Origin of the sequence: Isoptericola nanjingensis (assembly GCF_050311635.1) — a bacterium.
In the GTDB taxonomy this organism is placed as follows: Bacteria; Actinomycetota; Actinomycetes; order Actinomycetales; family Cellulomonadaceae; genus Isoptericola; species Isoptericola nanjingensis.
In genome coordinates this window covers 330,260-442,297 of record NZ_JBNOZL010000003.1, presented here as the reverse complement: position 1 = coordinate 442,297, position 112,038 = coordinate 330,260, and the positions used below count along the sequence as shown (strand labels likewise).

General features: G+C 75.1%; 111 protein-coding genes, 1 pseudogene and 1 riboswitch (2 of these 113 only partly in view). Of the genes and pseudogenes, 80 read left to right on the top strand and 32 right to left on the bottom strand.

Annotated features, from left to right (window positions below):
- The 5 genes from ACQP6G_RS07580 to ACQP6G_RS07560 form a co-directional block, all read right to left on the bottom strand.
- Positions 1-98 carry the 5' end (the start) of an LLM class flavin-dependent oxidoreductase gene (locus ACQP6G_RS07580; RefSeq protein WP_429763664.1) on the bottom strand. The gene continues 1,345 nt to the left of window position 1, outside the view, so the window shows 98 of its 1,443 coding nt (coding positions 1-98); the start codon lies at positions 96-98; the stop codon falls past the left edge of the window.
- A gap of 9 nt (positions 99-107) precedes the next feature.
- Complete coding sequence (locus ACQP6G_RS07575; RefSeq protein ID WP_429763663.1) at positions 108-1,301, bottom strand: LLM class oxidoreductase; 1,194 nt, start codon at positions 1,299-1,301, stop codon at positions 108-110.
- A gap of 14 nt (positions 1,302-1,315) precedes the next feature.
- Entirely contained in the window at positions 1,316-1,840 is a 525-nt protein-coding gene (locus tag ACQP6G_RS07570; RefSeq protein ID WP_429763798.1) for a flavin reductase family protein, read from the bottom strand.
- 38 nt (positions 1,841-1,878) lie between these two features.
- Entirely contained in the window at positions 1,879-2,493 is a 615-nt protein-coding gene (locus ACQP6G_RS07565) for an NADPH-dependent FMN reductase (RefSeq protein ID WP_429763661.1), read from the bottom strand.
- Positions 2,494-2,514: 21 nt separating this feature from the next.
- Positions 2,515-2,649, bottom strand: a riboswitch (SAM riboswitch).
- A 140-nt stretch (positions 2,650-2,789) separates the two neighbouring features.
- The gene (locus tag ACQP6G_RS07560) at positions 2,790-3,344 is read right to left on the bottom strand and encodes a DoxX family protein (RefSeq protein WP_429763660.1); all 555 of its coding nucleotides are present in this window, start codon (positions 3,342-3,344) and stop codon (positions 2,790-2,792) included.
- Between the two features lie 148 nt (positions 3,345-3,492).
- Here ACQP6G_RS07560 and ACQP6G_RS07555 point away from each other — a divergent pair, with 148 nt between their 5' ends.
- Positions 3,493-3,852, top strand: a complete 360-nt coding sequence (locus ACQP6G_RS07555; RefSeq protein WP_429763658.1) for a hypothetical protein — start codon at positions 3,493-3,495, stop codon at positions 3,850-3,852.
- A gap of 73 nt (positions 3,853-3,925) precedes the next feature.
- Positions 3,926-5,008: a DNA polymerase IV gene (locus ACQP6G_RS07550; RefSeq protein WP_429763657.1), complete on the top strand. Its 1,083-nt coding sequence runs from the start codon at positions 3,926-3,928 to the stop codon at positions 5,006-5,008.
- An 18-nt stretch (positions 5,009-5,026) separates the two neighbouring features.
- Here ACQP6G_RS07550 and ACQP6G_RS07545 read toward each other — a convergent pair whose 3' ends face one another.
- The 4 genes from ACQP6G_RS07545 to ACQP6G_RS07530 all read right to left on the bottom strand — a co-directional run bounded on the left by ACQP6G_RS07545 (position 5,027) and on the right by ACQP6G_RS07530 (position 12,270).
- Complete coding sequence (locus ACQP6G_RS07545; protein WP_429763656.1) at positions 5,027-6,124, bottom strand: rhamnogalacturonan acetylesterase; 1,098 nt, start codon at positions 6,122-6,124, stop codon at positions 5,027-5,029.
- The gene (locus tag ACQP6G_RS07540; protein WP_429763655.1) at positions 6,121-8,850 is read right to left on the bottom strand and encodes an exo-rhamnogalacturonan lyase family protein; all 2,730 of its coding nucleotides are present in this window, start codon (positions 8,848-8,850) and stop codon (positions 6,121-6,123) included. The genes ACQP6G_RS07545 and ACQP6G_RS07540 overlap by 4 nt, the downstream gene beginning before the upstream one ends.
- 121 nt (positions 8,851-8,971) lie before the next feature.
- Positions 8,972-10,000, bottom strand: a complete 1,029-nt coding sequence (locus ACQP6G_RS07535; protein ID WP_429763654.1) for a hydroxyacid dehydrogenase — start codon at positions 9,998-10,000, stop codon at positions 8,972-8,974.
- Entirely contained in the window at positions 9,997-12,270 is a 2,274-nt protein-coding gene (locus ACQP6G_RS07530) for a DUF2264 domain-containing protein (protein ID WP_429763653.1), read from the bottom strand. The genes ACQP6G_RS07535 and ACQP6G_RS07530 overlap by 4 nt, the downstream gene beginning before the upstream one ends.
- Before the next feature lie 131 nt (positions 12,271-12,401).
- Between ACQP6G_RS07530 and ACQP6G_RS07525 the strand changes: the two genes are divergently transcribed.
- Entirely contained in the window at positions 12,402-13,484 is a 1,083-nt protein-coding gene (locus ACQP6G_RS07525; protein WP_429763652.1) for a LacI family DNA-binding transcriptional regulator, read from the top strand.
- Positions 13,485-13,499: 15 nt separating this feature from the next.
- Here the strand turns inward: ACQP6G_RS07525 and ACQP6G_RS07520 are convergent, their stop codons facing one another.
- On the bottom strand, positions 13,500-14,213 hold the full coding sequence (locus ACQP6G_RS07520; RefSeq protein ID WP_429763651.1) for a hypothetical protein: 714 nt from the start codon (positions 14,211-14,213) through the stop codon (positions 13,500-13,502).
- A gap of 224 nt (positions 14,214-14,437) precedes the next feature.
- Between ACQP6G_RS07520 and ACQP6G_RS07515 the strand changes: the two genes are divergently transcribed.
- From ACQP6G_RS07515 to ACQP6G_RS07505, 3 genes are read left to right on the top strand one after another with little or no spacing between them, the layout of a single operon-like run.
- Positions 14,438-14,863, top strand: coding sequence for a DUF6325 family protein (locus ACQP6G_RS07515; RefSeq protein WP_429763650.1), 426 nt, complete (start codon positions 14,438-14,440; stop codon positions 14,861-14,863).
- Between the two features lies 1 nt (position 14,864).
- Positions 14,865-15,230: an SHOCT domain-containing protein gene (locus ACQP6G_RS07510; protein ID WP_429763649.1), complete on the top strand. Its 366-nt coding sequence runs from the start codon at positions 14,865-14,867 to the stop codon at positions 15,228-15,230.
- 43 nt (positions 15,231-15,273) lie between these two features.
- A complete protein-coding gene (locus ACQP6G_RS07505) occupies positions 15,274-16,596 on the top strand; it encodes a chloride channel protein (RefSeq protein WP_429763648.1) in 1,323 nt (440 codons plus the stop codon).
- Between the two features lie 18 nt (positions 16,597-16,614).
- On the opposite strand, the gene ACQP6G_RS07500 is transcribed toward ACQP6G_RS07505, so the two are convergent.
- The 3 genes from ACQP6G_RS07500 to ACQP6G_RS07490 form a co-directional block, all read right to left on the bottom strand.
- Positions 16,615-17,697 carry a mycothiol transferase gene (locus ACQP6G_RS07500; RefSeq protein ID WP_429763647.1) on the bottom strand — a complete coding sequence of 361 codons (1,083 nt, stop codon included), beginning with the start codon at positions 17,695-17,697 and terminating at the stop codon, positions 16,615-16,617.
- Between the two features lie 100 nt (positions 17,698-17,797).
- A complete protein-coding gene (locus tag ACQP6G_RS07495; RefSeq protein WP_429763646.1) occupies positions 17,798-18,574 on the bottom strand; it encodes a uracil-DNA glycosylase in 777 nt (258 codons plus the stop codon).
- 124 nt (positions 18,575-18,698) lie between these two features.
- Positions 18,699-19,196 (bottom strand): aromatic ring-opening dioxygenase LigA, encoded by a 498-nt coding sequence (locus ACQP6G_RS07490; protein WP_429763645.1) that lies wholly within the window; start codon positions 19,194-19,196, stop codon positions 18,699-18,701.
- A gap of 248 nt (positions 19,197-19,444) precedes the next feature.
- Here ACQP6G_RS07490 and ACQP6G_RS07485 point away from each other — a divergent pair, with 248 nt between their 5' ends.
- The 24 genes and pseudogenes from ACQP6G_RS07485 (at position 19,445) to ACQP6G_RS07370 (ending at position 44,159) form a co-directional block, all read left to right on the top strand.
- Entirely contained in the window at positions 19,445-19,684 is a 240-nt protein-coding gene (locus ACQP6G_RS07485) for a hypothetical protein (protein WP_429763644.1), read from the top strand.
- A 203-nt stretch (positions 19,685-19,887) separates the two neighbouring features.
- Complete coding sequence (thrS, locus tag ACQP6G_RS07480) at positions 19,888-21,882, top strand: threonine--tRNA ligase (RefSeq protein WP_429763797.1); 1,995 nt, start codon at positions 19,888-19,890, stop codon at positions 21,880-21,882.
- A gap of 11 nt (positions 21,883-21,893) precedes the next feature.
- A pseudogene (locus ACQP6G_RS07475) lies at positions 21,894-22,468 on the top strand (HIT family protein).
- Complete coding sequence (gene pgsA / locus ACQP6G_RS07470) at positions 22,468-23,115, top strand: phosphatidylinositol phosphate synthase (protein WP_429763643.1); 648 nt, start codon at positions 22,468-22,470, stop codon at positions 23,113-23,115. The pseudogene ACQP6G_RS07475 and the gene pgsA overlap by 1 nt, the downstream one beginning before the upstream one ends.
- Positions 23,115-24,077 carry a phosphatidylinositol mannoside acyltransferase gene (locus ACQP6G_RS07465; protein ID WP_429763642.1) on the top strand — a complete coding sequence of 321 codons (963 nt, stop codon included), beginning with the start codon at positions 23,115-23,117 and terminating at the stop codon, positions 24,075-24,077. Before pgsA ends, ACQP6G_RS07465 begins: the two co-directional genes overlap by 1 nt.
- 41 nt (positions 24,078-24,118) lie before the next feature.
- Positions 24,119-25,324 (top strand): glycosyltransferase family 4 protein, encoded by a 1,206-nt coding sequence (locus tag ACQP6G_RS07460; protein ID WP_429763796.1) that lies wholly within the window; start codon positions 24,119-24,121, stop codon positions 25,322-25,324.
- The gene (locus ACQP6G_RS07455) at positions 25,321-25,911 is read left to right on the top strand and encodes a hypothetical protein (RefSeq protein WP_429763641.1); all 591 of its coding nucleotides are present in this window, start codon (positions 25,321-25,323) and stop codon (positions 25,909-25,911) included. Before ACQP6G_RS07460 ends, ACQP6G_RS07455 begins: the two co-directional genes overlap by 4 nt.
- A 69-nt stretch (positions 25,912-25,980) precedes the next feature.
- Entirely contained in the window at positions 25,981-26,901 is a 921-nt protein-coding gene (gene pdxS, locus ACQP6G_RS07450; RefSeq protein ID WP_429763640.1) for a pyridoxal 5'-phosphate synthase lyase subunit PdxS, read from the top strand.
- An 80-nt stretch (positions 26,902-26,981) separates the two neighbouring features.
- A complete protein-coding gene (hrpB, locus tag ACQP6G_RS07445; protein ID WP_429763639.1) occupies positions 26,982-29,507 on the top strand; it encodes an ATP-dependent helicase HrpB in 2,526 nt (841 codons plus the stop codon).
- Positions 29,508-29,675: 168 nt separating this feature from the next.
- A complete protein-coding gene (locus ACQP6G_RS07440) occupies positions 29,676-30,251 on the top strand; it encodes an NUDIX hydrolase (protein ID WP_429763638.1) in 576 nt (191 codons plus the stop codon).
- A 109-nt stretch (positions 30,252-30,360) separates the two neighbouring features.
- A complete protein-coding gene (locus ACQP6G_RS07435) occupies positions 30,361-30,897 on the top strand; it encodes an alternate-type signal peptide domain-containing protein (protein WP_429763637.1) in 537 nt (178 codons plus the stop codon).
- A 7-nt stretch (positions 30,898-30,904) separates the two neighbouring features.
- Positions 30,905-31,591, top strand: a complete 687-nt coding sequence (locus ACQP6G_RS07430) for a signal peptidase I (protein ID WP_429763636.1) — start codon at positions 30,905-30,907, stop codon at positions 31,589-31,591.
- Positions 31,588-32,271: a hypothetical protein gene (locus ACQP6G_RS07425; RefSeq protein WP_429763635.1), complete on the top strand. Its 684-nt coding sequence runs from the start codon at positions 31,588-31,590 to the stop codon at positions 32,269-32,271. Before ACQP6G_RS07430 ends, ACQP6G_RS07425 begins: the two co-directional genes overlap by 4 nt.
- On the top strand, positions 32,264-33,157 hold the full coding sequence (locus ACQP6G_RS07420; RefSeq protein WP_429763634.1) for a hypothetical protein: 894 nt from the start codon (positions 32,264-32,266) through the stop codon (positions 33,155-33,157). The genes ACQP6G_RS07425 and ACQP6G_RS07420 overlap by 8 nt, the downstream gene beginning before the upstream one ends.
- 43 nt (positions 33,158-33,200) lie before the next feature.
- Entirely contained in the window at positions 33,201-33,845 is a 645-nt protein-coding gene (gene pdxT / locus ACQP6G_RS07415) for a pyridoxal 5'-phosphate synthase glutaminase subunit PdxT (RefSeq protein ID WP_429763633.1), read from the top strand.
- Between the two features lie 7 nt (positions 33,846-33,852).
- Positions 33,853-34,611, top strand: a complete 759-nt coding sequence (locus ACQP6G_RS07410; RefSeq protein WP_429763632.1) for a YebC/PmpR family DNA-binding transcriptional regulator — start codon at positions 33,853-33,855, stop codon at positions 34,609-34,611.
- 54 nt (positions 34,612-34,665) lie between these two features.
- On the top strand, positions 34,666-35,256 hold the full coding sequence (gene ruvC / locus ACQP6G_RS07405) for a crossover junction endodeoxyribonuclease RuvC (protein WP_429763631.1): 591 nt from the start codon (positions 34,666-34,668) through the stop codon (positions 35,254-35,256).
- A gap of 163 nt (positions 35,257-35,419) precedes the next feature.
- Positions 35,420-36,058, top strand: coding sequence for a Holliday junction branch migration protein RuvA (gene ruvA, locus ACQP6G_RS07400; protein WP_429763630.1), 639 nt, complete (start codon positions 35,420-35,422; stop codon positions 36,056-36,058).
- Positions 36,051-37,142 carry a Holliday junction branch migration DNA helicase RuvB gene (gene ruvB, locus ACQP6G_RS07395; protein ID WP_429763629.1) on the top strand — a complete coding sequence of 364 codons (1,092 nt, stop codon included), beginning with the start codon at positions 36,051-36,053 and terminating at the stop codon, positions 37,140-37,142. Before ruvA ends, ruvB begins: the two co-directional genes overlap by 8 nt.
- Positions 37,143-37,308: 166 nt before the next feature.
- Positions 37,309-37,752 carry a preprotein translocase subunit YajC gene (yajC, locus tag ACQP6G_RS07390; protein ID WP_429763628.1) on the top strand — a complete coding sequence of 148 codons (444 nt, stop codon included), beginning with the start codon at positions 37,309-37,311 and terminating at the stop codon, positions 37,750-37,752.
- 187 nt (positions 37,753-37,939) lie between these two features.
- Positions 37,940-40,000: a protein translocase subunit SecD gene (secD, locus tag ACQP6G_RS07385; protein ID WP_429763627.1), complete on the top strand. Its 2,061-nt coding sequence runs from the start codon at positions 37,940-37,942 to the stop codon at positions 39,998-40,000.
- A complete protein-coding gene (secF, locus tag ACQP6G_RS07380) occupies positions 40,000-41,097 on the top strand; it encodes a protein translocase subunit SecF (protein ID WP_429763626.1) in 1,098 nt (365 codons plus the stop codon). The genes secD and secF overlap by 1 nt, the downstream gene beginning before the upstream one ends.
- Positions 41,098-41,112: 15 nt before the next feature.
- On the top strand, positions 41,113-41,739 hold the full coding sequence (locus ACQP6G_RS07375; protein WP_429763625.1) for an adenine phosphoribosyltransferase: 627 nt from the start codon (positions 41,113-41,115) through the stop codon (positions 41,737-41,739).
- 53 nt (positions 41,740-41,792) lie between these two features.
- Positions 41,793-44,159, top strand: coding sequence for a RelA/SpoT family protein (locus ACQP6G_RS07370; protein WP_429763624.1), 2,367 nt, complete (start codon positions 41,793-41,795; stop codon positions 44,157-44,159).
- Here the strand turns inward: ACQP6G_RS07370 and ACQP6G_RS07365 are convergent.
- Positions 44,102-44,461 carry a hypothetical protein gene (locus ACQP6G_RS07365; protein ID WP_429763623.1) on the bottom strand — a complete coding sequence of 120 codons (360 nt, stop codon included), beginning with the start codon at positions 44,459-44,461 and terminating at the stop codon, positions 44,102-44,104. The genes ACQP6G_RS07370 and ACQP6G_RS07365 overlap by 58 nt on opposite strands.
- Before the next feature lie 102 nt (positions 44,462-44,563).
- On the opposite strand from ACQP6G_RS07365, the gene ACQP6G_RS07360 reads away from it, so the two are divergent.
- The 3 genes from ACQP6G_RS07360 (at position 44,564) to ACQP6G_RS07350 (ending at position 46,744) form a co-directional block, all read left to right on the top strand.
- A complete protein-coding gene (locus tag ACQP6G_RS07360) occupies positions 44,564-44,956 on the top strand; it encodes a hypothetical protein (protein ID WP_429763622.1) in 393 nt (130 codons plus the stop codon).
- A gap of 10 nt (positions 44,957-44,966) precedes the next feature.
- A complete protein-coding gene (locus ACQP6G_RS07355; protein ID WP_429763621.1) occupies positions 44,967-46,121 on the top strand; it encodes an ATP-dependent DNA ligase in 1,155 nt (384 codons plus the stop codon).
- Positions 46,122-46,201: 80 nt separating this feature from the next.
- A complete protein-coding gene (locus ACQP6G_RS07350; RefSeq protein ID WP_429763620.1) occupies positions 46,202-46,744 on the top strand; it encodes a dihydrofolate reductase family protein in 543 nt (180 codons plus the stop codon).
- Positions 46,745-46,747: 3 nt separating this feature from the next.
- Here ACQP6G_RS07350 and ligD read toward each other — a convergent pair whose 3' ends face one another.
- The 4 genes from ligD to ACQP6G_RS07330 all read right to left on the bottom strand — a co-directional run bounded on the left by ligD (position 46,748) and on the right by ACQP6G_RS07330 (position 51,206).
- Entirely contained in the window at positions 46,748-47,836 is a 1,089-nt protein-coding gene (gene ligD, locus ACQP6G_RS07345) for a non-homologous end-joining DNA ligase (RefSeq protein WP_429763619.1), read from the bottom strand.
- 10 nt (positions 47,837-47,846) lie between these two features.
- The gene (locus ACQP6G_RS07340; protein WP_429763618.1) at positions 47,847-48,533 is read right to left on the bottom strand and encodes a hypothetical protein; all 687 of its coding nucleotides are present in this window, start codon (positions 48,531-48,533) and stop codon (positions 47,847-47,849) included.
- A 109-nt stretch (positions 48,534-48,642) separates the two neighbouring features.
- Positions 48,643-50,424 carry a DUF349 domain-containing protein gene (locus tag ACQP6G_RS07335; RefSeq protein WP_429763617.1) on the bottom strand — a complete coding sequence of 594 codons (1,782 nt, stop codon included), beginning with the start codon at positions 50,422-50,424 and terminating at the stop codon, positions 48,643-48,645.
- Positions 50,421-51,206, bottom strand: coding sequence for a peptidylprolyl isomerase (locus tag ACQP6G_RS07330; protein WP_429763616.1), 786 nt, complete (start codon positions 51,204-51,206; stop codon positions 50,421-50,423). The genes ACQP6G_RS07335 and ACQP6G_RS07330 overlap by 4 nt, the downstream gene beginning before the upstream one ends.
- 139 nt (positions 51,207-51,345) lie before the next feature.
- On the opposite strand from ACQP6G_RS07330, the gene ACQP6G_RS07325 reads away from it, so the two are divergent.
- Entirely contained in the window at positions 51,346-52,113 is a 768-nt protein-coding gene (locus ACQP6G_RS07325; RefSeq protein ID WP_429763615.1) for an MBL fold metallo-hydrolase, read from the top strand.
- A 74-nt stretch (positions 52,114-52,187) separates the two neighbouring features.
- Positions 52,188-53,606, top strand: coding sequence for a histidine--tRNA ligase (gene hisS, locus ACQP6G_RS07320; protein ID WP_429763614.1), 1,419 nt, complete (start codon positions 52,188-52,190; stop codon positions 53,604-53,606).
- Positions 53,607-53,618: 12 nt separating this feature from the next.
- Here the strand turns inward: hisS and ACQP6G_RS07315 are convergent, their stop codons facing one another.
- Complete coding sequence (locus ACQP6G_RS07315; protein ID WP_429763613.1) at positions 53,619-54,002, bottom strand: VOC family protein; 384 nt, start codon at positions 54,000-54,002, stop codon at positions 53,619-53,621.
- A gap of 191 nt (positions 54,003-54,193) precedes the next feature.
- On the opposite strand from ACQP6G_RS07315, the gene ACQP6G_RS07310 reads away from it, so the two are divergent.
- The 3 genes from ACQP6G_RS07310 to ACQP6G_RS07300 all read left to right on the top strand — a co-directional run bounded on the left by ACQP6G_RS07310 (position 54,194) and on the right by ACQP6G_RS07300 (position 58,165).
- Positions 54,194-54,808, top strand: a complete 615-nt coding sequence (locus ACQP6G_RS07310; protein ID WP_429763612.1) for a hypothetical protein — start codon at positions 54,194-54,196, stop codon at positions 54,806-54,808.
- A gap of 61 nt (positions 54,809-54,869) precedes the next feature.
- A complete protein-coding gene (locus ACQP6G_RS07305) occupies positions 54,870-55,940 on the top strand; it encodes a recombinase family protein (protein ID WP_429763611.1) in 1,071 nt (356 codons plus the stop codon).
- A gap of 47 nt (positions 55,941-55,987) precedes the next feature.
- Positions 55,988-58,165, top strand: a complete 2,178-nt coding sequence (locus ACQP6G_RS07300; protein ID WP_429763610.1) for an intein-containing Rv2578c family radical SAM protein — start codon at positions 55,988-55,990, stop codon at positions 58,163-58,165.
- Between the two features lie 13 nt (positions 58,166-58,178).
- Here the strand turns inward: ACQP6G_RS07300 and ACQP6G_RS07295 are convergent, their stop codons facing one another.
- Positions 58,179-58,538, bottom strand: a complete 360-nt coding sequence (locus ACQP6G_RS07295; RefSeq protein WP_429763609.1) for a DoxX family protein — start codon at positions 58,536-58,538, stop codon at positions 58,179-58,181.
- A 54-nt stretch (positions 58,539-58,592) separates the two neighbouring features.
- Positions 58,593-59,066, bottom strand: coding sequence for a PPOX class F420-dependent oxidoreductase (locus ACQP6G_RS07290; RefSeq protein WP_429763608.1), 474 nt, complete (start codon positions 59,064-59,066; stop codon positions 58,593-58,595).
- A gap of 117 nt (positions 59,067-59,183) precedes the next feature.
- On the opposite strand from ACQP6G_RS07290, the gene aspS reads away from it, so the two are divergent.
- Complete coding sequence (gene aspS, locus ACQP6G_RS07285) at positions 59,184-60,956, top strand: aspartate--tRNA ligase (protein ID WP_429763607.1); 1,773 nt, start codon at positions 59,184-59,186, stop codon at positions 60,954-60,956.
- The gene (locus ACQP6G_RS07280) at positions 60,953-61,813 is read left to right on the top strand and encodes a GNAT family N-acetyltransferase (protein ID WP_429763606.1); all 861 of its coding nucleotides are present in this window, start codon (positions 60,953-60,955) and stop codon (positions 61,811-61,813) included. The genes aspS and ACQP6G_RS07280 overlap by 4 nt, the downstream gene beginning before the upstream one ends.
- On the opposite strand, the gene ACQP6G_RS07275 is transcribed toward ACQP6G_RS07280, so the two are convergent.
- Positions 61,802-63,382 (bottom strand): FAD-dependent oxidoreductase, encoded by a 1,581-nt coding sequence (locus ACQP6G_RS07275; protein ID WP_429763605.1) that lies wholly within the window; start codon positions 63,380-63,382, stop codon positions 61,802-61,804. The genes ACQP6G_RS07280 and ACQP6G_RS07275 overlap by 12 nt on opposite strands.
- Before the next feature lie 11 nt (positions 63,383-63,393).
- Here ACQP6G_RS07275 and ACQP6G_RS07270 point away from each other — a divergent pair, with 11 nt between their 5' ends.
- Both ACQP6G_RS07270 and ACQP6G_RS07265 read left to right on the top strand, forming a co-directional pair.
- On the top strand, positions 63,394-63,963 hold the full coding sequence (locus ACQP6G_RS07270) for a TetR/AcrR family transcriptional regulator (RefSeq protein WP_429763604.1): 570 nt from the start codon (positions 63,394-63,396) through the stop codon (positions 63,961-63,963).
- Positions 63,964-64,005: 42 nt separating this feature from the next.
- Positions 64,006-65,394 (top strand): replication-associated recombination protein A, encoded by a 1,389-nt coding sequence (locus tag ACQP6G_RS07265; protein WP_429763603.1) that lies wholly within the window; start codon positions 64,006-64,008, stop codon positions 65,392-65,394.
- Between the two features lie 26 nt (positions 65,395-65,420).
- Here the strand turns inward: ACQP6G_RS07265 and ACQP6G_RS07260 are convergent, their stop codons facing one another.
- On the bottom strand, positions 65,421-65,864 hold the full coding sequence (locus ACQP6G_RS07260; protein ID WP_429763602.1) for a globin domain-containing protein: 444 nt from the start codon (positions 65,862-65,864) through the stop codon (positions 65,421-65,423).
- A gap of 303 nt (positions 65,865-66,167) precedes the next feature.
- Here ACQP6G_RS07260 and rpsD point away from each other — a divergent pair, with 303 nt between their 5' ends.
- From rpsD to aroB, 10 genes are all read left to right on the top strand, one after another.
- Positions 66,168-66,794 carry a 30S ribosomal protein S4 gene (gene rpsD / locus ACQP6G_RS07255; RefSeq protein WP_429729429.1) on the top strand — a complete coding sequence of 209 codons (627 nt, stop codon included), beginning with the start codon at positions 66,168-66,170 and terminating at the stop codon, positions 66,792-66,794.
- 145 nt (positions 66,795-66,939) lie between these two features.
- Complete coding sequence (locus tag ACQP6G_RS07250; RefSeq protein WP_429763601.1) at positions 66,940-67,323, top strand: DUF948 domain-containing protein; 384 nt, start codon at positions 66,940-66,942, stop codon at positions 67,321-67,323.
- Positions 67,323-67,715 (top strand): hypothetical protein, encoded by a 393-nt coding sequence (locus ACQP6G_RS07245; RefSeq protein ID WP_429763599.1) that lies wholly within the window; start codon positions 67,323-67,325, stop codon positions 67,713-67,715. The genes ACQP6G_RS07250 and ACQP6G_RS07245 overlap by 1 nt, the downstream gene beginning before the upstream one ends.
- 160 nt (positions 67,716-67,875) lie before the next feature.
- Positions 67,876-70,587 carry an alanine--tRNA ligase gene (gene alaS / locus ACQP6G_RS07240; RefSeq protein ID WP_429763598.1) on the top strand — a complete coding sequence of 904 codons (2,712 nt, stop codon included), beginning with the start codon at positions 67,876-67,878 and terminating at the stop codon, positions 70,585-70,587.
- Positions 70,584-71,129 carry a Holliday junction resolvase RuvX gene (ruvX, locus tag ACQP6G_RS07235; protein WP_429763597.1) on the top strand — a complete coding sequence of 182 codons (546 nt, stop codon included), beginning with the start codon at positions 70,584-70,586 and terminating at the stop codon, positions 71,127-71,129. The genes alaS and ruvX overlap by 4 nt, the downstream gene beginning before the upstream one ends.
- 67 nt (positions 71,130-71,196) lie before the next feature.
- Complete coding sequence (gene mltG / locus ACQP6G_RS07230) at positions 71,197-72,345, top strand: endolytic transglycosylase MltG (RefSeq protein WP_429763596.1); 1,149 nt, start codon at positions 71,197-71,199, stop codon at positions 72,343-72,345.
- A gap of 1 nt (position 72,346) precedes the next feature.
- Positions 72,347-73,231, top strand: a complete 885-nt coding sequence (locus ACQP6G_RS07225; RefSeq protein ID WP_429763595.1) for a shikimate dehydrogenase — start codon at positions 72,347-72,349, stop codon at positions 73,229-73,231.
- Positions 73,232-73,274: 43 nt separating this feature from the next.
- Positions 73,275-74,492, top strand: coding sequence for a chorismate synthase (aroC, locus tag ACQP6G_RS07220; RefSeq protein WP_429763594.1), 1,218 nt, complete (start codon positions 73,275-73,277; stop codon positions 74,490-74,492).
- Positions 74,489-75,085, top strand: coding sequence for a shikimate kinase (locus tag ACQP6G_RS07215; RefSeq protein WP_429763593.1), 597 nt, complete (start codon positions 74,489-74,491; stop codon positions 75,083-75,085). The genes aroC and ACQP6G_RS07215 overlap by 4 nt, the downstream gene beginning before the upstream one ends.
- Positions 75,082-76,236 (top strand): 3-dehydroquinate synthase, encoded by a 1,155-nt coding sequence (aroB, locus tag ACQP6G_RS07210; RefSeq protein WP_429763592.1) that lies wholly within the window; start codon positions 75,082-75,084, stop codon positions 76,234-76,236. Before ACQP6G_RS07215 ends, aroB begins: the two co-directional genes overlap by 4 nt.
- On the opposite strand, the gene ACQP6G_RS07205 is transcribed toward aroB, so the two are convergent.
- Positions 76,233-76,691: a hypothetical protein gene (locus tag ACQP6G_RS07205; RefSeq protein ID WP_429763591.1), complete on the bottom strand. Its 459-nt coding sequence runs from the start codon at positions 76,689-76,691 to the stop codon at positions 76,233-76,235. The genes aroB and ACQP6G_RS07205 overlap by 4 nt on opposite strands.
- A 65-nt stretch (positions 76,692-76,756) precedes the next feature.
- Between ACQP6G_RS07205 and ACQP6G_RS07200 the strand changes: the two genes are divergently transcribed.
- A complete protein-coding gene (locus ACQP6G_RS07200) occupies positions 76,757-77,485 on the top strand; it encodes an ArsR/SmtB family transcription factor (RefSeq protein ID WP_429763589.1) in 729 nt (242 codons plus the stop codon).
- Positions 77,486-77,497: 12 nt separating this feature from the next.
- Here the strand turns inward: ACQP6G_RS07200 and ACQP6G_RS07195 are convergent, their stop codons facing one another.
- Entirely contained in the window at positions 77,498-78,304 is an 807-nt protein-coding gene (locus tag ACQP6G_RS07195; protein WP_429763587.1) for a glycerophosphodiester phosphodiesterase family protein, read from the bottom strand.
- On the bottom strand, positions 78,301-79,407 hold the full coding sequence (locus ACQP6G_RS07190; protein ID WP_429763585.1) for an alpha/beta hydrolase: 1,107 nt from the start codon (positions 79,405-79,407) through the stop codon (positions 78,301-78,303). The genes ACQP6G_RS07195 and ACQP6G_RS07190 overlap by 4 nt, the downstream gene beginning before the upstream one ends.
- A 98-nt stretch (positions 79,408-79,505) precedes the next feature.
- On the opposite strand from ACQP6G_RS07190, the gene ACQP6G_RS07185 reads away from it, so the two are divergent.
- Entirely contained in the window at positions 79,506-80,975 is a 1,470-nt protein-coding gene (locus tag ACQP6G_RS07185; protein WP_429763583.1) for an MFS transporter, read from the top strand.
- On the opposite strand, the gene sigJ is transcribed toward ACQP6G_RS07185, so the two are convergent.
- Entirely contained in the window at positions 80,914-81,978 is a 1,065-nt protein-coding gene (sigJ, locus tag ACQP6G_RS07180; RefSeq protein WP_429763581.1) for an RNA polymerase sigma factor SigJ, read from the bottom strand. The two genes, ACQP6G_RS07185 and sigJ, sit on opposite strands and share 62 nt — an antisense overlap.
- A 91-nt stretch (positions 81,979-82,069) precedes the next feature.
- Here sigJ and ACQP6G_RS07175 point away from each other — a divergent pair, with 91 nt between their 5' ends.
- The gene (locus ACQP6G_RS07175; protein ID WP_429763579.1) at positions 82,070-82,423 is read left to right on the top strand and encodes an iron chaperone; all 354 of its coding nucleotides are present in this window, start codon (positions 82,070-82,072) and stop codon (positions 82,421-82,423) included.
- A 31-nt stretch (positions 82,424-82,454) separates the two neighbouring features.
- On the opposite strand, the gene ACQP6G_RS07170 is transcribed toward ACQP6G_RS07175, so the two are convergent.
- The 3 genes from ACQP6G_RS07170 to ACQP6G_RS07160 all read right to left on the bottom strand — a co-directional run bounded on the left by ACQP6G_RS07170 (position 82,455) and on the right by ACQP6G_RS07160 (position 86,310).
- On the bottom strand, positions 82,455-83,858 hold the full coding sequence (locus ACQP6G_RS07170) for an FAD-binding oxidoreductase (protein ID WP_429763577.1): 1,404 nt from the start codon (positions 83,856-83,858) through the stop codon (positions 82,455-82,457).
- Between the two features lie 98 nt (positions 83,859-83,956).
- The gene (locus tag ACQP6G_RS07165; RefSeq protein WP_429763575.1) at positions 83,957-85,303 is read right to left on the bottom strand and encodes an MFS transporter; all 1,347 of its coding nucleotides are present in this window, start codon (positions 85,301-85,303) and stop codon (positions 83,957-83,959) included.
- Positions 85,300-86,310, bottom strand: coding sequence for an alcohol dehydrogenase catalytic domain-containing protein (locus ACQP6G_RS07160; RefSeq protein ID WP_429763573.1), 1,011 nt, complete (start codon positions 86,308-86,310; stop codon positions 85,300-85,302). Before ACQP6G_RS07160 ends, ACQP6G_RS07165 begins: the two co-directional genes overlap by 4 nt.
- Positions 86,311-86,384: 74 nt before the next feature.
- Here ACQP6G_RS07160 and soxR point away from each other — a divergent pair, with 74 nt between their 5' ends.
- The 13 genes from soxR to pyrF all read left to right on the top strand — a co-directional run bounded on the left by soxR (position 86,385) and on the right by pyrF (position 99,003).
- Complete coding sequence (soxR, locus tag ACQP6G_RS07155) at positions 86,385-86,864, top strand: redox-sensitive transcriptional activator SoxR (RefSeq protein ID WP_429763571.1); 480 nt, start codon at positions 86,385-86,387, stop codon at positions 86,862-86,864.
- Between the two features lie 103 nt (positions 86,865-86,967).
- Positions 86,968-87,414 (top strand): type II 3-dehydroquinate dehydratase, encoded by a 447-nt coding sequence (locus tag ACQP6G_RS07150; RefSeq protein WP_429763569.1) that lies wholly within the window; start codon positions 86,968-86,970, stop codon positions 87,412-87,414.
- A gap of 84 nt (positions 87,415-87,498) precedes the next feature.
- Entirely contained in the window at positions 87,499-88,209 is a 711-nt protein-coding gene (locus ACQP6G_RS07145; protein ID WP_429763567.1) for a hypothetical protein, read from the top strand.
- Entirely contained in the window at positions 88,206-88,583 is a 378-nt protein-coding gene (locus tag ACQP6G_RS07140; RefSeq protein WP_429763565.1) for a hypothetical protein, read from the top strand. Before ACQP6G_RS07145 ends, ACQP6G_RS07140 begins: the two co-directional genes overlap by 4 nt.
- 93 nt (positions 88,584-88,676) lie before the next feature.
- The gene (gene efp / locus ACQP6G_RS07135) at positions 88,677-89,240 is read left to right on the top strand and encodes an elongation factor P (protein WP_429763563.1); all 564 of its coding nucleotides are present in this window, start codon (positions 88,677-88,679) and stop codon (positions 89,238-89,240) included.
- A gap of 15 nt (positions 89,241-89,255) precedes the next feature.
- Complete coding sequence (gene nusB, locus ACQP6G_RS07130) at positions 89,256-89,672, top strand: transcription antitermination factor NusB (protein WP_429763561.1); 417 nt, start codon at positions 89,256-89,258, stop codon at positions 89,670-89,672.
- Between the two features lie 229 nt (positions 89,673-89,901).
- Positions 89,902-90,513 (top strand): bifunctional pyr operon transcriptional regulator/uracil phosphoribosyltransferase PyrR, encoded by a 612-nt coding sequence (gene pyrR / locus ACQP6G_RS07125; protein ID WP_429763795.1) that lies wholly within the window; start codon positions 89,902-89,904, stop codon positions 90,511-90,513.
- Entirely contained in the window at positions 90,510-91,556 is a 1,047-nt protein-coding gene (locus ACQP6G_RS07120; RefSeq protein ID WP_429763559.1) for an aspartate carbamoyltransferase catalytic subunit, read from the top strand. The genes pyrR and ACQP6G_RS07120 overlap by 4 nt, the downstream gene beginning before the upstream one ends.
- On the top strand, positions 91,553-92,899 hold the full coding sequence (locus tag ACQP6G_RS07115) for a dihydroorotase (RefSeq protein ID WP_429763557.1): 1,347 nt from the start codon (positions 91,553-91,555) through the stop codon (positions 92,897-92,899). Before ACQP6G_RS07120 ends, ACQP6G_RS07115 begins: the two co-directional genes overlap by 4 nt.
- Complete coding sequence (locus ACQP6G_RS07110; RefSeq protein WP_429763555.1) at positions 92,896-93,438, top strand: PH-like domain-containing protein; 543 nt, start codon at positions 92,896-92,898, stop codon at positions 93,436-93,438. The genes ACQP6G_RS07115 and ACQP6G_RS07110 overlap by 4 nt, the downstream gene beginning before the upstream one ends.
- Before the next feature lie 11 nt (positions 93,439-93,449).
- Entirely contained in the window at positions 93,450-94,748 is a 1,299-nt protein-coding gene (carA, locus tag ACQP6G_RS07105; protein WP_429763794.1) for a glutamine-hydrolyzing carbamoyl-phosphate synthase small subunit, read from the top strand.
- Positions 94,748-98,119, top strand: coding sequence for a carbamoyl-phosphate synthase large subunit (carB, locus tag ACQP6G_RS07100; protein WP_429763553.1), 3,372 nt, complete (start codon positions 94,748-94,750; stop codon positions 98,117-98,119). Before carA ends, carB begins: the two co-directional genes overlap by 1 nt.
- Positions 98,116-99,003, top strand: coding sequence for an orotidine-5'-phosphate decarboxylase (pyrF, locus tag ACQP6G_RS07095; protein ID WP_429763551.1), 888 nt, complete (start codon positions 98,116-98,118; stop codon positions 99,001-99,003). Before carB ends, pyrF begins: the two co-directional genes overlap by 4 nt.
- An 81-nt stretch (positions 99,004-99,084) precedes the next feature.
- On the opposite strand, the gene ACQP6G_RS07090 is transcribed toward pyrF, so the two are convergent.
- The gene (locus ACQP6G_RS07090) at positions 99,085-99,870 is read right to left on the bottom strand and encodes a class I SAM-dependent DNA methyltransferase (RefSeq protein WP_429763549.1); all 786 of its coding nucleotides are present in this window, start codon (positions 99,868-99,870) and stop codon (positions 99,085-99,087) included.
- A gap of 207 nt (positions 99,871-100,077) precedes the next feature.
- Between ACQP6G_RS07090 and mihF the strand changes: the two genes are divergently transcribed.
- The 11 genes from mihF to ACQP6G_RS07035 all read left to right on the top strand — a co-directional run bounded on the left by mihF (position 100,078) and on the right by ACQP6G_RS07035 (position 111,427).
- Entirely contained in the window at positions 100,078-100,389 is a 312-nt protein-coding gene (gene mihF / locus ACQP6G_RS07085) for an integration host factor, actinobacterial type (protein WP_079575226.1), read from the top strand.
- 85 nt (positions 100,390-100,474) lie between these two features.
- A complete protein-coding gene (gene gmk / locus ACQP6G_RS07080) occupies positions 100,475-101,083 on the top strand; it encodes a guanylate kinase (RefSeq protein ID WP_429763793.1) in 609 nt (202 codons plus the stop codon).
- An 80-nt stretch (positions 101,084-101,163) separates the two neighbouring features.
- Positions 101,164-101,481, top strand: a complete 318-nt coding sequence (gene rpoZ, locus ACQP6G_RS07075) for a DNA-directed RNA polymerase subunit omega (protein ID WP_429763545.1) — start codon at positions 101,164-101,166, stop codon at positions 101,479-101,481.
- Positions 101,482-101,536: 55 nt separating this feature from the next.
- Complete coding sequence (gene coaBC, locus ACQP6G_RS07070; protein ID WP_429763543.1) at positions 101,537-102,784, top strand: bifunctional phosphopantothenoylcysteine decarboxylase/phosphopantothenate--cysteine ligase CoaBC; 1,248 nt, start codon at positions 101,537-101,539, stop codon at positions 102,782-102,784.
- Positions 102,785-102,859: 75 nt separating this feature from the next.
- Positions 102,860-104,077, top strand: a complete 1,218-nt coding sequence (gene metK / locus ACQP6G_RS07065; protein ID WP_429763541.1) for a methionine adenosyltransferase — start codon at positions 102,860-102,862, stop codon at positions 104,075-104,077.
- A 141-nt stretch (positions 104,078-104,218) separates the two neighbouring features.
- On the top strand, positions 104,219-106,507 hold the full coding sequence (locus ACQP6G_RS07060; protein ID WP_429763539.1) for a primosomal protein N': 2,289 nt from the start codon (positions 104,219-104,221) through the stop codon (positions 106,505-106,507).
- Positions 106,507-107,133 carry an HAD family hydrolase gene (locus ACQP6G_RS07055; protein ID WP_429763537.1) on the top strand — a complete coding sequence of 209 codons (627 nt, stop codon included), beginning with the start codon at positions 106,507-106,509 and terminating at the stop codon, positions 107,131-107,133. Before ACQP6G_RS07060 ends, ACQP6G_RS07055 begins: the two co-directional genes overlap by 1 nt.
- A 158-nt stretch (positions 107,134-107,291) precedes the next feature.
- On the top strand, positions 107,292-108,275 hold the full coding sequence (gene fmt / locus ACQP6G_RS07050; RefSeq protein WP_429763535.1) for a methionyl-tRNA formyltransferase: 984 nt from the start codon (positions 107,292-107,294) through the stop codon (positions 108,273-108,275).
- On the top strand, positions 108,272-109,819 hold the full coding sequence (locus tag ACQP6G_RS07045; RefSeq protein ID WP_429763533.1) for an RsmB/NOP family class I SAM-dependent RNA methyltransferase: 1,548 nt from the start codon (positions 108,272-108,274) through the stop codon (positions 109,817-109,819). Before fmt ends, ACQP6G_RS07045 begins: the two co-directional genes overlap by 4 nt.
- Before the next feature lie 92 nt (positions 109,820-109,911).
- Entirely contained in the window at positions 109,912-110,157 is a 246-nt protein-coding gene (locus ACQP6G_RS07040) for a helix-turn-helix transcriptional regulator (protein WP_429763531.1), read from the top strand.
- Positions 110,060-111,427 (top strand): type II toxin-antitoxin system HipA family toxin, encoded by a 1,368-nt coding sequence (locus ACQP6G_RS07035; protein ID WP_429763529.1) that lies wholly within the window; start codon positions 110,060-110,062, stop codon positions 111,425-111,427. Before ACQP6G_RS07040 ends, ACQP6G_RS07035 begins: the two co-directional genes overlap by 98 nt.
- 14 nt (positions 111,428-111,441) lie before the next feature.
- On the opposite strand, the gene ACQP6G_RS07030 is transcribed toward ACQP6G_RS07035, so the two are convergent.
- Positions 111,442-111,993 (bottom strand): GNAT family N-acetyltransferase, encoded by a 552-nt coding sequence (locus ACQP6G_RS07030; protein WP_429763526.1) that lies wholly within the window; start codon positions 111,991-111,993, stop codon positions 111,442-111,444.
- Between the two features lie 38 nt (positions 111,994-112,031).
- Between ACQP6G_RS07030 and rpe the strand changes: the two genes are divergently transcribed.
- Positions 112,032-112,038, top strand: the 5' portion of a protein-coding gene (rpe, locus tag ACQP6G_RS07025; protein WP_429763525.1) for a ribulose-phosphate 3-epimerase. 656 nt of this gene lie beyond the right edge of the window; only the first 7 of its 663 coding nucleotides appear in the window; its start codon is at positions 112,032-112,034; the stop codon falls past the right edge of the window.

Sequence of the window (112,038 nt, the reverse complement as noted above, 5' to 3'; positions counted from 1 at the left end):
TGGTTGACGCCCTGGAAGAAGACGCCGAACTGCACCTGCGCGCGGGGGCGGGTGATCGGGGCGTCGGGGGCGTGGGGCGGTGTCGTCGGTGCGGTCATCGGGGTTCCTCAGGCGATCGCGGCGGCGTGCGGGGCGGCGTGCCGCGCCCGGGTGCCGGCGCCGGGGCGGGTGTCGTAGCGGTTGGCGGGGCGCGGGAGCCCGAGCGTCTCGCGCAGGGTGGCGCCCGCGCGGGGCGCTGCGGTGAGCCGGGCGGCATGCAGCGCGGGGAGCACGTCACGGGCGAGCACCGGCAGGTCGACGTCGAGCACGGCGGGCAGCAGCCGCACGCCCGCGACGTCGCCCGAGGCTGCCAGCCGGGCGAGGAGACCGGACAGGCCCGCGGCGTCGCCGGAGTACTGCAGGGCACCCGCCCCCCAGCCCGTGCGTGCCCCGGCGGGGGTCGCGGCGTCGAGCTCGGCGAGCCGGGTCCGTGCGGTGCGGCCGTCGGCGTCGAGCACCACCTCCAGGTCGACCACCGCCAGGGCGGCGCCGTCGTCCGCGCCGGGCGCGGGGGCGGTCGCGGCGCGCGCCGCCGCCCGGGCGGCCGCGATGTCGGAGCCGCCGACGAGCGCGACGTCGACCAGGGGATCGTCGCTCACCGACGGCGCGACGTCGCCGGCCGGGGCGAGCACCACGAGCTGCCCCTGCGGCGGCCGGGGGCTGATGAGCGGGCCCTTCACCGAGAAGGTCTCGCCCACGAAGTCGACGTGGTGCAGCCGGTCGCGATCCACGTAGCGTCCGGTCGCGACGTCGCGGATCACGGCGTCGTCCTCCCACGAGTCCCAGAGGTCGCGCACCACCTGCACGACGTCGCGGGCCTCGCGGGCGAGATCGGCGACAGGCTCGCGACCGTAGGCGTCGGCCGTCTCCGGGGTGCGGGTGGCCGCGGCGAGCCAGCCGCCGCGGCCACCCGCCGCGATGTCGAGGGAGGCGAGCTGGGTCGCGACGTGGAACGGCTCCGGGTAGGTGGCCGGGACCTGGGGCACCAGGCCGATCGCGGTGGTGGTGCGGGCCACGAACGCCGCGCGCGTGACGGCGTCGAGCCGCGCGGAGCCGGGCGACCCGGCGACCGCGGGCAGCAGCGCGTCGGCGAACGTCACGAAGGTGACGCCGGCGTTCTCGGCACGCCGCACGCCGCGGGCGAGGCGAGGTGCCCCGACGAGCTCGGCCGGCGTGAGGCCTGTCGCGGCGGCTGCCGCAGGGTGGGCGCCTGCGCCGTCGACGTCGAGCCCGACGACGAAGGGGGTGGTGAGGTCGGTCATGTGTCGCTGTCCCGTCAGATCGCGGACTCGTCGCCGAGCCGGTGGTAGGTGCGGTCGAGGTAGACCAGGGGCGAGGTCCCATCCGACCCGGACTGCAGCGCGCGCAGCGAGACCAGGTAGCTGTCGCCGACCGGGGTGCGCTGCAGCACGCGGGCGCGCACCCAGGAGACGGCTCCGTCGATGACGGGCTCGCCCGAGGGCAGCGCCGTCCAGCCGCCCCCCGCGAAGCGGTCGATGCCGCTGGTGGCGAAGCGGGCGGAGAGGTCGTCCTGGTGGTCGGCGAGGAAGCTGATCGCGAGCGTGCCGGCCGCCGAGACGGCGGGCCAGGACGACGACGTGGACGCCAGCGAGAACGCGAGCAGGGGCGGCGCGGCGGACACGGAGATCACGGACGTGGCGGTGAACCCGACGGGGCGGCCCGCGTGCTCGAGCGCGACGACGGCCACGCCGGCCGGGTGCTGGCGGAACACCGTCTTGAACTCGTCCGGGGACAGCTGGGGCTCGTCCTGCTGGGCCAGGAGCTCCTCGATCTCGGACAGGGCGGACAGGTCGGTGCGCTGGTGGGCGTGTTCCGTGGTCACAGGGCGGCTCCCGTCAGCTCGGCGGTCGAGGGGGTGGTCGAGGGGGTGGTCGTGGGGGTGGTGGTCGTGGCCGACGGGACGGGCACGCCGGCGGCCCGGCGCAACGGCGTCGCCCAGCGGGCGAACCAGGGGTCCAGCGCCTCGCCGAGCTCCGGCAGCTGGGCCTCGGTGAGGGTCAGCGTGCGGGTGGGCACGACCGCGCCCAGCTCCACGAGCACGGGTCGGAGGTGTGCCTCGCCGGCGAGTGCGTGCGCCGGGTTGCCGGACACGACGAGTGGCACGACGACGACGCCCGCCAGGCCGTCGGGCCCGTAGAGGTCGAGGAACGCCTTGAGGAGGCCCGTGTAGGAGGCCTTGTAGACGGGGGTCGCGACGACGGCGACCGTGGCGCGCGCCAGGCGCTCCTTCGCCGCGTCGGCGGCCGGGTGCGCGGCAGTGAGGATCTCGCCCGCGAACGCCGCGAGCTCGATCGTCGCCACGTCCGCGGTGCCGAGCAGCTCGGCGACGCGGCTGGCGGCGGCCTCCGCCGCGGTCACGGTGCGCGAGCCCGCGCGCGGGTTGCCGGAGACCACCACCACGGAGGGGGTGGCGGGGCGGGTGTTCTCGGTCATGGGTCGTCCCTCGCAGTCCGTCGATCACGCTTGCCGCACGGCGTCTCGACCCGTGGGGACGGGCCGGCCGGCGGCCAGGTCATCTCCCGGAGCACCCCGCCGTGACATGGGGGTTGCTGCCCAGCCAGCCGGGGCTTCGCGCTGGGGCTCGTGACCTGCGCGGAGGTATAGCAGCCGGTCGGACGAACGCCAGGGCCGTCCGGAGACTTCTCACCATCCGGACACGTGGACGCACCGGAGCCTCCGGCCGGGGGGACGGCCGGAGGCTCCGGGGTGGTGCGAGGGCGCCTTTCTCGTCAGGCCTCCAGGCGAAGGCGCGCGCCGAGCGCGACGGCCGCGACGACGGCGGCGCCCGCGACCAGGACGACGTCCTTGAGCACGTACTGGCCCAGCAGGGTCATGCCGTGCCCGAACAGCTCGTCGCCGAACAGCGCGACGGGGGACAGGATGCCGACCATCGCGACGGCGAGGACGACCAGCCCGACCCGCAGCAGGCGGCCGGAGACCAGGGTGAGCCCGATGAAGGTCTCCATGACGGCGACCAGGACGACGGCGGTCGTGGCGGGGACGAGCCCGAGCGTGAGCGTCTCGACGGTGCGGCCCGCGATCTCCTCGGCGGGGCTGGCGCCGGGGAAGAACTTCAGGACGCCGAAGCCCAGGAACACGAGCCCGAGCGCGACCCGCAGAGCCGGGACGGACCACCGGGTGAGGAACCGGGCGAGGGCGGTGACGGCGACGTCGAGCCGCAGCGCCACCTGCTCGGCCAGCGCGTTCGGGAGCCGACGGGCGGCGGGGGCGCTCGGTGCGCGGGTGCCGGCGGTCGTGCGGTGGGTCGGGGTGGAGACGGACATGGTGGTGCTCTCTTCCAGGGGGAGGTGCGACCCGGGGGTGGTCGCCCTGGGAGAGAGCGGCCCACGGGGCCGGGAATGCGTGCGCCCCCGGTTTTCGCCCGGTCCTCACCCGCTCGACGACGCGCCCGGCACCGCCTACGGTGCCGGCATGGACCACGAGCCGATGCGACGGGTCGCCGAGTTCCGTGCGGCGTTCGACCTCGAGGTCGAGACCGCCCGACCGGGTCTGGCGGAGCACCGCCGGGCGCTGCTGGCAGAGGAGTCCGGGGAGGCGGCCGAGGCGCTCGCGGACCTCGCGACGGCGCTGGCCGAGGGCGGCGACGTCGCCGCCGACGCGCTGGGGATCGACCTTCCGGCGGTGTTCGTCGAGGTCCACCGCTCGAACATGAGCAAGGTGGACGCCGACGGCTGCGTGCTGCGGCGGGCGGACGGCAAGGTGCTGAAGGGGTCGGGATACAGCCCGCCGGACCTCGGCGCGCTGGTCTCCCCGCCGACGGGCCCCGCGTAGGTTTCCGCACGACGGTCCCCGCGCGGACGTCCCCGCGCGGCGCGGACCCCGCGCCGTGGCGCAGACTCGGGGCATGGGCGCGCGCCGCTTCCGCTGGGTGCTGCACGTCGACCTCGACCAGTTCCTGGCCGCGGTCGAGGTGCTGCGGCGCCCGGAGCTCGCGGGCAGGCCGGTGATCGTCGGTGGGCGCGGCGACCCGACGGAGCGGGCGGTGGTCTCCACCGCGTCGTACGAGGCGCGGGCGTACGGCGTCCGGTCGGGGATGCCGCTGCGCGTGGCGGCCCGCAGGGTCCCGGACGCGGTGATCCTGCCGGTCGACCACCCGGTGTACGAGGCGGCCTCCGCGCAGGTGATGGGGGCGCTGCGCGGGCTGGGCACGGTGGTCGAGGTCCTCGGCTGGGACGAGGCGTTCCTCGGGTACGACGGCGAGGCCCCGGAGGCGTTCGCGCACGACGCGCAGCGGGCGGTGCTCGACGCGACCGACCTGCGCTGCTCGGTCGGCATCGGCGACACCAAGGTCCGCGCGAAGATCGCGACGGGGTTCGGCAAGCCGGCGGGTGTCTACCGGCTCACCGCGGAGAACTGGTTCGAGGTGATGGGGGAGCGTCCGACCTCCGACCTGTGGGGCGTGGGCCCCCGGGTGTCGAAGCGGCTCGCGGCGCACGGCATCGACACCGTCGCGCAGCTCGCCGCCGCGGACGACGCCGTCCTGGTCGGTGAGCTCGGGCCGCGGATGGGCGCCTGGTACGGGGAGCTGGGGCGCGGGGAGGGCTCCGCCGTCGTCGACGACACCCCGTGGGTGGCCCGCGGGCACAGCCGGGAGACCACCTACCAGCGCAACCTCACGACGACCGACCAGGTCACGGCGGCGTTGCGCGAGCTCGCCGCGCAGGCGCACGCGGACACCGAGGCCGAGGGCCGGGCGGTGTTCCGGGTGGGCCTCAAGGTGCGCTACGCGCCGTTCTTCACGCGGACGCTCTCGCGGAAGCTCCCGGCACCGACGCGCTCCCTCGAGGAGGTGACCGCCGCGGTGCTCGACCTCGCGGCCGGGCTGGAGCCCGGCCGCGAGGTGCGGCTGCTCGGCGTCCGCGCCGAGATGGTGATGCCCGAGGGCGGCACGGACGCCGAGACCACGCCGGTGCGCGGGCGGATCTGAGCCACGGGGGCACGGGGCTCAGCGCCAGTACCGCTCCGGCACGAGGCCGAGCCGGTGCAGCTCGTCGGCCACGAGGTCGGCGTAGACGCCGGCTCCGTACCACGAGGTGTGGGTGCGGTCGCCGTTCTCCCGGACCAGGTAGATCGGCTGGGCGTCGACGGGTCCGAGCCGCTCGACCAGCTCCTCGCTCAGCGCGGTGAGGTCGACGAGGTCGACGTCGAGGTCGGCGGCGATGTCGCGAACGTGCTGGGGGAGGCTGCCGGCGGCGGTCTCGACGAGGCCGGTGGAGCTCAGCTGGTCGCCGTCGAACCGGAGCCGGACGATCGGGGTGACGAGCACGGGCGTGGCCCCCGTGGCCCGCACCCGGGTGACGATCTCGGTGAGGTTGGCGCGGTACTGCTCGGCGGTCGTGGTCTTGTCGTTGTGCGCGAGCTGCACGAGCGCGAGGTCGCCGGGGCGCAGCTGCGGCACCAGGGCGTCGAACATCTCCGGCTCGGCCAGCACCGAGACCGTGCTCTCGCCGGAGCCGGAGTGGTTGATGACGCTCACCCCGAGCCGGAGGTGCGCGGGCAGCCGTTGGCCCCAACCCGTGTACGGCGCACCGCCCTGGTCGGTGACGGTGGAGTCGCCGAGCAGGGCGATGCGCGGGGTGCGGGCGTCGGCGGCCCGGATCCCGATCCCGGCGACGTGCAGCGCGTCGCCGGTGAACGTGAGCGTGAGGCCGGCGGTGCCCTCGCCGACGGGCTGGTTCTGCTGGCTCTCGGGGTCGCGCACGTTGACGGTGAACGTGCGGCGGGCGAGCTCGCCGTTGGCGGTGTGGACCTCGGGGACCATGAGGCGCCGTGCCTCCGCCTGCACCTCGGTGCCGGCCGGGCCGTGCCGGTCGCCCAGCATGACGGTGACGTCGTAGTGGCCCGGCGACAGGTCGGGGTAGGTGCACACGACCGGGTCGGTGCCGGTGCACCGCTCGAGCAGCGCCGCGTCCGGGCGGGGACCGGCCAGGCCGGGTCGCCCGACGGCGGCGTGCGCGGTCGGATCTCCGAGTGCGGCGCCGGCGACGAGCGCGCAGAGCGCGGCCGTCGTGACACGGCCGACAGGGCGACGTCGGGCGCTCACGACAGCTTCTCCCCGACGAGGGCGAGGCACTGGATCGCCGCGAGCCCGTACTGCGCGGACGCGTTGGACGAGAAGACGGCCTCGTCGACCGCCCGCAGGACGGCGGGCGGCTCCACGCGGTGCGTGCCCCAGTCCATGTCGTCCGGGTAGCCGGCGTGCCCGGTCGCGAGCTCCTTCCAGGCGCGCGCCGCGAGCACGTCGTCGTCGAGGCGCACGGCGGCGTACGCGGTGGCGCGGGCGTACGACTGCTTGAGGTTGAGGCTTCCCCAGTCCGAGCCGGTCGCGTCCTTCTGCTCGGCCTTCGAGCTGTTGTAGAGCCGGCAGAACTCCACCCAGCGGGCCTCGACCTCCGGCTCGTCGACGAGGTCGAGGAGCTCCGTCATGACCTCGACCAGGCCGAACACGGAGCTGAGGCTGCCGACCTCCACCGCCTTCTCGGGTCCGGAGCTGAACGTCGCGGTCTCCAGGTCGTAGGTGGAGCCGGCCTGGACCCACGCGTTGGGCAGCGCCGCGATCGACCGCGCGCTCGCCAGGAGGCGCTCCTTCGCCTTCGGGTCGCCGCCGCGCTCCCACTCGGTGAGCCACGCCCCGGCGATGGCGCCCCAGTCCGTGGTCTTGCTCAGCGGGAGCGCCGTCGGGTCCGGGTCGTACTCGCCGGTGGACCCGTCGACCTTGCGGCCCGCGTTGAGGACCAGGTACGTGCGGTCGGAGTCGACGAGCTCGTGCAGCAGGTCGCCGGAGCGCTCGTCGCCCGTGAGGAAGTAGGCGAACCGGCGGTAGTTCGCGTTGCTGATGCGGACCTGCTTGGCGCTGTCGCCCCAGTGCTGCACTCCGTGCCGGGTGCCGAGGCCCTTCCACTCGCCCAGGTGGTACTGGTCGACCTCGCCGGTGTGCCGGCTCATGGCCTCGGCGAACCGGAACGCGGCGGCGTCGCCGGTGCGCAGGTAGTGGTACCAGAGCCACAGGTCCGTCGACAGCTCCGAGTTGTCCCACGCGTAGCCGCCGACGTCGTACCTCCACTGGTGCCGGTCGCCGTCGTAGGAGTGCATGACGTCGCCGTAGTCCCAGAAGCCGTACCAGGAGCGCTGGTCGACCTGCTCCAGGTGGTAGCGGTGGATCGCGTCCAGCCGGTCCTCGATGGTCGCCCTCGCCGTGGTGGACCGATCGACCGGGGACCAGGACCCGAACACGCCCGCGGAGTGGTTGTGGGCCGGTGTGCTCGTGGGCAGGGGCGGGGTGGCGGTCGCCGCGGCGAGCTCGGCGAACCGTGCGGCGGTGGGCGTGGCGGCCAGGGCCCAGAACATCAGCTCGGTGGTGCGCGCGACGCCGTACGGGGTGCCGAACCCGGGCTCGTAGTCCTCGTAGGTGATCTCGAGGGCGTCGAGCTGCTCGGGGTAGGTGTCCTGGCCCATGCCGTCGTGGTAGAAGCGCAGGTCCATCGCCTCGGCCCGCGGCGACCACATCCACACCGTGGCGTCGGCCTCGTCGGTCGCGGCGCCGGTGATCTCCAGCTCCGTGGGGTGCAGCTGCCAGAAGTTCCGCATCCCGAACGCCAGACCGCCCGCCGGCGTGCCGACGTAGCCGAGGCCGGGCGCACGGCCTCCGGCGTCCGACCTGATCCACGAGTGCCCGGAGCCCGTGCGCTTGCGGATCTCGAACCCGTGCGCGGTCAGCTGCGACAGGCTGTGGTCGCCCCACGCGGGGATCCACTTCAGGCGGGTGGTGACCCGCTGGTCCCAGGTGGCGGGGTCCGGCAGGGCCCGGCCCTCGACCTGAGCGGCACGCACCGCCTCGCCCGGGTCGCGGCGCATCCCGGTGACGCCGCGCACCGCCTCGGCGAGGACGCCGCCGTCGGGCCCGGCGAAGCGGACGTGCCGGTCGTAGAGCTCGCCCCGCATCGGGACGGTGAACCGCACGCCCAGCCCGGTGACGAAGTCCTTGTCCTCGTCGCCGTCGAAGACGAACGTGTGCACGAGCCGGATCCCGTCCGAGCCGGCGAACAGCGCGAAGCGCAGCACGAACGGCAGCCAGTCGCGGCGGCCCTTGCGATGCCTGCCCTCGACCTTGACGACCGCGCGCACCGGCCCGGACTGCTCGACGGTGACCTTCTCGACCGTCCCGGCGAACGCCTCGGACCCGACCTTCGCGCCGCGGCCGGTGTCGGGGGAGTCCTGCCGCTGCGCGACGAGCCGCCCGTCCTGGGCGATCACCGCGCCGTCGCGGCGGATCGCGCGGACGACCTTGTCGCCCTGGCGGCCGAACTCGACCTGCACGACCCCCGTGTCGACCACGACGCGGCCGGGGTTCTCCCGCACCGTGATCGCGTGGGTGCCCTTCGCGGGGGCGCCCGGCGCGAGCCGGTACGACTCGGCCCGCGGCGCGGACTCGCTCACGGCGTGCGCGGTCCACTTCAGTGACCCGTCGGGCCACCAGGCGGTGGGCCAGGTCTGCACGGGCACGGCCTCGCCGGCCGCGGTCGTCAGGGCGAAGCCCTGGTCGCCGGCCAGGGCGCCGCGCGGCCAGGGCACGCCCCAGGTGGCGCCGCCGGCGAGGGCGGCGGGGGCGCCACCCTCCAGCCAGCGCACGTCGACCGGGTCGTGCCCGGCGGGGGCGGACGGGACCGCGGCCGTGGCCGGTGCGGCGCTCGCGGTGCGCGCGCTGAGCGCGGCGACCGCGCCGGCGGCGAGGGCGGAGGTGAGGACGGTACGGCGGCTGACGTCGACCACGGTGGGTCACTCCTTCGTGACGGTGGGTGCGTTGTCCGTCGGCGGACGTGCCCATCGTGCGAGGAGTCCGCGCATCCGGTCGGGAAACGTGCAAAACCGGACCGGCGACGACGCGGGACGCTCAGGCGGTGGTGCCGAGCTGTTCCGGGAGCACCTCGTGCCCGAGCGGCGCACCGGCCGCGAGGCGCTCCACCTCGCCCACGGCGAGGTCGCCGAGCCGCCGCAGCTCGTTGCCCAGCGACCCCGCGACGTGCGGCGTGAGCAGCGCCCCGGCGGCGTCCCACAGGGGATGGTCGGCGGGCAGCGGCTCGGGGTCGGTGACGTCGAGGACGGCGCGCAGCCGCCCCGACAGCACCTCCCGCGTGAGCGCCGCGGTGTCGACCAGGCGCCCCCGCGCCGTGTTCACCAGGGTCGCGGCGTCCGGCATGAGGGCCAGCTGAGGCGCGCCGATCATCCGGTACGTCTCCGGCAGGTCGGGGGCGTGCACGGTGACGACGTCGCTCGCCCGTGCGAGGTCGTCGAGCGACACGGCGGTGGCGCCGAGGGCGCGCGCCGCGTCGGCGTCGACCCACGGGTCGTGCAGCAGCACGTCGACGTCGAACGGCGCGAGCAGCCGCATCACCTGCCGGCCGATCCGGGAGGCCCCGACGACGCCGACCGTCAGGCCGTGGTTGCCCAGCGGGTCGGGCAGCGACCAGCCGTCGAAGCGGCGGTGGGACGCGAAGGCGTCCGCGGCCTCGAGCACGCGCTTGCCCGCCAGCAGCACCGTCGCCAGCGTGTACTCGGCCACCGGGCGCGCGTTCGCGGCCGCGGCGCTGGACACCCGCACGCCGCGCGCCCAGAGCGCGGGCGTGACGAGCGGCTTCACCGACCCGGCGGCGTGCACGACGGCGCGCAGTCGCGGCGCGCGCCGCAGCAGCGCGTCGTCGAGGCGGGGCGCGCCCCAGCCGGTGAGGAGCACGTCGACGTCCGCGAGGGCACCGCCGGCCGGCCCCTGTCCCGGGTCGCCGCCGCGGGCCAGCGCGTCCGGGGTGAGCACGCCCTCGGCCACGTCGGCCACGCTGCGCAGCCTGGCCACCGCGGCGTCGTCGAACAGCTCGGGGACGAGGTCGGGGTGGCGCACGGCGAAGGCGGCGCGCAGCCGCGTCACGACGCCGCCCCGGCGGTGCCCGTCGTGCCCGTCGTGCCCGTCGTGCCCGTCGTGGCCGCCGCGGCGGGTGCGCCCGTCGGGACGGTGTCGACGCGGCCGTCCGGCCATCGCACCTCCACGGCCACGGGCGGGCCGTCGTCCGCGCCGGGCAGCACCCGCACCGCGGGTACCGGTCGGCGTCGTGCGCCGTCCTCGCCCGTCAGCACGACGAGCGCGGCGACCACCTCGCCGGCGTCGACCGACCCCGACGTGCGCAGCCAGGGCACGGCCGACGCCGCGCCGAACGGGTCCGACCCGGTCCGGCGTGCCGCCCCGACGATGTCCAGCGCGACGTCCGGCGAGGTGGTCGGCAGGGCGTCCGGTGCGCCGTCGTCCTGGCCGGTCACGCGGAGGGCGCGCACGGACGACGACGTGCCGTCGTCGCGGACGACCCGGACCAGGGTGCCCGAGCGGTCGGCGCTCCGTTCGACGTGCAGCGCCCCGTCCTTCGGCGCGGCGAGCGGCCAGCCGCCCACGTGCAGCCGCCAGGGGCCGGGGTCGACGGGCCACGCGGCGTCCCGGTCCAGGTCCTCGGCCGTGGTGCCCGGCGCCGGCGCGCGGCCGGGCACCGCCGTCGCGGGGGGCGTCCACCACGCCAGCCGGACCTCGTCCGGGCCGCGCACCACCGACGCGGTCGTGAGCACCGGGCCGAGGCGCAGGCCCGCCCACCCGGCGTCGTCGCCCGGTCCGACGGCGGGCCGCGCGGCGGCCGGGCCCTCGTCGTCCGGCGCGCCGCCGGGGACGTCGAGCCAGCAGACCCGGGAGCGGGACACGGCCACGGCGTCGTCCAGGTGCACGCGCTCGACGGCGTCCCGGTGGGACGGCACGCCCCGCGCGTCGAGGAGCGCGGTGTGCGAGTCGAGCGGGGCGGCGACGTCGGCCGCCCCCAGCTGCGGCGACGTCGCGCCGGAGTAGGCGAGACGTCGGTAGAACGGGTCGTCGCCGCGGGGCGCCAGCGCGTGCTCGATCGCGCGGTCGGACCCGTGGTTGAGCAGGCGCACGACGCCGTCGGCGGGCGTGGCGCTCACGAGCCACCCGGGCGCCCGGAGCGCCACGGCGTGCGGCTCCTGCCAGGCCTCGGGCAGCTCGGGCGCCGCCGTCCAGACGGGGTGGTCGGCGCCGAGCAGCAGGCCGAGGAAGCCCTTGCTCGCCCAGTAGGGCGACGACCCGCCGGTGTAGAGCTGGCGCACGCGGTCGTACGGGCCGTGCCAGCCGACCGGCAGCAGCCCGCGGTCGTCCACGGCGCCGGCGGCGTCGAAGTGCCCGGCCACCGCGGCGGTGAGCGCGCGGGTGGCGCCGTGCGACAGCGGCGTCGCGTCCGCGATCGCCCCCGCCCAGAACGGGGCGAGCACGGCGTGCCGGTAGGTCACCGAGCGGCCCTGCAGCATCGGCGCCCCGCGCGATCCGACGAGGTGCCGGGCCTGGTCGAGGTAGGCCCGCAGGCGCCCGGCGTGCACGGCGTCGAGCGGGCGGCCCTGGATCCGTGCGTGCAGCAGCGGGTAGACGTGCCAGGCCCACCCCGCGTAGTGGTCGAAGTTCTGCCGCCGTCCGTCGCGGCCCCGGCCGTCGGAGTACCAGCCATCGCCCACGTACAGCGCCTCGGCGGTCTCGGCGTTGTGGTCCAGGTCGGCCTGCTCCCAGGGGCCGCCGACGCTCGCCAGGAACGCCTCGATGACGTTCTGGAACCACAGCCAGTTGTTCGTGTACCCGCGGGTGCCGACGACGCCGGCCAGCCAGTCGACCGTGCGCTGCCGGGTGCCGTCGTCGAGCCGGTACCACAGCCAGGGCCGCGTCTCGGACAGCCCGATCGCCACTGACGCCGCCTCCACCACGGCCTGCCGCCGCTCGTCGACCCGGGGCCAGCGCTCGTCGCCGGCGGGGTCGGTGCCGTGCCGCAGCCCGGCGGCGTACCGCTCGAGCAGCCCGCGCGGGTCACGACCGTCCTCGCCGCGCAGGCGGAACGCCGCGAGCAGGAACGTCCGCGCGTACCCCTCGAGCCCGTCGCTCCAGGTGCCCGACCCGCTGACGGGCCCGGGCAGCGTGATCAGCGCGTCGCCCGGCGAGGCGAAGGGGCGGACGGCCTCGAGCAGCCCGTCGGCGGTCGCGAGCCACCGCTCGCGGGTCCAGCGGCGCGCGGGCGCGAGACGCGGGTCGGACGTCGCGGCACCCGTCGTCCTTCCCGTCGTGGCTGTGCTCGTGGTGCGGGCGGGCGTCGTCGCGGCGGGTGTCACCTCGGCATCCTCGCCCAGCGGAAGGCGGTCGCGGAAGGTCCGAACATTTTCGATCATCCCCGGACATCGTCGGCTACGGTGCTGCTCTGCCACGACGACCCGATCCGCTCGACGACGACGGAGGACCACCCATGCACCTGCCCACGGCCCGGCACGAGTACCTGCTGCGCGAGGTGGAGCTGCGGGGGAGCGTGCGCTCGGCGGAGGCGGCCGCCGCGCTCGGCGTCGCCGAGGTGACCATCCGCCGCGACATCGTCGAGCTCGACCGCGCGGGGCGGCTGGCGCGGGTGCACGGCGGTGCCGTGACCGTGCGCTCGGCCCGCGAGCCGCAGGCCGCTCGCGTGCTGGTCGGCGTCGTCGTGCCGAGCTCCACGGTGCACTTCCCGCCGCTCGTGCGCGGCATGGAGGCGCTCGCGCCCAGCCTGCACGTGCGTCTCGTGCTCGGCGTCTCGCAGTACCGGCCCGAGGTGGAGGCCGCCCAGGTGGACCGGCTCGTCGGCCTCGGCGTGCAGGGGATCGTCGTCGCCCCCACCACCCGGGACCGGTCGCCGGAGGAGCTCGCGGCGTGGCTGCGGTCGGTGCCCGTGCCGGTGGTGGTCGTCGAGCGACGCGTCGACGGGCTCACCGCCCTGAGCGAGCTCGACCAGGTCCGGTCGGACCACGCCCACGGGGCGGTGCTCGCGGTCGAGCACCTCGCGCGGCTCGGGCACCGCCGGATCGGCCTGGCGGTGTACGACCGGACGCCGACCGCCCCGCACGTGCGGGAGGGCTTCGCGACGGCGGTCGCCCGGCTCGGCGTCGAGCCGGGGCCGGACGTGTCGCTGCCCAAGGGCGAGGGCGACCCGGCCGGGCTCGAGCGCGAGCTGTCCGCGTTCCTCGACCGGTGCCGCGACACCGGCACGCGCGCCGTCCTCGTGCACACGGACGACCACGCCGCGCGCCTGGTCGAGGCGGCGCTCGACCGCGGCCTGCGCGTGCCGGAGGACCTCGCCGTGGTGGCGTACGACGACGAGAACGCGGAGCTCGCCGTCGTCCCGCTCACGACGGTCACCCCGCCCCGCCGCGAGCTGGGCCGCGAGGCGTTGCGCGTGCTCGTCGGGCGGATCGTGGGGGACGAGGGCGGCGAGGTGACGGGGGCTCACGGGTCGCCGCGGCACGTCGCACTGCTTCCGCGGCTCACCGTCCGGGGCTCCTGCGGCGCGGCCGCGCCCTGACCGGCCGGTACCCCGCTACAGCTCCTTCGGGAACGTCAGCACCACGACGGTGGAGACGACGAACAGCACCGCGGCGACGCCGAGCAGCCCGCGCCGGGCGGTGCGGTGCGCCAGCTTGGTGCTGAGGGCGGCGAACAGGGCGACCGACGCGAACAGGATCGACGTCAGCACGTAGTTGTCGCCCGTCTGGTTGGCCTGCCGCGCCGTGGCCGACAGGTCCTCCGCGCGGTCGAGCTCGGCGTCGGCGCGCGCCTGCGCCTCGAGCCGGTACTCGGGCATGAGGAACGGCGTGCGCGGCGCGTCGTCGTCGTGGATCGGGTCGGTGGCGAGCCAGGCGTCGAACGCGGGCACCATCTCGGGCCGGAACCGCGTGTACAGGAACTCGGACTCGGTCCCGTCCACGGGCTCGTACGTCCCGTCCTCGGCGAGCCCGGAGTCCCGGCCCGCGCGGGTCTCGGCCGCGACGGCGTCGATCCAGGACGCGAACGCCGTCACGTCCATCACCGTGAGCTGACCGGCCTCGGTCGAGGCGCGCGTGGACTCCGCCCGGGCTGCCCCGGCCGCGGCGTAGCTGTTGGCCTGCACGCCCGACCACTTGGTGGCCTGGAACGCCGACCACGCCGTGACGACGGTCGCCAGGGCGAGCAGGACGGTGGCGGCGAGCTCGACCCGCCGGCTCATCGTGCCGCCGCCCGGGTTGTCCGGGTCGCGCTCGTCCCGCCGTGTCATCGCGTCGCCCTCCGTCCCGGCGCCGGGTCTCCGGTCGCCGCCGCGGTCACGGCTCATCGTGTCGGATGACCTGCGACTTCGCCCCCGGAGCAGGAGGTCGTGTGAGTTGCGCCGCCCGGAATGCGGACCGTCCGCAGCGGTGCCAGAGTGTCGGCAGGACGGGCAGGGGCGGACGGCTTCCACCATGCCCGTCCTCCGCCGACAGGTCGACCGAGAGGCAGGACATGCGACCCACAGGACCCGTAGAGCTCGTGCTCATCGAGTTCCCCCGGAGCGACTTCAAGGGCGAGATCGTCGCGGAGCTCGGGCGTCTCGTCGACGCCGGCACGATCGACGTGCTCGACGCGCTGGTCGTGCGCAAGGGCGAGGACGGCTCGGTCGAGTGGCTCGAGGCGAGCGAGGAGAGCGGCGCCGAGGAGCTGGCCCGCATCGTGGGCGAGCCCGCCGGGCTGCTCGCGGCCGACGACGTCGAGGACATCGCGGACGAGCTCGCCCCGGGCTCCGCTGTCGGGATGCTCGTGTTCGAGCACACGTGGGCGCGGGGCCTCGGGGCCGCCGTGCGTGGCGCCGGCGGGCAGGTGCTCGACTGGACGCGCGTGCCGGCCGAGGCGATCGACGCCCTCGCCGACGAGATCGAGAAGGAGAACTGAGATGCCCCCCATGCGACGGATGGGCCGGCCCGGCCTGATCGGCACGATGGCCCGCACGGCCGTGATCACCGGGACCGCGAACGCGACCAGCCGGGCGATGAACCGTCGCGCCGCCTCGCGCGAGCAGCAGCAGTACGAGGCCCAGCAGTACCAGGCACAGCAGGCGCAGGAGCAGGCCTGGGCCCAGCAGCAGGCCCAGCAGCAGGCCCAGCTGCAGGCCCAGCAGCAGGCGCAGCTCGCGGCGGCGCCTGCGGCGCCGGCGGAGGACGACCTCATCGCGCAGCTGAAGCAGCTCGGCGACCTCAAGGCCGCCGGCATCCTGTCCGACGCGGAGTTCGCCGCCGCCAAGGCCAAGCTGCTCGGCTGAGCGAGCGCCCCCACCCGCGACCCGTGCACCCCGAAGAGGAGCCGTGACCGACGCTGTCGCCGACGACCCGACCACCCGCCGGCCCTGGGCGAGATTCCTCGGCGTGTGCGCGCTGCTCGGCATCCCGGTGTCGGTGGCCGCCTTCCTGTTCCTCGCGGTCCTGCACGAGCTGACCCACCTGGTCTGGGAGACGCTGCCGGAGGCCTGGGGCTTCGAGGGGCCGCCGTGGTGGTGGCCGCTGCCGTGGCTGGCGGTGGCGGGCGTCATGGTCGGCGTCGCGGTGCGCTCGCTGCCCGGGCACGGGGGCCATCTGCCGGTGCACGGGCTGAGCCTCGGCCCGGTCCCCGCGTCCCACGTTCCCGGCGTCCTCCTCGCCGCGCTGGCCGGCCTCCCGCTCGGCGTCGCGCTGGGCCCCGAGGCGCCGTTGCTGGCGATCGGCGCCGCGCTGGCCCTGGTCCTCGTGCGGCCGTGGGACGCGCGGCTCGGCGACCCGGCGCGCCAGGTCCTCGCGGTGGCGGGCTCCGCCGCGGCACTGTCGGCGATCTTCGGCAGCCCCGTGGTCGGGGCGGTGTTCGTCGTGGAGGCCTCGGCGATGACCGGCGTGACCGGCGCGCGGCTCGCGGCCGTCGTGCTGCCGAGCCTGGCGGCCTCCGGGGTCGGTGCCCTCGTGTTCACGGGCATGGGGACGTGGACCGGCCTCGAGATCGCCTCGCTGGCGCTGCCCGACGTCGACGCCCCGGCCCGGCCCGACATCGGCGACGTGCTGTGGACCCTCCCGGTGGCCGTGCTCGTCGCGGTCCTGGTCCGGCTCGTGCACCGGCTGGGCGAGGCGGTCGCCCGCCGGGCGGCGTCCCGGCCGTTCTCGGGGGCGGTCGTCGGGGCGCTCGTGGTCGCGGTCTGCGCGTCGGCCTACGCCCTGGCCACCGGCCGGTCGCCCGAGGAGGTCGCGCTCTCCGGGCAGGCGCTGCTCCCGACGCTCGCGGCCGACCCCGCGGCGTGGGGCGCCGGGGCCCTGGTCGCCCTGCTCCTGCTCAAGTGCGTCGCCTACGCCGTGTCCCTCGGCACCCTCCGCGGCGGCCCCATCTTCCCCGCCGTCCTGCTGGGCGCCGCCGCCGGTGTCCTGGCCGCCGACCTGCCCGGGTACGGGGCGGTGCCGGCCCTAGCAGCCGGCATGGGCGCGGCCACCGCCGCGACCCTGCCGTTCCCGGTCTCGTCGACCGTGCTGGTGGTCATGCTGCTGGGGTCGGGCGCACCGGCGATGGCGCCGGTCGTGATCGTCGCGGTCGTCGTCGGGTACACGACCGAGCAGTTCCTGCTGCGACCCCGCCGCGAGGCCAGGGACCGGGCGCGCGCCGCGGCCGGCTGACCCCGCGGGCCGCGCCGGTCACTCCCCGGTCGAGCCGTCCAGCGCCTCGCGCAGCAGGTCGGCGTGGCCGTTGTGCCGCGCGTACTCCTCGATCATGTGCACGAGGATCCAGCGCAGGCTGAACGCGCCCTCGCCGGGACGCCGGGACTCCCGGGCCGACGTGCCGTCCAGCCCGCCCGCGGCGAACGCGGACTCGATGCGGCGGTCCGAGTCGGCGACGGCGGCGTCGAGCAGGGCCCGGAGCTCCTCCGGGGAGTCGTCGGCCGCGGAGTGGAACTCCCAGTCGCCGTCGGCGTCCCAGTCCACCGTGTCGAACGGCGGCATGAGGGTGTCGCCGTCCAGCTTCTCGGCGAACCAGCCCGACTCGACCAGGGCGAGGTGCTTGACCAGGCCGCCGAGCGTCAGGCTGCTCGGCGGGTGCGCGGCGTTGAGCTGCTCGGACGTGAGGCCCGCCGTCTTCCACCGCAGGGTGTCACGGTGGAAGTCGAGGAACGCGCGCAGGGTGGTGAGCTCGTCGGCCCGCAGCGGCGGGTCGACCCGCGTGTCGTCGGCCCGCAGGGTGGCCGCCGCAGGCAGCCGGAACGCGCCGCCGGCGAGCGCCGCGCGCACGGCCGCGGCGGTCTCCGCAGGTTCCTCGGCGCCCGTGTCCCGGGCGTGCGCCTCCAGGTCGGCCAGGTCGGCGAACGCGGCGTGCATGCTGCGCACGGCGGCCGGGTCGCGCAGCTCGGCGTCGGCGCGGCCCGTGGCGCGCGCGAGCGTGGCCTCGAGGTCCGGGCGCAGGACGACGTACGCGAGGTCCCAGCCCTCCCGCGCGGCCGCGGCCCGGAACGGGGGCAGGAACCACGGGCCGACGACGCCGTCGAGGACGACGTCGTAGCCGCCCCGGGCGTAGGCGCTCGCCGCCGCGACGATCACCTCGGCGACGACCTCGTTCTGCCGCTGCGACCCGGCGAGGTACGGCGGCACGAACCCGGTGCTGATCGACCGGTAGAACGTGTCGGTGGTGAGGGTCGCGGTGGGGCGGTCGGCGTCGGCCCCGAGCAGCGCGGCCACGGTGGTCTTCCCGGCGCCGGGCGGCCCGGTCAGGATGGTCACGGTCACGCCGCGACCCTAGCCGTGGCCCCGGACACGAGCCCCGTCTTTTCCGCGCCCCGTCCTTTCGCACGCCTCTCGCACGACCCGCCCACGACCTGGTCTCCGCTCAGGCGCCCGCGAGCTCGCGGGCACGACGCAGCACGCGGTCCAGCATGTCCGGCGTGAGGCGACCGGTGAACGTGTTCTGCTGCGAGACGTGGAAGCAGCCCAGCACGGTGAGGGTGGCTCCCGCGGCGGTCGTGGCGCCGTCGGCGGACCGGCGCGCGAGGGTCACCTCGGCGCCGTGGGCGAACCGCGGCCGGGGTCGCGGCACGTCCCAGCCCTGCTCCGCGAGCGTCGTGAGCAGCGCCTGCCAGCCGATGCCGCCGAGCGCGACGGCGACGCGCACGCCGGAGCCCACGAGCTCCAGCTCCCGCGCCAGGTACGGAGCGCAGCGGCGCCGCTCCTCGGGGGTGGGCGTGTTCGCGGGCGGCGCGCAGCGGACCGGGGCGGTGACGCGGATGTCGCGCAGCTCGAGGCCGTCGTCGGCCGCGACCGACGTCGCCTGGTTGGCGAACCCGGTGCGGTGCATGGCGGCGAACAGGAAGTCCCCGCTCCGGTCGCCGGTGAACATGCGACCGGTGCGGTTGGCGCCGTGCGCCGCGGGGGCGAGGCCCACGACCACGACGCGCGCGGCCGGGTCCCCGAAGCCCGGGACGGGGCGCCCCCAGTAGTGCTCGTCGCGGAAGGCGGCGCGACGCTCGCGGGCGACCTCCTCGCGCCAGGCGACGAGGCGCGGGCACGCGCGGCACTCCACGAGGTGGTCGTCGAGCGCCGCCAGCGTCGGCGCGGTGCGGGCGGCGAGCGGGTAGTCGGGGGAGTCGGGTGGCGGGACGGCGGGCACCGGTCCATGGTGGCGTACGGCGGCCGGCCCCACGACGGCGCGGGCGGTGCGGACGCACGAGGGCCCGCCGTCCCGGGTCGGGGGAGGGCGGGCCGTGCGGGTGTCGTCGGGACGACGCGGGGTGTCAGACCGCCGGGTTGAGCCGGCCGCGGGCCGGGGTGGCCGTGGCGGCGGGCACGGTCGCGGTGGCGACGGCGGGCTCGGCGGCGAGGCGGCGCACCGACCAGCCGAGCAGCCCGAAGAGGACGCCGAGGCCCATCACCAGGGCGCTCACGCCGTAGGCGACGACCGACGTGAACAGCGAGGCCCGCAGGAACGAGGCGTTCATCGCGGTGGCGCGCAGCGGGTCGTCCTGCTCGAGCTGGGCGTAGGTCTGGCCGCCGGTGGCCTCGAGCGCGTGCTTGTCGATGACCTGCGCCTGGGCGTACGCCGTGAGCGGGCCGTCGACCGTGGCTCCGCCGAGGAACGCGGCGTCCTCCGAGACGGTGATGTCCTGGGCGGCGAGCTGCGTGCTCACGGTGGCCCACGTGGCGGCGCCGGCACCGATCATCAGGATGCCGGCGATCAGCGCGACGAGGCCGACGATGCGAACCGGTCGCTGGGTGGTGCGGGTGGTGGTCATGGTCCCCTCCGGGTGCCGGGTCGCGTGGTCCGCGGCCGGTCTGGACTGCGCCGGGTCTGGCGCTGCCTCTATGGTATGACCACAGGTCCTGACCTGCACGGACGATTCTTGTGAAGTCCTTCACAAAGCGTCCCGGGGCGACGGCCCGCGTGCTCGCGGCCCGCCCCGGTCGCGGGTGCGCGGCGGGCGTGGTGGTCTGGACGGCGGCCGGACGGCACCGGGCCGGCCGGCACCGAAGGGGAAGCAGCATGAGCGAGAGCTCGGGCCTGGGCGGCCTGTTCGACAAGGCCAAGGAGAAGATCAAGGACCTCGCCACCGACGAGAACATCGACAAGGCGGCGGCCGAGGTGAAGAAGCGGACGCCGGACAACGTCGACGGCTACGTCGACAAGGCGGCGGCGGAGGCCAAGAAGCGCAACGACGACGGCCCGGCCGCCCGGCCCGACGACGGCCCGGCCGCCCGGCCCGGCGGCGGCCAGGGCGCCTGACCAGGTCGGCCCGCGCCCGCCCGACGGCGCGTGGCGCGGGCCCGGGCCCCGCGGATGAGTACGATCGTGGGGCGTCACCGAAGGTGGCGCCCCACGACCGTGCCCGGCGCCCAGCCCCGGCCGGTCCCGCCCAGGCGCTGCCGTGCCCGTCCGCAGCGCCCACGACCCGCAAGGAGCAGCACGTGTCCGACGTCGCCTCGCCGATGCCACCGAACCCCGACGACGCCACCCAGGACACGGTGACGGTGCAGACGCCGACGACGGGCACGGAGCTGTTCGCGGACCGTAAGGACGTCGTCGTGATGCGCGTCGGCGGCGAGCTGCTCGACCTCTCGCGCGACCTGGCGGCCGGCACGGTCGTCGAGCCCGTGACGATCGGCTCGCCCGACGGCCTCGCCGTGCTGCGCCACAGCGCCGCGCACGTGCTGGCCCAGGCGGTGCAGCAGGTGAACCCGGACGCGAAGCTCGGCATCGGCCCGCCGGTCACCGACGGCTTCTACTACGACTTCGACGTCGCGACACCGTTCACCCCCGAGGACCTCAAGGCCCTCGACAAGGCGATGGCGCGCATCATCAAGGAGGGCCAGACCTTCCGCCGTCGCGTCGTCACGGAGGACGAGGCGCGCGCCGAGCTGGCCGACGAGCCCTACAAGCTGGAGCTCATCGGCCTCAAGGGCGGCTCCTCGGACGAGGACGGGTCCTCGGTCGAGGTCGGCGGCGGCGAGCTGACGATCTACGACAACGTCCGCGGCGCCGGCCGCGAGAGCGAGACCGTGGTCTGGAAGGACCTGTGCCGCGGGCCGCACCTGCCGAGCACGAGGCTCATCGGCAACGGCGTGCAGCTCATGCGCAACGCCGCCGCGTACTGGCGCGGCAGCGAGAAGAACCCGATGCTGCAGCGCGTCTACGGCACCGCCTGGCCCAGCAAGGACGAGCTCAAGGCGTACCTCGAGCGCCTGGCCGAGGCCGAGCGTCGCGACCACCGCCGCATCGGGTCCGAGATGGACCTGTTCTCGTTCCACGACGAGGTCGGGTCGGGCCTGCCGCTCTTCCACCCCAAGGGCGGCGTGATCAAGCGGGTCATGGAGGACTACGTCCGCCAGCGCCACATCGAGGAGGGCTTCTCGTACGTCGGCACGCCGCACATCACCAAGGAAGAGCTGTTCTACACGTCGGGCCACCTGCCGTACTACGGCGACACGATGTTCCCGCCGCTCGACCTCGAGGACGTCGGCGACCACGGGCGCTACCGCCTCAAGGCGATGAACTGCCCGATGCACAACCTCATCTTCTCGAGCCGTGGGCGCTCCTACCGCGAGCTGCCGATCCGGCTCTTCGAGTTCGGGTCGGTGTACCGGTACGAGAAGTCGGGCGTGGTGCAGGGCCTCACGCGCGTGCGCGGGCTGACCCAGGACGACTCGCACTCCTACGTCACCCCGGAGCAGGCGCCCGCCGAGGTCAAGCACCTGCTGGACTTCATGCTGTCGGTGCTGCGCGACTTCGGCCTCGACGACTTCTACCTGGAGCTGTCGACGCGCGACGACAAGAAGAAGGACAAGTTCGTCGGCTCCGACGACGACTGGGCCAAGGCCACGGCGGTGCTTCAGGAGGTCGCGGTCGCCTCCGGCCTCGAGCTGGTCGCCGACCCGGGCGGTGCCGCCTTCTACGGCCCCAAGATCTCCGTCCAGGCCAAGGACGCGATCGGTCGCACGTGGCAGATGGGCACCGTGCAGTACGACTTCAACCAGCCCAAGGGCTTCGGTCTGGAGTACACCGCGGCGGACGGCACCAAGCAGCAGCCGGTGATGATCCACTCCGCCAAGTTCGGCTCGATCGAGCGGTTCATGGGCGTGCTCATCGAGCACTACGCGGGGCTCTTCCCGGCCTGGCTCGCGCCCGTCCAGGTGCTCGCCGTGCCCGTCGCCGAAGCGTTCGACGACTACCTCAAGGACGTCGTCGCCCAGCTCACGGCCCGCGGCATCCGCGCCGAGGTCGACCTGTCGGACGACCGCTTCGGCAAGAAGATCCGCAACGCGTCCAAGGAGAAGGTGCCGTTCGTGCTCATCGCCGGCGGCGAGGACGTCGAGGCCGGGGCCGTGTCGTTCCGGTTCCGCGACGGCACCCAGGAGAACGGGGTGCCCGTCGCCGACGCGATCGAGCGCATCGTCGCGGCGGTGCGCGACCGCGCCCAGGTCTGAGCGGGGCGCGCATGAGCGGCCACCATCAGGAGCACGACGAGGAACCCGGCGCGACGACGGTCCCGGCGGGCGGTTTCGGGCCGCCCGAGGACGGGCTGCAGCGGCTGTGGACCCCGCACCGCATGGTCTACATCGGCGGGCAGGACAAGCCCGCCGACGGGACGGTGGCGCAGTGCCCGTTCTGCCGCATCCCCGCGGGGCGGAGTGCTACGCGGTGCTCAACCTGTACCCGTACAACTCCGGGCACCTCATGGTGCTGCCGTACCGGCACGTGTCGGGCTACGTCGACCTCACGGGGTCGGAGACCGTCGAGCTGGCCACGATGACCCAGACGGCGATCCGCACCCTCACCGCGGTCTACGGGCCGGCCGGCTTCAACATCGGCATGAACCAGGGTGAGGTCGCCGGCGCCGGCATCGCGGCGCACCTCCACCAGCACGTCGTGCCGCGCTGGCTCGGCGACGCGAACTTCCTGCCCGTCGTCGGGCAGACCAAGGCCCTCCCGGAGCTGCTGGCGGACACGCGCGCCCGGCTCGCCGCGGCGTGGCCGGCGGGCCGCGGCGCCGCGCCCGAGGGAGGTCGCTGATGCTCGGCGGGCTCCGCGCGGCCATGCAGCGCCTGTTCACCCCGCTCGCGCGGCTGCTCCTGGGCTGGGGCGTGTCGCCGGACGCGGTGACGATCGCCGGGACGGTGGTGGTGTCCGTCCTCGCGCTCACGCTGCTGCCCACCGGCCACGTGCTGCTCGGCGGGCTCCTCATCGGCCTGTTCGTCCTCACCGACTCGCTCGACGGCGTCATGGCGCGCCTGTCGGGGCGTTCGGGGCCCTGGGGGGCGTTCCTCGACTCGACGCTCGACCGGGTGTCGGACGGCGCGGTGTTCGCGGGCATCACCCTGTGGTTCGTGCTGCACCCCGACCTCCCGTACGCCACGTGGGGGGTGGCGGCGTCGCTGGCCTGCCTCGTGCTGGGCGCCGTCGTCCCCTACGCGCGGGCGCGCGCGGAGAGCGTCGGCGCCACCGCGGCGGTCGGCATCGCCGAGCGCAGCGACCGGCTGCTGGTCGCTCTCCTGGCGGTCGTGCTCACCCAGGTAGGGGTGCCGGTCGTCGTGGCCGAGGTCATGCTCACGCTGCTCGCTGTCGCGAGCCTCGTCACGGTGGTGCAGCGCGTCGCGACCGTACGTCACCAGCTGTCGCGCAGCGCGCACACCGAAGCCACCCCCGACCCGGAGGCCTGATGCGGATCGACGTCGCCCGCCTGTACACGTTCGCGTGGCGCCACGCGCCGAAGATCCCGGAGCCGGTGCTGCGCGCGGCGTTCACCGCCGTCGCCGACGTCACCTGGCTGCGGCGCACCGAGGGGGTGCGGCGGCTCGAGGCGAACTACGCGCGGGTGCGGCCCGACCTGGGCGGCCCCGAGCTGCGCCGGCTGACGCGCGCGGGCATGCGGTCGTACATGCGGTACTTCCGCGAGGCGTTCACCCTGCAGGGCGCGACGGCCGAGCAGGTCGCGGCGCGGGTGCGCGTCGACGGGCTCGAGCACGTCGCGGGCCCGGTCGCCGACGGGCGGGGGGTCTCGCTCGCGCTCGCCCACCTGGGCAACTGGGACCTCGCGGGCGCGTACGCGACCCCGCACATCGCGCCCGTCCTCACGGTCGCGGAGCGACTCAAGCCGGAGGAGCTCTTCGTCGAGTTCGTCGAGTTCCGGCGATCGATCGGCATCGAGGTGCTGCCGCTCGGCGACCACGACGTCTTCCGCAACCTCGTGCGGGGCGCGGTGCGGGGCGGCTGCATCGTCCCGCTGCTCGCCGACCGCGACCTCACGGCGTCCGGCGTCGAGGTGGACCTCTGCGGGCACCGCGCCCGCGTCGCCGCCGGGCCGGCCGCCCTGGCGCTCGCGGCCAAGGTCCCGCTCGTCCCGGTGGGGATCACCTACGAGCGGCTCACGGGAGAGCGCCGGCGCGCCGCCGGCACGGCCTGGGGCGTCGTGATCCGGTTCTACCCGCCCGTCCCGGTGCCCGACGACTCCGGGCTGCACCGCAAGGACCGGGTGGCGCGCATGACGCAGGGGTGGGTGGACGCGGTCGCCGTCACCCTGCAGGAGTCCACGCAGGACTGGCACATGCTCCAGCGCGTCTTCGTCGACGACCTCGACGCCGAGCGGTACGCCCGGACCAGGGCCGAGGCGGGCGAGGCATGAGCGCGCCCGCCGACCTCGCCGCCACGACGCCGTCGCGCCCGCTGCGCGTCGGGATCGTGTGCCCGTACTCGTTCGACGCGCCGGGCGGCGTGCAGTTCCACGTGCGCGACCTCGCCGGTGCGCTGCAGGACGCCGGGCACCACGTCTCCGTGCTCGCGCCGGCCGACGACGACACCCCGGTGCCCGACGTCGTCACGTCCGCGGGCCGTGCGGTGCCGGTGCGCTACAACGGCTCGGTGGCGCGCCTGACCTTCGGCCCCCGCACCGCGGCGCGGGTGCGGCGCTGGCTGGAGGCGGGGCGCTTCGACGTCGTGCACGTGCACGAGCCGATGGTGCCCAGCCTGTCCATGCTCGCCCTGTGGTCCGCCGAGGGGCCCGTGGTGGCCACCTTCCACACGTCCCAGACGAGGTCGCGGGCGCTGCAGGTCGCCTACCCGCTGCTGCGTCAGTCGCTGGAGAAGATCGCGGCGCGGATCGCGGTCTCCGAGGACGCGCGCCGCACCCTCGTCGACCACGTGGGCGGCGACGCCGTCGTCATCCCCAACGGCGTCTACGTGGACACGTTCGCTGCCGCCGCGCCGTCCGACCGGTGGCGCGGCACCCCCGAGGCACCGACCGTCGCCTTCCTCGGCCGGCTCGACGAGCCGCGCAAGGGCCTCCAGGTGCTCGTCGCGGCCGCGCCGCGGGTGCTCGAGCAGGTTCCGGGGGCGCGCTTCCTCGTGGCCGGCAAGGGCGACGACGGTCGCGACGCGGCCCTCGAGGCCCTCGGCCCGCACGCCGGGTCGTTCGAGTTCCTCGGCGGCGTGAGCGACGAGGACAAGGCGTCGCTGCTCGCGTCGGCGGACCTGTACGTGGCGCCGCAGACGGGCGGCGAGAGCTTCGGCATCGTCCTGGTCGAGGCCATGAGCGCCGGCGCGGGCGTCGTGGCCAGCGACCTCGGGGCGTTCCGCCGGGTGCTCGACGACGGCGCCGCGGGGCGTCTGTTCCGCACCGGAGAGCCCGACGACCTGGCGCGCGCGATCCTCGCGGCCCTGGCGGACCCGGTGGGCACCGGCGAACGGCGCGAGCGCGCCACGGCGTTCGTGCGCCGGTTCGACTGGTCCGCGGTGACCGCGCAGGTGCTCGCGGTCTACGAGATGGCGCTCGCCGCCGGGGAGGCGCTGGGCTCCCCGGTGGCCCCGTCGCGGACGGAGAGCGCCGTCGGCTGGCTGCGCACGCGGCGTGCCGGGGGAGGTGAGGGCGCATGACCTGGTCCGAGCTCGCGCTCGTCGTCCTCGTCGTCGCGGCCGTCGCGGTCTGGCTCGCCTGGATCTCGGCGTCGCGCCTCGACCGGCTCCACCGCAAGGTGGTCGCGTCGCGCATCGCCCTGCAGGCCCAGCTCGCGCGCCGCGCGGGCGCGGCCGTCGACCTGGCCTCCTCGGGGCTGCTCGACCCGGCGGGGGCCGTGCTCGTCGCGGACGCGGCGTTCGCCGCCCTGGAGGACGACACCGGGCCCGCGCCGGCGGCGGGCGCCGAGCTCGCGCTCGAGGGGTTCGGGCCCGGTCGGGAGCGCGCCGAGAGCGAGCTGTCCGCGACGCTGCGCTCCGCGCTCGGCGACGACGAGGCGCTGGCGGAGCTGCGCCGGGAGCCCGGTGGCGACGAGCTCGTCGGACAGCTCTCGGCGGCCTGGTACCGCGCCCAGCTGGCCCGCCGGTTCCACAACGAGGCCGTCGCGCAGGCGCGACGGGCGCGACGCAGCTGGTACGTGCGTCTGCTGCGCCTCTCGGGGCACGCGGCGCTGCCGCACATGGTCGAGCTGGACGACCAGATGCCGGAGGGGCTCTCCGGGGCCTGACACGCGGAACTAGGATGGAGGGTGCGTGACAGCGGTCACGCGTCCCACTGCGACACGAGCGAGGTTGCGTTGAGCGAGACCAGCGGCAGCGACGGCCGGATCCCCGCGGGCGAGGTGGGCACCGCCCGCGTCAAGCGCGGCATGGCCGAGATGCTCAAGGGCGGCGTCATCATGGACGTCGTCACGCCCGAGCAGGCGAAGATCGCCGAGGACGCCGGCGCCGTCGCCGTCATGGCCCTGGAGCGGGTGCCCGCCGACATCCGTTCGCAGGGCGGCGTCGCCCGCATGAGCGACCCCGACATGATCGACGGCATCATCGATGCCGTCTCGATCCCCGTGATGGCGAAGGCGCGCATCGGGCACTTCGTCGAGGCGCAGGTGCTGCAGTCCCTGGGCGTCGACTACATCGACGAGTCGGAGGTGCTCACCCCCGCCGACTACGCCAACCACATCGACAAGTGGCAGTTCACGGTGCCGTTCGTGTGCGGCGCCACCAACCTCGGCGAGGCGCTGCGCCGCATCACCGAGGGCGCGGCGATGATCCGCTCCAAGGGCGAGGCCGGCACGGGCGACGTCTCCAACGCGACCACGCACATGCGCCAGATCCGTGCGCAGATCCGTCGGCTGACCTCGCTGCCCGAGGACGAGCTGTTCGTCGCCGCCAAGGAGCTGCAGGCCCCCTACGAGCTCGTCGCCGAGGTGGCGCGGGCCGGCAAGCTGCCGGTCGTGCTGTTCACCGCGGGCGGCATCGCCACCCCGGCGGACGCCGCGATGATGATGCAGCTCGGCGCCGAGGGCGTGTTCGTCGGCTCCGGCATCTTCAAGTCGGGCGACCCGGTCGCGCGCGCGAAGGCGATCGTCCAGGCGACCACCTTCCACGACGACCCGGACGTCGTCGCCAAGGTCTCCCGCGGGCTGGGCGAGGCCATGGTCGGCATCAACGTCGAGGCCGAGCCGGCGCCGGTGCGCCTGGCCGAGCGCGGCTGGTAGCACCGGCTCCGACCGCGACCGGGGGTCCCGCCGACATCGCGTCCGCGGGGCCCCTGGTCGCGCTCGACTAGTGTCGGGGCGTGCTGCTCCCTGAACCTTCGGTGCCGGGTGCGGACCTGCCCGTCCGGGCGGTCCTGCCCGCCACGGTCGACGCGGTGCGGTCGAGCGGCGCTGCGGTGCTGGTCGCGCCGCCCGGGTCGGGGAAGACCTCGTTGCTGCCCCTGGCCCTGGCCGACGCGCTCGGCGGCAGGATCATCGTCGCCGAGCCGCGCCGGATGGCCACCCGTGCGGCGGCGACCCGGCTGGCGGCGCTGGTCGGCGAGCCGCTCGGACGGCGGATCGGCTACGCGATGCGCGGTGAGCGCAGCGGCGGGAAGGACCTCCGCGTCGAGGTGGTGACGACGGGGCTCCTCGTGCGTCGGCTGCAGCAGGACCCGGAGCTGGCGGGTGTCACGGCGATCGTGATCGACGAGTGCCACGAGCGGCACCTGGACGCCGACCTCCTGCTCGCGCTCCTCGTCGACGTCCGGGCGAACCTTCGGGACGACCTGGCCGTCGTCGCGACCTCGGCCACGGCGGACACGGTCGGGCTGAGCCGCGCGCTCGGCGCGGGCGCTCCCGCACCCGTGATCACGGCGACCGCCGCGCTGTTCGACGTGGCGACCGAGTGGGCGCCCCCGCCGTTGCCCACGCCGCTGCTTCCCGGCGGTCGGGTCGACCCTCGCCTGCTGGACCACGTCGGGACCGTCGTCCGGCGCGCCCTGACCGAGAACGGCGGCGACGTCCTCGTGTTCGTCCCGGGCGAGGCCGAGATCGACGGGATGGCCCGCCGGTTGGCCGACCTCCATGTCCTGCCGCTGTTCGGTCGCCAGTCCCGGGCCGAGCAGGAGCGAGCGCTGGTGCCCTCCGCCGCGCGTCGGATCGTGGTGACGACGTCGGTGGCGGAGAGCTCGCTGACGGTGCCCGGGGTCAGGGTCGTGGTGGACGCGGGTCTCGCCCGGGAGCCGCGGACCGACCAGTCCCGCGGTCTCGGGACGTTGGTCACCTGCCGGGTCTCGAGGTCGTCGGCCGACCAGCGGGCGGGTCGCGCCGGGCGGGAGGCGCCGGGCCGGGTCTACCGGTGCTGGTCCGCCACCGACCACGCGCGTCTCGACGATCATGCGGCGCCGGAGATCGCGGTCGCCGACCTGGCGGCGTTCGCCCTCGACCTCGCGGCGTGGGGCGCGCCTGCGGGGGCCGGCCTGACGCTGCTCGAGGCGCCGCCCGCGCCCGCGATGACGGCGGCCACCGCGCTGCTGCGCCGCGTCGACGCCGTGGACGACGACGGCAGGATCACCGAGCGGGGCCGGCGGATGCGGGCGATCGGGGCGCATCCTCGCCTCGCTCGTGCGTTGCTGGACGGGGCCCCGCGGGTCGGCGACGACCGGGCGCGCGAGATCGTCGCGATGCTCTCGGACGACTCGGGCCGCGCCTTCGGCGACGACCTGCCGGCACGCCTGCGGGCACTCCGCCGCGGTGACGACCGGGGGGCGACCGCCCGCTGGCGGGAGGAGTCGGCGCGCCTCGGCCGCGGCGCGCCGTCGGGCCACCCGTCGGACGGGCGGGCCGGTCGGGGGACGCCCGGGGTGCCGGACGATCTCGCGGTGGGCATCGTGGCGGGGCTGGCGTACCCGGAGCGGATCGCGCGGGCCCGGGGGGCCGACTCGACGACGTACCAGATGTCCGGCGGCACGGGTGCTGCGCTGGATCCGCGGTCGCCGTTGCGAGGCACCGCCTGGCTGGCGATCGCGGTCGCCGACCGGGCACCCGGTCGCGCCGACGCCCGGATCAGGTCCGCGGCGCCGATCGACGAGCAGACCGCGCGGGACGTCGCGGGCGATCTCGTCTCGACCGAGGACCGGATCCGCTGGGACGACGGCCGGATCGTGACGCGGCGGGTCGAGGCGCTCGGCGCGATCGTGCTGGGCGACGTCCCGTTGACCGACCCCGACCGGATGCTCGTCCAGGCGGCGGTGCGCGAGGGCATACGGGGCAGCGGTCTGTCCGTCCTGCGCTGGTCGGAGACCGCGCTCACCCTGCGGCAGCGGCTCGCGTTCTGCCACGCCCACCTCGGAGCCCCGTGGCCCGCGGTCGACGACGAGGCGCTGCTCGCCGATCTCGACGCGTGGCTGGGTACGGAGCTCGCCTCGGTGCGGGTCGCGCGCGACCTCGCCCGCATCGACGTGGCCTCGGCGCTCCGTCGGCTCCTGCCGTGGCCCGCGGCAGCCCGGTTCGACGAGCTGGCGCCGGAACGGCTCCAGGTCCCGTCGGGCTCCGCGGTCCGGCTCGCGTACGACGGTGCCGAGCCGCCGGTCCTCGCGGTGAAGCTGCAGGAGGTCTTCGGCTGGACCGCGGCCCCGGCCGTCGCGGACGGCCGCGTCCCCGTCGTCCTGCACCTGCTGTCGCCCGCCGGACGACCGGTCGCGATCACGAGCGATCTCGCGTCCTTCTGGAGACAGGGCTATCCCGGGGTCCGGGCCGACCTGCGGGGCCGCTATCCCCGCCACCCGTGGCCGGAGAATCCGCTGTCCGCCCTCCCGACGAAGCGGGTGAAGCCCCGCCGGTGAGCGCCGGCCCGGTCCCGTCCGTGGCGGTGACCGTCCAGGGCGCGGGGACCGGGTCGTCGAGGTCTCGCCCCTGGCTACCATGAGCGCCATGGATGCACGTTCCCCGTCGGCCGTGAACCGCGACGTCGAGGCCGAGCCGGAGTCGGCGCGCCTCACGGGGCGGGACCGGTGACGCCGGCGCTCGGCGACGACTGGGCGGTAGGGCCGGACGGGCTGCGCCAGCGGCGCGCGGCGCGCGTCATCGTGCTCGACGACGCGGACCGGGTGCTGCTGGTGCGCGGTCACGACGCCGACCAGCCGGAACGCTCGTGGTGGTTCACCGTCGGCGGCGGCATCGACGCCGGCGAGAGCGAGGTCGACGCGGCCCTGCGCGAGCTGCGCGAGGAGGCCGGGCTCGAGCTCGCGCCGGGCGACCTGGTGGGCCCCGTGCTGACCCGGGACGCGTACTTCCACTTCTTCGCGGAGACGTGCCGCCAGCAGGAGGTCTTCTTCCTGGCGCGCGTGGACGGCGGCCACCGGCCCACCGACGACGGGTGGACGGCGGAGGAGCGCGACGTGCTCGACGAGATGCGCTGGCTGACCACGGCCGAGCTGCGCGCCGAGACGCGCGAGGTCTTCCCGACCAGCCTGCCGGACGTCGTGGAGGACCTGGCCCGGGGGTGGGACGGCACCGTCCGCCACCTCGGCGTCCAGCACGACGACGAGCCGTCCGACCCCGAGGAGCTGGGTACCCGCACGCCCTGACCCTCCAGGCGTCCCGGGCCGCCGACGCGCGCCCCGGGCATCAGTTGGCTACCGTCGTCTCATCGGGCCGCACGCAGGGGTGCGGACAGAGCGGCAGGGGGATGTCGACATGAACCGACTGACGAAGGCTGCGATCGCCGTAGGAGGGGCCGCCGTCCTGCTCGTCGGCGGCGCCCAGACGATCGCCTACTGGACGGCACAGGGCACGGCCACCGGGTCGGACGTCACCGCCGGCACGCTCACGATGTCGGACGGGGCGTGCGGTGACTGGACCCTCGACGGCGGCGGCTCGGTCGCGGCGGGCATCGTGCCGGGCGACACGGTCACCACCACCTGCACGCTGGCGGTGGGGGGCACCGGTGACCATCTGGCGCTGGGCGAGATCACCGTCTCGTCGCCGACCTGGGCGGCGGAGAACGCGCTCACGGGCGCGCTCGACCTCAGCCTCACCTCGGCGACCCTGGGCGGCGAGACGCTGGAGCTCCCGCTGACCGAGCCGGTCCCGGTCGGCGAGACCGACTCGCTCGTCGTCAACCTCGAGGCGGCGTTCGACACGGCCGCGGGGAACGACACGCAGGCGCTGACCGCCGCGCTCGAGGACGTCACGGTCCAGGTCACGCAGGCGCACGTCGTCCCCGCTCCCTGAGCGCGCCGTGGCTGCGGCACCGCCGGGCCCGGGCCGTGTCGTGGGACGCGCGGCGGGGCGCGTCCTCGCGTGCGTCGTCCTGCTGGTCGCGGGCGGGGCCCTGCTCCTCGTCGTCCTGGTTCCGCGCCTGGCCGGCGCCACTCCGTACGGCGTGGCGACCGGGTCGATGCGCCCCGCGCTCGACGTCGGCACGCTCGTGGTGGTGCGCCCGGTCGACGTGGACGAGATCACGACCGGACAGGTGGTCACGTACCAGCTGCGCTCCGGGGACCCCACGGTCGTGACGCACCGGGTGGTCGGCCTCGGCGCCACCGTCGACGGGGAGCGGACGCTGCTGACCCGGGGTGACGCGAACGCGGTCGCCGACCCGGAGCCCGTGCAGGCCGTGCAGGTGCGCGGCACGCTCTGGTACGCCGTCCCGCAGCTGGGCCGCCTCATGGGTTTCGGGACGCCCGAGCAGCGCCGGTTCCTCACGACCGGGTTCGCGGTCCTCCTCCTGGGGTACGCGTCGTGGCTCGTCGCGGGCGAGGTCCGGGAGCGGCGGGGGCGCCGGTCGTCCGGCGCGGGGGAGCCCCCGTCGGCCCCCGCTCCGGCGTCGGGCACCGGGCCGAGCGTTCCGCCCGACGGGCTCGCGACCTGGTGGCCGGCGGCGCCGCCGGCCGCGGGCGGTGCGCGGAAGGTCGACGGCCGATGAGGGGCGAAGGGCGCCGTGTCGCGACGTGCGGGGCCGCGCTCGTCGCCGGGGTGCTGCTGGCGCCGGCGCCGGCGGCGGGAGCGTACGGCGGCCCCGAGCACGGAGGCGTGGCGCTGAGTGTGGACGGCCGCCGCTGGACGACCGACCTCGAGGCGGCGCTCTTCGGCTCCGCGCCCTGGACGCCGGGCGAGACGCGCCGGGCCGTGCTGCTCGTGCGCAACGACGGGCCCGGCCCGGCCGGCAGCCGCGTCGCCGTCTCGGTCGGGGACGGGGTGACCGGCCACGGAGCCTCCGCCCTCGCAGAGGCGGTGCAGGTCCGGGTGCGCCCGGAGGGGGGCCGGTGGTCCGACGGCGCGGGGTCCGCCCCGGTGCTGCTCGCCGAGTCGGAGGTGCTGCCCGTCACGGTGGAGGCGTCGCTCGACCGCGCGGCGGGGAACGAGACGCAGGGCGAGACCGTCCCCGTGGACGTGCTCGTGACGTTGGCGGGCGACGGGCCGCCGGACAGCGGAGGCGAGCAGGACGGCGGGCGCCGACAGGCCGACGACGTCCCCGACGGCCCGGGCGCGCTCGCACGGACCGGTGGGCAGCCGCTGCCGGTGCTGCTCGCGGCCGCGGGTGCCGTCGTGGCCGGCGTGCTGCTGAATCGTGCCCGCCCGCGAGGGAGCGACCACCGTGCCTGAGCCGACGCGGGCCGGGGCGACCGTGCGCCGCGTCGCGGTCCTGGTGGTCGCGGCGATGGTGTGCGTGCTCGCCGGGGGCGGGATCGCCTGGGCCTGGTGGCGTGGGTCGGGCACCGCCGCGGCTCCGACGACCCAGATCTCTGCGGGCACGGTGGACGTGCAGGTCGCGAACCTCGGCAACGGCCTCGTGGGTCGCGGGGGCACGGTCAGCCTGCCCGCTCTCACCCTCCCCGGCGCGGTGCCGGGCTCCGGCGCGTCCGAGATCGTCACGGTGCGCAACGGCGGCTCGCGGCCGACGACGGTGACCGCCACGCCGACGCGGACCGGGACCCTGGGCACGTCGTTCACCACCGGCGCGTCGTTCGGCGCCGCCGACACCGGGACGGGGTGCGGCGCGGGCAACGGCACCTCCGCGACCATCCCCGCGGGTGGGACGGCCGCGCTGTGCGTGGCAGTCACGCTCTCCGCGTCGGCGCCGTCGACGGTGCAGGGGCAGGCAGGCGGGGTGTCCGTCGCGCTCGCGGCCTCGCTCGGGGGCACGGCGTGGACCGACACGGGCACGGTCGTGAGCGGCGCCGTGAGCGCGGCGACCGTTCCCGCCCCCACCCTCTCGTGCGGCGCGCTCGGTCTGGTCTCCGTGACCTTCAACTGGACGGCGGTCGCCAACGCGACCCGGTACCAGTTCACCTTCGGACCCGCCGCCACGCCCACCACCGTGCAGGTGCCGGCCGGTACCACCAACTATCAGGTGACGGGGGTCGCGACGAACGCCTCGGCGCGCGTGCGCGCCGAGCGGGTCTTCACGGGCAACGTCGTGTGGACGTCGGTGCCGTCGAACACTCGCACCTACAACATAGCCCTGGGCCTGATCGGCACGTGCACCTGAGCGGCCGCCGGTCGGGCGGGCCCGGGGCCCCTACACTGCCCCGGTGACCACGACGATCGGAGTCCTCGCCCTGCAGGGCGACGTCCGCGAGCACGCGGCCGCGCTGGAGCAGGCGGGGGCGCGCGCCGTGAGCGTGCGCCGCCCGTCCGAGCTGGACGCGGTCGAGGGGCTCGTCCTGCCGGGCGGCGAGTCGACGACGATCGACAAGCTGCTGCGGCTGTTCGAGCTCGCCGACCCGCTGCGGCGGCTGATCGGCGAGGGGTTGCCCGTGTTCGGCTCGTGCGCGGGGATGATCCTGCTCGCGGACCGCATCGAGGGCGGCACCGCCGACCAGCGCACGCTGGGCGGGATGGACGTCGTCGTGCGGCGCAACGCGTTCGGCCGCCAGGTGGACTCGTTCGAGGCGGACCTGCAGGTCGCGGGCGTCTCGGACGCGCCGGGCGGGCGCCCGGTGCGCACCGCCTTCATCCGCGCTCCGTGGGTCGAGGAGGCCGGGCCGGACGTCGAGGTGCTCGCCCGCATGCCGGACCGCTGGGCGGACGGCTCCACGGTGGGGCCCGCCGCCGGTAAGATCGTCGCAGCACGTCAGGGACGGCTGCTCGCCACCGCGTTCCACCCGGAGATCACGGGGGACGCGCGCGTGCACGGGTTGTTCGTCCGGCTCGTCCAAGCATCGCGAAGGAGTTAGGGAGCGCATGTCAGGTCACTCCAAGTGGGCCACGACCAAGCACAAGAAGGCGGCGATCGACGCCAAGCGCGGCAAGCTTTTCGCGAAGCTGATCAAGAACATCGAGGTCGCCGCGCGCACGGGCGGCGGCGACCCGGCCGGCAACCCCACGCTGTTCGACGCCATCCAGAAGGCGAAGAAGTCGTCGGTCCCCAACGACAACATCGACCGCGCGCTCAAGCGCGGCTCCGGCGAGGGCGCCGACGCCGTCGACTACCAGACGATCATGTACGAGGGTTACGGCGCGAACGGCATCGCCGTCCTCGTCGAGTGCCTCACGGACAACAAGAACCGTGCCGCCTCCGAGGTGCGCCTCGCGTTCTCCCGCAACGGCGGCAACCTGGCCGACCCGGGCTCCGTGTCCTACCTGTTCTCCCGCAAGGGCCTCGTCGTGGTGCCGAAGGCGGAGGGCGTCACGGAGGACGACGTGATGCTCGCCGCGCTCGACGCGGGCGCCGAGGAGGTCAGCGACGAGGGCGACGTCATCGAGGTCCTCTCGGAGGCCACCGACCTCGTCGCCGTGCGCACGGCGATCCAGGAGGCCGGCATCGAGTACGACTCGGCCGACTCCATCTGGCACCCCTCCATGGAGGTCGAGGTCGACGTGGAGGGCGCGCGCAAGATCATGCGCCTCATCGACGCGCTCGAGGACAGCGACGACGTGCAGAACGTCTACGCGAACTTCGACGCCTCCGACGAGGTCATGGCGGCCCTCGACGAGGAGTGACGGCTCCCGGCGCGGGTCGGCCGTCCGCGGCCGCCCGCGTGAGAGGGTGACGACGTGCGCGTGCTGGGGGTGGACCCGGGTCTGACCCGGTGCGGGGTCGGCGTCGTCGACTCGTTGCCGGGCCGCAAGGCCCGGATGGTCGACGTCGGGGTCGTGCGCAGCGAGCCCGAGCTGAGCGTCGACCTCCGGCTGCTGCGCGTCGCCGAGGGGCTCGAGGAGTGGCTCGAGCGCACGGTGCCCGACGTCGTCGCCGTGGAGCGCGTCTTCGCCCAGAACAACCGCGGCACCGTGATGGGCACCGCGCAGGTCGCCGGCCTCGCGATGGTCGCGGCCGCCCGGCGCGGCGTCCCGGTCGCGATGCACACGCCGAGCGAGGTGAAGGCCGCCGTCACCGGGTCCGGCCGCGCCGACAAGGAGCAGGTGCAGCGCATGATCGCGCGCATCCTCGGGCTCGACGAGCTGCCGCGGCCGGCCGACGCCGCCGACGCGCTCGCCCTCGCCGTCACGCACCTGTGGCGGCCGTCCGGAGCGCTCCAGGGCGGCGAGCGGAACGAGCTCACCCCGGCCCAGCGCGCCTGGGCGGCGGCCGAGCGCACCGCGCGCACCGGCTCGCACCGCGGCGCCCCCTCCCGAGCCCGGCGCTGAGCGGGACCCGGGCCGCCCGGTCGCCGTCGCGCGGCTCGTCGTGCGGCTCGTCGAGTGTCGCCCGCCCCGGCGTCGGCACCGGTTGTTACAGTGACGCCTCGTACGGGTGTTCGACGGCCGTGTCGACGGACATCTCGACGGCCTCTTCGACGGAAGGACCACGGTGATCGCCTCCCTGACCGGCACGGTCACGCACGTGACGCTGGAGCGGGCCGTGCTCGACGTCGGCGGGGTCGGGTACCTCGTGCACGCCACCCCGGGCACCCTCGCCGGCCTGCGGGTGGGGGAGCGGGCCCAGCTGCACACCACGCTGGTCGTCCGTGAGGACTCGATGACGGTGTTCGGCTTCGCGGAGGCGGACGAACGGGAGGTCTTCGAGACCGCCCAGTCCGTGTCCGGCGTCGGGCCCCGGATCGCTCTCGCCATGCTCGCCGTGCTGACCCCCGACGCCCTGCGCCGCGCCGTCGCGTCCGAGGACCTCGCGGCGCTGCGCCGCATCCCCGGTGTCGGCCCCAAGAGCGCCCAGCGCATGGTGCTCGAGCTGTCCGGCAAGCTGGGCGCCCCGACGTCCGCCGCCGCCGGCGCCGTCGTGCCCGACGCGCCGCCCGTGGCCGCGGGAGACCCGGCGCGCGACCAGGTGGTCGAGGCGCTCGTGGGCCTGGGCTGGGCCGCCAAGGTCGCCCAGGACACCGTCGACCGGGTCCTCGCGGACGCGAGCGACGACCGCCCGGCCGACAGCCCGATCGACGTCGCGGCCACGCTGCGCGCGGCGCTGCGCTCCCTGGGCGGCCGCCGTGGCTGAGGCGGACCCGGAGTACGGCGGGGAGCGGCTCGTCACCTCCTCGGCCGACGACGTCGAGCGCGCGGCCGAGGCGGCGCTGCGGCCCAAGAAGCTCGACGAGTTCGTGGGCCAGCGCGTGGTGCGCGACCAGCTCTCCCTCGTCCTGCAGGCCGCGCTCGCCCGCGACGCGTCGCCCGATCACGTGCTCCTGTCCGGACCTCCCGGGCTCGGCAAGACCACGCTGGCGATGATCATCGCCGCCGAGCTCGGCACCTCGCTGCGGGTCACGAGCGGGCCGGCCATCCAGCACGCGGGCGACCTCGCCGCCGTCCTTTCCTCGCTGGAGGAGGGCGAGGTCCTGTTCATCGACGAGATCCACCGCCTCGCGCGCCCCGCCGAGGAGCTCCTGTACGTCGCGATGGAGGACTTCCGCGTCGACGTCGTCGTCGGCAAGGGGGCGGGCGCGAGCGCGATCCCGCTGGCGCTGCCGCCGTTCACCGTCGTCGGCGCGACGACGAGGTCGGGCCTGCTGCCCGCCCCGCTGCGCGACCGCTTCGGGTTCACCGGGCACCTCGACTTCTACGACGCCGCCGAGCTGGAGCGCGTCATCACCCGGTCCGCCGGCCTGCTCGGCGTCGACATCCAGCACGCCGCAGCGCACGAGATCGCGGGCCGGTCGCGCGGCACCCCCCGCATCGCCAACCGCCTGCTGCGCCGCGTGCGCGACTGGGCCCAGGTGCGCGGGGACGGCAGCCTCGACCTCCGGGCGGCCCGGGCGGCGCTGGAGGTCTACGAGGTCGACCCGATCGGCCTCGATCGGCTGGACCGTGCCGTGCTCGACGCCGTCTGCCGCCGGTTCGCCGGCGGTCCCGTGGGCCTGGGCACGCTCGCGATGACCGTGGGTGAGGAGCCGGACACCGTGGAGACGGTGGCCGAGCCGTACCTCGTCCGCGAAGGGCTCCTGGGCCGCACGCCGCGCGGCCGGGTCGCCACGCAGGCCGCCTGGGAGCACCTCGGGCTCGAGCCGCCGCCCGGCGCGTGGGGCGCGCCGCTCGGGGGAACCCTGTTCGACGGGTCCGACAGGGACGCCGGGCCGCCCCAGTAGACTGGGAGCGCCCCCGGCCGCCGACGGCCCAGGGCCGGAACTCGACGGGTGCCGTGCTCGTTGGGGGCCGTGTGCGCAGGACTCTGCGCCGGCGTGCCGACCGGTGCGCCCCCGACGCCCGGCAGTCGGTCGACGACCGTCGGGCAGCGACAGACAAGGACGCTCCGTGGAACTCATCATCCTCTTCGTGGTCCTCGCCGGCCTCATGTTCTTCATGAGCCAGCGGACGCGCAAGCAGCAGAAGCAGCAGGCCGAGTTCCGGTCGCAGCTCGAGCCGGGTCAGGAGGTCATGACCGGTTCGGGCCTGTTCGGCACGGTCGTGGAGATCGACGAGGCGACCGACACCGTCACCATCGAGACCGGCCCCGGCGGCGCGCAGACCCGCTGGCTGCGCGCGGCCATCGCCAAGCGCGTGGACGCGCCGGTCGAGGAGCCCGTGGCCGAGGCCGACGAGACCGACGTCACAAGCGACTCCTCCGCGACCGGTACGATCACCTCCGGCGACGGTCACATCGACGTCCCCGACGACCTGTCGAGCCTGGACACCGCGCAGCGGGAGTACCGGGAGCAGCAGCGTCGTGACGAGGGCGAGGCCGGCACCACCAAGTGACAGCATCGAAGTGACAGCACCAGCGACATGGGACGGCGGGCGCTCGCGCCCGTCGGCCTGACGACGCGCCGGTCGGGGTGATCCCGGCCGGCGCCATCACGCGCCGGCCCCGCGGCGGCGCGCAGACGGGAAGAGACAGAAGTTGGCGAACTCACGCACGAAGCGGTCGCGTCCGGTACGCACCCTCGTGGTCTTCACGATCCTGACGATCGTCCTGCCGTTCCTCGCCCTCGGCGCCGGCGTCTTCTGGGACGCCAAGTCCGACTCCAACCCGGACGGCGCGAGCTGGGCCCCGGGGCTGGCGCTCGACCTGCAGGGCGGCACGCAGCTGATCCTGAAGGCGGACACCACCGACGGGTCGCAGGTGACGTCGGCGACGATCGACGAGTCGATCAACGTCATCCGTCAGCGCATCGACTCCTCGGGCGTGTCCGAGGCGGAGATCACCGCGCAGGGCTCCCAGAACATCGTCGTCGGGATCCCCGGCGAGGTGTCGCAGGAGACCATCGACCTCATCTCGCAGCCGGCGCAGATGCGCTTCCGCCCGGTGCTGACGTACGCCGCGGGCACGCCGACCCCCGAGCCGTCCGCCTCGCCCAGCGCCGACGCCGGCGACGCGGCGCAGGACGACGCCGCCAAGGACGACGCGGCCAAGGACGACGCGGCCGCTGAGGACGCCGCCGGCGACGCGCCGAGCGGCAAGGGCGCGGGTGCGCCGCTGTCCGTCCCGGCGGACGTCGACCCGTCGGCCACGCCGACCGCCACCGCGACCCCGACCGAGGGCGACGACGCGGACCCGTCGCCGTCGGCGACCCCGGAGGGCGAGGAGGCAGCAGCCTCCGACCCGAGCGACCTGGCGCAGATCACGCCGGAGATCCAGAAGCAGTTCGAGCAGCTCGACTGCACTGACCCCGCCAACCTCAAGGGCGGCGGCGGGGACGACCCGGACAAGCCGCTGGTGACGTGCGGCGAGCAGGACGGGCTGAAGTACATCCTCGGCCCGATGGAGGTCGACGGCGTGCACATCTCGTCGGCGAGCTCCGGCCTCGTCCCCGGCGCGAACGGCACCACCACCAACGAGTGGGGCGTCTTCCTCAACTTCGACTCCGTGGGCACGAAGGAGTTCCGCGAGACCACGACCCGTCTGCAGGGCCTCGAGGCGCCGCGCAACCAGTTCGCCATCGTCCTGGACGGGCTCGTCGTCTCGGCGCCGTCCCTGTCCCCGGGCACGATCATCTCCAACGGCCAGGCGACGATCTCCGGGTCGTTCACGCGCGACTCCGCGGCCACGCTCGCCAACCAGCTGAGCTTCGGCGCCCTGCCGGTGCAGTACACGGTCGAGAGCCAGGAGGTCATCTCCGCGACCCTCGGCTCCGAGCAGCTGCGCAACGGCCTGATCGCCGGCCTCATCGGCCTCGCGCTCGTCGTCGTGTACTCGCTGCTGCAGTACCGCACGCTCGGCCTGCTGACGGTCGCGTCGCTGGTGGTCGCGGGCGTGATCACCTACGTGTCGATCGCCCTGCTCTCCTGGGGGATGGGCTATCGGCTCTCGCTCGCGGGCGTCGCCGGCCTGATCGTCGCCATCGGCTTCACGGCGGACTCGTTCATCGTGTACTTCGAACGGATCCGCGACGAGCTGCGCGACGGGCGGACCCTCGCCTACGCGGTCGAGCGCGGCTGGGCCCGCGCCCGGCGCACGGTGCTCGCCGCCAAGGCCGTCAACCTGATCTCCGCGATCATCCTGTACTTCCTCGCCGTGGGCGGCGTGCAGGGCTTCGCGTTCACCCTGGGTCTGACGACGATCATCGACGTCGCCGTCGTGTTCTGGTTCACGCACCCGATGATGGAGGTCATCGCCAAGATCCCGTTCTTCCGGGACGGCCACCTGTGGTCGGGCCTGTCGCCCGAGCGCCTGCGCGCGAGCTCCGGCCCGCGGTACGCGGGCGCCGGCCGGGTGCGGATGCCGCAGCCCGCCGTGGCCGGCGCCGCCTCCGAGGGCGCCGACGCCGGCGCCGAGGCGCCGGGCGAGCGCGTGGTCGCCGAGCCCGTGCACAGCGGTGCACGGCAGGCCCCCGCGGCCCCCGTCACCGACGCCTCCGGGCGCCGGCTGACGATCGCCGAGCGGCGCGCGGCCGAGCGCCGGGCGGCCGCGGAGGAGGCGGACCCGCAGCCGGACGCAGGACCGGACGACGGATCGCCCTCGGCGACCGGTGAGAACCACTCCGGCACGAACGAGGAGAGCCGCTGATGGCCGGCATGCACTTCGCCCAGTGGGGCAACGACCTGTACACGGGCCGGCGGTCCTACCCGATCGTGCAGCGCCGCAAGCGCTGGTTCACGATCGTGGGCATCCTCGCCGTCGCGTCGATCGCCGTGATCCTGATCAAGGGCCTCACCCTCGGCATCGACTTCCGCGGTGGCACGGAGTTCACGGTGAACGACGCGAGCTCCACGGAGCAGCAGGTCGCGATCGACGCGGTGCACGAGGTGCTCCCGAACGAGGAGCCCCGCGTCGCGATCGTGGGCGGCTCGGCGGTCCGGGTGCAGACCGAGACGGTCACGCCGGAGCAGGAGGCCGCCCTGGTCACGGGCCTCGCCACCGCGTACGACGTCGACGAGTCCGCGGTGACGACGTCCTTCGTCGGCCCGACCTGGGGCGCGGGCGTCTCCATGCGGGCGCTGTGGGGCACCGTGGTGTTCGTGGTGGCCGCGGCGCTGTTCATGGCCGTGTACTTCCGCGCCTGGCGGATGTCCGTGGCGGCGATCGTCGCGATGCTCGCCGACCTGCTCATCTCGGCCGGCGTCTACGCGGCCATCGGCTGGGAGGTCACGCCGTCGACGATCATCGGCTTCCTCACCATCCTCGGCTTCTCGCTCTACGACAAGATGGTCGTGTTCGACAAGGTCCGCGAGAACACGGCGGACGTGCTCACGCAGACCCGCAGCACGTACGCGGAGCGCGCCAACCTCGCCGTGAACCAGACCCTCGTGCGCTCGATCAACACGTCGGTCGTGGCGCTCCTGCCGGTGGCGAGCATCCTCTTCGTCGGCGCGTTCCTGCTGGGGGCGGGCACGCTCCGCGACCTGTCACTGTCGCTGTTCGTCGGTATCGCCGTCGGTGCGGCGTCGTCGCTCTTCCTCGCGACGCCGCTCGACGTCGCGCTGCGGGATCGCGAGCCGAAGATCGCCGCGCACACGAAGGCGGTCCTGGCGGAGCGCGCCGGCCTGGTCGCCGAGGGCGGCCACGACGCCGAGGTCGCGGCGTTCACGACCGGGTCCGCTCAGCTGATCCCGGGCCAGCACCAGGGCAACCGCGCCCAGCCGCGCCGCAAGCGCGGACACTGAGCCGGGGGTCACGCGATGGATGACAGCTCAGGCTTCGGCGTGCCCGGCGGCGGGCGCCCCGGCGACCGTCCGGACGACATCGTCCTGGACGGGCTCCGGGGGCTCGGCGCCGAGCGGGCGGCGGAGGTGCGCGCGCTGATCCGCGACGTGCCGGACTACCCGCACCCGCCCGTCGTGTTCCGCGACATCACCCCGCTGCTCGCGGACGGCCCGGCGCTGGCGGACGTCGTGGAGGCGTTCGCCCGCCTCGTGGACGCGGACGGCGGCGTGGACGTCGTCGCGGGCATGGAGGCGCGAGGCTTCCTCCTGGGGGCGCCGCTCGCCACTCGCCTCGGGGTGGGGTTCCTGCCGCTGCGCAAGGCGGGCAAGCTGCCGCCGCCGGTGGAACGGGTGGACTACGACCTCGAGTACGGCTCCGCCGCGATCGAGCTGCGCACGGGAACACTCGAGGCGGGGGCGCGTGTTCTCCTGGTCGACGACGTGCTCGCGACCGGCGGCACGGCGTGCGCGGCGGCCGAGCTCGTGGAGCGTTCGGGCGGCCAGGTGGTCGCCCTGGCGTTCCTGCTCGAGCTCGCCGGCCTGGGCGGACGCGACAGGCTGACCGGACGGACGGTCGAGGCTCTGCTCCGCGTGGAGTCGTAGACTTGCCGTCCCGGCCGGCGGCGACCCCGCGGTGGTTGCGGAAGGAGGCGCAGATGAGCGACGAGACGAAGGTCGTGCGCGCCGCCAACGCGCCCCAGGGATCGACCGGGCAGGGGGCTGTCCCGGGCCGCGGCTCGGGGTCCGGCCGGAGCGTGCGCAACCGGCTCGTGCGGCTCGGGGTGCGGGGCGCGCCGCCCACGACGCCGGCGCTGGAGCCGGTGCTCCAGGCTGTGCGCACCAACCACCCGAAGTCCGACCTCTCGGTGCTCGAGCGCGCCTACGCGACGGCCGAGCGGTGTCACCGGGGCCAGGAGCGCAAGTCCGGCGACCCGTACATCACGCACCCTGTCGCCGTGGCGACCATCCTCGCCGAGCTCGGGTTCGACGGCGCGACCCTGGCGGCCGCGCTGCTGCACGACACGGTCGAGGACACGGACTACGGGCTCGACGAGCTGACCCGCGAGTACGGCGAGGAGATCGCCATGCTCGTCGACGGGGTCACCAAGCTGGACAAGGTGAAGTACGGCGACGCCGCCCAGGCGGAGACCGTGCGCAAGATGGTCGTCGCGATGGCCAAGGACATCCGCGTGCTGGTCATCAAGCTCGCGGACCGGCTGCACAACGCCCGCACGTGGAAGTACGTCTCCGGCTCGTCGGCGCAGCGCAAGGCGCGCGAGACGCTCGAGATCTACGCCCCGCTGGCGCACCGGCTGGGCATGAACACCATCAAGTGGGAGCTGGAGGACCTGTCCTTCCAGACGCTCTACCCCAAGGTGTACGACGAGATCGTGCACCTGGTCGCGGAGCGCGCGCCCGCCCGCGAGGAGTACCTGTCGGTGGTGCGGGAGCAGATCTCCGCCGACCTGCGCAGCGCGAAGATCAAGGCGACGGTCACCGGCCGCCCGAAGCACTACTACTCGATCTACCAGAAGATGATCGTCCGCGGGCACGACTTCGCGGAGATCTACGACCTGGTCGGCACGCGCGTCCTCGTGGACACGGTGCGGGACTGCTACGCGGTGCTCGGCGCGCTCCACGCGCGCTGGAACCCGGTCCCGGGCCGCTTCAAGGACTACATCGCGATGCCGAAGTTCAACATGTACCAGTCGCTGCACACGACGGTCGTGGGCCCTGGCGGCAAGCCCGTCGAGATCCAGATCCGCACGCACGACATGCACCGTCGCGCGGAGTACGGCGTCGCCGCGCACTGGAAGTACAAGCAGATGGCGCCGGCCGGCAAGACGACGTCGGACGACCCGCGCGCCAACGACATGGCGTGGCTGCGCCAGCTCGTGGACTGGCAGCGCGAGACCGCCGACCCGAGCGAGTTCCTCGACTCGCTGCGCTACGAGATCGGCGGCGCGGAGGTGTACGTCTTCACGCCGAAGGGCGAGGTGATGGCGCTGCCCGCCGGGGCGACGCCGGTCGACTTCGCGTACTCGGTGCACACCGAGGTGGGCCACCGCACCATGGGGGCCCGCGTCAACGGACGGCTCGTGCCGCTGGACTCGACGCTGCAGAACGGCGACACGGTCGACATCCTCACCTCCAAGGCGGAGTCCGCGGGCCCCTCGCGCGACTGGCTCGCCTTCGTGAAGTCGGCGCGCGCCCGCAACAAGATCCGCCAGTGGTTCACCAAGGAGCGGCGCGAGGAGGCGATCGAGCAGGGCAAGGACGCCATCACCAAGGCGATGCGCAAGCAGAACCTGCCGATCCAGCGCCTGCTCAGCCACGAGGCGCTGGTCGGGCTGGCGAACGACATGCGCTACGCCGACGTCTCCGCGCTCTACGCGGCGGTGGGCGAGGGGCACGCGTCCGCGCCGCACGTCGTCGACCTGCTGGTCAAGTCGCTGGGCGGCGAGGAGGGCACCGAGGAGGACGCCGCAGAGGCCGCGGCCCCCGGCCGCCCGTCGCGCCGCGGCCGCACCGGCGACCCCGGCGTCGTCGTCAAGGGCGTGGACGACATCTGGGTGAAGCTCGCCAAGTGCTGCACCCCGGTGCCCGGCGACTCGATCGTCGGCTTCGTGACCCGCGGCGCTGGCGTCAGCGTGCACCGCGCGGACTGCGCCAACGCCGAGCAGCTGGCCAAGGCGCAGCCCGAGCGCATGGTGGACGTGTCCTGGACCACGGGCGCCAACACGATGTTCCTGGTGCAGATCCAGGTCGAGGCGCTCGACCGGTCGCGGCTGCTGTCCGACGTCACCAAGGTGCTGTCGGACTACCACGTCAACATCCTGTCGGCGTCGGTCTCGACGTCGTCCGACCGGATCGCCCTGTCGAAGTTCGTCTTCGAGATGGCGGAGCCCGGCCACCTGCAGCAGGTGCTCACCGCGGTGCGCAAGGTAGACGGCGTCTTCGACGTCTACCGCATCACCGGGACGAGGGCCGCCGACGTGCACCAGGAGTCGGCGGGAGCCTGAGCGACTCCAGCAGCCCCCGGCCGGTCGGGGCGGGCAGCCGCACGGCGCCGTCGGCGCGCAGCCCGCTGAGCAGGAGGCCGACGAGCCGGCGCGAGGCGACCGCGGCCTCCTCCGGTGTGGCGGCCACCGACGCCGCTGTCGGCCATGACGACGAGCGCGAGGTCGTCGCGGGTGACGGCGAACAGCTCGCGCGCCGCGGCGACGATCCGGTCGCGGTTGTGGCGGGCGTCGGCCCGCTGCGCGGCCGTGGCGCCGTCCGCGGGGCGCGCGGCCGGGCGGGTGTGAGAGTGCTCGGCGGTCATCGCTCTCACTCGAGGCGGAAGTGGACGAGTCGTTCCGGTTGCCTTGCTAGCGTGACGGGGCGCCGACCGGCGTCCCCGCCGCGCGTCAGGAAGGAACACCTCATGCCGAGCCTGGGCTCGCCCCGCTCCCGCCGCTTCGTCACCCGGTTCAACGCCGGGGTGCTCGCCTGGCGCAGGTCGCCCCGCTGGGGCGGAGCGCTCCGCCGCACCCTCACGATCGTCCGGTACACGGGGCGCCGGTCGGGGCGCGAGTTCGCGATCCCGGTCGGGTACCGCCGCCGGGGGGACGAGGTCGTCATCGGGGTCGGGATGCCGGACGCCAAGAGCTGGTGGCGCAACTTCCTGGGCGAGGGCGCCCCCCTGACGGTCGAGCTCGACGGCGCCGAGCGCGGAGGGCACGCGGTCGCGCACCGGGACGACGCCGGCAGGGTGACCGTCCGGGTGCGGCTCGAGTTCCCGAGGCGAGCGGAGGTGCCGGCCCACCTCCCGGAGTAGGTTCGCCAGCATGACGCTGCCGCTCGAACCGCCCGTGCTGCCCATGCTCGCGAAGTCGGTGCCGGACGTGCCGGACCAGCCTCCGGGCGACGACGTCTGGGTGTACGAGCCGAAGTGGGACGGGTTCCGCGCCCTGGTGTTCCGCGACGGCGACGACGTGCGGATCGACTCCCGCAACGGTCGGCCGATGCAGCGCTACTTCCCGGACGTGGTGGACGCGGCGCTCGACGCGCTGCCGGAGCGCTGCGTCGTCGACGGCGAGATCGTGGTCGCCCGCCCCGGGGACGGCGCGGCCCGGGCGGCGCACCTGGACTTCGACGCCCTGGGCCAACGGATCCACCCCGCCGCGTCGCGGGTGCGGCTCCTCGCGTCGGAGACTCCGGCCAGCCTCGTCGTCTTCGACGTCCTCGCCCTCGGCGGCGACGACCTGTCCGGGCGGCCGTTGCGCGAACGGCTCGAGGCGCTCGACGGGCTGGCGCTCGACGGGCCGCAGGTGCACGCCACGCCCCGCACGCAGGACGCCGGCGTCGCGCGCGACTGGTTCGAGGCGTTCGAGGGCGCGGGCCTCGACGGCGTGGTCGCAAAACGGCTCGACGACCCGTACCAGCCGAACAAGCGGGCGCTGCTGAAGATCAAGCACGCCCGCACGGCCGACGTGGTCCTCGCCGGCTACCGGCTGCACAAGACGTCGACGCCCTCGACGCCGCTCATCGGCTCGCTCCTGCTGGGCCTGTACGCACAGGAGGACGACCCCGACAGCCTGCAGTTCGTCGGCGTCTCCGCGTCGTTCCCCGCCGCGCGCCGGGCGGCCCTGCACGCCGAGCTCGCACCGCTCGTCGTGGAACCGGGCACCGAGGAGGCCGCCGCGCACCCGTGGGCGGACTGGCAGGACCCGGCGGTCGCGGACGGCAGCGCGGGCGAGAGGCGCCCGGGAGCGCAGTCGCGCTGGAGCGCCGGCAAGGACCTGTCCTTCACGCCGCTGCGCGTGGAGCGGGTGCTGGAGGTCGGCTATGACCACATGGAGGGCGCGCGCTTCCGGCACACCGCGCAGTTCAAGCGGTGGCGCCCCGACCGCGAGCCGTCGTCGTGCACCTACGACCAGCTCGAGGAACCGGTCGGCTACGACCTCGCGAGCCTCCTGCCCGGGGCTCCGGGCACCGCCTGAGCCCACCGATCGGCGGGCCGCCGATGAGTCGAGGCCCCCGGGCGGGTCTGGGGAGCATGGGCACACTGAGGTACGGACTGATGAGCTGTTCCATCGACGGCTACGTGGCCGACGCGTCGGGCGACTTCGACTGGGGCGCGCCGGACGACGCCGTCCACGCGTTCATCAACGACCGGGTCCGGGACGTGCGGACCTTCGTCGTGGGCCGCCGCATGTTCGAGACGATGCGCGTGTGGGACACGTGGGAGCCCGGGCAGAGCGACGCCGCGGACGAGTTCGCCGAGATCTGGCGCGGGATCGACAAGATCGTCTGCTCCGACGGCCTCGTGGCGGAGCAGGGCACGGTCGACGCGCCCCGCACCACGCTCGAGGCGCGCCTCACCCCCGAGCGCCTGGCCGAGATCGCGGCGGGGACCGACGGCGTCGTCGAGGTCTCGGGCCCGACGACCGCCGCGGTGGCGCTGCTGGCCGGAGTGGTCGACGAGATGACGGTACGCGTGGTGCCGCACGTCGCCGGCGGCGGGCTGCGCCTGCTGCCCGACGGGATGCAGGCCGACCTCACGCGCGCCGAGTGCGTCCCGCTCGGCGACGGGTCGGTCTTCCTGCGGTACACGCGTCCCTGACGGTCAGGTGCGCTTGCGGTCGGTGTCCCGGCTGGGCTGCACACGTTTGGGCTCGCCGGGCATCTTGGGATACTCCGGCGGGTAGGGCAGGTCGCCCAGGCCGTGCTCCTCCTCGTCGCGGCGCGCGAGCTCGAGCGCGGCGTCGAGAGAGCAGTCCAGCCCCGGGTCGCGGTCGGCGCGCAGGGCGGCGAACAGGTCGCCGCGCTCGGCGAACCGGGCGGGGACGGTCGTGACGTCGAAGTCGTCCGGGTGCACCTCGCCGACCTCGTCCCACTCCAGCGGGGTGGAGACGGTGGCGCGCTTGTTCGCCCGGACGGAGTACGCGGAGGCGATGGTGCGGTCGCGGGCCATCTGGTTGTAGTCGACGAAGATCGCCTCGCCCCGCTCCTCCTTCCACCACTTCGTCGTGACCCGGTCGGGGAGGCGGCGCTCCAGCTCGCGGCCGACCGCGATCGTGGCGCGCCGGGCCTGCTGGAAGGACCAGCGGGGCGCGAGAGGGACGAAGACGTGCAGGCCGCGCCCGCCCGAGGTCTTGGGGTACCCGGTGAGCCCGAGCTCCGTGAGCAGGTCGCGCAGGTGGGGCGCGACGGCCGCGGCGTCGTCGAAGGAGGTGCCGGGCTGCGGGTCGAGGTCGATGCGCAGCTGGTCGACCGCCTCGACGTCGTCGCGGCGCACGGGCCACGGGTGGAAGGTCAGGGTGCCGAGGTTCGCCGCCCAGGCGACGACGGCGAGCTCGGTCGGCGCCACCTCGTCGGCGGTGCGCCCGCTGGGGAAGGCGATGGTCGCGGTCTCGACCCAGTCGGGGGCTCCCTGGGGCAGCCGCTTCTGGTAGAAGGCGTCGCCGCGGTTGTCGGCGCGCGTCGCCATCACCGCCTCGGGCCACCAGCCCTTCGGCCACCGCTCGAGCGTCGTGGGCCGGTGCAGCAGCGCGCCGAGGATCCCGTCGCCCACCGACAGGAAGTACTCGACGATCTCGCGCTTCGTGAGGCCCGGGCGGTCGGGCAGCTCGGGGAAGACGACGCGGTCGGGGCTGGAGACGCGCACGGCGCGGCCAGCGGCGTCGAGCTCGACGGCGGGTGCGGCGGAGGCCATGCGGCTCAACCTAGGGCAGGGCGGCGGGCGCCGCACGGAGGACGGCGGCCCGGGCCAGCACGCGGCGGGCCCGCGGGCGTCCGACGACGCGGACGCGGCGTTCCAGCAGCGCGGCCGCGTCCGGGAGAGCGAGGCCGCAGGAGTCCGCGACGACGCGGGCGAGGCGGGTCGCGTCCTCCTCGCCCGGCACGTGCACCGCCACGTCGACCACGGTCCGCAGCGGCGCGGTCACCCGCACCCCGGCCAGCTCGACGACGTCGCCGCGCAGCAGCGGCGCCTGCCACACGAGCCCCGCTCCCCAGAGCTCGGGCCGGTGCCCGCCGGCCGCGTAGGTGACGTCGAGGTGCTCGGCGGACCGGGTGCCCGCCAGCCGGCCGGCGTGCACCCACGCCGCCGTGCGCCCGGCGGCCACGGCTCCCGCGGGCAGCGACCCGGCCAGCAGCGCGGCCCGCAGCACGGGGGTCATGGTCGTGCCGGCGACGACGGCCGCGTCGTCGCGCACCACCTCGAGGGAGCCGTCGCGCACGAGGACGTCCCACGCCGCCCGCCCGCCGACGTCCGCCGGGCGTACCAGGGGACCGGACGCGCGTCCCGGCGCCGTGAGCAGGTCACCGAGCCGCCGCGGAGCGACCGGGGACCGGAGGCGGTCGCCCGTGGGTGGGCCGGGCGGTGCGGGGAGGACGACGAAGGGGCTCACGACGCGGAAACTATCCGGTCGTGAGCCCCTTCGGGCACCGCCTGTGGATCGTCGCGCGCACGCGACGTCCGGTCGGGCCCCGCCCGGTCAGGCCGGCGGCCGTGCGCCGTCAGCCGCGGGTGTCCTCCGCGGCGCGGACGACCTGCTCGAGCCAGGCGCGCCGCGCGGCGAGCGCCGTCTCGGCCTCCTCGACGCGCCGCGCGTCACCCGACTCGCGCGCCTCGGCGAGATCGCGCTCGAGCCCCTCGATGGCGGCCTCGAGCTGTGCCGCGGCACCCTCGGCCCGCGCGCGGGTCTCGGGGTTGGTGCGGTCCCAGCGAGCCTGCTCGGCCCCCCGGACGGCCGTCTCGACCGCCCGCATGCGGGCCTCGACGCGCTGGATGTCCCCGCGCGGCACCTTGCCGGCCTCCTCCCAGCGGTCCTGGAGGTCGCGCAGCTTCTCCTTCGCCGCGGCCAGGTCCTTGACGGGCAGGAGGGCCTCGGCCTCGGCGAGCAGCGCCTCCTTGACCTCGAGGTTCTGCCCGTACTCGGCGTCGATCGCCGCGTTCTCGGCGTCGCGGGCGCCGAAGAACGCGTCCTGCGCCGCCCGGAACCGGGCCCAGAGCGCGTCGTCGTCCTTGCGGCTGGCCCGCCCCGCGGCCTTCCACTGCGCCATGAGGTCGCGGTAGGCGGCGGCGGTCGCTCCCCAGTCGGTGCTGGTCTGCAGGGACTCCGCCTCGGCGACCAGCTGCTCCTTGGCCGCCTTCGCCGTCGAGTTGCGCTGCTCGAGGTCGGCGAAGAAGTGCCGCCGCTCCCGGTCGAACGCGGTGCGCGCGTGGCTGAACCGCTTCCAGAGGGCCTCCTCCGAGGGGCGGTCGATGCGCGGCCCGCTGCGCTGCGCCTCCTTCCAGCGATCCAGGAGGCCCCGCAGCTCCTCGCCGGCCGGGCGCCACTGCATCTTGGCGGGGTCGGTGGCGGCGATCTTCTCCGCGGCCTCGACGATCGCGGTGCGGGCGGCGACGGCCTCGGCCTTGGCGGCCGCACGCTCCTGCTCGAGCGCGGCCCGGCGCTCCGCCGCGCGTGCCTTGAGGCCCTCCACGCGGGCCCGCAAGGCGTCCAGGTCGCCGACGGCGGCGGGCTCGCCCGTCTCCTCGGCGAGCTTCGCGAGGGTCTGGTCGATCTCGCGCACCGACAGGTCGGCGCTGTCCAGCCGGGTCTCGAACAGCGCGACCTTGGCGTCCAGGTCCAGGTAGCGCCGCACGTAGAGGCTCATCGCCTCCGAGGCGTCCACGCCGGGGAACTGGCCCACCTGGCGCTCGCCGGCGGCCTCCCGCACGAACACCGTGCCGTCGTCGTCCACCCGACCGAACGCCTCCGCGGCGGACGCCGCGGCCGCGTCCAGCGCCGGGGGGACGACCGGCGCCGCAGGCGTCGTGGGCTCGGCCGGCGGCACGTCGGCGGGAGTGGGCGCCGGGCGGCGCAGCGCCGACGGCTTGGGCGCGCCCGGGCGGGGCGGCTTCGGCACGGCGGACGGCTTCGGCGCCGCGGGAGTCGCCGGGGCGGGCGCGGCGGTCGCCTCGGCCTCGGCCTCGGGCTCGGCGGCCTCGGGCTCAGCGCTCGTCCCGGTCGTCCCGGTGGTCTCGGTCGACTCGGCCACGGGGGCCGTCTCGGCGGCCTCGGCGGGAGCCTGCTCCGCGGTCTCGGGCTCCGGGGTCTCGGGCTCCGGGGTCTCCTGCGCGGGCTCGGCCGGGGGAGCCGGGTCCGTGGTCTCGCCCGCGACGGGCTGCGGGTCCGCCGCGGGAGCCGGCGGGGTCGCCTCGTCCGGGGTCGTCTGCGATGGAGTCTCGGCCGTCTCCTCGGTGCCGGCCGGGGTCTCCTCGGGGCCGGTCGAGCCGGGGGTGCTCTCGCTCACTGGGTCTCCACTCCTTCGATGATGACGGGGGTCGCGGGGGAGCCGTCGCCGGCCCCTCCGTCGACGCCCTCGTCAGCGACTGCCTGGACGGCGTCCAGGCCGGACGTGACGGTGCCGAGCACCGTGTACCCGCCCGCGGTGTCGGACGGGATGGTCGAATCCTGGTACACGATGAAGAACTGCGAGCCCATCGACTCGCCGTCGTCGCCGCGGCGGGCCATCGCGATGGTCCCGGCGGGGTAGACGTCGTCCTCCGGGGCGTTCTCGATCGGGCCGTACGAGTAGCCGGGGTCACCGGTCCCGGTCCCCGTGGGGTCGCCGCACTGCAGGACGTAGATGCCCTGGGTGGTGAGGCGGTGGCAGGGGGTGCCGTCGTAGTAGCCCTGGTCCGCGAGCGACACGAAGCTCGCGACGCCCTGCGGGGCGGCGGCGCCGTCCAGCTCGAGGACGAGGTCCGTCTCCGTGCCGCCGGCGCACAGGTCGACGGTCGCGGTCCACGTGCGGTCCTCGGCAGCCGAGGGGTCGGGCAGGTCCCCGCCGTCGCGGGCGCCGACCTCCGCCGCGGGGCAGTCACCTGCGGCCTGCGGCGTCGACGACGCTGCGGGGTTCGCGGCACCGCCCAGGTTCGCGACGACGAACCCGCCGCCCACCAGGGCGAGCACCGCCACGATCGCCACGATCGCGAACGTCCGCTGCCGCCGGGCGCGCGCCTGCGCCTGCCGCTGCTCCCACTGCTGCTGCCGCTTGCGGGCGTACTCCCGCTCGCGCTTGGTGGCCGCCAACGCGCGGTCCTCCTCGCCTCGTCCCGGTCGCCGCACGGGAACTCCCGCGCGCGGGGGACAGTCTAGAGGCCGGGACGCAGGTCACATCCGCTACGGCGGCGGCGACCCCGGGCCGGGCCGCGGCGGCTACGGTGGCGCGGTGCAGATCCTCCTCGTCGTCGCGCCCGTCTTCGCCACCAACTGCAGCGTCGTGGTCGCCGGCGCAGAGGGCCGGGACGCCGACTGCGTGGTCGTGGACGCCGGGGCGGGGGTCGCCCCCGACGTCGAGCGCCTGGTCGTCGAGCGCGGCCTGGTCCCGCGCGCCGTCGTCGCGACCCACGGGCACGTGGACCACACCTGGGACGCCGCGGCGCTCTGCGAGCGGTACGACGTCCCGTTCCGCATCCATCCCGCGGACGCCTACCGCCTGGCCGACCCGTTCGGGACGCTGGGCCTCGCTGCGGTGCGCGACGGCGGCGACCCGGGGGTGAGCGGCGCGCTCGCGCAGGCGCTCGCGGCCACGGGCCGGCGGGCCGAGGACTACCGCGCGCCGGCCGTCGTCGAGCTGCTCGACCTCGGACCCGACGGCGAGGGGGCGCTCGCTGCGGGAGCGGTGCGGCTGCGCACGCTGCACGCTCCGGGGCACACCGAGGGCTCGACGCTCCTCGTCGTCCGGGACGGCGACCACGACGGCGACTCTGGCGGCGACCACCGCGGCGGCGTCGTCCTCGCGGGCGACGTGCTCTTCGCGGGCGGGGTCGGGCGCACCGACCTGCCGGGTGGAGACGCCGCCACCATGGCGCGCACGCTGCGCGACGTCGTGGGCGCGCTCGGCCCGGAGCTCGGCGTCGTGCCCGGCCACGGCCCGACCACCACCGTCGGCCGCGAGCTGGCGACGAACCCCTTCCTGCGCCCGCACCTGCGCTGATCCGTCCCGTCCGCCCCGTCCCCGGCGGTGGGACGGGTCCGGACACGGCCCCGGCGTCTGGGAGGATGAGGCCCATGGCACGCCCCACCCCGCTCTCCGGCTTCCCCGAATGGCTCCCCGACGGTCGCGTCGTCGAGCAGCACGTCCTCGACACGCTGCGGCGGACGTTCGAGCTGCACGGGTTCGCCGGTATCGAGACGCGGGCGGTGGAGCCGCTCGACCAGCTGCTGCGCAAGGGCGAGACCTCGAAGGAGGTCTACGTGCTGCGCCGGCTGCAGGAGGAGCAGGACGGCGACGCCGAGGGATCGAGGGCCGACAGGGCAGCGGCGGCCGAGAAGCAGCTCGGCCTGCACTTCGACCTCACCGTCCCGTTCGCGCGGTACGTGCTGGAGAACGCCGGCCGCCTCGCCTTCCCTTTCAAGCGCTACCAGATCCAGAAGGTCTGGCGCGGCGAGCGCCCCCAGGACGGCCGCTTCCGCGAGTTCGTCCAGGCCGACATCGACGTCGTCGGCGCGGGCGAGCTGCCCTACCACTACGAGGTCGAGCTCCCGCTCGTCATGGCCGAGGCGCTCGGCGCGCTGCGCGACGTCGGCGTGCCCGAGGTCCGCATCCTCGTGAACAACCGCAAGGTCGCCGAGGGCTTCTACCGCGGCCTGGGGCTCGACGACGTCGAGGGCGTGCTGCGCCAGGTCGACAAGCTCGACAAGATCGGGCCGGACGCCGTCGCGGAGCTGCTGCAGGCGGAGCAGGGCGCCGCCCCCGAGCAGGCCAAGGCGTGCCTCGAGCTCGCCGCGATCTCGGGCGCGGACACGACCGTGGTGGACCGGGTCCGGGCCCTCGCGGCGTCCTACGACGCGGGCACGGAGCTGCTCGAGACGGGGCTGGGCGAGCTCGCCGCGCTGATCGAGGCGGCCGCACGCCGCGCTCCCGGCGTCGTCGTCGCGGACCTGAAGATCGCGCGCGGCCTCGACTACTACACCGGGTCGGTCTACGAGACGGTGCTGGTGGGGCACGAGCAGCTCGGCTCGATCTGCTCGGGCGGGCGCTACGACACCCTCGCCTCCGACGGCAAGAACACGTACCCGGGCGTCGGCCTGTCGATCGGCGTCTCCCGCCTCGTCTCGCGGCTCCTGTCCGCAGGGCTGGTCGCCGCGACGCGCGGCGTGCCCACGGCCGTGCTGGTCGCCGTCACGGACGAGGCGCACCGGGACCGGTCCGACGCGGTCGCGGCGGCCCTGCGCGCCCGTGGGGTCCCCGCCGACGTCGCGCCGTCGGCGGCGAAGTTCGGCAAGCAGATCAAGGTGGCCGACCGCCGCGGCATCCCGTTCGTGTGGTTCCCGGCGCAGCCGGGCGAGGACGGCACCGAGCCCGCCGTCCTGTCCGGCGAGGTGAAGGACATCCGCTCGGGGGAGCAGGTGGACGCGGACGCCGCGACGTGGGAGCCGCCGGCGGAGGACCTGTTCCCGCGGGTCGTGCCGGCCGCCGCCGAGTGAACCCGGCGTCCCTCAGGCCTCGATGAGCGCGACGACGTTGCGCGCCGGGTCCCGGAACCAGCCGATGGTCGGGCCCTGGCGCGGGTCGTCGCTGCGCACGACGCCGTCGGCGTCCTGGGCGAACCCCGGGTAGCGCACCAGGTCCACGCCGGCGGCGTGCAGGTCCGCCGCCGCGGCGGCGACGTCGGGCACGACGAGGTTGAGCACGGTGTGGCTCGCGGGCTCGTGGGCCTCGCCCTTCGGGTAGACGAAGACGGCGCTGCCGCCGGTGACGTCCAGCTCGAGCCCCATGGACGTGCGGTGCACGCGGAGCCCCACGACGTCCCGGTAGAACGACTCGACGGCGTCGAGGTCGTCGACGGAGAAGCTGCTGAAGCCACGCTGCACGGTGATCACGGGGGTCTCCTCGGGTCGGGAAGCAGCCGGCGGGGACCGGCCTGAGAGGTGGACCCCGCGGGCGGCCGGAACTGATCGGGAGCCATCCCGCGGGGGTTGTCCCCCGAAGACCCTGAGGCGCCCCTGAGATTCACCCTGATCTCGCCGCTGACCTGGCCGGACGGCGCCCGGGGGACGGTACGGTGACCGCCGTGAGCATCTACGTGGTCCTGTCCCGCAGCAGCACCGTCCTGTCGCGGACGATCCGCCTCGCGACGCGGGACGAGTACACGCACGCGGCCCTGGCCCTCGACGCCGACCTCGAGCTCATGTTCAGCTTCGGGCGTCGCCGCGCGTCCAACCCGTTCGTCGGCTGCTTCAAGCGCGAGCGGCTCGACGACGACCTGTACCGGGGGATGGACCGGCTGCCGGGCGTCGTCCTCGAGGTCCCCGTGACGTCCCGCCAGCGGGACGCCGTGGGCGCTCGCGTCGCGGAGTTCCTCCTCGACAGCCACACCTACGCCTACAACGCCCCCGGCCTCGTGACCGGTCTGCTCGGGCGGGGGTCCGAGGACGACCGGCGGTTCTTCTGCTCCGAGTTCGTCTACCACGTGCTGCGCGACGCGGGGGTGTGCGACCTGGGCGTCCCGCGCTGGAAGGTGCGCCCGCAGACGCTGCTGGACGTGCCCGGCACCGTCGTCTACCGCGGGGACCTCAAGCGCTACCGGTCGTCGGACCTCGCCGCGGCGCCGGTCCCGGCGCTCACGCTCCAGGGCGCGGACGGGCTGTTCGCCACGTCGCGGTCGGGGGTCTCGCTGGCGTTGTGAAGCCGAGCCACGGGCGGACGCCGTCCAGGGCTCGCACAGGGCGTCGTGCGACGCTGGGCCCATGCCGAGCCGAGTCTTCCTGCACGTGGGCGCGCCCAAGTCCGGCACCACCTACCTGCAGTCGCGTCTCCACGCGAACCGCCACGACCTGCGCCGGCACGGGGTGCTGTACCCCAGCGGGCCGCTGGGCGAGCCGAGGGTGCACTACTGGGCCGCGCTGGACGCCACGGGGGCGCGGCACGGCATCGACCCGCGGCGACTGCGCGGCGCGTGGGACCGCCTGGTGGGCCAGGTGCGGCGGGCGCGGGGAGACGTCGTCGTCAGCCACGAGCTGCTGGCGAGGGCGGACCCGGCCCAGGCGGCCCGGGTGCTCGCGGACCTGGCGGCGACCGGCGCCGAGGTCCACGTGGTGCTCACCGTCCGCGACCTGGCGCGCGAGCTCGCGAGCGGATGGCAGGAGACGCTGAAGTTCGGCGCGAGGACGACGCTGCGCGCCTACCTCGACCGGGTCAGGGCGGGGCGGTCCGCGTTCCTGGACTCCGTGGACCCGACCCACGTGCTGACCGTGTGGGCCGCGGACCTCCCTGCCTCGCGGGTCCACGTGGTGACCGCGCCGCCGGCGGGCGGCGCCGGGGGCACGCTCTGGCTCCGCTTCCTGGAGGCCGTCGAGGTCGACCCCGCCTGGGCGCCGCGGGACGCCGAGCGGTCGAACGCCTCGGTCGGGGCGCCCGAGGCGCAGGTGCTGCGCGGCCTCAACCGCCGGCTCGGGGACGAGGTGCGGCGCGGCGGTGCCCTCTCGCCGCTCGTCGACGGCGTCGTCGCCGGGGACGCGCTCGCGCCGAGGCGGTCCACCCCCATCGCCCTGGGGCCCGACGACCACCCGTGGGTGGCAGAGCTCAGCGAGACCTGGGTCGCCTGGCTGCGCGACCAGGACGTGACCGTGCACGGCGACCTGGCCGACCTGCTGCCCGTCCCGCCCGGCGACGACTGGACCGACCCCGACACGCCGCGACCGCGCGAGGTGACCGCGGCCGCCCTGGACACGGTCGCGGTGCTGCTCGCGGAGCTGGCCCGGCGCCCGCTGCCGTGGCGGGATCGGGCCCGCCGGGCGCTCGCGCGGCTCCGCCGCTGACGCCGGGCGGGCTGGACAGCGAGTCGAACGTCTGTTCGAATGGTGGCGTGAGATGGGATGGTCAGACGGTCGGCGCCGACGACGGTGCCCTGCCCGGGCTCGAACGCTCCGCCCTGGGGCGGCTCGGCCTGGTGCGCACGGTGCGGACGCCGGAGTTCGCCGACGTCACGTTCCACGAGGTGCTCGCGAAGAGCGCGCTGTCCAAGGTGCCCGCCGCATCGAAGATGCCGTTCGGGTGGACCGTCAACCCGTACCGGGGATGCAGTCATGCGTGCCGCTACTGCACCAGCCCGGAGACCCTGGTGCTGATGGCCGACGGGAGGCAGAAGCCGATTCGCGACATCCGGGTGGGGGAGCAGATCGTCGGGACGGTCGTCGACGGCCGATATCGGAGGTATGAGGCGACGGCGGTCCTCGCTTGGTGGCGGACCATCCGTCGGGCGTACCGCGTGACCCTGGCCGACGGGACGGAGATCGTGGCCAGCGGTGACCACCGGTTCCTGGTCGGCGGGCGCGGCTGGAAACATGTGGCGCGGCAGGAGCGCGGCTACCCGCAGCGTCCGTTCCTGACGCTGAACAACACGCTCATGGGGTTCGGCAACGGGAGGGCCGCCGCCGAGCCGACGGTTGCTGGACCCTCGGAGGAGTACCGGCGCGGCTATCTCACGGGCATGATCCGCGGTGACGGCATGCGCCTCGACAAGACGTACACAACAGCTTCCGGGCGGCCGGTGCGCGTCACCCATTTCCGTCTGGCGTCGGCCGACGCGGAAGCTCTGGAGCGCTCGGCCGACTACCTCACGCAGGAAGGCGTCGCGCTCAAGCGTCGCCCGTTCAGCGCCGCGTCCGCGACCCGTCGGGCGATCGACTGCATATACACCGGTCGCCGTGCGGACTACGAGAAGATCAACCGGTTGGTGGCCTGGCCCGGTGACCCGACCGAAGAGTGGTCGAGGGGGTTCCTGGCGGGCATCTTCGATGCGGAAGGATCGTGTTCGCGGGGCATCCTCCGCGTCTCGAACAAGGACGAGGAGATCCTCTCCAGGACGAGCGCATCCATGGATCGGCTCGGTGTGCCGAACGTCCGAGAGCGCTCCAACCCTCGCGGCGTCGGGGGCGTGCGGGTCGTGGGTGGGCTTCCCTCCCGGCAACGCTTCTCCCGTCTCGTGCGCCCGGCGATCACCCGGAAGCTCTCCGTGCTCGGTGGGGCCGTCAAGACAGCCGCTGACCTGCGCGTCGTGAGCATCGAGGACCTGGGTTTCGAGCAGGAGATGATCGACATCACCACCGGCACCGGCGACTTCATCGCGAACGGGGTCGTCTCGCACAACTGCTTCGCCCGCCCCACCCACGAGTACCTCGACCTGGACGCCGGCCGGGACTTCGACTCCCAGGTCGTGGTGAAGACGAACGTGGCCGAGGTGCTGCGCGCCGAGCTGGCGCGGCCGGCCTGGACGCGGGAGCCGGTGGCGATGGGCACCAACACCGACCCGTACCAGCGGGCCGAGGGGCGGTACCGCCTCATGCCCGGCGTCATCGGGGCGCTCGCTGACTCCGGCACGCCGTTCTCGATCCTCACCAAGGGCACGCTCCTGCGTCGGGACCTGCCGCTGATCGCCGAGGCGGCGCAGCGCGTGGAGGTCGGGCTCGGGGTCTCCCTCGGCTTCGCCGACTCGCCCGCCGACGAGGAGCTGCAGCAGTCGGTCGAGCCGGGGACGCCGACACCCCGGGCGCGCCTCGACCTGATCCGCGCGGTGCGGGCCGCAGGCCTGCCCTGCGGCGTCATGGTGGCCCCGGTGCTGCCCTGGCTGACCGACTCCCGCGACCACCTGCGCCGCCTGCTGGACGCCGTCGCGGACGCTGGTGCCACGGGAGTCACCGTGGTGCCGCTGCACCTCAAGCCCGGCACCCGCGAGTGGTACCTGCAGTGGCTGGAGCGCGAGCACCCACGCGCCGTCGCCGGCTACGGGCGCGTGTACGCCCGTGGCACCTACGCGCTCGAGGCCTACCGGCAGTGGCTGTGGGACCGGGTCGAGCCGCTCCTCAGCGAGCGCGGCTTCCGTTCGTCCGGGCACCGCTCGCGGTCGGGCGCCACGGGGCGGTTCCCGGACGACCTCACGCCGCACGACGAGGGTGACTACCCGTCCGGGGCGCTCGCGGGGATGCCTCGCGACGGCGGCGGGCTCCAGGTGGCCGGCGCGGACGTCCAGCAGGTGCTCTTCTGAGGCACAGGCGGGCTCAGCGCAGGAACGAGAACCACAGCACGAACAGGCACAGCAGGAACATGCCCGTGGCGTTGACGAAGAAGTTGCGGCCGAAGTCCCGCGCCCGGACGTGGAACGTCAGGGCGAGCACGAAGTACACGACCAGGCAGACGGCGGTCACGAGCCCGAGGTAGGGGATCCAGATCCCGGCGACGAGCCCGGCCGCGGCGGCGGCCTTGATCCACGGCATCACCCACCACCAGCGCTCCGGGAAGTTCACGTCCCGGAAGCACTGCGCGATGAACGCCGCGGGTCTCACGCACAGGAGCGCGTCGCCCGCGGAGACGAACGCGAGAACGAGCACGGGCCAGACGGGGTCGGGCAACGTCGCCATGGGGTCGACGTTACGGCCCGCAGGGCAGGCCGTGCCGTGGGTGTGACCAGCCTCTCAGGCGCCCTCGACCAGCCGGGCGGGGAACCCGCCGGTGGCGACGGGGCCCCACCGCTCGACCGTGATCCGCACGACGCTCTTGCCCTGGCGCAGCATCGCCTCCCGGTACTCCTCCCAGTCGGGGTGCTCCTTGCCCGCGGCGGCGCGGTAGTACTCGACCAGCGGCTCCACCGAGTCGGGCACGTCGATGACCTCGGCCGTGCCGTCCACCTGCACCCAGGCGTCGTCGAAGTCGTCGCCGAGGGCCAGGAACGACGCCCGCGGGTCCCGCCGCAGGTTCACCGCCTTCGCGCGGTCCGGGTACGTCGAGACCACCACCCGGCCGGCCGCGTCGACGCCGAACGTCACCGGGCTCAGCTGCGGCGAGCCGTCCCGCCGGGTGGTGACGAGCACGCCGTGCCGACGCTCCCGCAGCACCTCCAGCAGCCCGTCGCGGTCGACGGCGGTCGTGGTGGCGATCCGTGGCGCCATGGGAATCTCCTCGCAGAAGGGGGCCGGCCAACGACTAGACTCGCACGGGCGCGCCAGCGCGCCCGGACGTCGCCACCGGCGACGCGGTCCTCCCACCCCGTTCGAAAGGAACACTCCGTGCTCCGCACCCACACGGCCGGCTCACTGCGGGCCGAGCACATCGGTCAGACCGTCACCCTCACGGGGTGGGTCGATCGGCGCCGGGATCACGGGGGAGTGGCCTTCATCGACCTGCGCGACGCGTCCGGCATCGCCCAGGTCGTCATCCGCGACGAGGCGGTGGCGCACCCGCTCCGCTCCGAGTTCGTCCTCCAGGTCACGGGCGAGGTCGGTCGCCGCCCCGAGGGCAACGCCAACCCGAACCTCGCCACGGGCGAGATCGAGCTCGTGGCCAAGGACGTCGTCGTGCTGAACGAGTCCGCGCCGCTGCCGTTCCAGGTGTCGACGGCGCTCGCGGACACCGAGGTGATCGGCGAGGAGGCGCGCCTCAAGCACCGCTACCTCGACATCCGCCGCCCCGCGCCGGCACACGCCCTGCGGCTGCGCGCCAAGGCGAACCAGGCGGCCCGCCGCGTGCTCGACGAGCACGACTTCGTCGAGGTCGAGACGCCCACGCTGACCCGCTCGACGCCCGAGGGCGCGCGCGACTTCCTGGTGCCCGCGCGCCTGGCGCCCGGCTCCTGGTACGCGCTGCCGCAGAGCCCCCAGCTGTTCAAGCAGCTGCTCATGGTCGGCGGGCTGGAGCGCTACTACCAGATCGCACGCTGCTACCGCGACGAGGACTTCCGCGCCGACCGCCAGCCGGAGTTCACGCAGCTGGACGTCGAGCTGAGCTTCGTCGACCAGGACGACGTCATCGCGCTCGCCGAGCAGGTCCTCGCCGCCCTGTGGAAGCTGATCGACGTCGAGATCCCCACGCCGATCGCCCGTATGACCTACGCCGAGGCCATGCGCCTGTACGGCACGGACAAGCCTGACCTGCGCTTCGGCAACCCGCTGGTCGAGCTGACGGACTACTTCGCCGAGACCCCGTTCCGGGTCTTCCAGGCCGAGTACGTGGGTGCCGTCGTCATGACCGGGGGCGCGTCGCAGCCGCGCCGCCAGTTCGACGCCTGGCAGGAGTGGGCCAAGCAGCGCGGGGCCAAGGGCCTCGCGTACGTCACCTACGGCGAGGACGGCACGCTGGGCGGCCCGGTCGCCAAGAACCTGTCCGACGCCGAGCGCGACGGCCTCGCCGCCGCCACCGGCGCGCAGCCGGGCGACGCCGTGTTCTTCGCGGCGGGCAAGACCGCCGAGGCCCGCGCGCTGCTCGGCGCGGCCCGGCTCGAGATCGCGCACCGCACCGGCCAGGTCGACGAGGACGCCTGGGCGTTCGTCTGGGTCGTGGACGCGCCGCTGTTCAAGCCGACCGGCGAGGACGACGACGTCGACCTGGGCCACTCCGCCTGGACCGCCGTGCACCACGCGTTCACGTCGCCCAAGCCGGAGTGGGTCGACAGCTTCGAGTCCGACCCGGGCAACGCGCTCGCCTACGCCTACGACATCGTCTGCAACGGCAACGAGATCGGCGGCGGCTCGATCCGAATCCACCGCCGCGACGTGCAGGAGCGCGTGTTCGACGTCATGGGCATCGGCCCCGAGGAGGCGCAGGAGAAGTTCGGCTTCCTCCTCGACGCCTTCAAGTTCGGCGCCCCGCCGCACGGCGGCATCGCGTTCGGCTGGGACCGCATCGTCGCGCTGCTGACGAGGTCGGCGTCGATCCGCGACGTCATCGCGTTCCCGAAGTCGGGCGGCGGCTACGACCCGCTCACCGAGGCCCCCGCCCCGATCACGCCCGAGCAGCGCAAGGAGGCCGGGGTGGACGCCGTCCCCCAGGCCGACGGGGAGTGACGCTCTCCCTCGACGCGCCGTCGCTCGCCCCGGTCACCCAGGTGGCCGGGGCGAGCGTGCCTCCCCGTTGGGCGCACCACCCCGTCGTGGTCGCCGAGGCCGCCCACGGCGGGTGGGACGCCAGCCACGTCTGGCACGACGACGACGCGTTCCTCGTGCGGCTGCGCTGGCGCGAGCGGATCGACGGGGGGCGCCCGCTGGCCGTCGACCACGACGCGGCCGGGGTCAGCCTGCTGGCCGTGGGCGGCGCCGAGGGCGCGGCACGTCTGCTCCTCGCCGCGGAGGCGGAGCTTCGCCCTGGCGGGCTGGGGCCGGTCGTGCGGGCGTCCATGCCGCGCGGCACCTACGCCGCGGTGTCGGCGGCCGGCGCGTGCGGCGGCGCCGTCGTCCCCGCGCCGTTCGACCGTGCGCCGTTCGACGCGTGGGACTGGTACGCCGTCACGGGACCGCCCGCCGTCGTCGCGGGCGAGGAGCGGGTCGTCGAGCTGCTGGGCGACGCCGGACGTGCCGAGGCGGCCGCCTGCCTCGCGGTCGCGAACCCGGACGGCGAGCTGCCCGTGGGCGAGCCGCGGTCCCGCTGGTGGGGCTGGCGGGACGACGACGGCGTCGTGCGCGCCGTGGCAGGCGCGTCGCGCCGCGTGCCGGGGCGGCCGTGGACCCTGGGGTCGATCGGTACGGACCCGGCGTGGCGGGGCCGGGGGATCGGGGCGGCCGTGACGGCCTCGGCGACCCGCGCCGGGGTCTCCGAGGCGTCGATGGTCACGCTGGGCGTGTACGCCCACAACGTCGCCGCCCGCAACATGTACCGGCGGCTGGGGTACGTCCTGGGTCAGGAGTTCGAGAGCTCACGCCCCTGACGTCGCCGCCGGCACCCGGGCGTCGGCGAGGTAGCCGTCGGGGCGCACGAGCAGCGTCGCGTCGCGGCCGTCCGCGCGCCGCACCACCACCCGCTCGGCGGCGTCGACCTCACCGGGTCCCGGCGGGACCGTCGCCGGGGAGCCCTCCGCGGGCCCGACGAGCACGAAGCGCCCCTCGCGCAGGGCCTCGGCCAGGCGCGACCCCGAGGGGCCCGCGACCAGCGGCAGGTCGGGCACGCGGCGCCCGGCGGCATGGTGCGCCCCGGGCGGGGCCGGGTAGCGCACGCCGAGCGCCGACACCACGCCCGCGGCGCGGCGGCGCACGGGCGCCGCGCGGGACAGGAGCGTGGCGCCCGCCGCGCGCGCCGCGGCTGCGGCCGGTCCCGGGCGGGTGGCGAGCCGCAGCAGGGTCCCGCTCGCGCGCAGCACCTGGGCGCCCACCGGGTGCCGCTCGGCCGAGTACCCGTCCAGCAGCGCGTCGTCGGCGCCACGCACCACGGCGGCGAGGCGCCACGACAGGTTCGCGGCGTCCTGCAGCCCCGTGTTCATGCCGAGCCCGCCCGCCGGGCTGTGCACGTGCGCGGCGTCGCCCGCGAGCAGCACGCGCCCGACCCGGTACCGCGGCACCTGGCGCTCGTCGGCGGCGAACCGGGTGGCGAACCGCAGCTCCGCCATGCCGTGGTCGTCGCCGAGCGTCGCCCGCGCGACGGCGCGCACCTCGTCGAGATCCACGGGCCCCTCGTGGCCGGGGTCGAGCGCCTCGTCCCAGCCGATGAACCGGTACCAGTCGTCGCCGAACGGCGCGAGGAAGCCGAGCGAACCCCCGGACGACGCCACGGTGAGCGCGTCCTGCGGGGGCCGGGCGAGGCGGACGTCGGCCAGCACCATCGCGCGGATCACCGTCTCCCCGGGGAACGGCAGGCCCGCCGCCCGCCGCACCGTCGAGCGCACGCCGTCCGTACCGACCACCCACGGCGCGCGGAACCGGACCGGGGCGCCCGCAGCCGCGTCGCCTCCCTCGTGGCCGGCCCCGTCGCCGGTCTCGTCGGCCGCCAGCACTGAGGCGCCGCCGTCGTCCTGGCCCACGTCGGTGACGCGCATCCCGTGCCGGAACACGGCGCCCGCCTCCTCCGCACGCCGGCGCAGCAGCCGCTCCACCTCGTACTGCGGCGTGACGAGCACGAAGGGGAACCGGCCGGGCAGCGTGTCGAGGCGCACGTCGGCCCGCCCGAACACGCGGATGCTCCGCACCCGCCGGCCGGTGGCGAGCAGCTCGTCCGCCAGCCCGCGCGCGTCGAGCGCCTCGAGGCTGCGCGCGTGCACCGCGAACGCGCGGGTGAGGTTGCTCAGGCCCGCAGGCCGCTTCTCGAGGACGGTCACGCGCGCCCCTGCCGCGGCGAGGTCGCCGGCGAGGAGCAGCCCGGTGGGCCCGGCCCCGACCACCACCACGTCCGCCACCGGGTCCGATGTCGTCCTGTTGCGCGCGCTCATGATCCCTCCCGACGTCAACAAGCGTTGGCATGTTCGACGGTAGGCCTGTCGGCCCGCAAGGTCAACAGGTGTTGGCATATGCTCTCGGCATGGACGTCACCCCCGCACCCCGGCGCTCGGACGCCACCCGCGCCGCGATCCTCGAGGCCGCGCGGGACCGGTTCGCCCAGGACGGCTACGACGGCGCGACGGTGCGGGCCATCGCCGGGCAGGCGGGCATCGACCCCTCGATGGTCATCCGCTACTTCGGCTCCAAGGAGGGCCTCTTCGCGCGGGTGGTGGACGTGGCCCTCGACATCCCCGACCCCGCGCGGATCCCCGCCGAGGACCTCGGCCGCGTGCTGGTCACGCACTTCCTGGAGCTGTGGGAGCGCGACGGCGTGCTCGTCACGCTGCTGCGCGTCGGCGTCACGAACCCGGCGGGCGCCCAGCGCCTGCGCGGCGTCTTCCGCGACCAGCTCGTGCCCGCCGCGGAGCGCTTCGGCCACGACCCCGCCGACGCGCCCCGCCGCGCGACGCTGGTCGCGTCGCAGATCCTCGGGATGGCGCTGCTGCGGTACGTGCTGAAGTTCGGGCCCGCGGCCGAGATGTCCCGCGCGGACGTCGTCGCCTGGCTCGCGCCGACCGTCGAGCGCTACATCACATCCCCCGAGCCGTGACGCGGGCCCGGGGCGTGGGTGGCGCTCCGTAGGCTGGGCCGCATGGACCTGTTCGACGCCGCGCTCACCGGCACCCGCGGCACGCCGGCGACCGGCCGCAGCGGCCCGAGCGCCCCCCTGGCCGTGCGCATGCGGCCGGCTGCCCTCGACGAGGTCGCGGGCCAGGCGCACCTGCTCGTGCCGGGATCGCCGCTGCGCCGCCTGGTGGAGCCGGACGACGAGTCCGCGCGCCGTGCCGCCCCGGGGTCCGTGATCCTGTGGGGGCCGCCCGGCGTGGGCAAGACCACGCTGGCGTACCTCGTCGCGACGGTGTCCGGGCGGCGGTTCGTCGAGCTCTCCGCGGTCACCGCCGGCGTGAAGGAGGTGCGCCAGGTCGTCGAGGACGCCCGGCGGCGTCTCGCCACCGGCGGCGAGGAGACCGTCCTCTTCATCGACGAGGTGCACCGCTTCTCCAAGACGCAGCAGGACGCGCTGCTGCCCAGCGTCGAGAACCGCTGGGTGACGCTGGTGGCCGCCACCACGGAGAACCCGTCGTTCTCGGTCAACTCCCCGCTGCTGAGCCGGTCCCTGCTCCTCACGCTCAAGCCCCTCACCGGCGACGACGTCCGCGCCCTCGTGCGCCGCGCCGTCGCGGACGAGCGCGGCCTGGACGGCGCCGTCGAGCTGACGGACGAGGCTGAGGACCAGCTCGTGCGCATGGCGGGCGGGGACGCGCGCAAGGCCCTGACCATCCTGGAGGCCGCCGCCGGCGCGGCCCTCGCGGACGCGGTCCCCGGCCGCACGCCCGGGGACCCGGTCGCCGTGGACCTCGACACGGTCGAGCGCGCCGTCGACGTCGCCGCCGTGCGGTACGACCGCGACGGCGACCAGCACTACGACGTCGTCTCGGCGTTCATCAAGTCGATCCGGGGCTCGGACGTGGACGCCGCCCTGCACTACCTGGCCCGGATGGTGGCCGCGGGCGAGGACCCGCGCTTCATCGCGCGGCGTCTCGTGATCTCCGCGGCGGAGGACGTCGGCATGGCCGACCCGTCCGCCCTGCAGACCGCGGTGGCGGCGGCGCAGGCCGTCCAGCTCATCGGGATGCCCGAGGGGCGGATCGTCCTCGCGGAGGCGGTCGTGCACCTGGCGACCGCGCCGAAGTCCAACCGGGCGTACCAGGGGATCGACGCGGCGCTCGCGGACGTGCGGGCGGGGAAGGTGGGCGTCGTGCCGCCGCACCTGCGTGACGCGCACTACGCGGGCGCCGAGGGGCTCGGGCACGGCAAGGGATACCGGTACGCGCACGACGCGCCGCACGCGATCGCGGCGCAGCAGTACCTCCCCGACGAGCTCGCGGGGCGGCGGTACTACGACCCGAGCGACCGCGGGTTCGAGAAGCAGGTCACCGACCGGGTGGCGCGGATCCGGCAGATCCTGGACGACGCCTGACGCGCCTACCGGCCGGCGACCGTGCGTCAGGCGGCCTCGAGCTCGATGAGGGTGCCCGCCATCGTCCGGTAGACCTCGTCCCAGGCGGCCGCCACCTCCGGCGTCACCGCGTCCCCCAGCACCGCGACGATGGCGGCGAACAGGTGCTGGTGGACCACCTCGTACTGGGCCGGCTCCACGCCGACCGCGCGGTGCCGCTGGGCGACCGGGGCGAGCACGTCGCGGGGGTCGGCGTCCTCGTCGGCGACGAGCATCGCCGCGCACGAGGTGATCGCGGCCGCGAGCGCGCGCTGCTGGCTGCCGTCGGTGATGCGTTCGGGGGAGAACATCGACCCGAGCAGGCCGGGGTGCTCGTCCAGGAGGGTGCGGTAGAAGATCGTGGTGATGTCGTCGATCGAGTCCTCGACCACGGGCAGGGTGGAGCGGACCACCTCGGCGGAGCGGGGCGAGAGGGTGACGGGGGAGGGCATCGGGGCGACTCCTTCGGGCGACCGACCGGCGCCGTGCCGGCGGTGCACAGTCAAGCGCCCGGGCGACGCCGGCGACAAGACCTTGCCGGAGGAGGCATGGGTGGAGCCCGACGGGCCGGGGCGCCCCGCGGGATGCGGTAAGATGCTGCGGTTGCCGTTTCCGGCGACCACCTGGGACCTCGGCCCCGTGAGCACCCGCCCCGCGCAGGAGCTCCATCGGCTGGTCCCGCACCCGAGACCTCCCCTCCACGGGGCGGACGTCGGGTGTGACCTCATCCATCACCACAGGACAGGAAGCAACCAGTGACCGCTGTCACCAAGTCGCGCCGCCAGGTCCGCCTGAGCCGCAAGCTCGGCCTCGCGCTGACCCCGAAGGCCGTCCGCCACTTCGAGAAGCGCCCGTACCCCCCGGGTGAGCACGGCCGCGCCCGCCGCCGCACCGAGTCGGACTACGCGGTCCGCCTCCGCGAGAAGCAGCGTCTGCGCGCGCAGTACGCGCTCCGCGAGAAGCAGCTCCTCAAGGTGTACGAGAACGCCCGCAAGCACCCGGGCCTGACCGGTGAGGTCATGGTCGAGGACCTCGAGACGCGTCTCGACGCGCTCGTGCTGCGCGCCGGCTTCGGCCGCACCATCCTGCAGGCCCGCCAGGCCGTGACGCACCGTCACATCCTGGTGGACGGCAAGATCGTCGACCGTCCGTCGTTCCGCGTGAAGCCGGGCCAGACCATCCAGGTCAAGCCGAAGTCGCAGACGACCACGCCGTTCCAGGTCGCCGCCGCCGGTGCGCACCGCGACGTGCTGCCGGCCGTCCCGGGCTACCTCGACGTGAACCTCGAGAAGCTGTCGGCCACGCTGACCCGCAAGCCGAAGCGCGCCGAGGTCCCCGTGACCTGCGAGGTGCAGCTCGTGGTCGAGTTCTACGCGCGCTGATCCTGCGCATCGCCGCGGACGAGTCCGCAGCACCTCGGACGCCCCGTCACCCGCCTCGCGGGGGGCGGGGCGTCCGCCGTTCGTGGCCGGTCACCCGGGATAGGGTGACGACCGACCGTCTGACGCCTGTGCGAGGAGAGATCTGATGTCGATGGGTGACGTGGCCGGGCTCATCGCGGCCGTCGCGTTCGTGCTGCTCGTGGGCCTGCTCGCGATCCCGCTCGTGAAGCTGGGGCGCGTGCTCGACGAGGCGACGCGCTCCATCCGCGAGGTCACGGAGCACTCGGTGCCGATCCTCGACGAGGCCGCCACCACGGTGGCCTCCACCAACGACCAGCTGGTCAAGGTGGACACGATCACGACCTCGGCTGCCCAGGTCAGCGAGAACGTGTCGGCGCTGGCCGGCCTGTACGCCTCGACGCTCGGCCGCCCGCTGGTCAAGGTCGCGGCGTTCTCCTACGGCGTGCGCCAGGCGTTCGCCCGGGCCTCGCGCTCGGGCCGCGGCGACGACGCGAAGGCCGGCCGCTGATGCGCCGGTTGTTCTGGGTCGGCGTGGGCGTCGTGGTGACGGTCGTCGTCGTCCAGCGTGGCCGCAAGATCGTGGCGCAGTACGCGCCCGAGGCGGTGGTCGACCGCGCGGAGCGTGCGGCGCAGGACGCCGGACGCCGGGCGGAGACCTTCGTCGCCACGTTCCGGCGGGAGTTCACCCAGGCTCGCAGCGCCCGGGAAGCCGAGCTCACCGCCGCGCTGCTCGCCGAGGGGCAGCCGGACCCGGACGACGTCCGCGCGAGCGGGCTGCGCGCCGCCGACCTGCGCGGAGGGCCCGGACGAGCCCGGCACGCGGCATCCGCTCCCGACGGACGGCCCGACACCGAGGCCGAGATCGCCGCCGACGAGGCGGACCTCGGCTACTCGTTCTGATCCCCGCTCCGCGAAATCCCGTTCCGACCATCCCCCGGCGGGCGCGAGAATAGGGGTCGGCCGCCCCCGGCGGGCGGCCACCCGCTCGTCACACCCGTCACCAGCCGTACCGGTCTGACGTCAGCCTCGACATCGGCCTCGACATCATTTGAAGGACACCATGCGCACCGCCGAGATCCGCAAGCGTTGGCTCGACTACTTCGAGTCGAAGGACCACGCGATCGTGCCCAGCGCACCCCTGGTCTCGCCGGACCCGTCGATCCTGTTCACGATCGCGGGCATGGTGCCCTTCATCCCGTACATCCTCGGTACGGAGCCGGCGCCGTGGCCGCGGGTCGCGAGCGTGCAGAAGTGCATCCGCACCAACGACATCGAGAACGTGGGCCGCACCACGCGGCACGGCACGTTCTTCCAGATGAACGGCAACTTCTCGTTCGGGGACTACTTCAAGCGCGAGGCGATCGACTTCGCGTGGGAGCTCCTCACGACCGACCAGGGCCAGGGCGGCTACGGCCTCGACGGCGACCGCCTCTGGGTGACCATCTGGGAGGAGGACGCCGAGGCCTTCGACGCGCTCACGAAGGGCGTCGGGCTCGACCCGAAGCACGTGGTGCGCCTGCCCCGCGAGGAGAACTTCTGGGACACGGGCCAGCCCGGCCCGGCGGGCCCCTGCGCCGAGTGGCACTACGACCGCGGCCCCGCGTACGGCCCCGACGCCGTGGGCGGCACGGTTGACCCGGGCGGCGACCGCTACCTGGAGATCTGGAACCTCGTCTTCGACCAGTTCGTGCGCGGCGAGGGCCAGGGCAAGAACTACCCGCTGCTGGGCGAGCTCGAGCACAAGAGCATCGACACCGGCGCGGGCCTGGAGCGCATCGCCTACCTGCTGCAGGGCAAGGAGAACCTCTACGAGATCGACGAGGTGTACCCCGTCATCGCGCGTGTCGAGGAGCTGACGGGCAAGCGCTACGGCGCCGACCCCGAGGACGACGTGCGGATGCGCGTGATCGCCGACCACGTCCGCTCGTCGCTCATGGTGATCGGGGACGGCGTGCGCCCGTCGAACGAGGGCCGCGGCTACGTGCTGCGCCGCCTCGTCCGTCGCGCCGTGCGCGCCGTGCGCCTCCTCGGCGTCGACGAGGTCGCGCTCCCCTCGCTGCTGCCCGTGTCCAAGGACGCGATGAAGGCGTCCTACCCGGAGGTGGAGGCCGACTTCGCCCGCATCAGCGACGTCGCGTACGCGGAGGAGGACGCCTTCCGCCGCACGCTCGCGCAGGGCACGACCATCCTGGACACGGCCGTGGGTCGCGCGAAGTCGCGGGCCTCGGACGGAGCGGACGGCGGCACCCCGGTGCTCGGTGGCGCCGAGGCGTTCCAGCTCCACGACACGTACGGCTTCCCGATCGACCTCACGCTCGAGATGGCGGCCGAGCAGGGCGTCCAGGTGGACGAGAAGGCGTTCCGCGACCTCATGGCGGAGCAGAAGCAGCGCGCCCGCGCCGACGCGCTCGCGAAGAAGACGGGCCACGCCGACCTCCGCTCGTACGAGCACCTGAACAAGGAGCTGTCCGCGCCGGTCGAGTTCCTCGGGTACACCGACACGGAGTCCGCGGTGACGGTGGCCGGTCTGCTCGTCGACGGGGTGCCCGCCCCCGCGGCGACCGCGCCCGCCGACGTCGAGGTCGTCCTCGACCGCACGCCCTTCTACGCGGAGGCCGGCGGCCAGCTCGCCGACCAGGGCACGATCGTGCTCGACGGCGGCGCGACCATCGAGGTCGACGACGTGCAGCGCCCGGTGAAGGGCCTGTCCGTGCACCGCGGCCGTCTGGTCGAGGGCACGGTGGCGCTGGGCGACCCCGGCACCGCGACGATCGACGTCGCGCGTCGCGTCGCGATCAGCCGCGCCCACTCGGCCACGCACATGATCCACAAGGCGCTGCACGAGATGGTCGGGCCGGACCGCACCCAGGCAGGTTCGGAGAACGCCCCGAGCCGCGTGCGCTTCGACTTCCGGTCGCCGACGCCGGTGGCGGCGGACGCCCTCGGCGAGATCGAGGAGCGGGTCAACGCGCGCCTCACCGAGAACCTCGAGGTGACGGACGCGACGATGCCGATCGCCCGCGCCCGCGAGCTGGGTGCCATGGCGCTGTTCGGCGAGAAGTACGGCGACACCGTGCGCGTCGTCTCGATCGGCGGCGACTGGTCGCGTGAGCTGTGCGGCGGCACGCACGTCAAGGCCACCGGGGAGGTGGGTCGCGTCGCGCTGCTCGGCGAGGCCTCGATCGGCTCCGGCGTGCGCCGCGTGGACGCTCTCGTGGGCGACGGCGCGTACGGCTTCCAGGCCAAGGAGCACGCCCTGGTGGGCCAGCTCACCGGCCTCCTGGGCGCGCGCCCGGACGAGCTGGCCGACCGCGTGGGCTCGCTGCTCACGCGCCTGAAGGACACCGAGAAGGAGCTGGCGGGCCTGCGCCAGGACCGCATCCTCGCCGCGGCGGGCACGCTCGCCGCGCAGGCGGAGCGCGTCGGCGACGTGCGGGTGGTGGCGCACGACGCCGGCGAGGTGGCCTCGGCCGACGACCTGCGCGCCCTCGTGCTCGACGTGCGCGGGCGCCTGGGCGACGCGGAGGCCGTGCTCGTCGCCGTCGGCGGCGTCGCGGGCGGACGTCCCCTGGTGGTCGTCGGCACGAACGCCGGGGCGCGCGACGCGGGCCTGCGGGCCGGCGACTTCGTCAAGGTGGCCGCGAAGGCGCTGGGCGGCGGGGGCGGCGGCAAGCCGGACCTGGCCCAGGGCGGCGGCACCGACGCGTCGGCGCTGCCGGCCGCGCTGGCCGGCGTGTCCGAGGGCGTGCGCGCGGCCCAGGCGGGCGCGTGACGGGACCGTCGCCGGAGCCGGACGCGCCCCGCGGGCTGCCGCGGGGCGCGCGCCTCGGGGTGGACGTCGGCAAGGCGCGCATCGGGCTGGCGGGCAGCGACCCCGACGGCCTCGTCGCGACGCCGGTCGAGACCGTGCCTCGCGTGCTGGAGGTGCCCGCGGGCGCCGACGGCGCGCCCACGATGACGCCCGACGTCGCGCGGATCGCGACGGAGGCCGAGGAGCGGTTCGCCGCGGTCGTGTACGTCGGGCTGCCGCGGCACCTGTCCGGGGCGGAGGGCGCGGCCACCGCCGACGCGCGCGACTTCGCCTCCCGGCTGGCGGCCGCCGTCGCGCCCGTCGAGGTGCGTCTGGTGGACGAGCGGATGACGACCGTGACGGCGCACGCGCAGCTGCGGTCGGCGGGGCGACGCACCAAGACCCACCGGTCTGTCGTCGACCAGGCCGCAGCCGTTATCATTCTGCAATCTGCACTCGACGTGGAGCGGTCGGCGGGGGAGCGCGCCGGCGAGCTCGTCGAGCTGCGGCGACCGGGCGCCTGACCAGCCCGGACGGCAGAACCCGACCCACCGTGCCCACCCCAGGCCCTGTCAGAAGGAAGAACCCGGCGTGACGGACCTCTTCGAGCACCCCGCCCTCCAGGAGGCGCCTGCGGCACCCTCGCGGCGCCGCTCGGCCGCCGGCCGGAGGGCCGCCGCCAAGCGCAAGCGCCGCCGCAGGCAGCGCACCGCGGTGGTCTTGGTCGTGGTGCTCGCGTTCGTGGGCGCGGGTGCCTACCTGCTCTGGGACCGCATGGACTCGCTCGTCGGCGACCTGCCCTTCATCGGCTCGCAGAACGACGACTACCCGGGACCGGGCGGGGACCCCGTCGACGTCGTCATCCCCGAGGGGGCCACCGGCGGCCAGATGGGCACGGTGCTGCAGGAGGCCGGCGTCGTGGCCAGCGTCGGCGCGTTCACGGACGCGTTCGGCCAGAACCCGGCCGCCGCCGGCATCCAGCCCGGCACCTACCAGCTGCAGGCCGAGATGAAGGCGTCGGACGCCGTCGCCGCGCTGGTGAAGAACGAGAAGCTGCAGACCAACGTGACCATCCCCGAGGGGTACACGGTCGCGCAGGTCGTCGACAAGGTCGGCTCGGTCACGGACATCACGCCGAAGGAGCTCGAGAAGGCGCTGAAGGACCCGGGGTCGTTCGGGCTGCCGAAGCAGGCCGACGGCAACGCCGAGGGCTGGCTGTTCCCGAAGACGTACACCGTCCAGCCGGGCGACGACGCCACGACCCTGCTCACGGCGATGGTGGACCAGACGAAGAAGGAGCTGGAGTCGCTCGGGGTCGAGAAGTCCGACTGGCAGGACGTCCTGAACAAGGCGTCGCTGGTCGAGAAGGAGGCGCCGGACGGGTACCGGGGCGAGGTCGCACGCGTGATCGAGAACCGCCTGGACCGCGACGAGGCGCTGTACCTGGACGCGATCAACTCCTACGGGCTCGGCAAGCCGGCGGACGAGATCACGAAGTCGGAGTTCGCAGACGCGAGCGATCCGTACAACTCCCGCAAGAACACCGGGCTCCCGCCCACGCCGATCGCCAACCCGGGTCGGCCGTCGGTCGAGGCCGTCCTCGACCCGCCCGAGGGCGACTGGAACTGGTACGTGACGGTGAACCTGGACACCGGCGAGACCAAGTTCACGGACAACTACCAAGAGTTCCTCGAGTACCGCGCCGAGTACCAGAAGTGGGCCTCGGAGAACGCCGGCTGACATGACGGTCACCCGACGAGCGGCGGTGCTGGGACACCCCGTCGCGCACTCGCTCTCGCCCGTCCTGCACACCGCCGCGTACGACGCCCTCGGCCTCGAGGGGTGGGAGTACTCCGCGATCGACACGACCGTGGCGGACCTCCCGGCACTGGTGCGAGGGCTGGACCTCGGCTGGGCCGGACTGAGCGTCACGATGCCGCTCAAGCACGCGGTCATGGACCTCGTGGACCACGTCGACCCGCTCGCCGTGGCCGTGGGCGCCGTCAACACGGTGCTCGTCGGCCCCGCGCAGTGCGGCGTGACGCTCACGGGCACGAACACCGACGTCTACGGCCTGGTCACCGCGCTGCGCGAGGGGTTCGCCGCCCAGGGGCGTTCCGGCGCCGGCGCGCAGAGCGCCGTCGTCCTCGGCGGCGGCGCCACGGCCGCGTCCACGCTGGCTGCGCTGGGCGAGCTCGGCTGCACGACGCCGCGCGTCCTGGTCCGCTCCCTCGGCCGGACGGCGGGCCTGCAGGAGGCGGCGGCGCGCATGGGCGTGTCCCCGCGGTTCGAGGTGCTCGACCCGTCGGCGTCGCTCGGCGCGCTGCGGGACGCCGACGTCGTCGTCTCCACCATGCCCGCCTACGCCGCCGACCCGGTCGCGGCCGCGCTCGCCGCCCACGGCGGCACACCCGCCGGCGTGCTGCTCGACGTCGTCTACGACCCGCGTCCCACCGCCCTGTCGACCGCCTGGTCGGACGCGGGCGGCACCGTCGTCGGGGGCGAGCGGATGCTGCTGCACCAGGCGGTGGAGCAGGTGCGCCTCATGACCGGGCGCACGGCCCCGGTCGCGGCCATGGACGACGCGCTCGGCCGGGCCCTGACGGCGCCGGCGTCCGCCCGCTGACCACCGGACGGACCGGCGGCGCGAGCGTGGAAGAATCGCAGGCATGCTGCGCTGGATGACGTCGGGGGAGTCGCACGGTCCGTCACTCGTGGGGGTGCTGGAGGGACTGCCCGCCGGCGTCGAGGTGGTGACCGCGGACATCCAGGCCGCGCTCGCCCGCCGGCGGCTCGGCTACGGCCGCGGCGCCCGGATGAAGTTCGAGCAGGACGCGGTGCGCGTCCTCGGCGGCCTGCGCCACGGGATCACGCAGGGCGGCCCGCTGGCCTTCGAGATCGGCAACACCGAGTGGCCCAAGTGGACCGACGTCATGTCGCCGGACCCCGTCGACCGCGAGGCGCTGCTCGTCGACGCCGGCACCGGTGACGAGCGGGAGATCGCGCGCAACCGTCCGCTCACCCGGCCGCGCCCGGGCCACGCCGACCTCGTCGGGATGCGCAAGTACGGGTTCGACGACGCGCGACCGGTGCTCGAGCGGGCGTCGGCGCGCGAGACCGCGACGCGCGTCGCGCTGGGCCTGGTCGCGGCGAAGTTCCTCGAGCAGGCCGTCGGCGTCCGGCTGGTGTCGCACGTCGTGGCGATCGGCCCGGTCGAGGTGCCTGAGGGCGCCGACCTGCCCGCGCCCGAGGACGTCGCCGCCCTCGACGCCGACCCGGTGCGCTGCTTCGACGCCACGACGAGCGCGGCGATGGTCGCGGAGATCGACGAGTGCCGCAAGGACGGCGACACGCTGGGCGGCGTCGTCGAGGTGCTCGCCTACGACGTGCCGACCGGCCTCGGCAGCTACGTGCAGGGCGACCGGCGCCTCGACGCCCGGCTGGCGGGCGCGCTCATGGGCATCCAGGCGATCAAGGGCGTGGAGGTCGGCGACGGCTTCCGCACCGCCCGCCGCCGCGGCTCGGCCGCGCACGACGAGATCGAGCGCGGGGACGACGGCCACATCCACCGCCGCTCCAACCGTGCGGGCGGCATCGAGGGCGGCATGTCGAACGGCGAGGTGCTGCGCGTGCGCGCCGCGATGAAGCCGATCTCCACGGTGCCGCGCGCCCTGGCGACGGTCGACGTCGCGACGGGCGAGGCCGTCACCGCCCACCACCAGCGCTCGGACGTGTGCGCGGTGCCGCCCGCCGCCGTCGTCGCGGAGGCGATGGTGGCGCTCGAGCTGGCGCAGGCCGTCGTGGAGAAGTTCGGCGGGGACTCGGTGGCCGAGGTGCGGCGCAACGCCGAGTCGTACCTGGCCTCGATCCCCGAGCTGCTCCGATGAGCGCGGGCGTCCCTCGCGCGGTCCTCATCGGCCCGCCCGGCAGCGGCAAGACGACCGTCGGCCGCCTGCTCGCGCAGCGGCTCGGTGTCGCGTTCCGGGACACGGACGCAGACGTCGAGGACACCGCGGGCAAGCCGGTCGCCGACATCTTCGTGGAGGACGGCGAGCCGCGGTTCCGCGAGCTCGAGCGGGAGGCCGTCACCACGGCCCTGGCCTGCCACCCCGGCGTCCTCGCGCTCGGCGGCGGCGCGATCATGGACGAGCACACCCAGCGGGCGCTCGAGGGCTACGTCGCGGGCGGCGGCACCGTCGTCTTCCTGGACGTCTCCCTCGCGCACGCCGCGCCCCGCGTCGGCTTCAACCAGTCCCGTCCGTTGCTCGTGGGCAACCCGCGGGCGCGGTGGGTCGAGCTGATGCAGGCGCGTCGGCCCACCTACGAGCGCCTCGCCACGATGCACGTGGTCTCCGACGAGCGGCCCGCGCACGAGGTCGCCGCGCAGGTGCACGCCGGGGTGACGGGCGGCTCGGCACAGCAAGGCGCGGCGCAGCACGACGCGGCCGCGGGCACATCGGCACAGGAGGTCCAGTCATGACGGTCCGCGTGACCGTGCAGGGCAGCACGAACGAAGCCCCGTCCTACGACGTCGTCGTCGGACGACACCTGCTCGGCGAGCTGCCGGGCCTGCTCGGGGACGGGGTGCGGCGGGTGCTGGTCATGCATCCCGCGTCGCTGCAGGCCACCGGCGAGGCCGTGCGCGAGGACCTCGTCGCGCAGGGCTACGAGGCGTTCGCCGTCGAGCTCCCGGACGCCGAGGAGCAGAAGACCGCCCAGGTGGCGGCGTTCTGCTGGCAGGTGCTGGGGCAGGCCGACTTCACGCGCTCGGACGCGATCGTCTCCGTCGGCGGCGGCGCGACGACCGACCTGGCAGGGTTCGTCGCGGCCACGTGGCTGCGGGGGATCAAGGTCGTGCACGTGCCGACCACGCTGCTCGCGATGGTCGACGCCGCCGTGGGCGGCAAGACGGGGATCAACACGGCCGAGGGCAAGAACCTCGTGGGCGCCTTCCACCCGCCCGCCGGGGTGCTGTGCGACCTGGCGGCCCTGGAGACCCTCGACCGCTGGGACCTCGTCGCCGGCATGGCGGAGGTCGTCAAGACGGGCTTCATCGCCGACCCGCGCATCCTCGAGCTCGTCGAGGAGCACGCCGACGAGCTCCGGGAGTGGAAGGGTTCGGACGCCTCGCCCGAGACCTGGGCCGTGCTGACCGAGCTCATCGAACGGTCGGTGCGCGTCAAGGCCCGCGTGGTGGGGGAGGACCTCACGGAGCAGGGGCTGCGGGAGATCCTCAACTACGGGCACACCCTGGGGCACGCGATCGAGCTCACCGAGCGCTATCAGCTGCGGCACGGCGCGGCGGTCGCGGTCGGGATGGTCTTCGCGGCCGAGCTCGCCCGGCTCGGCGGCAAGCTCGACGACGCCGTCGTGGACCGGCACCGGTCGATCCTCGACTCGCTCGGCCTGCCGACCACCTACCGCGGCGACCGCTGGGACAAGCTCCTCGCCGCCATGCAGCGGGACAAGAAGACGCGCGGAAACCTGCTGCGCTTCGTCGTGCTGGACGACGTCGCGAAGCCGACGCGCCTCGAAGGGCCGGACCCGACCCTGCTCGCCGCGGCGTACGCGGAGATCTCGAAGGAGCCGCCGGCCGGCCGGCCCGGCGTGACGGTCCAGCTCGGGCTCTAGCGGTAGCCGGCCGTCCCGCCGGCCGTGCGCGCGGACTCGCGGTCGGCGTCCCACGCGCGCACCACGTCCCGGCACGCCGGGAGGTCGTCGTCCGCGACGAGCAGCACGAGGTTGCCGTCGTGGTCGCTGTACAGGGTCCGGACCACGACCCCCGCCTCCGCGAGGCGGCGCGCGAACGCGCCCATCTGCCCGGGGACGTCCTGGGCGAGCCGGGTGGTGACGACGTCGCGGGCGACCGCGGGCCCGAGGCCCGCCGCCACCAGCGCGGCGACCGCGCGGGGCCCGTCGTCGACGAGGAAGTGGGCGACGCGGCCGCCGTCGAGGCCGGTCACGCCGCCGCCCTCCAGGCTGACGCCGGCGCGCCCGAGCGTCTCGCCCAGGTCGGCCAGGGCGCCGGGCGTGCCGGGCAGGCGGACCTCGAGGTCCTGCGGGGCGGGGGCGTCAGAGGCGGTCATGCGGCGACCGTAGACCCGGGACGTTTCGGCGTCCGCCGAAGCGTCGTCGCCGTATCGTCGGGGTCATGGGCGGTGACGGGCGGGACCGGGACTTCACCGACGTCGGGCGGGCGCTGTCCGCGCCGGCGCGGTCGGCGATGGTCGGGCTCCTCATGGACGGCACGGCACGCCCCGCCGGGGAGCTGGCGAGGGCGGCGGGCGTGGGCGCCCCCGCTGCGTCGGAGCACCTGGCGGTGCTCGTCGCCGCCGGGCTGGTGACCGGCCGCGCCCGCGGCAGGCACCGGTACTACGCCCTCGCGGGACCCGACGTGGCCGACGCCCTGGAGGCGCTCGGCGCGCTGGCGGGCCCTCTGCCCGTGGCGGGGCTGCGGCGCAGCCGGGAGGCCGACCGGCTGGCGGCGGCCCGGTTCTGCTACGACCACCTCGCGGGCCGGCTCGGCGTGGGGCTGGCCGAGGCGTGCGTCGCGCGGGGGTGGCTGGACGATCCCGACGTCCTCGCCCTCACGGACGCGGGCGCCCACGGGCTGCGCGGTCTCGGCGTGGACGTGGACGGCGCGGCCGCCGCCCGCCGCCCGACGACGCGGGCCTGCCTGGACTGGACCGAGCGCCGCGTGCACCTGGCCGGTGCGCTCGGCGCCGCCGTCGGCGCCCGCTTCCTCGACGCCGGATGGGTGGCGCGGACGAGCGGGCGGGGGCTGCGGCTGACGTCTGACGGGCGGGACGTGGTGCGCGAGACGTGGGGCGTCGAGCTGGTGCCGCCGTCCGGCGGTGGCGCGGGCCCTGGGCGGGCCTGACCGGCGGGACGCTCAGGCCCACAGGCCGCGCGCGACGAGCACGTCGCGCAGCAGGTCGGCGCGGTCGGTGACGATGCCGTCGACGCCGAGGTCGAGGAGGCGGCCCATCTCCCCGGGGGTGTTGATCGTCCACACGTGCACCTGCCGCCCGGCGCGGTGGGCGGCGGCGACGGTCCTCGCGTCGACCACGGGCACGCGGCCCTCGGAGACGGGGACCTGCAGGGCGTCCACGTCGCGCAGGGCGCGGCGGGCGAGTGCGTCCACCCGGAGACGGGCGCCGGCGAGGAAGCCCGCCACCTCGCGGCGGCCGGCCGACGTCGCGACCGGGCGGGTCAGGCGGGCGAGGGTCGCGCGGCGGCGCCCGACGTCGAACGACGTGACGCAGACCCGGTCGTGCGCGCCCGTGCGCTCGATCGCCGCGGCCGTGGGCTCGACCCCGGAGTCCTCCTTGACGTCGACGTTCACGCGCAGGTCGGGCCAGGTGCCGAGCACCTCGTCGAGGCGGGGCACGGGCTCGCTGCCGCCGATGCGCGCGTGCCGCACGACCGACCACGGCAGGTCGGCCACGCGGCCGGTGGCGTCGGTGGTGCGGTCGAGGGAGGCGTCGTGCAGGGCGACGGCGACGCCGTCGGAGGTGCCGTGCGCGTCGGTCTCGACGTACCGGAAGCCCAGGTCGACCGCGGCGGCGAACGCGGCGAGGGAGTTCTCCAGGTTCTCCCGGCCGTGCGAGAAGCCGCGGTGCGCCAGAGCGAGGACGGGCAGCGGTGCGCCGTCGGCGCCTCGAGGGTCGAGGTACGGGTGCGCGGGGGTCGGTCTCACGGCTGCTCCTGGTCCTCGTGCGTGTCGACGGTCGTGCCGTCGGTGACGGCGCGAGGCGGCTCGACGCCCGGGGGACGGACGTCCGGCAGACGGGCGTCGAGCCACGCCAGGACGCCGTCGAGGTAGGCCCGGCGGGGGGCGTCGGCGGACAGGGAGAGGTCGTGCACGCCGCCGGGCACGACCAGCGGCGCCGTGTCGGGCCCGACCCGGGGCCTCAGGGCCGCGATCCGCCCGACGTCGAGCACGGTGTCCTGCGCGTCGAGGCGCGGGTTGTCGGGCCGGTCGGGGCCGGAGGAGTCGCTGCGCGCGACCAGGACCGGCCCGGGGACGGCGAGGCCGCGGGCCAGGCGGGCCTGCGCCCGCGTGACCGTGCGGAGCCAGCCCGCGCGCGCCGGGAGCCCCTCGGGGCGCTTGAGCGTGGTGTCGAAGTCCCACCGGCCGCCGCGGGAGGCGTGCTGGGACGCGGCGTACACCGACGGGTTCGCGCTGACGACGGCCAGCGGGCGACGCCGCCCCAGCACCTCGAGCACCGCGGAGCGGCCCGCGTCCGCGAGGCGCGAGCCGCTGAGGGAGAAGAAGGGCGAGTTCAGCACCAGGAGGTCGGGCCCGTGCGCCGGGTCGTGCCGGACGGCGTGCGCCCACAGCGCCGCGCTCAGGCCGCCCGTCGAGTGCGCGTGCACCACGAGCGGCAGCCCGGGCTCGAGCTCCCGGACGGCGTGCGCCGCGGCGGACAGGTCGGCGCCCGCCTCGCGCAGGCTCGCGACGTAGTGCGGGGGCAGCGGGTCGCCGGCCCCCGGGCCGGCGGCGAGGTCGGTGTCGGAGTCGCTGTCGAGCAGGGAGCGCCCCGCGCGGCGCAGGTCGACGGCGTGGAACGCCAGGCCGCCGTCGACGAACGCCCGCGCGAGGTGCGCCTGGAAGAAGTGGTCGTTGTACCCGTGCACGTGCAGCACGACGGCGCGGGGACGCTCCGGTCGGTCGACGGCCCGCACCAGGGTGGCGGGGCCGAGCGGCCGCTCCTCGAAGCCGGGGCCGAGGAGCCGGTCGGGCTGCCACCGCCCGGCGGGACCGGGGTGCCGAGGTGGTCGCGGGGCGGGAGCGTGCACGGCGCGATCGTATCCGCGGGGGCCGGCCGCGGCGCGCCGTCGACCGCGCTGCGACGTGCCCCTCCCGCCGGGCCCCCGCGTCGGGCAGACTGCGCCTCATGAGCGACCGACCGGCGGTGCCGGAACCCGTACCCGACGCCGCGCCCACCGCCCCGCACGGGTCGCCGCACAGCACGCCTCACGGCCCGCTGCACGACGGCGCGGCGGGGTCGGACGTCGCGGAGGCGCCGGTGCCGCGCCGTCAGGTCGTCTCGTGGGCGATGTGGGACTGGGCGACGCAGCCGTTCAACACCGTGATCGTCACGTTCGTCTTCACGGCGCTGTACCTCACGAGCGACGCCTTCCTGACGCCGGAGGTGGCAGCGCTGCCCGCGACCGACCCGGTGCACGAGCGCGCCCTGGCCGGGCTCACCAGCGGGCTGGGCCTCTGGATCACGATCGGCGGGCTGCTCGTGGCGCTCCTCGCGCCCGTGCTGGGGCGGCGCGCCGACGTCGAGGGGCGCCGCAAGGCCTGGGTGGGCGGCGCGACCCTGGTCATGGTCCTGGCCATGGCGGCCCTGTTCGCGGTGCGCGCCGACCCGGCCTGGTTCGTGCTCGGCGCCGCCCTGGTGTCCCTCGGCAGCGTGGCGAGCGAGATCGCCGGCGTGAACTACAACGCGATGCTCGTGCAGGTGTCCACGCGCGCCACCGTGGGGCGGGTGTCCGGCCTCGGGTGGGGGCTGGGGTACCTGGGCGGGATCGTCGCGCTCGTCCTCGTCGTGGTGGCGCAGACCTTCGACTGGTGGGGCATGCCGACCGACGACGGCCTGGCGTACCGGGTCATCGCGCTCGGCTGCGCCCTGTGGGCCGTGGCCTTCGCCTGGCCGCTGTTCCGGTACGTGCCCGAGGCGCCGCCGGCCGAGGACCGGCCACGCGTCGGGTTCTTCGCCGGCTACGTCGTCCTGGTGCGCGACGTGGTCGCCCTGTACCGGCACGAGCGGCCGACCTTCTGGTTCTTGCTCGCGAGCGCCGTCTACCGCGACGGGCTGTCCGCCGTGTTCACGTTCGGCGCCGTCATCGCCGCGGTGTCGTTCCGCTTCAGCGACGACGCGGTGATCGCGTTCGGCATCGCCGCCAACCTGCTCGCCGGCCTCAGCACGATCGTCGCCGGGCGCCTGGACGACCGGTTCGGGCCCCGCGCGGTGATCATCGGCTCGCTCACCGGGCTCGTGGCGTGCGGGCTGCTGGTCGTCGCGCTGCACTCGTTCGGGTCCGTGGTGTTCTGGGTGGCGGGGCTGGCGCTGACCTGCTTCGTCGGCCCCGCGCAGGCCGCGTCCCGCTCCCTGCTGGCCCGCGTGGCGCCCGCCGGGCGCGAGTCCGAGATCTTCGGCCTCTACGCCACGACAGGACGCGCGGTGTCGTTCCTCGCCCCCTCGATGTGGACGCTGCTCATCGCGCTCACCGGCGCCACCATCTGGGGCACCCTGGGCATCGTCGCCGTGATCCTCGTGGGACTGGTGCTCATGCTCAAGGTGACGGTGGGCCGTCGGGAGCCTGCGCGTCCCGACGGCGCCGCCCCGCGGCCCTGATCTCGGCGGCGACCGCCTCCAGGTCGGCCAGCGGGGCCAGGTGCTGCAGCTTCTCCGGGTTGATGACGCCGTCGATCCGGGCGATGCGGCCGCCGGAGAACTGCAGGGCGTACGTGCCGATGACGCCGCCGCCCACCGAGTCGTCGGCGTACGCGATCATGCCCGGGCTGCCGTTGACCACGGTCGCCTCGATGCGCGCCGGCGCGCCCCGCCTGGCGAAGCCCGACAGCAGCCTGGCCACCGCCACGTTGCCCGACACCGGGCGCGACACCGCCAGCCCCGCGGGCACGTTGCCGCCGCTGTCGCCGGTGAGCGCGACGTCGTCGGCCAGCAGCTCCACCAGCGCGTCGACGTCGCCCTCCTCGGTCGCCGCGATGAACCGCCGCACCAGCTCCTCCGCGTGCGGGTCGGGCGACCCGGACCGGACGGGACGCACGTCCGTCGCGGCGTCCTGCCGCGCCGCCACGCGCCTCCGCGCCCGGGACGCGAGCTGCCGCGCCGCCAGCTCCGTCGTCCCGATCACCTGGGCCGACTCCCGGTGGGGATAGCCGAACACGTCGTGCAGCAGGAACGCGGCCCGCTCCGCCGGGGTGAGGGTCTCCAGCAACACGAGGAACGCCGTGGACAGGTCGTCGGCGAGCTCGGCGTGCGCGGCGGCCTCCCGGCCCGCCGACCCGGCGGCGACGACGTCCCCGACCAGCGGCTCGGGCACCCACTCGCCGACGTACGACTCGCGGCGCACCCGCGCCGAGCGCAGCACGTCCAGCGCGATCCGCGTCGCGACCGTCGTGGTGTACGCGGCCGGGTTCACCACCACCGGGTCCACCATCCCGACCGGGGCCACGCGCAGCATGGCCTCCTGGGCGACGTCCTCCGCCTCGGTGACGCTGCCGAGCATCCGGTACGCGGCGCCGAACGCCACCCGGCGCAGGTCCTCGAGGTCGACGGCACCGTCGGGTGCGCGCCCGGCGCGTCGTCGGGCGGGGGTGTCGGTGCGTGGCATGCTGCCCATCCTTCCGCGGGGCGGGCGATCCGCCCCGCACTGCCGACGACGTGGCGTGGCGCGACGTGACAGCGGGCCGCACGATGGACCCGTGGGAGACGTCGAGGACTACCTGGCCACCCTGTCCGGACCGGAGCGCGCCGCCGTCGCGCGCGTCTACGAGCGGGCGCGGGCGCTGGTGCCCGACGTCGAGGAGGGCCGCAGCTACGGCATGCCGGCGCTGCGCTACCGCGGCAGCCCCCTGGTCAGTGCCATGGTGACGCGCACGCACGTGGGCCTCTACCCGTTCAGCCCGGACGTCGTCGCGGCGCTCGCGGGCCACCTGGACGGGTTCCGCACCACCAAGGGCTCGGTCTCGTTCCAGCCCGACTCGCCGCTTCCGGACGACGTCGTCGACCGGCTCGTGCTCGCGCGCCGCGACGAGATCGACGCGCGGGCCGGCTGACCGTCGCCCTCGCCCTCCTCGCCGTCCTTCCTTACGCCGGTGGCACGTTGACGTTGCCACGGAACAGGTTCTGCGGGTCGTACCGGCGCTTGACGTCGCGCAGCCGGTCCCAGGTGGCGCCGGGGTAGGCGGCCTGCGCGACGTCGATCCCGCCGTCGAGGCTGAAGTTCACGTACGCGCCGTCTGCGCCGCGCAGCCGGTCGGCCAGCGCGTCCACCCAGGGCCGGTACCCGGCGGCGCCGGCCGCGTCGCGGGCGACCGCCGCGACGTTGCCCACCAGGCGTGCCCCGCGGTGGGCGTAGGCCGTCGCGTCGGCGGGGACGTCCGCCACCGCGCCGCCGAGCACGCGCAGCTGGGCGGCACGCATCAGCGCGTCGGAGCCCTCCAGCTGCTCCAGGAGGTGGGCCGCGGCGGCCTCGTCCAGCCCGTCGGCGAAGAAGGTGCGCCCCGTCGCGACGAGCGGGCCGCCCTCGGGGCCGCCCTCGAGCAGGCTGGGGTACGGCGCGGCGCGCAGGCCGTCCAGCAGGGCGCCGCCGGCACGGGCGGCGACGTCGCGCAGGGGGGCCAGGGCCGCGTCCGCACGGTCCAGGTCGCCGGACCAGCAGGCGTTGGCCATGACAACGAGGCGCCCGTGCCACTCCGCAGGGATCATCGGCATCGGGGGCGCCGGCATGACCATGACGACCATCGTCAGCTCCGGCGGCGCGGCGTCCGCGGCCGCGATCACCCCGGCCACGCTCTCGGGCGTGGCCGGCATGAGGAGCACGCCGCCGACCACCTGGGACACCTCGTGCAGGGCGAACCGGAACCGCGTCACGACGCCGAAGTTGCCCCCGCCGCCGCGCAGCGCCCAGAACAGGTCGGGCTCGCGGTCGGCGTCGGTGCGTACGACCTCGCCGTCGGCGGTCACGACCTCCGCGCCGAGGAGACTGTCGACGGTCATGCCGAGCGAGCGCGACAGCAGCCCGATGCCGCCGCCCAGCGTGATGCCCCCGACACCGACCGTGCCGGTGTCGCCGAACGGGGTCGCGAGGCCGTGCTCGCCGGCGGCGCGCGAGTACGCGCCGGCGGTGATGCCGCCGCCGGCCCAGGCGGAGCGGCCGCCGACGTCGATCTCGACGGCGTCGAGGCCGCGGAGGTCCAGGGTGACGGCGCCGTCCGCGGCGCCCAGCCCGAACACGGAGTGCCCGCCGGACCGGACGGAGACCTCGGCGCCCGCGTCGCGCGCGACGCGCACGGCCCGCGCCACGGCATCGGCGTCGGCGGGCCGGACGACGGCCACCGGGCGCTGCTCGACACCGCCCGGCTCGATGGCCCGGGCGGCGCCGTAGCCGGCGTCGTCGGGGGCGACGACGGGCGAGCCGTCGCCGAGGGCGGCGCGGAGCGCGCCGACAGGTACGGCGGGGGACGTGGGGGGACTCGACGGCTGGGACATCGTGGCTCCTCGTCGGGACGACGGTGCGGGGGAGCGGGCCGAGGTGCCGGCCCGGTTCGTGCGGAAGGGCGCGCGGACGCTCGCCCAGGACGGTGCACTCAGGAGGACCGGGCGGGGATCGCATCCTCATCGGCAGCATCCCGTCCACCCGGCGGGAAGTCGACGGAATTCGTGACGGAGCGCGCGCCGGCGGCGGGCCGGGTGCGGCCCACCAGGGCGGTCGCCGTGAGCGCGAGCGCCGCCGCGAGGCCGAGACACACCGCGTAGGCGGCCGCGCCGACCCGGTCGTGCAGGGCCCACAGCAGCGCGCCCGTGCCGGTGAGCGCGAGCGCGGAGGCCGTCGCGTCCGCCACCTGGAGCACCGACATGGACACGCCCTGCGCCGAGGACGGCGCGAGCTCGAGGACGAGCAGGTTGAGGGTGGGGAACACCAGCCCCATCCCGAGCCCGCTCAGCACCCACGGCGCGGCCGCGGCGACCACCGGCACGCCCGGGACGACCAGCAGGGCCACGCCCGCGGTCCCCAGCGCGAGGGACGCGCAGCCGACGCGGAGGAAGCCCGCGTGCGACGGGCCGCCGCGCCCGCGCGCCCACGACCCCGCCGACCAGCCGAGCACGTGGAGCGTGAGGACGGCCCCGGCGAGCGCCGGGGCGAGACCCCGCTCGCGGGTGAGCGCGAGCGGCAGCAGCACCTGCGCCCCCACGAACGCGGCGGCCACGAGCGCCCGCACCAGCACGACCGTCCCCAGCCCGCGTGCACCGCACAGCACGTGTCCCGCGACGTCCCGCCACGGCGCGGTGTCCCCGCCGTCGGCGACCGGTCCGCGAGGGCCGGTCCGGCCGGCCGCGAGCGCCGGCCGCAGGGTCAGCAGGGCGGGCACGGCCAGCACGGGCACGGCGAGGAACACCCACCGCCACCCGAGGTACTGCGTCATCGCCCCGGCGAGCAGCGGTCCCACCACGCCGGGCACCACCCACGCGGCGGCGAACCACGCGAAGACCTTCGGTCGTCGCGCCTCGGGGAACACGCGCGCCACCAGCACGAAGATCGCGACCCCCTCGATGCCGCTGCCCGCGCCCTGCACGGTGCGGCCGGCCAGGAGCACAGGCATGCTCGGCGCCAGCCCCGCGACGAGCAGCCCCACGAGGAACAGCGAGATCCCGGCCAGCAGCGGCGGTGTCGGACCTCGCCGGTCCGTCCACCGGCCCGCGACGAGCATCCCCACCACGCCCGCGGCGGAGCCCGTCGCGAACGCGAGCGTGTACAGGCGCAGGCCGTCCAGCTCGGCGGCCACCGTCGGCATCGCCGTCGAGACCGCCAGGGACTCGAACGCCCCTAGCGCGACGTACGCCACCATGCCGATCAGCACCGTGCGCTGCGCCCGCTCGGCCAGCAGCCCGCCGCGCGACCCGTCCGCCGCACCCCCGGCCGACGCGCCGGTCACCCGAGCACCACCTTGCCGACCGTGCGGCGCTCCTCGAGCTCCCGGTGGGCCCGCGCGGCCTCCGCGAACGCCACCCGGTGGGTGAGCACGCGCCACTCACGCGACGCGGCCCGCTCCAGGGCCCGCCGCTGGTAGTCGCGGAGGTCGCCGAACGCGGGCGCGCCCGGGCCGACGACGGCGCGCACCTCGACCGGGTGCCCGTCCGGCGTGACGGCGCTCGCGGTCACGGGGTTCGGGCTCCCGGAGGCCCAGCCCTGCACGACGAGCCGCCCGCCCGGGCCGAGCAGCGCGGCGGCGTCGGCGCCGAGGTCCCCGCCGACGCCGTCGATCAGCAGCGTCGCGGCGGGCGCCCGCAGGCGCCCGAGCGCGGCACGCGCGTCCTGCGGCCAGGACGGCGCCGCGACGTCGACGGCGGCGAGCGACTGCCCGGCGTCGGGCGCGAGGCCGCGCACGGCCCGGACCTTGCGCGGGCCCCCGGCCAGCGCGAGCACCCGGGCGCCCGAGGCGAGGGCCGACTGCACGAACAGCGAGCCGAGCCCGCCGGCCGCGGCGGTGATCACCACGACGTCGTCCGGCCCGGGCCGCGCGACCTCCAGCGCCATGAGCGCCATCCGGCCGGTGCCGATCATCGCGACGGCGTCGGCGAGGTCGAGACGGTCGGGGAGGCGGTGGAGGGTGTCGACGGGCGCGACGGCGAGACGGGCGTACCCGCCGCCGTCGGGCGTGGCGCCCAGGTGGGCGGCGACGCGGGCCCCGAGCCAGCCGTCCCCGACGCCCGGGCCGACGGCGACCACCGTGCCGGCGACCTCGCGTCCGGGGATCGCGGGGAGGCGCGGCGCGGGCAGGGGGCCGGTGGCCTCGCCCCGGCGGAGGGTGGTGTCCAGCAGGTGCACGCCGTGCACGCGGGCGGCGACGAGCACCTGGCCTGGACCGGGCACGGGGTCGGGGACCTGCTCGAGGACGAGGGTCTCGGGCGGGCCGTAGGTGTGGTGGCGGATGGCGTCCATGCCGTCATGCTGTGACCTGAACTATGGTTGAGGTCAAGGGTCGAGAGGCCGCTGCGCGGGAAGGGACACGGATCGTGCCGGAGCACGCGACCGAGAGGGTCCCGTGGGACCACGTCGAGCTGACCGTCGGGGAGGTGGCCGCGCGCAGCGGCGTCGCCGTCTCCGCGCTGCACTTCTACGAGCGGCGCGGGCTGATCGCCAGCCGTCGCACGTCGGGCAACCAGCGGCGCTACCGGCGTGACGTCCTGCGGCGGGTCTCGTTCATCCGGGTCTCCCAGCGGGTCGGCATCCCGTTGGCGCGCATCGCCGAGGCGCTGGAGACCCTGCCCGCCGACCGCGCGCCGAACGTCCGCGACTGGGAGCGCCTGTCCAGGGCCTGGCGCACCGACCTCGACGCGCGGATCGCGCAGCTCGAGCGACTGCGCGACGACCTCACCGACTGCATCGGGTGCGGCTGCCTGTCCCTGAGCCGGTGCGTGCTCGCCAACCCGCACGACGCCCTCGGGGACGACGGCCCCGGCCCGCGCCGGCTGCTCGTCGACGACCCGGAGTGAGCGGACCGGAGCGACGCCAGGGTCCGAGGGCGGTGCCCTTCCGGTGGTGCCGCGACCGCGGACGGCCGGGACGGGGGCGCTGGTGCCGCCGTACCCTCGGGCCATGACTCACGTCCTCGTCCTCAACGGTCCCAACCTCGGTCGGCTCGGCGTGCGCGAGCCCGAGATCTACGGCCACGCGTCCATGGCCGACCTCGAGCGGGAGGCCGCCGTCTGGGGGCGCGAGCTGGGCGTCACCGTCGACGTGCGCCAGACCGACGACGAGTCCGAGCTCGTGGGCTGGCTGCACGAGGCCGTGGACGCCCGCGCGCACGTGGTGCTCAACCCTGCGGCGTTCACCCACTACAGCTACGCGCTGCGCGACGCCGCGGCCCAGGTGACGACCTCCGGGCTCCTGCTCGTCGAGGTGCACCTGTCGAACCCCGCCTCGCGCGAGTCGTTCCGGCACTACTCGGTGGTGGCCGGCATCGCGACGGGGACGGTCGCGGGCTTCGGCTTCGACTCCTACCGGCTCGCGCTGAGCGCCCTGGCTCGCAAGCTTCAGCCCTGAAGTTCGTCCTCTCCAGGTTCAAGGGTTGACAGGAGTCAAGCCCAGAGTCTTGATACGTATCGCACAAGCGCTTAGCCTTGAGTGATGATCGTCGTGACGGCGGACCAGCGGGGCAGCACCCGGGGGCACGACCGCGTGCCCGAGGCGCTCGCGATCGTCGGCTCGCGAGCGGCCGGGAGGTCCGGCGTCGTGCTGCCGTTCGACCGGACGGTCGGGGACGAGCTGCAGGGCGTGCTGGCCGCGGACGACGACGGCGCCGCGCTGGCCGTCGACCTGGTCCTCGACCTCGTGCGCGACGGCGGCTGGTCCGTGGGGATCGGGCTGGGTGCCGTCGACCGACCGCTGCCCGCGGCGTCGCGGGAGGCGTCCGGGCCGGCGTTCGTGCGGGCACGGGCGGCCGTCGACCGGGCGAAACGGCGCGGGCGGGGCAGCGTGCCCCTGGCCGTGGTGGGACCGGACGAGGAGCCGCGCGCGACCGTCTCCGCGGACGCGCAGGCGCTCCTGCACCTGCTCGGGGCCGTCGTCGCGCGCCGTTCCGCGGCGGGGTGGGAGGCCGTCGACACGCTCGTCGCGCAGCGAGGCCCGGCGCCGCAGCGGGCCTCGGCGGCGGCGCTGGGGGTCAGCGAGCAGGCGGTGAGCCAGCGGTTGCGTGCCGCGCTGTGGGCCGAGGACGCGGCCGCCCGGCCGCTGGCGGCGCGCCTGCTGCGTGCGGCGGGCGCCGACCGGGACGATGTCACCGACGACGAACCGGACGACGAACCGGACGACGAGGCAGGAGAGGGGCACGCGCGGTGAGCTTCGGAGCGGTCGCGGCGGACGTCGCGGTGTGGGTCGTGGGCCTGGCCGCGAGCGTGGGCGGCGGTGCCTGGCTCGTGCCCTGGGTGCTCCGGCACGCCGAGCGCGAGCCCCAGGCGGCGGCGGAGGCGGTCGCCGTGCTGCGCGGCGGCACCTGGATCGGCCTGCTCGAGCGGCTGTGCGTCACGGGCTCGCTGCTCGCCGGCTACCCGGAGGGCGTGGCCGTGGTCGTCGCGGTCAAGGGGCTCGGCCGGTTCCCTGAGCTGCGCGAGCACCCGGTCGCGAGCGAGCGGTTCGTCGTGGGCACGCTGGCGTCGCTCGCCTGGTCGGCCGCCCTCGGTGTCGCGGGGCACGTGCTGCTGGTCGCGCTGTAGAATGTTCCGGGCCCTCTGCGGCCCGGCACGTCGACTCTCGCAGACATCCGCTGTCATCCGCTCCGTACCCGACCCCGAGGACGAACAAGAAACGTGGCTACCTCCAACGACATCAAGAACGGCACCGTGCTCCGCATCGACGGTCAGCTCTGGACGATCATCGAGTTCCAGCACGTCAAGCCGGGCAAGGGTGGCGCGTTCGTCCGCACCAAGATGAAGAACGTCGTGTCCGGCAAGACGGTCGACAAGACCTTCAACGCGGGCACCAAGATCGAGACCGCGAACGTGGACCGCCGCGACTTCCAGTACCTGTACATGGACGGCGCCGACTACGTGTTCATGGACACCGACACGTACGACCAGATCACCGTGCCCGGCGCCACCGTCGGCGACGCGAGCAACTACATGCTCGAGGGCATGAACATCATGGTCGCGTCCAACGACGGCACGCCGCTGTACGTCGAGCTCCCGTCGTCCGTGGTCCTCGAGATCACCTACACGGAGCCGGGCCTGCAGGGCGACCGCTCCACCGGCGGCACCAAGCCGGCCACGCTCGAGACGGGCGCGGAGATCCAGGTCCCGCTGTTCCTCGAGCAGGGCACCAAGGTCAAGGTCGACACGCGTGACGGGTCGTACCTGGGCCGCGTGAACGACTGACGGGCGCCTGCTGACATGGGTGCACGCACCAAGGCGCGCAAGCGCGCCGTCGACATCCTCTTCGAGGCGGAGCAGCGCGGGATCGACCCGCAGGTGCTCGTCGCGGACCGGGTGATCGAGCCGCACACCGAGGCCGCCGTGCCGCAGTACACCGTCGACCTCGTCGAGGGCGTCGCCGCCCACCGCGAGCGCATCGACGAGCTGCTGGCCACCTACTCCCAGGGGTGGACGGTGGAGCGGATGCCCGCGGTCGACCGCGCGCTGCTGCGGATCGGCACCTGGGAGCTGCTGTACAACGACGACGTCCCCGACGCCGTCGCGGTGGACGAGGCGGTCGACCTCGCCGGGCAGCTCTCGACGGACGACTCGCCGTCGTTCGTCAACGGCCTGCTGGGCCGGCTCGTCGACATCAAGCCGACGCTGCTCATCTGACGCCGGCCCGCCGCCTGTGGTGCGTTCCGGCGCCAGGCGTGCCGGTCGTGTGACGTACGCCGCGCCCGCATCGTGGGCACGCTCACGGGCGGTGCGGGGGCGACGGGATAGGGTGGAGGGCGTCAGAACGGCACCCCGGGACAGCCTCCCGAGGGGCAGGAGAACCGACACCCTTTAACACCGTCCCGTGAGGCGGAGAAGGAGGTCGCCAGTGACTGCTGGCACCGGCATGCCCGGAACACCCGATCCGCGCGACGTCCCTGAAGGGACCGTCGTGCTCGGCGCGAGCGACGTCGCCCGCGCCCTCACCCGCATCGCGCACGAGATCGTCGAGCGCGCCAAGGGAGCCCAGGACGTCGTCCTGCTCGGCATCCCGACCCGCGGGGTCACCCTCGCCGCCCGCCTCGCGCAGCGGCTCGCGAGCATCGACCCCGCCTTCGACCCGGAGCGCGACCTCGGCGAGCTGGACGTCACGATGTACCGCGACGACCTGCGCCGCCAGCCCACCCGCGCGGTCGGCGTCACCCGGCTGCCCGCCGCGGGGATCGAGGGCAAGACCGTCGTCCTCGTCGACGACGTCCTCTTCTCCGGCCGCACGATCCGCGCCGCGCTCGACGCCATCGGCGACCTCGGCCGCCCGCAGGCCGTGCGTCTCGCCTGCCTGGTGGACCGCGGGCACCGCGAGCTGCCGATCCGACCCGACTTCGTGGGCAAGAACCTCCCGACCGCCCAGACGGAGCGGGTGCGCGTGCTGCTCGCGGAGGTGGACGGCTCCGACGCCGTGGTGATCAGCGGGCGCGAGCCCGGCGCCGCGGCCCCGGGCGAGGGGGACCAGCGATGAGGCACCTGCTCTCCACCGCCGACCTGGCCAAGGACGAGGCGATCGAGCTCCTCGACACCGCCGCGCAGATGGCCGCGACGCAGTCCCGCGAGATCAAGAAGCTGCCGACGCTGCGCGGCCGCACCGTGGTGAACCTCTTCTTCGAGGACTCCACCCGCACCCGCATCTCGTTCGAGACGGCCGCCAAGAGGCTGTCCGCGGACGTCATCAACTTCTCGGCCAAGGGGTCGAGCGTCTCCAAGGGCGAGTCCCTCAAGGACACCGCGCTCACCTTGCACGCGATGGGCGCCGACGCCGTGGTGGTCCGCCACTGGGCCTCGGGCGCCCCGTACCAGCTCGCGCACGCGGGCTGGCTCGACGCGGCCGTGCTCAACGCCGGCGACGGCACGCACATGCACCCCACGCAGGCGCTGCTCGACGCCTACACGATCCGCCGGCACCTCGGCGGTCACGGCGGCGGGCTGCGCCGAGGGGGCGACGACGGCGTCGGCGCCGACCTGGCGGGCGTGAAGGTCGCGATCGTGGGCGACGTCCTCCACTCGCGCGTCGCCCGGGCCAACGTGTGGCTGCTGCGCACGCTGGGCGCCGAGGTGACGCTCGTGTCGCCGCCCACGCTGCTGCCGGTCGGGGTCGAGTCCTGGCCGTGCCGCACGTCCTACGACCTGGACGCCACGCTCGCCGACTGGCAGCCCGACGCCGTGATGATGCTCCGCGTGCAGCGCGAGCGGATGTCCGGGGGAGCGGGGGCGTTCTTCCCGAGCCCGCTGGAGTACACCCGCTACTTCGGCCTCGACGGCCGCCGCCTGGCGCTGCTGCCCGCGCACTCGATCGTCATGCACCCTGGCCCGATGAACCGCGGGCTGGAGATCTCCGCCGAGGCGGCCGACTCCGACCGCGCCGTCATCGTGGAGCAGGTCGCGAACGGCGTCGCCGTGCGCATGGCCTCGCTCTACCTGCTGCTGTCCGGCACCGCCTCGTCGGCCGCGGTGCCCGCCTCCCTGCCCGCCCCTGTCTCGAGCACCACCGAAGGGACCGCCCTGTGACCACGACCTATGTGCTGCGCGGGGCCCGTCCCCTCGGCGGCGAGCCCGCCGACGTCGTCCTCGCGGACGGCGTGATCACCCAGGTCGCCGCCCCGGGTGCCGTGGACGTGCCCGCCGGCGACGACGTCGTCGAGATCGCGGCCGACGGGCACGTGCTCCTGCCTGGGCTGGTCGACCTGCACACCCACCTGCGCGAGCCGGGCCGCGAGGACGCCGAGACGGTCGCGTCCGGCACCCGCGCGGCCGCGGTGGGCGGCTTCACCGCCGTGCACGCCATGGCCAACACGTCGCCCGTCGCCGACACCGCCGGCGTCGTCGAGCAGGTGTGGCGCCTGGGTCAGGAGGCCGGCTGGGTCGACGTGCACCCGGTCGGGGCCGTCACCGTGGGCCTGGGGGGCGAGCGTCTCGCCGAGCTCGGCGCGATGGCGGACTCCGCGGCTCGCGTCCGGGTCTTCTCCGACGACGGCAAGTGCGTGCACGACCCGATCCTCATGCGCCGCGCGCTGGAGTACGTCAAGGTGTTCGACGGCGTCGTCGCGCAGCACGCGCAGGAGCCGCGCCTCACCGAGGGCGCCCAGATGAACGAGGGCGTCGTGTCGGCCGAGATCGGCCTGGCCGGATGGCCGGCGGTCGCCGAGGAGGCGATCATCGCCCGCGACGTGCTGCTCGCCGAGCACGTCGGCTCGCGCCTCCACGTCTGCCACCTGTCGACCGCCGGCTCGGTCGAGATCGTCCGCTGGGCCAAGGGCCGCGGCATCGACGTCACCGCCGAGGTGACGCCGCACCACCTGATCCTCACGGACGAGCTCGCCCGCACCTACGACCCCACGTACAAGGTGAACCCGCCGCTGCGCACCGCCGAGGACGTCGAGGCCGTGCGCCAGGGCCTGGCCGACGGCACGATCGACATCGTCGCCACGGACCACGCCCCGCACACCCGCGAGGACAAGGACTGCGAGTGGGGCGCCGCCGCGTTCGGCATGACCGGGCTGGAGACGGCCCTGTCGGTCGTGCAGCAGACCATGGTCGACACCGGCCGGCTCAGCTGGGCCGACGTCGCGCGCGTCCTGTCGACCAACCCCGCCCGAATCGGCCGGGTCGCGGACCACGGCCGGCCGGTCGAGGTCGGGGAGCCCGCCAACCTCACGCTGGTCGACCCGGCTGCCTCGCGGACGGTCGACGGCGCCGCCCAGGCCACCGCGAGCGGCAACACGCCCTTCGCCGGCCGCGAGCTGCCCGGCCGCGTGGTGGCGACGTTCCTGCGCGGCCGCGCGACCGTGCTCGACGGCGCGCCCGTCGAGCCCGCCGCCGCGCCGGCAGCCCAGCGGGGAGGCGCACGATGAACCTCCCCATGCCCGTCGCGGTCGGGATCTGGGTCGTCATCGGCGTCCTGCTCCTGCTCGTGATCCTCACCGGCCGGCGCCGGCTCGCCGCCCGCACCCGGGACACCGTCCCCGTGCCTCCTGCCGTCCCCGAGGACCTCGGTGCGCTGCGCCTCGGCCCGCTCGACGCCACGTACGTCTCCTCGACCCTGGCGGGGGACTGGCTGGCGCGGGTCGGCGCCCACCACCTCGGCGACCGCTCCACCGCCCACGTGTCCGTGCACGACGCCGGCGTCCTGGTCGAGCGAGACGGTGCCCCCGACGTGTTCGCGCCCGTGGCCGCCCTGCGCGGCGTCGGGCTGGCCCCCGGCATGGCCGGCAAGTACGTCGGCGCCGACGGCCTGGTCGTCGTGACCTGGGAGGACCCGGAGCGCGACGGCGTGTCGGCGGTCGCCCTCGACACCGGCCTGCGCACCCGCCTCGCGCCCGACCGCTCCCGCCTGGTCGACGCCGTGCGCCACCTCATGACCTCCGCCCCCGCACCGAAGGACGAGCAGTGACCTCCAGCTCCCTGACCAGCTCCGCGTCGAGCGGCCCCGTGCCGAGCCGCGCGCCCGTGCCGCACGCGGCCCTCCTCGTGCTCGAGGACGGCACCGTGGCCCGCGGCCGTGCGTACGGCGCCCGTGGCGCCACCTTCGGCGAGATCGTCTTCTCCACCGGCATGACCGGCTACCAGGAGACCCTCACCGACCCCTCCTACCACCGCCAGATCGTCGTGATGACGGCCCCGCACGTCGGGAACACCGGCATCAACGACGAGGACCCGGAGTCCGGCAAGATCTGGGTCGCCGGCTACGTGCTGCGCGACCCCGCCCGCCGCATGTCCTCCTGGCGTGCGGACCGCTCCCTCGAGGAGGAGCTCACGGCCCAGGGCGTCGTGGGCATCAGCGACGTCGACACCCGCAAGCTCACGCGCCACCTGCGCGAGCTGGGCGTCATGCGCGCCGGGATCTTCTCCGGCGACGCCCTGGTGCGCGAGGTCGCCGGCGGCACGCTCGTCGAGAGGTCGGTGCCCGAGCTGGTCGCCGAGGTGCAGGCGTCCCCCCAGATGGCGGGCGCCAACCTCTCCCCGGAGGTCACGACCGACCAGGCGTACGTCGTCGAGCCCTCGGGCGACTTCGCCGGGCGGGAGCCGCTGGCGACCGTCGTCGCCGTCGACCTGGGCATCAAGGCCATGACCCCGGCGCGGCTGGCGCAGCGGGGCGTGCGCGTGCACGTCGTGCCCCAGTCGGCCACGATCGCCGACATCGAGGCCCTGCTGCCGACCGACGGCTCGCCCACCGGCGTGTTCTTCTCGAACGGCCCCGGCGACCCGTCGTCGGCCACCCACGAGATCGAGCTGCTGCGCGGCGTGCTGGACCGGGGCATCCCGTTCTTCGGCATCTGCTTCGGCAACCAGCTGCTGGGCCGCGCCCTGGGGTACGGCACGTACAAGCTCGGGTACGGCCACCGCGGCATCAACCAGCCCGTCATGGACCGCACCACCGGCAAGGTCGAGGTCACGGCGCACAACCACGGCTTCGCCGTCGACGCGCCCCTGGACGCGGTGTCCACCGCGCCCCACGACGCCGAGCGCGCCGACGGCCGCGCCTACGGCCGCGTCATCGTGTCCCACGTCGGCCTCAACGACCAGGTGGTCGAGGGGCTGACCGCGCTCGACGTACCGGCCTTCTCCGTGCAGTACCACCCCGAGGCCGCCGCCGGACCGCACGACAGCGCCTACCTCTTCGACCGCTTCGTCGAGCTCATGACGAGCCGCGAGCCCGTGACCGTCCCCGCCGCCACGCTGGCCGCGCTGAAGGAGAACTGATGCCCCGCCGTTCCGACCTCTCCTCCGTCCTGGTCATCGGCTCCGGCCCGATCGTCATCGGCCAGGCCTGCGAGTTCGACTACTCCGGCACGCAGGCCTGCCGCGTGCTGAAGGAGGAGGGCCTGCGGGTCGTCCTCGTGAACTCGAACCCGGCCACGATCATGACCGACCCGGAGTTCGCCGACGCCACGTACGTCGAGCCGATCACCACCGAGGTGCTCACCTCGATCATCGCCAAGGAGCGTCCCGACGCCCTCCTGCCCACCCTCGGCGGCCAGACGGCGCTCAACGCCGCCATCGCCCTCGACGAGGCCGGCGTCCTCGAGCAGTACGACGTCGAGCTCATCGGCGCGAACATCCCCGCCATCCAGAAGGGCGAGGACCGCCAGCAGTTCAAGGACGTCGTCGCCAAGTGCGGCGGCGAGTCCGCCCGCTCCGTCATCGTGCACACCGTGGAGGAGGCGGTCGCGGCGGCCGCCGACCTCGGCTACCCGATGGTCGTGCGCCCGTCCTTCACGATGGGTGGCCTCGGCTCCGGCTTCGCGTACGACGAGACCGAGCTGCGCCGCATCGTCGGCCAGGGCCTGCACTACTCGCCGACCACCGAGGTGCTCCTGGAGGAGTCCATCCTCGGCTGGAAGGAGTACGAGCTCGAGCTCATGCGCGACAAGGACGACAACGTCGTGGTCGTCTGCTCGATCGAGAACGTGGACCCGGTCGGCGTGCACACCGGCGACTCGGTCACCGTGGCCCCCGCGATGACGCTCACCGACCGCGAGTACCAGAAGCTGCGCGACATCGGCATCGCCGTCATCCGCGAGGTCGGCGTCGACACGGGCGGCTGCAACATCCAGTTCGCCGTCGACCCCGACACCGGGCGCGTCATCGTCATCGAGATGAACCCGCGCGTGTCGCGCTCCTCGGCCCTGGCGTCGAAGGCGACCGGCTTCCCGATCGCGAAGATCGCGGCCAAGCTCGCCGTCGGGTACACGCTCGACGAGATCCCGAACGACATCACGCGCGTCACGCCGGCGAGCTTCGAGCCCACGCTCGACTACGTCGTCGTCAAGGTGCCCCGCTTCGCGTTCGAGAAGTTCCCGGCCGCCGACCCGACGCTCACCACGACCATGAAGTCGGTGGGCGAGGCCATGGCGCTGGGCCGCAACTTCACCGAGGCGCTCGGCAAGGCCCTGCGCTCGATCGACAAGGGCGGGGTCTCGTTCCACTGGGACGGCGACGCGCCGTCCGGGGCGGAGCTCGACCAGCTGCTCGCCGAGATCGTGCGACCCACCGAGCACCGCATGGTCGGCGTGCAGCAGGCCCTGCGGGCGGTCGTCGCCGGGCACACCACGCTCGAGGCCGTCTTCGACGCGACGAAGATCGACCCCTGGTTCCTCGACCAGATCCTGCTGATGAACGAGGTCGCCGCCGAGGTGGCCGCCGGCCCGACCCTCACCGAGGACGTGCTGCGCCGCGCCAAGCGGCACGGCCTGTCCGACGTGCAGGTCGCGCGGCTGCGCGGCATGGGCCCGGCGGGTGAGGCCACCGTCCGCGAGGTGCGGCGCGCGCTCGGCGTCCGGCCGGTCTACAAGACGGTCGACACCTGCGCCGCCGAGTTCGCGGCCCGCACGCCGTACCACTACTCGTCCTACGACGAGGAGACCGAGGTGGCGCCCCGCGAGCGCGAGGCCGTCATCATCCTGGGCTCCGGCCCGAACCGGATCGGCCAGGGCATCGAGTTCGACTACTCGTGCGTGCACGCCGCCCTGACCCTGTCCGATCGGTACGAGACCGTCATGGTCAACTGCAACCCGGAGACCGTCTCGACGGACTACGACACCTCCGACCGCCTGTACTTCGAGCCGCTCACGTTCGAGGACGTCCTCGAGGTCTACGAGGCCGAGCTCGCCGCCGGCCCGGTCAAGGGCGTCATCGTGCAGCTCGGCGGGCAGACGCCGCTCGCTCTCGCGCAGCGCCTGGCGGACGCGGGCGTGCCGATCCTCGGCACCTCGCCCGAGGCCATCGACGCCGCCGAGGACCGCGGCATCTTCGGGCAGGTGCTGCTCGACGCCGGCCTGCCCGCGCCCGCGTTCGGCACGGCCCGCTCGCTGGGCCAGGCCCGCGAGGTGGCCGAGACGATCGGCTACCCGGTGCTGGTGCGCCCGTCGTACGTGCTCGGCGGCCGCGGCATGGAGATCGTGTACTCCGCCGAGCAGCTCACCGAGTACGTCGAGCGGGCGCTCGCGGCCGCCGCCGCGGACGAGCGCACGGCCGGCGGCCTGCTGCCCGCGCCGCTGCTCATCGACCGCTTCCTCGACGACGCGATGGAGATCGACGTCGACGCCCTGTACGACGGCGAGGAGATGTTCCTCGGCGGCGTCATGGAGCACATCGAGGAGGCCGGCATCCACTCCGGCGACTCCGCGTGCGTGCTGCCGCCGGTCTCGCTGTCGACCGCGGAGATCGAGCGCATCCGCCGCTCCACCGAGGCGATCGCGAAGGGCGTCGGCGTGCGCGGCCTGCTCAACGTGCAGTACGCGCTCGTCTCGGACGTCCTGTACGTGCTCGAGGCGAACCCGCGCGCGTCGCGCACCGTCCCGTTCGTGTCCAAGGCGACGGGCACCTCGATGTCCAAGGCGGCGGCCCGGGTCATGGTCGGCGAGTCGATCGCCGAGCTGCGCGCGGCCGGCGTCCTGCCCGCCGAGGGCGACGGCGGCACGCTCGACCTCGGGGCGCCGCTGGCGGTCAAGGAGGCCGTGCTGCCGTTCAAGCGGTTCCGCACCGCCGAGGGCCAGGTCGTCGACACGGTGCTCGGCCCGGAGATGCGCTCCACCGGCGAGGTCATGGGCTTCGACAAGGACTTCCCGCACGCGTTCGCGAAGTCGCAGGCCGCCGCGTTCGGCGGGCTGCCCACCGAGGGCCGGGTGTTCGTGTCGGTCGCCGACCGCGACAAGCGCTCGATCATCTTCCCGGTGAAGCGGCTCGCGGAGCTGGGCTTCGAGGTGCTCGCCACCTCCGGCACGGCGCAGGTGCTGCGGCGCAACGGCATCGGCAGCACGGTCGTGCGCAAGTTCTCCGAGGGCCGGGGTGCCGACGGCGAGCCGACGATCGTCGACCTCATCAGCGACGGCAGCGTCGACCTCGTGGTCAACTCCCCGTCCGGCCAGGGCGCTCGCGCCGACGGCTACGAGATCCGCGCCGCGACGACGGCGGCGGACAAGCCGATGATCACCACCGTGGACCAGCTCGCCGCGGCGGTGCAGGGCATCGAGGCGGTCCGCGGCGGCCCGTTCGACGTCGCGAGCCTCCAGGAGCACACGACGGCGACGCGGGAGCGGCTCGGCGCCGCGGCGGCGGGGTTGCCGGCATGAGCGCCGCGGCCACGCCCCTTGCCACCTCGGCGCCGTTCGGCGCGCGGCTCGCCGCGGCGATGGACGCCCACGGGCCGCTGTGCGTGGGCATCGACCCGCACGCGTCGCTGCTCTCGGCCTGGGGGCTGGGGGACGACGCCGCCGGGGTCCGCGAGTTCGGCCTGCGGGTCGTGGACGCGCTCGGCGGGCGGGTGGCGGCCTTCAAGCCGCAGGCCGCGTTCTTCGAGCGCCACGGTTCCGCCGGCGTCGCGGCGCTGGAGGACGTGATCGCCGCCTCCCGCGCCGTGGGCACCCTGACGATCGTCGACGCCAAGCGCGGCGACATCGGCTCGACGATGGGTGCCTACGCCGACGCGTTCCTCGCGGACGGCTCGCCCCTCGCCGGTGACGCCGTGACGGTGTCGCCGTACCTGGGCTTCGGCTCGCTCGCGCCGGCCGCCGAGCTGGCCGCGCGCACCGGGCGCGGCATCTTCGTGCTGTGCCTCACCTCCAACAAGGAGGGGCACGAGGTGCAGCACGCCGTCGGGCCCGACGGCGTGAGCGTCGCGGCGTCGGTCGCCGCCCAGGCGGCCGTGCTGAACGCCGGCGCCGTCGCCGAGGGGCTGCCGATGGGCTCGGTCGGGCTCGTCGTCGGTGCCACGGTCGGCGACGCCGCCCGTGAGACCGGCACGGACCTCGTGGCCGTGCACGGCCCGCTGCTCGCGCCCGGCGTGGGTGCCCAGGGCGCGGGGGAGCGGGAGCTCGCCTCCGCCTTCGGGGACGCGCGGCGACAGGTGCTCGCCTCGTCGTCCCGCGGCGTCCTCGCGGCGGGGCCGGACGCCGAGGGGCTGCGCGCGGCCGCCGCGTCCGCGGTGGCGGACGCGCGGGCCGCGCTGCGTCCCTGACGCCGGCCGTCCGCACGACGGGCCCGCCCCCCGGGGGCGGGCCCGTCGCCGTCTCCGTGGCCCTCGCGTCAGGTGGCGGCGTCAGGACCCGGTGACCTGCCAGACGGACACGTGCCGCTCGCTGTCGGCGGTGAAGGGCGTGCGGTCCCAGTCCTCCCAGCGGTGCACCAGGCGCATCCCGGCGATCCGCGCCATGAGGTCCAGCTCGGCCGGCCAGACGTACCGGAACGGCAGCCACCGGAACCGACCCGAGCCGTCCGGCCCGACGGTCACGTGGTTCGACGTGAAGCACTGGGTGACGACGTCGATCCGGTCGAAGCCCGCGTACCCGCCGCCGGCGTCGTCGGGCGCGACCGTGAACGGCACGGTGTCCTGCCCGGGCGGCATGCGGCGCAGGGGCGGCACCCCGACCTCGACGACGAAGTGCCCGCCGGGGCGCAGGTGCGCCGCCGCGGTGCGGAAGCAGTCGACCTGGCCGTCCTGCGTCGTGACGTTGCCGATGGTGTTGTAGACGAGGTACGCGACGGCGAACTCCCCGGGCACGCGGGCGGTCGTCATGTCGCCGATCGTCACCGTCACCCGGTCGCCGCCCGGCTTGTCCGCGACGCGCGCCGCCATCGCCCGGGACAGCTCGATCCCGTGCACGGGCACGCCGCGCCGCGCGAGGGGAGCCGCGACGCGGCCGGTGCCGACGGCGAGCTCGAGGGCGGCGCCGTCGCCCGCGAGGCCCGCGAGCAGATCGACCGTGCGTCCGACGACCGCCGGGTCGAACTCGTCGTCGGTCGACGAGTCGTAGGAGGCGGCGACGCTCTCGGGGAACCACCCGTCCTCGACGGCGTCCGGGGTCGTGCTCGGGTCCGTCGGCATGCACCGACCGTAGGCCTCGGCGCACGAGCCGCGGGAGCCCTTTTCCGTGCAGGCGTGCGACCTGCGACGATGTCCTGACCCGAATGCCGCTTTCCTCCCGGTCGGACGGCGATCCGTCCTGCGCTACGGATTGCCGCCTCCGCAGGTCGTGGCTACTTTCGAGGGAGCAGTTCCCTCACAGGCGGACCGACAGAGTAGGTGACTTGCGTGGCTCTCCCCCCTCTCACCCCGGAACAGCGTGCTGCGGCCCTCGAGAAGGCGGCCGAGGCTCGGCGCGTCCGCGCGGAGATCAAGAACCGGTTGAAGTACTCCCAGGGCTCCCTCAAGGACGTGATCGAGAAGGGGCAGAAGGACGACGTCGTGGGCAAGCTCAAGGTCGTCTCGCTGCTCGAGTCGCTCCCGGGGGTCGGTAAGGTGAAGGCCCGGGCGATCATGGAGGAGATCGGGATCGCCGAGACCCGCCGGGTCCGCGGCCTCGGGCCGCACCAGGCTTCGGCGCTCATCGAGAGGTTTGGCTGACATTTCCGCACGATCCGCCGGCAGTCCGGCACCGCAGCAGGCCCCTGTCACGGCGGACGCGGGAGCGACGTCGGCGCGCCTGACCGTGCTGGCCGGGCCGACGGCCGTCGGCAAGGGCACGGTCTCGGCCGACGTGCGCGCCCGCTACCCGCAGGTGTGGCTGTCGGTGTCGGCGACGACCCGGCCGGCGCGCCCCGGCGAGGTGCACGGCGTGCACTACCTGTTCGTCTCGCCCGAGGAGTTCGACCGGATGGTCGCCGACGGGGAGATGCTCGAGTGGGCGGTGGTGCACGGTCGGCACCGGTACGGCACCCCCCGGGGGCCGGTCGAGGAGCATCTCGCCGCCGGCGTGCCCACCCTGCTGGAGATCGACCTGCAGGGCGCGCGGCAGGTGCGCGAGGCGGTCACGGCGAGAGGGCTCGCCGCGCAGTTCGTCTTCCTCGCCCCGCCCAGCTTCGACGAGCTCGTGCGGCGCCTTGTCGGGCGCGGCACGGAGGACGCGGAGGAGCGTGAGCGACGCCTGACCACGGCGCGGACCGAGCTCGCCGCCGAGGCCGAGTTCGACGTGACGATCGTCAACGACGACGTCACCCACGCCACGGACCGGCTCGCGCGGGTGATGGGTGTGACGTCCGCCGCACCCCGGGTCGCCCTGGAGGGCACCGGCTGGGGGTCCGCGCCCGAGCGCAGGTAGGATGGACCGCTGACCCCCTGACATCGCGTCACCGCAGCTGTCAGCGAACCCGTCACCGAACTTTGTCTGGAGTGTGACCCATGGCCGGAACCGTGGCCCAGCCCATCGGCATCACCGACCCGCCCATCGACGAGCTGCTCGAGCGCACCGACTCGAAGTACGGCCTCGTGCTGTACGCGTCCCAGCGCGCCCGCCAGATCAACGCCTACTACTCGCAGCTCAACGAGGGCCTGCTCGAGAACGTGGGCCCGCTGGTCGAGACCCGCAACCAGGAGAAGCCGCTCTCCATCGCCATGCGCGAGATCAACGAGGGCCTGCTCACCTCGACCCCGGTCGAGGAGAAGCCCGAGGCTGCCGCGGAGCCGGTCGCCGAGACCGGCGACGAGATCACCTTCTGACGGCACGGCGCCGGTCGGCGACCGGCGTCCCCCTGTGGCGACGAGGTAGCGCGCGATGAGGATCCTGCTCGGCGTCAGCGGCGGCATCGCCGCGTACAAGGCCGTGCTGCTGCTGCGGCTCCTGCGCGAGGACGGCCACGCGGTCCGGGTGATCCCGACCGCGTCCGCCCTGCGCTTCGTGGGCGCGCCGACGTTCGAGGCGCTGTCGGGCGAGCCGGTCACGGACGAGGTCTTCGAGGACGTCGCGCACGTCCCCCACGTGGCGCTCGGACAGGGCGCCGACCTCGTCGTCGTGGCGCCCGCGACGGCGGACCTGCTCGCCCGGGCGGCGACCGGCCGGGCCGACGACCTCCTCACCTCGACCCTCCTCACCGCCCGCTGCCCGGTCGTGATGGCCCCCGCCATGCACACCGAGATGTGGGAGCACCCCGCCACCCGCGCCAACGTGGCGACGTTGCGCGAGCGGGGCGTCACGGTGATCGAGCCGGAGAGCGGCCGTCTCACCGGCGCGGACACGGGCCCGGGGCGCCTGCCCGAGCCGGAGGAGATCGCGCGTGCAGCCCTCGCGGCCGCGGCGTCCGCCGGCCCCTCGACTCCCGGGGACGGGCCTCCCGGCGACCTGTCCGGTCGCACGGTGGTCGTCTCGGCGGGTGGCACCCGCGAGCCGATCGACCCGGTGCGCTTCATCGGCAACCGGTCCAGCGGGCGCCAGGGCGCCGCGCTCGCCGAGGCCGCCCGAGCCCGCGGCGCCGCGGTCACGCTCGTGGCCGCCAACCTGGACGACGCCGTGTGCGGGGCCGCGCGCGCGGCCGGCGTCGTCGTCGTGCCCGTGGAGACCACGGCCGAGCTGCGCGACGCCGTGCGTGCGGGCGCGTCGGAGGCCGACGTCGTCGTGATGGCGGCGGCGGTGGCCGACTTCCGCCCGGCCGACGTGCCGGACGCCAAGATCAAGAAGGTGCCGGGCGAGGGCCCCGCGCCCCTCACGCTCGTCGAGAACCCGGACGTGCTCGCCGAGCTCGCGCACGACCGGCTGCGCCCCGGCCAGCTCGTCGTGGGCTTCGCGGCCGAGACCGGCGACGCGGACGGCTCCGTGCTCGAGCACGGGCGCCGCAAGGCGCTGCGCAAGGGCGCGGACCTGCTCGCGGTGAACGCCGTGGGCGCCGGGCGCGGCTTCGGCGCCCCCACCAACGCCGTCACGGTGCTCGACGGCCGCGGCGAGGTCGTGACCGAGGCCGCCGGGTCGAAGCGCGAGGTCGCGGACGCCATCTGGGACGCCGTGACGAAGACGCTGCCCGGCATCTGAGATTCACCCAGCATGTGAGACATTTCCCGTCTCGAGGGCCCGATGGGGCGGCCTGTTCCCCGTAGGCTGTCCGCCATGACCGATGCGCTGCGCCTCTTCACGTCCGAGTCCGTGACCGAGGGCCACCCGGACAAGGTCTGCGACCAGATCTCCGACGCGATCCTCGACGCACTGCTCGCACAGGACCCGCGCTCGCGCGTGGCGGTGGAGACGATGGTGACCACGGGCCTGGTGCACGTGGCGGGCGAGGTCACGACAGACGCGTACGTCGAGATCCCGCAGATCGTGCGTGAGGTGGTCCGCCGCATCGGGTACACGTCCTCGGCGATCGGGTTCGACGGCGACTCCTGCGGCGTCTCCGTGTCGATCGGGCAGCAGTCGCCCGACATCGCGCAGGGCGTCGACAAGAGCCTCGAGGAGCGCGACGACGCCTCCGGACCGGGCCTCGACCGCGACCCCCTCGACGCGCAGGGCGCGGGCGACCAGGGCCTGATGTTCGGGTACGCCACCGACGAGACGCCGTCCCTGATGCCGCTGCCGATCTGGACGTCGCACCGGCTCGCGGAGCGGCTGTCGGCCGTGCGGCGCTCGGGCGAGCTGCCCGGCCTCCGCCCCGACGGCAAGACGCAGGTGACGGTCGCGTACGACGGCGACCGGCCGGTGCGCATCGACACCGTGGTGCTGTCCACGCAGCACGACGCCGACATCGTGCAGGAGAAGCTGCAGCGCGAGGTCGCGGACGTCGTCATCGCGCCGGTGCTGGCCCAGGTGGCCCAGGAGACCGGCGTCGAGACGGCGGACGCGCGCCTCATCGTCAACCCGACCGGCAAGTTCGTCGTGGGCGGGCCGCAGGGCGACGCCGGCCTCACCGGCCGCAAGATCATCGTCGACACCTACGGCGGCATGGCGCGGCACGGCGGCGGCGCGTTCTCCGGCAAGGACCCGTCGAAGGTCGACCGGTCCGCCGCGTACGCGATGCGCTGGGTCGCGAAGAACGTCGTCGCGGCGGGGCTGGCGCGTCGGTGCGAGGTGCAGGTCGCGTACGCGATCGGCAAGGCTCACCCGGTAGGGCTGTACGTCGAGACGTTCGGCACGGAGACGGTGCCCACCGAGCGGATCGCCGCGGCCATCGAGAGCGTCTTCGACCTGCGCCCGGCGGCGATCATCCGCGACCTCGACCTGCTGCGCCCCGTGTACGCCCAGACGGCCGCCTACGGGCACTTCGGCCGCGACCTGCCCGGGTTCACCTGGGAGCGCACCGACCGCGTCGACGCGCTGCGGGCCGCGGTCTGACCCACCGTTCCGGCCTTCGGTCGCGGCTGGGTGGTGCGAAGGCACCTTGCCATCACGTGCTCCTCTCGTCCGGCGGCGGCGTCGGTCGAGCCTGGTGTCACCGTGCTCGGCTGCGTCCGTGGGGCGTGATGGGATGGCCTCGTGACTGAGACCCCCGAGCCCGAGCAGCCCGCGCTGCTCGGGCTCGACGACGTCCCGGCCCCGCGCGACGCCGGCGCGAAGGGGCGTCGCAAGCCCGGGAAGGGCGGCAAGGCCGCCCTGGGCGCCACCCCCGTCGCCGACGAGCTCCCCGTCGCCCGGGTGGTGCTCGACCTGCAGCCCGCGCACCTGGACCGCCCGTACGACTACCTGGTGCCCGCCCCGATGGCCGACGACGCCCGGCCGGGCGTGCGGGTGCGGGCCCGGTTCGGGCCGCAGGAGGTGGCGGGGTACGTGGTGGAGCGTCGCGAGACGTCCGACCACGACGGGCGGCTGGTGCCCCTCAGGCGCGTGGTCTCGGCCGACGCCGTGCTGTCGGAGCCGGTGCTGCGGCTGGCCCGCGCCGTCGCGGACCGGTACGCGGGAACGCTCGCCGACGTGCTGCGCCTCGCCGTGCCGCCGCGGCACGCCCGCGTCGAGAAGGAGGTGCTCGCCTCCCTGACCACGGCTGCGGACGGGGCGGCGCGGGTCGCGTCGAGCGGCGAGCCGGCCGATACCCAGGGCGGCAGCACCCAGGGCCTCGCTCAGGAGCCCGTGGAGGGCGTCCAGGACGCCCCGGAGGACGTCGGGGAGGGCGCGGACCGTCCCGGCCCCGTACGGCTCGTCTCAGCGGGCTCGACGACCGCATGGGAGTCCTACCTGGGCGGGGAGGCGTTCTGTCGTCACGTGCTCGCCGGCGGCGCTCCGCGGGCCGTGTGGACGCCGCTGCCCGGCCTCGCGCCCCCGGCGGGCGACGGGCCGGCGCGCGTACCGCACTGGGCGTCCGCCGTCGCACAGGCGGCCCGTGCCGCCGTGGCCGGCGGACGGCGCGTCCTCGTCGTCGCGCCCGACGCCCGCGACGTCGAGCGCGTCGTGGCCGCCCTCGGCGAGGCCGGGCTCGACGACGTCGTGCGGCTCCTCGCCGACGACGGACCCGCCCCGCGCTACCGCGCCTTCCTGCGCGCCCGGCACGGGCTGGCCGACGTCGTCGTCGGGACGCGGGCCGCCATGTTCGCCCCGGTGCCGGACCTCGGTCTCGTGGTGCTGTGGGGCGACGGCGAGGACACGCTCGCGGAGCCGCACGCCCCCTACCCGCACGCCCGAGACGTGCTCGCCCTGCGCAGCGACCTGGAGGACGCCGCCTACCTGCTGGGGTCGCCGGGCCGGACCGTGCAGGCGCAGGCCCTGCTGGCGTCCGGGTGGGCGCGCGAGATCGCCGCGCCCCGAGACGTGCTGCGCGCCCGCGCCCCCCGTGTGCGCGCCCTCACGTCCGTCGAGCTCGCCGCCGAGGGGCCGGGAGCCGCCGCCCGGCTGCCGACCGCCGCCTGGCGGGCCGCCCGCGACGGGCTGACCCGCGGGCCCGTCCTCGTCCAGGTGCCCCGCACCGGCTACCTGCCCGTCGTCGCGTGCGCGCGGTGCCGGACCGCCGCCCGCTGCGCCGCCTGCCACGGCCCGCTCGGCATGACCCGCACCGGCAGTGCGCCCCAGTGCTCCTGGTGCGGCCGGCTCGCCGGCGGCTGGCGCTGCGAGGAGTGCGGCGACACCCACCTGCGTGCCGTCCGCGTCGGGTCGGACCGCACCGCCGAGGAGCTCGGCCGGGCGTTCGCGGGCACTCCCGTGCGCGTGTCCGCGTCCTCCGCGCCCGCCGGGGTGCTCGACCGGGTAGGTCCCGAACCGGCCCTCGTCGTCGCGACACCCGGCGCCGAGCCCGTCGCCGACGGCGGGTACGCCGTCGCTCTCCTGCTCGACGCCGCCGTGGCCACCGCGGGCACGGGCCTCGCCACGGCGACGGAGGCGCTGCACCGTTGGCTCGCGGCCGCGGCCCTCGTGCACCCGTCCCGCACCGGCGGACAGGTGCTCCTCGTCGGCGACGCCGCCCCCGCCCCGACCGGGGCGCTCGTGCGCTACGACCCCGGGGGCCTGGCCGACCGGGAGCTCGCCGAGCGTCGCGAGCTCGCGCTGCCGCCCGCGGTCCGTGTCGCGTCCGTCACCGGGGACCGGGGCGCGGTGGACGCCGTCGTGGGCCGGGTGGCGCTCGCGGGCCCCGACACCGTCCTGGGGCCCGTCGAGCAGCCCGACGCCGACCCGCGCCGCGGCGCCACGCTCGAGCCCCAGGTGCGCACCGTGCTGCGCGTCCCCCTCGCCCAAGGCGGCGAGCTCGCCGCCCAGCTGCGCGCCTCCCTCGCCGTCCGGTCGGCCCGGCGGGAGGGCGGCGCCGTCCGCGTCCAGGTCGACCCGAAGGAGATGCTCTGATGGCTCCTGGCCCCGCCGAGGCCCTCGTCGACACGGTGGTGCTCGACTTCGGCAACGTGCTCGTCGGCTGGGACCCCTACGGGGCGTTCCCGGGGCGCACGCGCGCCGAGGTGGACGCCTGGATGGCGGACGTCGACTTCCCGGCCCTCAACCTCGCCCAGGACGCCGGGCGCAGCTGGACCGACGCCCGCGCCAGCCTGGCCGACCGGCCCCACCTGCAACCGTTGCTCGACGAGTACGTGGCGGGCTTCCCCGGCACCCTGACCGGGCCCGTCCCGGGCTCGGCGGAGCTCGTCGACGAGCTGGCGGCCGCCGGCGTGCGCCTCCTCGGGCTCACCAACTGGTCGGACGAGCTGTTCGGGCACGCCGCCGGGGCGGCCCCCGCGACGACGCGCATGGAGCACGTGGTGGTGTCCGGGCGGGTGGGGCTCGCGAAGCCCGACCCGGCGATCTTCCGGCACCTGATGGTCACGCACGACGTCGACCCCGCGCGCGCCGTCTTCGTCGACGACAGCCCCGCCAACGTCGAGGCCGCCCGCGAGCTGGGCTTCCACGCCGTCCGCTTCACCGACGCCGCGGCGCTGCGCGCCGCCCTGCGCGACCTCGGTCTCCCTGTCGGCCGGTAGCCGGCACGAGCACGAGGGAGGACGTCGACCGGACGGTCACGATGCCGGTCGGCGCCCACGACCCCTCGCGACCACGGCCGGGCCACGCCGCTGCATGACGCTCGACGGCGCCCCGGCGCTCGCGGACCGGGACCCGCTCGCCCGACTACGATCGGGTGGTGCGCCTGCTCTTCGCCGGAACCCCTGACCCTGCCGTCCCGTCCCTGCGCGCCCTGCTGGCGTCGCGCCACGAGGTCGTCGCCGTCCTGACCCGGGCGGACGCGCCCGCCGGACGCGGCCGCCGGCTCGTGCCCAGCCCGGTGCGCCTCGCGGCCGAGGAGGCCGGGATCCCGGTCCTCACCGAGCGCCCGCGCGGGGAGGAGTTCCTCGCGACGCTGCGCGAGCTCGACGTCGACGCCGCCCCCGTCGTCGCGTACGGGCACCTCCTGCGCGCCGACGTGCTCGCCGTCCCGCGCCTCGGCTGGGTCAACCTGCACTTCTCCGTCCTGCCCGCGTGGCGCGGGGCCGCCCCCGTGCAGCACGCCGTGCTCGCCGGGGACGAGGTCACCGGCGCGACGACGTTCCTCCTCGACGAGGGCATGGACACCGGCCCGGTGCTCGGCACCGCCACGGAGACGATCCGCCCCCGCGACACCTCCGGCGACCTGCTCGGCCGGCTGGCCACCAGCGGCGCCGACCTGCTCGTCGCGACCCTCGACGCCCTCGAGGACGGGACGCTCGCGCCCCAGCCGCAGCCCGCGGACGGAGTCTCCCTCGCGCCCAAGGTGACGACCGACGACGCCCGCGTCCGCTGGGACGACCCCGCACTCGCCGTCGACCGACGGATCCGCGCCGTCACCCCCGCCCCCGGCGCGTGGACCACTCTGCCGCCCACCGCCGGGCTCGACGCCGCCCCGGGGGCCCGCCTCGGCCTGGGTCCCGTCACCCCGCGACCCGACGTCGCCGACCTCGCCCCCGGCGAGGTGCGCCCCGGCAAGAAGGAGGTCCTCGTCGGGACCGCCACGCACGCCGTCGCGCTCGGGCACGTGCAGCCCGTCGGCAAGAAGCCGATGCCCGCCGCGGACTGGGCACGCGGCGCGCGCGGCCTCTTCACCGGGGACGCCGGCGACGCCTCCCTGCGCCTCGGGCAGGACGCCCGATGAGCGACGACCGCCGGGACGAGCGCCGCGCGCCCGCCCGCAACAGCAAGGGACGCCAGCGCAGCGCCGCCCGCACCCGTGGCGAGACGCACCGCAGCGCCCAGGCGCCCGGCGAGCGCCGCCGCCGCACCGACCCGGCCCGCACCGCGGCCTACGACGTGCTGCGCCAGGTGGACGGCTCCGACGCCTACGCCAACCTCGTGCTCCCGCCCCTGCTCCGCGAACGCAGGATCGCCGGCCGCGACGCCGCGTTCGCCACCGAGCTCGCGTACGGCACCCTGCGCCTGCGCGGACGCTACGACGCGATTCTCGCCCGCTGCGTGACCCGCCCCCTCGACCAGCTCGACCCCGAGGTGCTCGACGTCCTCCGCCTCGGCACGCACCAGCTCCTGGGGATGCGCGTCCCGTCCCACGCGGCCGTCTCCGAGACCGTCGCGCTCGCCCGCGACCGCGTGGGCGCCGGGCCGGCCCAGATGGTCAACGCCGTCCTGCGCGCCGTCGGACGCACGCCCCTCGAGGAATGGCTCGCCCGCCTCACCGAGGAGGCGCCCGACACCGTCACCGGGCTCGCCACGGTCGGCTCGCACCCGGTGTGGATCACCAGGGCCCTGCGCGAGGCGCTCGCGGGCCACGGACGCGGCCCCGACGAGATCGCCGACCTGCTCGACGCGGACAACGCCGCGCCCCGCGTGACCCTCGTCGCGCGCCCCGGCCTCGCGGCGCCCGACCTGCTCCAGGAGCAGGCCCACGACGCCGACGTGCGGCTCGAGCCGGGCCGCTGGGCGCCGACCGCGCTCGTCCTCGCCGGCGGCAGCGACCCCGCCGCGCTGCCTGCCGTCGCTGATGCCCGCGCAGGCGTCCAGGACGAGGGCTCGCAGCTCGTCACCCTCGCACTCGCAGGCGCCCCGCTCGACGGCGCCGACGCGCGCTGGCTCGACCTCTGTGCCGGGCCGGGCGGCAAGGCCGCCCTCCTCGCGGCGCTCGCGGGGGAGCGAGGCGCCACCCTCGTCGCCAACGAGGTGCAGCCGCACCGCGCCCGCCTCGTCGAGCGGGCCCTGCGCGCCGTGCCGGAGGGCGTCGTGGAGCGCGTGCGCACCGGCGACGGCCGGGAGGTCGGCACCGAGGAGCCCGCCGCCTACGACCGGGTCCTCGTCGACGCCCCCTGCACCGGGCTCGGCGCACTGCGCCGGCGTCCCGAGTCGCGCTGGCGCCGCACCCCGGCCGACCTGGGCACACTGACGGTGCTGCAGCGCGAGCTGCTCGCCTCCGCCCTCGACGCGGTGCGTCCCGGCGGTGTCGTCGCGTACGTCACCTGCTCCCCGCACCTGGCGGAGACGCGGCTCGTGGTCGATGACGTGCTGCGCCGCCGGGACGACGCGGAGCGCATCGACGCCCGGTCGGCGGTGCGCGACGCGCTGGTGCCCGGTGCGGACATCGATCTCGGCGCCCCGGACGGCGGCGCGCACGGGCTGGACGTGCAGCTGTGGCCGCACGCGCACGGCACCGACGCGATGCACCTCACGCTGCTGCGCCGGGTCGCGCGCTAGATGTCGGGATCTTCTTGCACTGCCCGGTGTTGCCAGGATATGGTGGCGCCACCCAGGGGGGTCAGGAAATCCCGACGCAACGAGGTGGCGACATGAACGGCGAACGATGGACGGTAGCGCGAAGCCCGCGCGACATCGGACGCTTCGTCCAGCAGACACGCAAGCGCGAAGGCCTGAGCCAGGGGGCGCTCGCGGACGAGCTCGGGCTGACCCGACAGTACGTGTCCGAGGTCGAGTCGGGTGTCGAGAACCTCTACATCACGCGACTGTTCGAGATGTTCGACGCCTTGGGCGTCGACGTGCGGCTGGCGGAGAGGGCGGGCCGTGCCGGCGAGTGAGCTCGACGCGTGGCTGTACGGGGTCCGGGTAGCCCGGTTCGTCGGGCGTTCGAGTCCACGGGGGACTCACAGGGTCGACCTGGAGTGGGATGCCGGAGCGGTCGCGCGATGGGGATACGGCGCGCGCGTGCTGTCCCACCTCCTCCCCATGGACCCGGACGCACCGCCGTCGTCGGCCCGGGTGACGGCCTGGCTCGACGGGCTGATGCCCGAGGGGCGCGTGCGTGACTCCATGGCGATGGAGGCCGGCGTCGACCCCGAGGATTCCGTCGGCTTCTTCGCCGCCTTCGGAGGTGACACCGTCGGTGCCCTCCTGCTCGTACCTCCTGGGGCCGACCCGGAACCGGCGGCACGACCGGCGACCCGTCTCGACGACCGAGGCGTGGCGACGCTCCTTCGGGAGAGCCTGGCACGTGCCGGCGGGCATGGACGCAGCAGGCACCTGACGAGCTCCCTGCCCGGTATGGAGCCCAAGATCGGGCTCGTACGCGACGAGCACGGCTGGCTCCGTGCGTCGCCCACCCAGCCGACGACGCACATCCTCAAGGTGGCGCGCGAGGCGGGCTCTCCCACGGCCGACCTGGTCGATACGGAGGCCGCCGCGCTCGACCTGGCCCGCCGCGTGGGTCTCACGTCGATCGACGCCGAGGTGGTCACGTTCGACGACGTTCGCGCGATCGTCGTCTCACGCTACGACCGCGTGCCCGACGCGGACGCCCCGGGCGGTCAGCGACGGGTGCACCAGGAGGACGCGGCGCAGGCGCTCGGCATCAACACCCGCGACCCCGAGCGCAAGTTCCAGCACGGGCGCGCGCTGCCCTCCCTGGCCCGGATCGCCCGCACGCTGCGCGACGACGGCGCCCGGCCCGACGGCCTGCTCGCCCTCACGACCCTGAACCTGGCGGTCGGGAACACCGACGCGCACGCGAAGAACGTCTCGGTGCTCCGGCGCGCGGACGGCACGGTCGCGCTCGCGCCCGCCTACGACGTGTCCATGCACCTGCACCACGCGCACGCGTCGCGGGTCTTCGCGATGGACGTGTCCGGGGAGCGCGACATGGACCGCATCACGGCCGAGCACCTCGTCGGGGAGGGGGAGTCGTGGGGGCTGCCCCGCCGCCGTGCCCTGCGCGCCGTGGCGGCCACGCTCGACGGCCTGCGCACCGGGCTCGAGGAGATCGACCGCGACGCGCACCCGGGCGTGGGCCCCGAGGCGTGGCGGACCGTGGAGGACCGGACCGACACGCTGCGTGCCGGGCTGCACTCCTGAGGCGCGCAGGCGCGTCAGGCGAGGGTGAGCTGCAGCAGCGTGGTGCTCACGGTGCGGCCGTGCTTGACCCCGACGTCGCGCAGCACGCCGGCGACCTCGAAGCCGAACCGGCGGTGCAGGGGCAGGGAGCCGGCCGCCGCGGGGTCGTCGGCCACGACGGCCACGACCTGCCGCACGCCGGCGCGCGAGCAGGCCTCGAGCAGCGCCGTCATGAGCAGGGAGCCGACGCCGCGTCCCTGGGCCGCGGGGGCGAGGTAGATCGTGTCCTCCACCGTGTACCGGTAGGCGGCCTTGGGGCGCCAGGGGGACGCGTACGCGTAGCCGACGACGGCCCCGTCGACCTCGGCCACGAGGAACGGCAGGCCGCGGGCGTCCAGGTCCACGAGGCGCTGGCGCCACGCGGCGACGTCGGGGGCCTGCTCGTCGAACGTCACGGCCGTGCCGGTGACGTACGGCTCGAGGATGGCCGCGACGGTGGGCAGGTCGTCGGCGACGGCGGCACGCACGACCGGGGGCGCGACGGCCGTCGTCGGCGACGGCTCGGTGGGGGAGGGGAGCGGTGGCACGGGGCGAGCGTAGTGGCTGCGCCGCCTACGCTGGGCGCATGCCTG

What these genes read in the sequence shown, in the direction of transcription:
- ACQP6G_RS07575 (WP_429763663.1), bottom strand. Translation starts at nt 1,301, where the DNA reads ATGACCGACCTCACCACCCCCTTCGTCGTCGGGCTCGACGTCGACGGC.
- ACQP6G_RS07565 (WP_429763661.1), bottom strand. Translation starts at nt 2,493, where the DNA reads ATGACCGAGAACACCCGCCCCGCCACCCCCTCCGTGGTGGTGGTCTCC.
- ACQP6G_RS07560 (WP_429763660.1), bottom strand. Translation starts at nt 3,344, where the DNA reads ATGTCCGTCTCCACCCCGACCCACCGCACGACCGCCGGCACCCGCGCA.
- ACQP6G_RS07555 (WP_429763658.1), top strand. Translation starts at nt 3,493, where the DNA reads ATGGACCACGAGCCGATGCGACGGGTCGCCGAGTTCCGTGCGGCGTTC.
- ACQP6G_RS07550 (WP_429763657.1), top strand. Translation starts at nt 3,926, where the DNA reads ATGGGCGCGCGCCGCTTCCGCTGGGTGCTGCACGTCGACCTCGACCAG.
- ACQP6G_RS07525 (WP_429763652.1), top strand. Translation starts at nt 12,402, where the DNA reads ATGCACCTGCCCACGGCCCGGCACGAGTACCTGCTGCGCGAGGTGGAG.
- ACQP6G_RS07520 (WP_429763651.1), bottom strand. Translation starts at nt 14,213, where the DNA reads ATGACACGGCGGGACGAGCGCGACCCGGACAACCCGGGCGGCGGCACG.
- ACQP6G_RS07515 (WP_429763650.1), top strand. Translation starts at nt 14,438, where the DNA reads ATGCGACCCACAGGACCCGTAGAGCTCGTGCTCATCGAGTTCCCCCGG.
- ACQP6G_RS07510 (WP_429763649.1), top strand. Translation starts at nt 14,865, where the DNA reads ATGCCCCCCATGCGACGGATGGGCCGGCCCGGCCTGATCGGCACGATG.
- ACQP6G_RS07490 (WP_429763645.1), bottom strand. Translation starts at nt 19,196, where the DNA reads ATGACCACCACCCGCACCACCCAGCGACCGGTTCGCATCGTCGGCCTC.
- ACQP6G_RS07485 (WP_429763644.1), top strand. Translation starts at nt 19,445, where the DNA reads ATGAGCGAGAGCTCGGGCCTGGGCGGCCTGTTCGACAAGGCCAAGGAG.
- thrS (WP_429763797.1), top strand. Translation starts at nt 19,888, where the DNA reads ATGCCACCGAACCCCGACGACGCCACCCAGGACACGGTGACGGTGCAG.
- pgsA (WP_429763643.1), top strand. Translation starts at nt 22,468, where the DNA reads ATGCTCGGCGGGCTCCGCGCGGCCATGCAGCGCCTGTTCACCCCGCTC.
- ACQP6G_RS07465 (WP_429763642.1), top strand. Translation starts at nt 23,115, where the DNA reads ATGCGGATCGACGTCGCCCGCCTGTACACGTTCGCGTGGCGCCACGCG.
- ACQP6G_RS07455 (WP_429763641.1), top strand. Translation starts at nt 25,321, where the DNA reads ATGACCTGGTCCGAGCTCGCGCTCGTCGTCCTCGTCGTCGCGGCCGTC.
- ACQP6G_RS07435 (WP_429763637.1), top strand. Translation starts at nt 30,361, where the DNA reads ATGAACCGACTGACGAAGGCTGCGATCGCCGTAGGAGGGGCCGCCGTC.
- ACQP6G_RS07425 (WP_429763635.1), top strand. Translation starts at nt 31,588, where the DNA reads ATGAGGGGCGAAGGGCGCCGTGTCGCGACGTGCGGGGCCGCGCTCGTC.
- ACQP6G_RS07410 (WP_429763632.1), top strand. Translation starts at nt 33,853, where the DNA reads ATGTCAGGTCACTCCAAGTGGGCCACGACCAAGCACAAGAAGGCGGCG.
- secF (WP_429763626.1), top strand. Translation starts at nt 40,000, where the DNA reads ATGGCCGGCATGCACTTCGCCCAGTGGGGCAACGACCTGTACACGGGC.
- ACQP6G_RS07375 (WP_429763625.1), top strand. Translation starts at nt 41,113, where the DNA reads ATGGATGACAGCTCAGGCTTCGGCGTGCCCGGCGGCGGGCGCCCCGGC.
- ACQP6G_RS07370 (WP_429763624.1), top strand. Translation starts at nt 41,793, where the DNA reads ATGAGCGACGAGACGAAGGTCGTGCGCGCCGCCAACGCGCCCCAGGGA.
- ACQP6G_RS07365 (WP_429763623.1), bottom strand. Translation starts at nt 44,461, where the DNA reads ATGACCGCCGAGCACTCTCACACCCGCCCGGCCGCGCGCCCCGCGGAC.
- ACQP6G_RS07360 (WP_429763622.1), top strand. Translation starts at nt 44,564, where the DNA reads ATGCCGAGCCTGGGCTCGCCCCGCTCCCGCCGCTTCGTCACCCGGTTC.
- ACQP6G_RS07355 (WP_429763621.1), top strand. Translation starts at nt 44,967, where the DNA reads ATGACGCTGCCGCTCGAACCGCCCGTGCTGCCCATGCTCGCGAAGTCG.
- ACQP6G_RS07350 (WP_429763620.1), top strand. Translation starts at nt 46,202, where the DNA reads ATGAGCTGTTCCATCGACGGCTACGTGGCCGACGCGTCGGGCGACTTC.
- ligD (WP_429763619.1), bottom strand. Translation starts at nt 47,836, where the DNA reads ATGGCCTCCGCCGCACCCGCCGTCGAGCTCGACGCCGCTGGCCGCGCC.
- hisS (WP_429763614.1), top strand. Translation starts at nt 52,188, where the DNA reads ATGGCACGCCCCACCCCGCTCTCCGGCTTCCCCGAATGGCTCCCCGAC.
- ACQP6G_RS07305 (WP_429763611.1), top strand. Translation starts at nt 54,870, where the DNA reads ATGCCGAGCCGAGTCTTCCTGCACGTGGGCGCGCCCAAGTCCGGCACC.
- ACQP6G_RS07295 (WP_429763609.1), bottom strand. Translation starts at nt 58,538, where the DNA reads ATGGCGACGTTGCCCGACCCCGTCTGGCCCGTGCTCGTTCTCGCGTTC.
- ACQP6G_RS07290 (WP_429763608.1), bottom strand. Translation starts at nt 59,066, where the DNA reads ATGGCGCCACGGATCGCCACCACGACCGCCGTCGACCGCGACGGGCTG.
- ACQP6G_RS07275 (WP_429763605.1), bottom strand. Translation starts at nt 63,382, where the DNA reads ATGCCAACACCTGTTGACCTTGCGGGCCGACAGGCCTACCGTCGAACA.
- ACQP6G_RS07270 (WP_429763604.1), top strand. Translation starts at nt 63,394, where the DNA reads ATGGACGTCACCCCCGCACCCCGGCGCTCGGACGCCACCCGCGCCGCG.
- ACQP6G_RS07265 (WP_429763603.1), top strand. Translation starts at nt 64,006, where the DNA reads ATGGACCTGTTCGACGCCGCGCTCACCGGCACCCGCGGCACGCCGGCG.
- ACQP6G_RS07260 (WP_429763602.1), bottom strand. Translation starts at nt 65,864, where the DNA reads ATGCCCTCCCCCGTCACCCTCTCGCCCCGCTCCGCCGAGGTGGTCCGC.
- ACQP6G_RS07250 (WP_429763601.1), top strand. Translation starts at nt 66,940, where the DNA reads ATGTCGATGGGTGACGTGGCCGGGCTCATCGCGGCCGTCGCGTTCGTG.
- ACQP6G_RS07245 (WP_429763599.1), top strand. Translation starts at nt 67,323, where the DNA reads ATGCGCCGGTTGTTCTGGGTCGGCGTGGGCGTCGTGGTGACGGTCGTC.
- alaS (WP_429763598.1), top strand. Translation starts at nt 67,876, where the DNA reads ATGCGCACCGCCGAGATCCGCAAGCGTTGGCTCGACTACTTCGAGTCG.
- ACQP6G_RS07225 (WP_429763595.1), top strand. Translation starts at nt 72,347, where the DNA reads ATGACGGTCACCCGACGAGCGGCGGTGCTGGGACACCCCGTCGCGCAC.
- aroC (WP_429763594.1), top strand. Translation starts at nt 73,275, where the DNA reads ATGCTGCGCTGGATGACGTCGGGGGAGTCGCACGGTCCGTCACTCGTG.
- ACQP6G_RS07215 (WP_429763593.1), top strand. Translation starts at nt 74,489, where the DNA reads ATGAGCGCGGGCGTCCCTCGCGCGGTCCTCATCGGCCCGCCCGGCAGC.
- aroB (WP_429763592.1), top strand. Translation starts at nt 75,082, where the DNA reads ATGACGGTCCGCGTGACCGTGCAGGGCAGCACGAACGAAGCCCCGTCC.
- ACQP6G_RS07205 (WP_429763591.1), bottom strand. Translation starts at nt 76,691, where the DNA reads ATGACCGCCTCTGACGCCCCCGCCCCGCAGGACCTCGAGGTCCGCCTG.
- ACQP6G_RS07200 (WP_429763589.1), top strand. Translation starts at nt 76,757, where the DNA reads ATGGGCGGTGACGGGCGGGACCGGGACTTCACCGACGTCGGGCGGGCG.
- ACQP6G_RS07185 (WP_429763583.1), top strand. Translation starts at nt 79,506, where the DNA reads ATGAGCGACCGACCGGCGGTGCCGGAACCCGTACCCGACGCCGCGCCC.
- sigJ (WP_429763581.1), bottom strand. Translation starts at nt 81,978, where the DNA reads ATGCCACGCACCGACACCCCCGCCCGACGACGCGCCGGGCGCGCACCC.
- ACQP6G_RS07170 (WP_429763577.1), bottom strand. Translation starts at nt 83,858, where the DNA reads ATGTCCCAGCCGTCGAGTCCCCCCACGTCCCCCGCCGTACCTGTCGGC.
- ACQP6G_RS07160 (WP_429763573.1), bottom strand. Translation starts at nt 86,310, where the DNA reads ATGGACGCCATCCGCCACCACACCTACGGCCCGCCCGAGACCCTCGTC.
- ACQP6G_RS07150 (WP_429763569.1), top strand. Translation starts at nt 86,968, where the DNA reads ATGACTCACGTCCTCGTCCTCAACGGTCCCAACCTCGGTCGGCTCGGC.
- ACQP6G_RS07145 (WP_429763567.1), top strand. Translation starts at nt 87,499, where the DNA reads ATGATCGTCGTGACGGCGGACCAGCGGGGCAGCACCCGGGGGCACGAC.
- nusB (WP_429763561.1), top strand. Translation starts at nt 89,256, where the DNA reads ATGGGTGCACGCACCAAGGCGCGCAAGCGCGCCGTCGACATCCTCTTC.
- pyrR (WP_429763795.1), top strand. Translation starts at nt 89,902, where the DNA reads ATGCCCGGAACACCCGATCCGCGCGACGTCCCTGAAGGGACCGTCGTG.
- ACQP6G_RS07120 (WP_429763559.1), top strand. Translation starts at nt 90,510, where the DNA reads ATGAGGCACCTGCTCTCCACCGCCGACCTGGCCAAGGACGAGGCGATC.
- ACQP6G_RS07110 (WP_429763555.1), top strand. Translation starts at nt 92,896, where the DNA reads ATGAACCTCCCCATGCCCGTCGCGGTCGGGATCTGGGTCGTCATCGGC.
- carB (WP_429763553.1), top strand. Translation starts at nt 94,748, where the DNA reads ATGCCCCGCCGTTCCGACCTCTCCTCCGTCCTGGTCATCGGCTCCGGC.
- pyrF (WP_429763551.1), top strand. Translation starts at nt 98,116, where the DNA reads ATGAGCGCCGCGGCCACGCCCCTTGCCACCTCGGCGCCGTTCGGCGCG.
- ACQP6G_RS07090 (WP_429763549.1), bottom strand. Translation starts at nt 99,870, where the DNA reads ATGCCGACGGACCCGAGCACGACCCCGGACGCCGTCGAGGACGGGTGG.
- rpoZ (WP_429763545.1), top strand. Translation starts at nt 101,164, where the DNA reads ATGGCCGGAACCGTGGCCCAGCCCATCGGCATCACCGACCCGCCCATC.
- coaBC (WP_429763543.1), top strand. Translation starts at nt 101,537, where the DNA reads ATGAGGATCCTGCTCGGCGTCAGCGGCGGCATCGCCGCGTACAAGGCC.
- metK (WP_429763541.1), top strand. Translation starts at nt 102,860, where the DNA reads ATGACCGATGCGCTGCGCCTCTTCACGTCCGAGTCCGTGACCGAGGGC.
- ACQP6G_RS07055 (WP_429763537.1), top strand. Translation starts at nt 106,507, where the DNA reads ATGGCTCCTGGCCCCGCCGAGGCCCTCGTCGACACGGTGGTGCTCGAC.
- ACQP6G_RS07045 (WP_429763533.1), top strand. Translation starts at nt 108,272, where the DNA reads ATGAGCGACGACCGCCGGGACGAGCGCCGCGCGCCCGCCCGCAACAGC.
- ACQP6G_RS07040 (WP_429763531.1), top strand. Translation starts at nt 109,912, where the DNA reads ATGAACGGCGAACGATGGACGGTAGCGCGAAGCCCGCGCGACATCGGA.